This window comes from Salinivibrio sp. SS3, assembly GCF_001722105.1.
Classification (GTDB): Bacteria; Pseudomonadota; Gammaproteobacteria; order Enterobacterales; family Vibrionaceae; genus Salinivibrio; species Salinivibrio kushneri.
Window position 1 is genome coordinate 1 of sequence record NZ_MEBQ01000044.1, and the last position, 115,343, is coordinate 115,343.

111 protein-coding genes, 1 tRNA gene and 1 pseudogene (1 of these 113 running past the window's edge) are annotated in these 115,343 nt (G+C 51.1%); 17 read left to right on the plus strand and 96 right to left on the minus strand.

Annotation, left to right across the window (positions count from 1 at the left end):
* The 34 genes and pseudogenes from BGL48_RS16305 to BGL48_RS13790 all read right to left on the minus strand — a co-directional run.
* Positions 1–715 (minus strand): annotated as a pseudogene (locus BGL48_RS16305) (hypothetical protein); the annotation flags it as partial.
* A complete protein-coding gene (locus BGL48_RS13630; protein WP_069363177.1) occupies positions 702–1,484 on the minus strand; it encodes a ParA family protein in 783 nt (260 codons plus the stop codon). The pseudogene BGL48_RS16305 and the gene BGL48_RS13630, both read right to left, overlap by 14 nt.
* 10 nt (positions 1,485–1,494) lie before the next feature.
* Complete coding sequence (locus BGL48_RS13635; RefSeq protein WP_069363178.1) at positions 1,495–2,631, minus strand: protein-glutamate methylesterase/protein-glutamine glutaminase; 1,137 nt, start codon at positions 2,629–2,631, stop codon at positions 1,495–1,497.
* Positions 2,632–2,649: 18 nt separating this feature from the next.
* Complete coding sequence (locus BGL48_RS13640; RefSeq protein WP_069363179.1) at positions 2,650–4,911, minus strand: chemotaxis protein CheA; 2,262 nt, start codon at positions 4,909–4,911, stop codon at positions 2,650–2,652.
* Between the two features lie 9 nt (positions 4,912–4,920).
* A complete protein-coding gene (locus BGL48_RS13645) occupies positions 4,921–5,655 on the minus strand; it encodes a protein phosphatase CheZ (protein ID WP_069363180.1) in 735 nt (244 codons plus the stop codon).
* Between the two features lie 30 nt (positions 5,656–5,685).
* Positions 5,686–6,054, minus strand: coding sequence for a chemotaxis response regulator CheY (gene cheY, locus BGL48_RS13650; RefSeq protein WP_046074931.1), 369 nt, complete (start codon positions 6,052–6,054; stop codon positions 5,686–5,688).
* Between the two features lie 55 nt (positions 6,055–6,109).
* Positions 6,110–6,835: an RNA polymerase sigma factor FliA gene (locus tag BGL48_RS13655; RefSeq protein WP_069363181.1), complete on the minus strand. Its 726-nt coding sequence runs from the start codon at positions 6,833–6,835 to the stop codon at positions 6,110–6,112.
* On the minus strand, positions 6,828–7,715 hold the full coding sequence (locus BGL48_RS13660; protein WP_069363182.1) for a MinD/ParA family protein: 888 nt from the start codon (positions 7,713–7,715) through the stop codon (positions 6,828–6,830). The genes BGL48_RS13655 and BGL48_RS13660 overlap by 8 nt, the downstream gene beginning before the upstream one ends.
* Positions 7,708–9,222, minus strand: a complete 1,515-nt coding sequence (gene flhF / locus BGL48_RS13665; protein ID WP_369801980.1) for a flagellar biosynthesis protein FlhF — start codon at positions 9,220–9,222, stop codon at positions 7,708–7,710. Before flhF ends, BGL48_RS13660 begins: the two co-directional genes overlap by 8 nt.
* A gap of 55 nt (positions 9,223–9,277) precedes the next feature.
* The gene (gene flhA, locus BGL48_RS13670) at positions 9,278–11,383 is read right to left on the minus strand and encodes a flagellar biosynthesis protein FlhA (protein ID WP_069363184.1); all 2,106 of its coding nucleotides are present in this window, start codon (positions 11,381–11,383) and stop codon (positions 9,278–9,280) included.
* A gap of 151 nt (positions 11,384–11,534) precedes the next feature.
* Complete coding sequence (gene flhB / locus BGL48_RS13675; protein WP_069363185.1) at positions 11,535–12,671, minus strand: flagellar biosynthesis protein FlhB; 1,137 nt, start codon at positions 12,669–12,671, stop codon at positions 11,535–11,537.
* Between the two features lie 4 nt (positions 12,672–12,675).
* Complete coding sequence (gene fliR, locus BGL48_RS13680) at positions 12,676–13,458, minus strand: flagellar biosynthetic protein FliR (protein WP_069363186.1); 783 nt, start codon at positions 13,456–13,458, stop codon at positions 12,676–12,678.
* A gap of 11 nt (positions 13,459–13,469) precedes the next feature.
* Positions 13,470–13,739 carry a flagellar biosynthesis protein FliQ gene (fliQ, locus tag BGL48_RS13685; RefSeq protein ID WP_046074938.1) on the minus strand — a complete coding sequence of 90 codons (270 nt, stop codon included), beginning with the start codon at positions 13,737–13,739 and terminating at the stop codon, positions 13,470–13,472.
* An 11-nt stretch (positions 13,740–13,750) separates the two neighbouring features.
* Complete coding sequence (fliP, locus tag BGL48_RS13690) at positions 13,751–14,590, minus strand: flagellar type III secretion system pore protein FliP (RefSeq protein ID WP_069363187.1); 840 nt, start codon at positions 14,588–14,590, stop codon at positions 13,751–13,753.
* Complete coding sequence (gene fliO / locus BGL48_RS13695) at positions 14,587–14,970, minus strand: flagellar biosynthetic protein FliO (protein ID WP_158020729.1); 384 nt, start codon at positions 14,968–14,970, stop codon at positions 14,587–14,589. The genes fliP and fliO overlap by 4 nt, the downstream gene beginning before the upstream one ends.
* Before the next feature lie 8 nt (positions 14,971–14,978).
* Positions 14,979–15,377: a flagellar motor switch protein FliN gene (gene fliN, locus BGL48_RS13700; protein WP_046074940.1), complete on the minus strand. Its 399-nt coding sequence runs from the start codon at positions 15,375–15,377 to the stop codon at positions 14,979–14,981.
* Between the two features lie 29 nt (positions 15,378–15,406).
* Complete coding sequence (gene fliM / locus BGL48_RS13705) at positions 15,407–16,477, minus strand: flagellar motor switch protein FliM (RefSeq protein ID WP_069363189.1); 1,071 nt, start codon at positions 16,475–16,477, stop codon at positions 15,407–15,409.
* An 8-nt stretch (positions 16,478–16,485) separates the two neighbouring features.
* Positions 16,486–16,977, minus strand: coding sequence for a flagellar basal body-associated protein FliL (gene fliL / locus BGL48_RS13710; protein ID WP_069363190.1), 492 nt, complete (start codon positions 16,975–16,977; stop codon positions 16,486–16,488).
* A 22-nt stretch (positions 16,978–16,999) separates the two neighbouring features.
* On the minus strand, positions 17,000–18,691 hold the full coding sequence (locus tag BGL48_RS13715; RefSeq protein ID WP_069363191.1) for a flagellar hook-length control protein FliK: 1,692 nt from the start codon (positions 18,689–18,691) through the stop codon (positions 17,000–17,002).
* 91 nt (positions 18,692–18,782) lie between these two features.
* Complete coding sequence (gene fliJ, locus BGL48_RS13720; RefSeq protein WP_069363192.1) at positions 18,783–19,235, minus strand: flagellar export protein FliJ; 453 nt, start codon at positions 19,233–19,235, stop codon at positions 18,783–18,785.
* 3 nt (positions 19,236–19,238) lie between these two features.
* On the minus strand, positions 19,239–20,558 hold the full coding sequence (gene fliI / locus BGL48_RS13725; RefSeq protein ID WP_069363193.1) for a flagellar protein export ATPase FliI: 1,320 nt from the start codon (positions 20,556–20,558) through the stop codon (positions 19,239–19,241).
* A complete protein-coding gene (locus BGL48_RS13730; protein ID WP_069363194.1) occupies positions 20,558–21,520 on the minus strand; it encodes a flagellar assembly protein FliH in 963 nt (320 codons plus the stop codon). The genes fliI and BGL48_RS13730 overlap by 1 nt, the downstream gene beginning before the upstream one ends.
* Positions 21,521–21,542: 22 nt before the next feature.
* Entirely contained in the window at positions 21,543–22,598 is a 1,056-nt protein-coding gene (gene fliG, locus BGL48_RS13735; RefSeq protein ID WP_046074947.1) for a flagellar motor switch protein FliG, read from the minus strand.
* Entirely contained in the window at positions 22,588–24,363 is a 1,776-nt protein-coding gene (gene fliF, locus BGL48_RS13740) for a flagellar basal-body MS-ring/collar protein FliF (protein WP_069363195.1), read from the minus strand. The genes fliG and fliF overlap by 11 nt, the downstream gene beginning before the upstream one ends.
* A gap of 15 nt (positions 24,364–24,378) precedes the next feature.
* Positions 24,379–24,690: a flagellar hook-basal body complex protein FliE gene (gene fliE, locus BGL48_RS13745; protein WP_046074949.1), complete on the minus strand. Its 312-nt coding sequence runs from the start codon at positions 24,688–24,690 to the stop codon at positions 24,379–24,381.
* A gap of 110 nt (positions 24,691–24,800) precedes the next feature.
* Positions 24,801–26,210 carry a sigma-54-dependent transcriptional regulator gene (locus BGL48_RS13750; protein ID WP_069363196.1) on the minus strand — a complete coding sequence of 470 codons (1,410 nt, stop codon included), beginning with the start codon at positions 26,208–26,210 and terminating at the stop codon, positions 24,801–24,803.
* Positions 26,207–27,256 (minus strand): sensor histidine kinase, encoded by a 1,050-nt coding sequence (locus BGL48_RS13755; RefSeq protein WP_069363197.1) that lies wholly within the window; start codon positions 27,254–27,256, stop codon positions 26,207–26,209. The genes BGL48_RS13750 and BGL48_RS13755 overlap by 4 nt, the downstream gene beginning before the upstream one ends.
* A gap of 138 nt (positions 27,257–27,394) precedes the next feature.
* The gene (locus BGL48_RS13760; protein ID WP_069363198.1) at positions 27,395–28,879 is read right to left on the minus strand and encodes a sigma-54 dependent transcriptional regulator; all 1,485 of its coding nucleotides are present in this window, start codon (positions 28,877–28,879) and stop codon (positions 27,395–27,397) included.
* Between the two features lie 163 nt (positions 28,880–29,042).
* Positions 29,043–29,447 (minus strand): flagellar export chaperone FliS, encoded by a 405-nt coding sequence (fliS, locus tag BGL48_RS13765; protein ID WP_046074953.1) that lies wholly within the window; start codon positions 29,445–29,447, stop codon positions 29,043–29,045.
* A gap of 12 nt (positions 29,448–29,459) precedes the next feature.
* Positions 29,460–29,762, minus strand: a complete 303-nt coding sequence (locus tag BGL48_RS13770; RefSeq protein WP_069363199.1) for a hypothetical protein — start codon at positions 29,760–29,762, stop codon at positions 29,460–29,462.
* Between the two features lie 2 nt (positions 29,763–29,764).
* Positions 29,765–31,123 (minus strand): flagellar filament capping protein FliD, encoded by a 1,359-nt coding sequence (gene fliD, locus BGL48_RS13775; RefSeq protein ID WP_069363200.1) that lies wholly within the window; start codon positions 31,121–31,123, stop codon positions 29,765–29,767.
* Between the two features lie 18 nt (positions 31,124–31,141).
* Entirely contained in the window at positions 31,142–31,540 is a 399-nt protein-coding gene (locus BGL48_RS13780; RefSeq protein WP_255377420.1) for a flagellar protein FlaG, read from the minus strand.
* A gap of 86 nt (positions 31,541–31,626) precedes the next feature.
* Positions 31,627–32,751, minus strand: coding sequence for a flagellin (locus BGL48_RS13785; RefSeq protein ID WP_069363202.1), 1,125 nt, complete (start codon positions 32,749–32,751; stop codon positions 31,627–31,629).
* A 267-nt stretch (positions 32,752–33,018) separates the two neighbouring features.
* Positions 33,019–34,161 carry a flagellin gene (locus BGL48_RS13790; protein WP_069363203.1) on the minus strand — a complete coding sequence of 381 codons (1,143 nt, stop codon included), beginning with the start codon at positions 34,159–34,161 and terminating at the stop codon, positions 33,019–33,021.
* A 444-nt stretch (positions 34,162–34,605) separates the two neighbouring features.
* Between BGL48_RS13790 and BGL48_RS13800 the strand changes: the two genes are divergently transcribed.
* A complete protein-coding gene (locus BGL48_RS13800) occupies positions 34,606–36,708 on the plus strand; it encodes a tetratricopeptide repeat protein (RefSeq protein ID WP_069363205.1) in 2,103 nt (700 codons plus the stop codon).
* 106 nt (positions 36,709–36,814) lie between these two features.
* Here the strand turns inward: BGL48_RS13800 and flgL are convergent, their stop codons facing one another.
* From flgL to BGL48_RS13865, 13 genes are all read right to left on the minus strand, one after another.
* Entirely contained in the window at positions 36,815–38,008 is a 1,194-nt protein-coding gene (gene flgL / locus BGL48_RS13805) for a flagellar hook-associated protein FlgL (RefSeq protein ID WP_069363206.1), read from the minus strand.
* A gap of 11 nt (positions 38,009–38,019) precedes the next feature.
* Positions 38,020–39,897, minus strand: a complete 1,878-nt coding sequence (gene flgK, locus BGL48_RS13810; protein ID WP_069363207.1) for a flagellar hook-associated protein FlgK — start codon at positions 39,895–39,897, stop codon at positions 38,020–38,022.
* Between the two features lie 169 nt (positions 39,898–40,066).
* A complete protein-coding gene (gene flgJ, locus BGL48_RS13815) occupies positions 40,067–41,017 on the minus strand; it encodes a flagellar assembly peptidoglycan hydrolase FlgJ (protein ID WP_069363208.1) in 951 nt (316 codons plus the stop codon).
* Between the two features lie 8 nt (positions 41,018–41,025).
* On the minus strand, positions 41,026–42,072 hold the full coding sequence (locus BGL48_RS13820) for a flagellar basal body P-ring protein FlgI (RefSeq protein WP_369801983.1): 1,047 nt from the start codon (positions 42,070–42,072) through the stop codon (positions 41,026–41,028).
* 67 nt (positions 42,073–42,139) lie between these two features.
* On the minus strand, positions 42,140–42,928 hold the full coding sequence (locus BGL48_RS13825; RefSeq protein WP_069363282.1) for a flagellar basal body L-ring protein FlgH: 789 nt from the start codon (positions 42,926–42,928) through the stop codon (positions 42,140–42,142).
* A gap of 26 nt (positions 42,929–42,954) precedes the next feature.
* Entirely contained in the window at positions 42,955–43,743 is a 789-nt protein-coding gene (flgG, locus tag BGL48_RS13830) for a flagellar basal-body rod protein FlgG (RefSeq protein ID WP_069363210.1), read from the minus strand.
* A gap of 22 nt (positions 43,744–43,765) precedes the next feature.
* Entirely contained in the window at positions 43,766–44,515 is a 750-nt protein-coding gene (gene flgF, locus BGL48_RS13835) for a flagellar basal-body rod protein FlgF (protein WP_069363211.1), read from the minus strand.
* Positions 44,516–44,687: 172 nt separating this feature from the next.
* Entirely contained in the window at positions 44,688–46,001 is a 1,314-nt protein-coding gene (gene flgE / locus BGL48_RS13840) for a flagellar hook protein FlgE (RefSeq protein WP_069363212.1), read from the minus strand.
* Between the two features lie 24 nt (positions 46,002–46,025).
* The gene (gene flgD / locus BGL48_RS13845) at positions 46,026–46,769 is read right to left on the minus strand and encodes a flagellar hook assembly protein FlgD (RefSeq protein ID WP_069363213.1); all 744 of its coding nucleotides are present in this window, start codon (positions 46,767–46,769) and stop codon (positions 46,026–46,028) included.
* A gap of 14 nt (positions 46,770–46,783) precedes the next feature.
* On the minus strand, positions 46,784–47,197 hold the full coding sequence (gene flgC / locus BGL48_RS13850) for a flagellar basal body rod protein FlgC (RefSeq protein WP_069363214.1): 414 nt from the start codon (positions 47,195–47,197) through the stop codon (positions 46,784–46,786).
* A gap of 3 nt (positions 47,198–47,200) precedes the next feature.
* On the minus strand, positions 47,201–47,596 hold the full coding sequence (gene flgB / locus BGL48_RS13855) for a flagellar basal body rod protein FlgB (RefSeq protein WP_046074968.1): 396 nt from the start codon (positions 47,594–47,596) through the stop codon (positions 47,201–47,203).
* Between the two features lie 188 nt (positions 47,597–47,784).
* A complete protein-coding gene (locus BGL48_RS13860; protein ID WP_069363215.1) occupies positions 47,785–48,612 on the minus strand; it encodes a protein-glutamate O-methyltransferase in 828 nt (275 codons plus the stop codon).
* A 26-nt stretch (positions 48,613–48,638) separates the two neighbouring features.
* Entirely contained in the window at positions 48,639–49,562 is a 924-nt protein-coding gene (locus BGL48_RS13865; RefSeq protein ID WP_069363216.1) for a chemotaxis protein CheV, read from the minus strand.
* A 124-nt stretch (positions 49,563–49,686) separates the two neighbouring features.
* Here BGL48_RS13865 and flgA point away from each other — a divergent pair, with 124 nt between their 5' ends.
* The 3 genes from flgA to BGL48_RS13880 all read left to right on the plus strand — a co-directional run bounded on the left by flgA (position 49,687) and on the right by BGL48_RS13880 (position 51,243).
* The gene (gene flgA, locus BGL48_RS13870) at positions 49,687–50,379 is read left to right on the plus strand and encodes a flagellar basal body P-ring formation chaperone FlgA (protein ID WP_069363217.1); all 693 of its coding nucleotides are present in this window, start codon (positions 49,687–49,689) and stop codon (positions 50,377–50,379) included.
* An 89-nt stretch (positions 50,380–50,468) separates the two neighbouring features.
* Positions 50,469–50,792 (plus strand): flagellar biosynthesis anti-sigma factor FlgM, encoded by a 324-nt coding sequence (gene flgM / locus BGL48_RS13875; protein WP_069363218.1) that lies wholly within the window; start codon positions 50,469–50,471, stop codon positions 50,790–50,792.
* A gap of 16 nt (positions 50,793–50,808) precedes the next feature.
* A complete protein-coding gene (locus BGL48_RS13880; RefSeq protein WP_069363219.1) occupies positions 50,809–51,243 on the plus strand; it encodes a flagella synthesis protein FlgN in 435 nt (144 codons plus the stop codon).
* A gap of 310 nt (positions 51,244–51,553) precedes the next feature.
* On the opposite strand, the gene BGL48_RS13885 is transcribed toward BGL48_RS13880, so the two are convergent.
* A complete protein-coding gene (locus BGL48_RS13885; protein ID WP_069363220.1) occupies positions 51,554–51,988 on the minus strand; it encodes an LPP20 family lipoprotein in 435 nt (144 codons plus the stop codon).
* Positions 51,989–52,012: 24 nt separating this feature from the next.
* Complete coding sequence (locus tag BGL48_RS13890; RefSeq protein ID WP_069363221.1) at positions 52,013–52,648, minus strand: FlgO family outer membrane protein; 636 nt, start codon at positions 52,646–52,648, stop codon at positions 52,013–52,015.
* Positions 52,649–52,858: 210 nt separating this feature from the next.
* Between BGL48_RS13890 and BGL48_RS13895 the strand changes: the two genes are divergently transcribed.
* Both BGL48_RS13895 and BGL48_RS13900 read left to right on the plus strand, forming a co-directional pair.
* Entirely contained in the window at positions 52,859–53,992 is a 1,134-nt protein-coding gene (locus tag BGL48_RS13895) for a flagella assembly protein FlgT (protein ID WP_069363222.1), read from the plus strand.
* A gap of 50 nt (positions 53,993–54,042) precedes the next feature.
* Positions 54,043–54,118: transfer RNA gene (locus tag BGL48_RS13900), tRNA-Arg, on the plus strand.
* Positions 54,119–54,134: 16 nt separating this feature from the next.
* Here BGL48_RS13900 and pgpA read toward each other — a convergent pair.
* The 9 genes from pgpA to glyA all read right to left on the minus strand — a co-directional run bounded on the left by pgpA (position 54,135) and on the right by glyA (position 61,529).
* Entirely contained in the window at positions 54,135–54,635 is a 501-nt protein-coding gene (gene pgpA / locus BGL48_RS13905) for a phosphatidylglycerophosphatase A (RefSeq protein WP_069363223.1), read from the minus strand.
* Positions 54,622–55,611 carry a thiamine-phosphate kinase gene (gene thiL, locus BGL48_RS13910; protein WP_069363224.1) on the minus strand — a complete coding sequence of 330 codons (990 nt, stop codon included), beginning with the start codon at positions 55,609–55,611 and terminating at the stop codon, positions 54,622–54,624. Before thiL ends, pgpA begins: the two co-directional genes overlap by 14 nt.
* Positions 55,612–55,674: 63 nt before the next feature.
* Positions 55,675–56,139, minus strand: coding sequence for a transcription antitermination factor NusB (gene nusB / locus BGL48_RS13915; RefSeq protein WP_069363225.1), 465 nt, complete (start codon positions 56,137–56,139; stop codon positions 55,675–55,677).
* Entirely contained in the window at positions 56,140–56,610 is a 471-nt protein-coding gene (ribH, locus tag BGL48_RS13920; RefSeq protein WP_069363226.1) for a 6,7-dimethyl-8-ribityllumazine synthase, read from the minus strand.
* Between the two features lie 121 nt (positions 56,611–56,731).
* Complete coding sequence (gene ribBA / locus BGL48_RS13925; protein ID WP_069363227.1) at positions 56,732–57,841, minus strand: bifunctional 3,4-dihydroxy-2-butanone-4-phosphate synthase/GTP cyclohydrolase II; 1,110 nt, start codon at positions 57,839–57,841, stop codon at positions 56,732–56,734.
* 10 nt (positions 57,842–57,851) lie between these two features.
* On the minus strand, positions 57,852–58,514 hold the full coding sequence (locus BGL48_RS13930; RefSeq protein WP_069363228.1) for a riboflavin synthase: 663 nt from the start codon (positions 58,512–58,514) through the stop codon (positions 57,852–57,854).
* Between the two features lie 5 nt (positions 58,515–58,519).
* Positions 58,520–59,650 carry a bifunctional diaminohydroxyphosphoribosylaminopyrimidine deaminase/5-amino-6-(5-phosphoribosylamino)uracil reductase RibD gene (gene ribD, locus BGL48_RS13935; protein ID WP_069363229.1) on the minus strand — a complete coding sequence of 377 codons (1,131 nt, stop codon included), beginning with the start codon at positions 59,648–59,650 and terminating at the stop codon, positions 58,520–58,522.
* Positions 59,647–60,096: a transcriptional regulator NrdR gene (gene nrdR, locus BGL48_RS13940; RefSeq protein ID WP_046074984.1), complete on the minus strand. Its 450-nt coding sequence runs from the start codon at positions 60,094–60,096 to the stop codon at positions 59,647–59,649. The genes ribD and nrdR overlap by 4 nt, the downstream gene beginning before the upstream one ends.
* A gap of 182 nt (positions 60,097–60,278) precedes the next feature.
* Positions 60,279–61,529, minus strand: a complete 1,251-nt coding sequence (gene glyA / locus BGL48_RS13945; RefSeq protein ID WP_069363230.1) for a serine hydroxymethyltransferase — start codon at positions 61,527–61,529, stop codon at positions 60,279–60,281.
* 525 nt (positions 61,530–62,054) lie between these two features.
* On the opposite strand from glyA, the gene BGL48_RS13955 reads away from it, so the two are divergent.
* A complete protein-coding gene (locus BGL48_RS13955) occupies positions 62,055–62,672 on the plus strand; it encodes a YitT family protein (protein WP_069363232.1) in 618 nt (205 codons plus the stop codon).
* Positions 62,673–62,776: 104 nt separating this feature from the next.
* On the opposite strand, the gene glnB is transcribed toward BGL48_RS13955, so the two are convergent.
* Positions 62,777–63,115 (minus strand): nitrogen regulatory protein P-II, encoded by a 339-nt coding sequence (gene glnB, locus BGL48_RS13960; RefSeq protein ID WP_046074987.1) that lies wholly within the window; start codon positions 63,113–63,115, stop codon positions 62,777–62,779.
* Positions 63,116–63,264: 149 nt separating this feature from the next.
* Complete coding sequence (gene purL / locus BGL48_RS13965; protein WP_069363233.1) at positions 63,265–67,155, minus strand: phosphoribosylformylglycinamidine synthase; 3,891 nt, start codon at positions 67,153–67,155, stop codon at positions 63,265–63,267.
* Positions 67,156–67,580: 425 nt separating this feature from the next.
* Here purL and mltF point away from each other — a divergent pair, with 425 nt between their 5' ends.
* Both mltF and BGL48_RS16310 read left to right on the plus strand, forming a co-directional pair.
* A complete protein-coding gene (mltF, locus tag BGL48_RS13970; RefSeq protein WP_069363283.1) occupies positions 67,581–69,101 on the plus strand; it encodes a membrane-bound lytic murein transglycosylase MltF in 1,521 nt (506 codons plus the stop codon).
* A gap of 7 nt (positions 69,102–69,108) precedes the next feature.
* The gene (locus BGL48_RS16310; protein WP_167369481.1) at positions 69,109–69,270 is read left to right on the plus strand and encodes a hypothetical protein; all 162 of its coding nucleotides are present in this window, start codon (positions 69,109–69,111) and stop codon (positions 69,268–69,270) included.
* Here the strand turns inward: BGL48_RS16310 and tadA are convergent.
* Positions 69,267–69,809: a tRNA adenosine(34) deaminase TadA gene (gene tadA / locus BGL48_RS13975; protein WP_069363234.1), complete on the minus strand. Its 543-nt coding sequence runs from the start codon at positions 69,807–69,809 to the stop codon at positions 69,267–69,269. The genes BGL48_RS16310 and tadA overlap by 4 nt on opposite strands.
* A gap of 98 nt (positions 69,810–69,907) precedes the next feature.
* Positions 69,908–71,422: an AbgT family transporter gene (locus tag BGL48_RS13980; RefSeq protein ID WP_069363284.1), complete on the minus strand. Its 1,515-nt coding sequence runs from the start codon at positions 71,420–71,422 to the stop codon at positions 69,908–69,910.
* 348 nt (positions 71,423–71,770) lie between these two features.
* On the opposite strand from BGL48_RS13980, the gene BGL48_RS13985 reads away from it, so the two are divergent.
* The gene (locus BGL48_RS13985; protein WP_069363235.1) at positions 71,771–72,631 is read left to right on the plus strand and encodes a pirin family protein; all 861 of its coding nucleotides are present in this window, start codon (positions 71,771–71,773) and stop codon (positions 72,629–72,631) included.
* A gap of 81 nt (positions 72,632–72,712) precedes the next feature.
* Here the strand turns inward: BGL48_RS13985 and BGL48_RS13990 are convergent, their stop codons facing one another.
* The 4 genes from BGL48_RS13990 to BGL48_RS14005 all read right to left on the minus strand — a co-directional run bounded on the left by BGL48_RS13990 (position 72,713) and on the right by BGL48_RS14005 (position 77,132).
* The gene (locus BGL48_RS13990) at positions 72,713–73,546 is read right to left on the minus strand and encodes a nucleotidyl transferase AbiEii/AbiGii toxin family protein (protein WP_069363236.1); all 834 of its coding nucleotides are present in this window, start codon (positions 73,544–73,546) and stop codon (positions 72,713–72,715) included.
* Complete coding sequence (locus BGL48_RS13995) at positions 73,500–74,588, minus strand: type IV toxin-antitoxin system AbiEi family antitoxin (protein ID WP_218089816.1); 1,089 nt, start codon at positions 74,586–74,588, stop codon at positions 73,500–73,502. The genes BGL48_RS13990 and BGL48_RS13995 overlap by 47 nt, the downstream gene beginning before the upstream one ends.
* Before the next feature lie 376 nt (positions 74,589–74,964).
* On the minus strand, positions 74,965–76,152 hold the full coding sequence (locus tag BGL48_RS14000; protein WP_069363237.1) for an MFS transporter: 1,188 nt from the start codon (positions 76,150–76,152) through the stop codon (positions 74,965–74,967).
* The gene (locus BGL48_RS14005) at positions 76,149–77,132 is read right to left on the minus strand and encodes an aldo/keto reductase (protein WP_069363238.1); all 984 of its coding nucleotides are present in this window, start codon (positions 77,130–77,132) and stop codon (positions 76,149–76,151) included. The genes BGL48_RS14000 and BGL48_RS14005 overlap by 4 nt, the downstream gene beginning before the upstream one ends.
* A 92-nt stretch (positions 77,133–77,224) precedes the next feature.
* Here BGL48_RS14005 and BGL48_RS14010 point away from each other — a divergent pair, with 92 nt between their 5' ends.
* The gene (locus tag BGL48_RS14010) at positions 77,225–78,136 is read left to right on the plus strand and encodes a LysR family transcriptional regulator (protein WP_176719674.1); all 912 of its coding nucleotides are present in this window, start codon (positions 77,225–77,227) and stop codon (positions 78,134–78,136) included.
* Between the two features lie 71 nt (positions 78,137–78,207).
* Here the strand turns inward: BGL48_RS14010 and guaA are convergent, their stop codons facing one another.
* Positions 78,208–79,785: a glutamine-hydrolyzing GMP synthase gene (gene guaA, locus BGL48_RS14015; protein ID WP_069363239.1), complete on the minus strand. Its 1,578-nt coding sequence runs from the start codon at positions 79,783–79,785 to the stop codon at positions 78,208–78,210.
* A 75-nt stretch (positions 79,786–79,860) separates the two neighbouring features.
* Entirely contained in the window at positions 79,861–81,324 is a 1,464-nt protein-coding gene (gene guaB / locus BGL48_RS14020; protein ID WP_069363240.1) for an IMP dehydrogenase, read from the minus strand.
* Between the two features lie 214 nt (positions 81,325–81,538).
* Between guaB and xseA the strand changes: the two genes are divergently transcribed.
* Positions 81,539–82,927 carry an exodeoxyribonuclease VII large subunit gene (gene xseA, locus BGL48_RS14025; RefSeq protein ID WP_141698103.1) on the plus strand — a complete coding sequence of 463 codons (1,389 nt, stop codon included), beginning with the start codon at positions 81,539–81,541 and terminating at the stop codon, positions 82,925–82,927.
* Positions 82,928–83,328: 401 nt separating this feature from the next.
* Here the strand turns inward: xseA and der are convergent, their stop codons facing one another.
* The 19 genes from der to trmJ form a co-directional block, all read right to left on the minus strand.
* Complete coding sequence (gene der / locus BGL48_RS14030; protein ID WP_069363241.1) at positions 83,329–84,834, minus strand: ribosome biogenesis GTPase Der; 1,506 nt, start codon at positions 84,832–84,834, stop codon at positions 83,329–83,331.
* Between the two features lie 93 nt (positions 84,835–84,927).
* Positions 84,928–86,085 (minus strand): outer membrane protein assembly factor BamB, encoded by a 1,158-nt coding sequence (gene bamB / locus BGL48_RS14035; RefSeq protein WP_069363242.1) that lies wholly within the window; start codon positions 86,083–86,085, stop codon positions 84,928–84,930.
* 9 nt (positions 86,086–86,094) lie between these two features.
* Entirely contained in the window at positions 86,095–86,688 is a 594-nt protein-coding gene (locus BGL48_RS14040; RefSeq protein WP_069363243.1) for a YfgM family protein, read from the minus strand.
* An 11-nt stretch (positions 86,689–86,699) separates the two neighbouring features.
* Positions 86,700–87,968 (minus strand): histidine--tRNA ligase, encoded by a 1,269-nt coding sequence (hisS, locus tag BGL48_RS14045; RefSeq protein ID WP_069363244.1) that lies wholly within the window; start codon positions 87,966–87,968, stop codon positions 86,700–86,702.
* Between the two features lie 52 nt (positions 87,969–88,020).
* Positions 88,021–89,148, minus strand: a complete 1,128-nt coding sequence (gene ispG, locus BGL48_RS14050) for a flavodoxin-dependent (E)-4-hydroxy-3-methylbut-2-enyl-diphosphate synthase (RefSeq protein ID WP_069363245.1) — start codon at positions 89,146–89,148, stop codon at positions 88,021–88,023.
* Between the two features lie 15 nt (positions 89,149–89,163).
* On the minus strand, positions 89,164–90,162 hold the full coding sequence (rodZ, locus tag BGL48_RS14055; RefSeq protein WP_069363246.1) for a cytoskeleton protein RodZ: 999 nt from the start codon (positions 90,160–90,162) through the stop codon (positions 89,164–89,166).
* Complete coding sequence (pilW, locus tag BGL48_RS14060; RefSeq protein ID WP_069363247.1) at positions 90,152–90,907, minus strand: type IV pilus biogenesis/stability protein PilW; 756 nt, start codon at positions 90,905–90,907, stop codon at positions 90,152–90,154. Before pilW ends, rodZ begins: the two co-directional genes overlap by 11 nt.
* Positions 90,908–90,931: 24 nt before the next feature.
* Positions 90,932–92,053, minus strand: a complete 1,122-nt coding sequence (locus tag BGL48_RS14065; RefSeq protein WP_069363248.1) for a bifunctional tRNA (adenosine(37)-C2)-methyltransferase TrmG/ribosomal RNA large subunit methyltransferase RlmN — start codon at positions 92,051–92,053, stop codon at positions 90,932–90,934.
* Between the two features lie 248 nt (positions 92,054–92,301).
* Positions 92,302–92,730, minus strand: coding sequence for a nucleoside-diphosphate kinase (ndk, locus tag BGL48_RS14070; RefSeq protein ID WP_069363249.1), 429 nt, complete (start codon positions 92,728–92,730; stop codon positions 92,302–92,304).
* Positions 92,731–92,879: 149 nt separating this feature from the next.
* Entirely contained in the window at positions 92,880–94,175 is a 1,296-nt protein-coding gene (pepB, locus tag BGL48_RS14075; RefSeq protein WP_069363250.1) for an aminopeptidase PepB, read from the minus strand.
* Positions 94,176–94,376: 201 nt separating this feature from the next.
* Complete coding sequence (iscX, locus tag BGL48_RS14080) at positions 94,377–94,577, minus strand: Fe-S cluster assembly protein IscX (protein ID WP_046075004.1); 201 nt, start codon at positions 94,575–94,577, stop codon at positions 94,377–94,379.
* 29 nt (positions 94,578–94,606) lie between these two features.
* On the minus strand, positions 94,607–94,945 hold the full coding sequence (gene fdx / locus BGL48_RS14085; protein ID WP_069363251.1) for an ISC system 2Fe-2S type ferredoxin: 339 nt from the start codon (positions 94,943–94,945) through the stop codon (positions 94,607–94,609).
* 2 nt (positions 94,946–94,947) lie between these two features.
* Positions 94,948–96,798 (minus strand): Fe-S protein assembly chaperone HscA, encoded by a 1,851-nt coding sequence (hscA, locus tag BGL48_RS14090; RefSeq protein ID WP_069363252.1) that lies wholly within the window; start codon positions 96,796–96,798, stop codon positions 94,948–94,950.
* A 43-nt stretch (positions 96,799–96,841) separates the two neighbouring features.
* On the minus strand, positions 96,842–97,354 hold the full coding sequence (gene hscB, locus BGL48_RS14095; RefSeq protein ID WP_069363253.1) for a co-chaperone HscB: 513 nt from the start codon (positions 97,352–97,354) through the stop codon (positions 96,842–96,844).
* A gap of 13 nt (positions 97,355–97,367) precedes the next feature.
* Positions 97,368–97,691, minus strand: coding sequence for an iron-sulfur cluster assembly protein IscA (gene iscA, locus BGL48_RS14100; protein ID WP_046075008.1), 324 nt, complete (start codon positions 97,689–97,691; stop codon positions 97,368–97,370).
* A 20-nt stretch (positions 97,692–97,711) separates the two neighbouring features.
* Positions 97,712–98,095 (minus strand): Fe-S cluster assembly scaffold IscU, encoded by a 384-nt coding sequence (gene iscU, locus BGL48_RS14105; protein WP_069363254.1) that lies wholly within the window; start codon positions 98,093–98,095, stop codon positions 97,712–97,714.
* A 53-nt stretch (positions 98,096–98,148) separates the two neighbouring features.
* A complete protein-coding gene (locus BGL48_RS14110) occupies positions 98,149–99,363 on the minus strand; it encodes an IscS subfamily cysteine desulfurase (RefSeq protein ID WP_069363255.1) in 1,215 nt (404 codons plus the stop codon).
* A 30-nt stretch (positions 99,364–99,393) separates the two neighbouring features.
* Positions 99,394–99,915 (minus strand): Fe-S cluster assembly transcriptional regulator IscR, encoded by a 522-nt coding sequence (gene iscR, locus BGL48_RS14115; protein ID WP_069363256.1) that lies wholly within the window; start codon positions 99,913–99,915, stop codon positions 99,394–99,396.
* A gap of 122 nt (positions 99,916–100,037) precedes the next feature.
* Positions 100,038–100,802: a tRNA (cytosine(32)/uridine(32)-2'-O)-methyltransferase TrmJ gene (gene trmJ / locus BGL48_RS14120; protein ID WP_069363257.1), complete on the minus strand. Its 765-nt coding sequence runs from the start codon at positions 100,800–100,802 to the stop codon at positions 100,038–100,040.
* 222 nt (positions 100,803–101,024) lie between these two features.
* Here trmJ and suhB point away from each other — a divergent pair, with 222 nt between their 5' ends.
* Positions 101,025–101,828, plus strand: coding sequence for an inositol-1-monophosphatase (gene suhB, locus BGL48_RS14125; RefSeq protein ID WP_069363258.1), 804 nt, complete (start codon positions 101,025–101,027; stop codon positions 101,826–101,828).
* 155 nt (positions 101,829–101,983) lie between these two features.
* Here suhB and secF read toward each other — a convergent pair whose 3' ends face one another.
* From secF to queA, 5 genes are all read right to left on the minus strand, one after another.
* Positions 101,984–102,931 (minus strand): protein translocase subunit SecF, encoded by a 948-nt coding sequence (secF, locus tag BGL48_RS14130; RefSeq protein ID WP_069363259.1) that lies wholly within the window; start codon positions 102,929–102,931, stop codon positions 101,984–101,986.
* A gap of 12 nt (positions 102,932–102,943) precedes the next feature.
* A complete protein-coding gene (secD, locus tag BGL48_RS14135; RefSeq protein WP_069363260.1) occupies positions 102,944–104,797 on the minus strand; it encodes a protein translocase subunit SecD in 1,854 nt (617 codons plus the stop codon).
* A gap of 27 nt (positions 104,798–104,824) precedes the next feature.
* Positions 104,825–105,154 (minus strand): preprotein translocase subunit YajC, encoded by a 330-nt coding sequence (gene yajC, locus BGL48_RS14140; protein WP_021022912.1) that lies wholly within the window; start codon positions 105,152–105,154, stop codon positions 104,825–104,827.
* A gap of 36 nt (positions 105,155–105,190) precedes the next feature.
* On the minus strand, positions 105,191–106,312 hold the full coding sequence (gene tgt, locus BGL48_RS14145) for a tRNA guanosine(34) transglycosylase Tgt (RefSeq protein WP_069363261.1): 1,122 nt from the start codon (positions 106,310–106,312) through the stop codon (positions 105,191–105,193).
* Between the two features lie 112 nt (positions 106,313–106,424).
* Positions 106,425–107,477, minus strand: coding sequence for a tRNA preQ1(34) S-adenosylmethionine ribosyltransferase-isomerase QueA (queA, locus tag BGL48_RS14150; RefSeq protein ID WP_069363262.1), 1,053 nt, complete (start codon positions 107,475–107,477; stop codon positions 106,425–106,427).
* A 215-nt stretch (positions 107,478–107,692) separates the two neighbouring features.
* Here queA and BGL48_RS14155 point away from each other — a divergent pair, with 215 nt between their 5' ends.
* Positions 107,693–108,133 carry a CBS domain-containing protein gene (locus BGL48_RS14155; protein ID WP_069363263.1) on the plus strand — a complete coding sequence of 147 codons (441 nt, stop codon included), beginning with the start codon at positions 107,693–107,695 and terminating at the stop codon, positions 108,131–108,133.
* A 58-nt stretch (positions 108,134–108,191) separates the two neighbouring features.
* On the opposite strand, the gene aceA is transcribed toward BGL48_RS14155, so the two are convergent.
* From aceA to BGL48_RS14170, 3 genes are all read right to left on the minus strand, one after another.
* On the minus strand, positions 108,192–109,496 hold the full coding sequence (aceA, locus tag BGL48_RS14160) for an isocitrate lyase (protein ID WP_069363264.1): 1,305 nt from the start codon (positions 109,494–109,496) through the stop codon (positions 108,192–108,194).
* 78 nt (positions 109,497–109,574) lie between these two features.
* Positions 109,575–111,182 (minus strand): malate synthase A, encoded by a 1,608-nt coding sequence (gene aceB, locus BGL48_RS14165; protein ID WP_069363265.1) that lies wholly within the window; start codon positions 111,180–111,182, stop codon positions 109,575–109,577.
* Positions 111,183–111,685: 503 nt separating this feature from the next.
* Positions 111,686–112,600 carry a hydrogen peroxide-inducible genes activator gene (locus BGL48_RS14170; protein WP_069363266.1) on the minus strand — a complete coding sequence of 305 codons (915 nt, stop codon included), beginning with the start codon at positions 112,598–112,600 and terminating at the stop codon, positions 111,686–111,688.
* A 143-nt stretch (positions 112,601–112,743) separates the two neighbouring features.
* Here BGL48_RS14170 and BGL48_RS14175 point away from each other — a divergent pair, with 143 nt between their 5' ends.
* The 3 genes from BGL48_RS14175 to ppk2 all read left to right on the plus strand — a co-directional run bounded on the left by BGL48_RS14175 (position 112,744) and on the right by ppk2 (position 115,251).
* The gene (locus BGL48_RS14175; RefSeq protein ID WP_069363267.1) at positions 112,744–113,346 is read left to right on the plus strand and encodes a peroxiredoxin C; all 603 of its coding nucleotides are present in this window, start codon (positions 112,744–112,746) and stop codon (positions 113,344–113,346) included.
* Positions 113,347–113,547: 201 nt separating this feature from the next.
* Complete coding sequence (locus tag BGL48_RS14180; RefSeq protein WP_069363268.1) at positions 113,548–114,288, plus strand: copper homeostasis protein CutC; 741 nt, start codon at positions 113,548–113,550, stop codon at positions 114,286–114,288.
* Between the two features lie 150 nt (positions 114,289–114,438).
* Positions 114,439–115,251: a polyphosphate kinase 2 gene (gene ppk2, locus BGL48_RS14185; protein WP_069363269.1), complete on the plus strand. Its 813-nt coding sequence runs from the start codon at positions 114,439–114,441 to the stop codon at positions 115,249–115,251.
* 3 nt (positions 115,252–115,254) lie between these two features.
* On the opposite strand, the gene phoU is transcribed toward ppk2, so the two are convergent.
* Positions 115,255–115,343, minus strand: the final stretch of a protein-coding gene (phoU, locus tag BGL48_RS14190; protein ID WP_046075027.1) for a phosphate signaling complex protein PhoU. 619 nt of this gene lie beyond the right edge of the window; only the last 89 of its 708 coding nucleotides appear in the window; its start codon lies beyond the right edge, outside the window; its stop codon occupies positions 115,255–115,257.

Here is a 115,343-nt window from a genome sequence, read left to right on the forward strand (position 1 = left end):
TTGTTAGGCGGGTGTAGTGCGTCTCTGTCGTGCGTTTTGGCTTGTGCCTGTTCTTGGTTCTGCTCTTCTGGTGCCGTTGCTCTACAACGGCCTCAGGATCAAGTTCGGTTACGGCTTGTTCTGCTTCTACCGCGACATCGACGTACGCCTCGGTCTCGGTCTCGGTCTCGGTCTCGGTCTCGGTCTCGGTCTCGGTCTCGGTCTCGGTCTCGGTCTCGGTCTCGGTCTCGGTCTCGGTCTCGGTCTCGGTAAGAGTTTCTACCTCTGGGACCGCCTCGTCTACCTCAACCTGCTCCTCAGCATCCAGGCCCCAATCTGCCAGGGTATAGGTTTCAGTGGTTGGCTCCTGTGCTTGATCCACAACCTGCTCGGCCGTCTCTTGGCCAACGTCTTCCTGGGTCTGAGTGGCTGTTTTCGCTTCCAGCTCCGCCTCTTCATCCACTTTCAGTTGCGCAAGCAACCGCTCGACTTCCGCCAAGTCACGTTCCGGCTCAGCATACGCGACCGGCTCAGGTGTTCCCGCGTCCATAACAGGCTGTGGCTGCAGCTGCGGCGCCTGCTCATCAAGGTACGATGCAGACGACACCTGCGGTTTATCGCGCTCAGGCTCTCCAAGCTGCTCGCTTGGTTGTGCCACTTCGCCTAAATCATCCAGCAGAGCCTCAAAGTAATCGTCGAGCGCTTGACCACTGGATAGGGCGTTATGCTTGTTCATCCTGCTCCAGTCGCTCCAAATAGGTTAATAGAGTTTTGTAGGCAAACACACCGCGGCAATTTTTCGCGTAGAATGACGCGGGCATATGCTTTAAGCTCGCATCCCGAAACTTGGTGTCGATGGGCACGGCTGACGCCCATACCTGGTCGCTATAGCGAATTTTAAGCTCCTGCAGCGTTTCCAACGATGCCCGCGTACGCTTGTCATACATGGTTGGAATGATAGTAAGATTAAAGTCGGCGCTACGAGACTTTTGCATGATCTGTAACGTGCGCATCATACGCTCTAACCCTTTCATCGCCAAAAACTCGGTCTGAACCGGGATCAGCACACGGTGGCTGGCCGCTAGGGCATTGACCATCATCACGCCCAAAATCGGTGGGCAGTCGATCAACACATAGTCATAATCATCGGCCAACGCATCCAGCGCTTTTTTCAATACCAGCCCCATGCCACCCCGGTTGCCCATTACACGGTCCAAGGTTGCCAGCGACATATGCGCGGGAATTAAGTCCATGTTTTCAAACTGCGTTTTGACGATAAGTGGCTGCACCGTCTCTTTATTGACGGTCTGTAATTGAAACAAATCAAATAAGCTAGCGGGTAACTGCTCTGAATCAAAGTTCAAATAGGTCGAGAGCGAGGCGTGTGGATCCGTATCCACCAGCAGGACACGTTTCTTACGCTCACTGATCAATCCTGCCAATGTCACCGTGGTGGTTGTCTTACCAACACCGCCCTTTTGGTTGGCGATACTCCAGACTATCAAGCCCCACTCCTTATTTTAAATTTAGCTCAACCAATATGCGTTCAGCGATCCTCTCCAGCGGTAAGTCTTCCGACGATATCCCCGCTTTCGCCACGGCTTGCGGCATGCCATAAACCACGCAGCTTTCCTCATCTTGGGCCCAGATAGTGGCACCGGCGCTTTTTAGCATCCGCGCCCCTTCTCGGCCATCCGCTCCCATCCCCGTTAACACCATGGACAAGACTTTATCGCCATATATTTTGGCGGCAGAGCCAAAGGTCACATCAACACAGGGTTTGTAATTCATTCGCTCGCCGCCATCTAAAATTTTTAGGCGTGCGGCCCCCGGCCTGCCATCAATCATCATCTGCATCCCACCTGGCGCCAAGTACGCGTGCCCGGGTTTGAGGGTGTCACCATCTTTCGCTTCAACGACCGTAATTTTGCTCAGCCCATTGAGGCGCTGTGCAAATGCCGATGTAAATGTTGCCGGCATGTGTTGAATCAAAATAATCGGCAGCGGAAAGTTAGCGGGCAATTTGGTGAGTACTTTTTGCAGCGCAACAGGCCCCCCAGTCGACGTGCCAATTGCCATCACTTGGTAACGTTTCCCTGTCGCGGTAAATCGCGCTGGCGCCTTGGACGACGAACTCGTCCCCACCGCGGGGCGTGACGCTGGGCGCGCGGGCGTACGTACACCGCCCGCTGGCGACGCTGTTTGCCCAGTACCGCTAGTGGACGCTGGACGTGTGGCGCGTCGAAGTACCGGCCGTTTACGCGCAATTTCGAGTACACGCTGTTGCAGTAAACTGGTCGCTTCTTCGCGGTTACGAGCAATATCCTCGAACTTTTTAGGAAGAAAGTCGAGCGCGCCGGCCTCAAGCGCATCCAACGTGGCTTTCGCCCCGTCATGCGTCAGCGATGAAAACATTAGAATCGGTGTTGGCGTTTGCGCCATGATTTGACGCACCGCCGAGATACCATCGAGTACTGGCATCTCCACATCCATAGTGACAACATCTGGCTTCAGTTGCGCGGTTTTTTCTACAGCCTCTTTACCATTTACCGCGCTATCAATGACCTCCATTCTCGGGTCGGCATTGATGATTTCACTCACGCGGCGACGGAAGAAGCTGGAGTCATCTACCACCAATACTTTTACTGCCATGGGCGTCCTTTTCTCAAATTAACCTGCGTAGTGTTTCAACAGGTTGGGCACATCCAGAATTAATGCAATATGGCCATCACTGGTGATGGTGGCCCCTGCCATTCCGGGTGTTCCTTGAAGTAGTTCGTCAAGCGGCTTGATGACCACTTCCTCTTGACCAAACAAGGTGTCTACTACAAACGCGATGCGTTGATGCGCGATTTGCACGATCACCACGTGGCCTTTGGTTTTATCGATATCGGTTGCGCTTCTGCACAGCCAATCTTGCAAGAAAAAAATCGGGATGGCTTTGTCTCGAACAATCAAGGTAAGCTGTCCATCCACCGTGTTGGTTTTGGACATGTCCAAGCTGATAATTTCACTGACATTCGACAGCGGGAAGGCAAACGGATTTTCACCAACGCCTACCATCAAGGTTGGCAATATTGCCAGCGTCAATGGCACCTTGATTTCCAGGACTGTCCCTCGACCTAACTCAGAGTCGATATTAATGGAACCGTTGAGCTTGGTGATGCCAGTTTTAACCACATCCATCCCCACACCCCGACCAGAGATATCAGAGACTTCTGTCTTGGTCGAGAACCCGGGCGCAAAAATCAGGTTGTAGGCTTCATTATTGGTGAGGCGTGCCGCCGCTTCTGCATCAAGTACACCGCGCTCAACCGCGATACTCTTTAACTTCTCAGCATCCATGCCTCCCCCATCATCAGCGATGGTGAGAAGAATATGGTCCCCTTCCTGCGACGCTTTTAGGGTGATAGTACCGACTCGAGGTTTGCCTGCTTTCTCGCGTTCATCAGGCATTTCAATACCGTGATCCACCGAGTTACGTACTAAGTGGACCATAGGATCCGCTAGGGCCTCGACCAGGTTTTTATCCAGGTCGGTCTCTTCGCCCTGCATTTCCAAGACAATTTCTTTTTTCAAGCTACGCGATAAATCACGCACCACTCGGGGAAAGCGGCCAAATACTTTTTTGATTGGCTGCATACGCGTTTTCATCACCGCGCCTTGCAAGTCGGCGGTGACCACGTCTAGGTTGGTGACCGCTTTGGCCATGCTTTCATCGTTACTGCTTTGGCCCAGACTCACTAAGCGGTTACGCACCAATACCAATTCACCGACCATATTCATAATGCCGTCAAGCGTGGAGGTATTGACTCGCACGGTTTGCTCTTGCTGAGGCGCGGCTGGTGGCTTTTTCTCTGGCGCTTTTTCTGCCGCCGCAGGGGCTTTGCCGCCCGCGCCTGCACTTTTCGGTGTGCTTTCTTTGGCTGGTTCTGGCTTGCTCGCTTTTTTAGCTGGGGCGGCAGGTTCAGGTTTAGGCTCAGGCTTAGCTTGCGCATCTACCTTGTCGGCATCCGCTTTCGCTTTATCCGCTTCAGCGGCGGGCCCTTTGCCTTTACCATGCAAATCATCCAAGAGCTTTTCGAACTCGTCATCATCAATCAGCTCATCACTACCTGACTGTGATGCCGACGTTGACGCATCAGACGCCGCGGGGGCCGCGGGGGCCGATTCCTCTCCCTCACTTGGCGAGGCAGCAGGCCCTTTACCTGCACCGTGCAAGTCATCTAGCAGCTTTTCGAACTCATCGTCGGTAATATCGCCGCTGTCAGCCTCGGTACTTTCTACCACTTCAGGCTTTTCTGATGATTGGGTGTCAGACGCTGTGGGGGCTTTTCCCTCACCATGGAGCTGATCGAGCAGTTTGTCGAATTCATCTTGGGTGATCTCATCCACGGAGTCGCCACTGATCGCACCGTCATCCTGACTCGCTGCGTCACTGGCGGGCGTCTCAGGTTCTGGCTCGGGATCGGGTTCAGGGGCCGGTTCTGGCTCAGGATCGGGTTCAGGGGCTGACGCTTCTGCCGCCGCTTCATCTTCACTGGCAGGCTTGGCATAGCGGTGAAGTGCTTCGAGCAAGGCACCATCGGCTGGCACAGGCTCTTCGCGATTTTGTACCGCAGCGAATTGATCATTCACGGTATCCAGTGCCTGCAAAATGGTATCCATCACATCCGATGTCAACTCACGTCCGTGATTACGCAAGTTATCAAAGACGTTTTCAGCACCGTGGCACGTATCGACCAACGCATTTAAGCCAAGAAAGCCCGCGCCACCTTTTACGGTGTGGAAGCCGCGAAAAATACTGTTTAGTAAGTCTGCGTCATCAGGGGCACGCTCCAAATCGACCAGCTGCTCAGACATCTGCTCGAGGATCTCTCCCGCTTCAATCAAAAAGTCCTGAAGGATTTCTTCATCCATCTCAAAGCTCATAGCGCACCTCTAAAAACCCAAACTCGATAATAAATCGTCAACATCATCTTGGCTGTGAACCACGTCATCGCGCTCTTCAGGGTGAATCACAGGACCCTCAGGGGCTGACTTATCGGTGGTATCATCTGCTTTTTTCGCCGATGCTGCGTCAATCGCAGCGCTCTCCATGCCAAAGGCCGTCAGTATTTCAACCAGCTGTTGCTCAACTTCTTGCACCAATTCAATCACGCGCCGAATCACTTGGCCGGTTAAGTCTTGAAAGTCTTGTGCCATGAGGATTTCAGTCAGGTGCGCGTGCAATTCCGTCGCGCCCCCTTCTACTTGGGTCAAGAGTTCGTCAATGTTGTGGCACAATGACTTGAACTCATCCAAGGCAATCTCACCGCGCATCAGGCTGTTCCAGTTGGGACGAACGGCTTGCAAGTTGTCTTGTAGCTCGCTCGCGATTGGCATGGTTCGTTCAACCGAATCCATGGTTTTGTTGGCGGCCAATTCGGTTTTCTGCATGACATACGTGAGCCTGTCGCGAGCGTCAGGGATATCCACGTTGGCCAAATCACTCACTCTAGGATCCAAACGAAAGTCAGTAATCGAGTCATGTAATTGGCGGGTGAGCTTTCCCACTTCATTAAACAGTGGGTCACGCGCTTCTTTCGCTATCTCGGTAAGAAGCGTATTAGCGTTATCTTGCTCTCCGTTTTCAAGATACGCGACCAATTGTTTCGCTTGGTCCAGATTGATCATGGCGGTTCCTTCTTACTGTGCGCTTACTGTTTACATACGCTCGAAAATTTTGTCGAGCTTCTCTTTCAACGTAGCGGCAGTAAAAGGTTTAACAATGTAACCATTCACCCCTGCTTGCGCGGCTTCTACAATCTGCTCGCGCTTCGCCTCAGCGGTGATCATCAATACAGGCAGGTGCTTAAGATCGCCGTCTTTACGGATTTCTTTAAGCAAATCGATCCCCTGCATACCAGGCATATTCCAATCGGTCACGACAAAATCAATACCGCCTTTTTTGAGGATTGGCAGCGCGGTTAAGCCGTCATCCGCTTCAACGGTATTGTTGAAACCTAAGTCACGAAGAAGATTCTTTACGATACGGCGCATTGTTGAAAAATCATCAACAACGAGAATTTTCATGTTTTTATCCAAGGTTGCCTCCGGTGAGGTCTCGTTTTATTGTCGAAACAGTTACTTACTCACTATGCCAAGCGGATAGCTTAGCTCTCAAACGTTGCGTAGCCTGACTTTGAATCTGACAGACCCGGGATTCGCTGACCCCTATCACTGCGCCTATCTCTTTGAGGTTTAATTCCTCATCATAATAAAGAGATAGCACTAGTGCCTCTCTTTCAGGAAGACTTTTGATCGCCGCCGCTAATGCAGCTTTGAAACTGTCTTCCGCAACACCCTGAAAGGGAGTGTTGTCGTTACGATGGCTCTCTGTTGTGAATGCATCTTCAGAGACGCCCAGATCATCCATCCCGATCAAACGCCCACAGTTTACATCGTTAAGCGCCTGATGATACTGCTCTAAGCTCATATCAAGCTTTTCAGCCACCTCCACGTCGGTTGGATCCCGACCTAACGCTTTTTCTAGTGATGCGATGGCATCACTGATTGAACGACTCGCCTTGTGGACAGACCGTGGCACCCAGTCACCGCGGCGCATATCATCCAGCATAGCACCGCGAATTCGAATACCGGCATAAGTTTCAAAACTCGCCCCTTTAGAAGGGTCATAATTTTGCTGTGCCTCAAGGAGGCCGACCATACCAGCTTGGATCAAATCTTCTACTTGAACACTCGGTGGCAAGCGCCCCATCAAGTGATGCGCGATGCGCTTGACCAAACTCGAATAACGCTCAAGTACCGCTTGGCGATCTGCCCCTGTGCGGCTATACGTGAGCGCTCTATTCACGAATTAACTCTCCTGCGTCATCATTTTTGATCAGCAACCGCTCAACAAAAAACTCCAGATGGCCTCCCGGATTTCGCGGCACCGGCCAAGTCAGCGCTTTGTTCGCCAACGCACTCATCGCCAATGATGCGGGCGAGCGAGGAAATGCGTCAATGACAACTTTTTGTTTTCTCACTGCTTGCCTCACCCTTTCGTCAACGGGAACACATGCTACTAATTCTAGATTAGCATTGAGAAACCTTTCAGTGACTCGCGTTAATTTTGTGAACAAGTCTCGTCCTTCACGGTAGCTTCTGACCATATTTGCAACAACTTTAAAGCGTGTCACACCATGCTCACGGCTGAGTACTTTAATCAATGCATACGCATCAGTAATTGATGTAGGTTCATCACAGACCACAATGACGACATCTTGTGCGGCGCGCGAAAAGCTCAGTACCATGTCTGAAATCCCCGCGGCAGTATCCACTAAGAGTACATCAACCTCTTCTTCGAGTGTACCAAAAGCGCGAATTAAACCAGCATGTTGCGCCGGTGTTAGCTCTGTCATACCTTGAAGACCAGACGATGCAGGTACGATTTTCATACCGTGAGGACCTTCGAGAATAATATCTTTCAGATCACAGACGCCTTGAAGCACATGAGACAGATTCTTACCCGCTCTTAGGCCAAGTAACACATCCACATTGGCGAGACCAAGGTCGGCATCTAGCACCATGACCTTTTTACCTTGGCGGGCCATAGACGCGGCCATTCCCAGTGTGACATTGGTTTTCCCTACGCCACCTTTTCCCCCGGTTACGGTAATAACCTTGGTGCGTGACGGATTGGTTAAACGGCGCAGGCCGCTTGCTTGATCTTGCATGCTTGTCTCAATCATAAAAGTCCGCCCCATTCGACTCTGGGACATCACTGTTCCAGAAGTGACTGTGCTGATCCGCACCTGATTCCAACATGTCGCTGGCTTTTGCAACCAGGAACTGTCCCGTGGCTTGGCGGATATCTTCCGGCACACGTTGCCCGTCGGCTAAATAGGCCACAGGCAGGGCATTTTCGATGGTGACACACAACAGTTCACCGAGGCTGAGCGATTCATCGAGTTTGGTCAGAACACATCCCGATAACGGGATACGGCGAAAATGTTCAATGGTTTCTTGTAAAACGCGGCGTTGTGACGTCGCCGGTAACACCAGCAGGCTACGGATATGGGAGCCACTGTTTTGCATCAGGGTATCGAGCTGTTCCGACAAGCGAAGATCACGCTGCCCCATTCCAGCGGTATCTAGCAATATCAAGCGTCTATGACGCAGCTGATAAAGGATGTCGGCAAGTTCATCAGCATCTTTAGCCACTTTAACAGGACAGCCAAGGATACGGCCGTATGTGGCTAACTGCTCATGGGCACCGATACGGAATGTGTCTGTGGTCACCAAGGCAATATCTTCAGGGCCAAACTCCATCGCGGCTCGCGCCGCCAGCTTGGCAATCGTGGTGGTTTTTCCTACCCCAGTCGGACCCAGCAGTGCAATCACCCCGCCAGTTTCTAGCATATTCTCATCAACCGTGATCACCTGATCCGCCACTAGGTCAAGGAGCGCTTGCCACGCCTCATTCGGTGGTGTCTCTTCTGGAATATAACAGGCCAATTGATCCGCTAGCTCGGACGAGAGTCCCATGCGCTCTAGGCGTTTGATGAGCATGGCGCGCAGCGGCTCTCGCCGCTCTACCTCTTGCCACATCAGCCCCGACAATTGATGCTCTAACAGGCTTCTAATGGAGGCCATTTCTTGACGCATTGCATCAATTTCTTGATGCGAAGCCTGAGATTGACGCCCCTCAAACCGAGAGGGATCAAGCTTCGGTTTTGGTGGAGAAGCGGCCCCGCCGTTGGGTTTGGTGGTGGTATTTTGCCAGTCCGAGCGGTTGTTGCTTTTTAGCTGGCGACGCGGCTCATAACCGCGCCCTAGCGCGGCAGGCCGGTCGTCAGCCCCTGATGGCGATGAGCGCCGTGCTGGCTGCTTTTGTTGACGTTGTAGCAAGGCGCTCAGCGAGTCAGCTTCTGTTTCTGGTTCGGCTGGCTGAGATTGTTCACGGTACTCGTCCAGCATCGCGGAAAAGCGAGGTGGGCGCTTAGTATGACTGTTTTGACGACTACCTGCCTGTTGCCGTTGACGCAGTTGCACTTGATCATCCGCCAGTTGGCGGTGCGCCTGAGAATAAGCCTGAGCAGATTGTTGCTGCGCGTTTGGGGCGGGCTTATCAGGCATTGGCTCTGTATCCGCATCAACCGCCGCGACAATTTCTACGCCGCCAGTCACTTTTTTGTTAGACATGATCACCGCATCAGCGCCAAGTTCTTCTTTCACTTGGCTTAATGCTGCTCTCATATCCTTTGCAAAAAAACGTTTTATTTTCAAAGCACTGCCCTACTCATAAACGATGTTAATTGTTGCCAACTGCATTGACGATACGAATTTGTTTTTCATCAGGCACTTCTTGATAAGACAAGACGCGTAGCGTCGGTATTGTGTTTTTGACAAATTTCGCCAATGTCGCTCTTAGCACGCCAGACGTTAGCAATACCGCCGGCTCGCCTTGCAACTCTTGCTGCTGTGTCGCGTCAGCCAATGAGGATTGCAATCGCTCAGCCAAACCCGGCTCAATCCCGGTCGACTCGCCACCCGATGCCTGCATGGTTTTATGCAACATCTGTTCCAGTTCAGGAACAAGGGTGATCACTGGCAGTTCAGGGGCGCTGCCATTGATTTCTTGAACGATCAGACGACGCAGTGCAATCCTGACCGCAGCGGTTAAAATGTCAGGATCTTGACTCTTGCCGGTGTACTCGGCCATGGTTTGCACGATGGTGCGAATATCACGGATAGGGATCGCTTCACTGAGCAAGTTCTGCAGCACTTTGACTAACACACTGAGCGGGATTTGATCCGGGATCAGTCCTTCAACCAAGCGCGGTACCTGCTTACCTAACATATCCACCAAGTTTTGCGCTTCCTCGTGACCCAATAAACGCTCGGCGTTGTTAGTCAGCATCTGGCTAAGGTGAGTGGCCAACACAGTGGCAGAGTCAACCACGGTATAACCAAGTGCTTGCGCATGCTCTCGTTGGCTGGGTTCAATCCAAACCGCCTCAAGGCCGAAAGCCGGATCTTGGGTGGGCTCTCCGTCGATAGGGCCAAACACTTGACCTGGGTTGATCGCAAGTTCATGTTGAGGGTGGACGTCGGCCTCTCCAACCGCGACCCCCATTAAGGTGATGCGATAGTTATGGGGTGGCAGCTCAAGGTTGTCGCGAATGTGTACGGGGGGGATCAAAAAACCAAAATCTTGCGACAGTTTTTTGCGTACACCTTTGACTCGGTCGAGCAGCTCGCCGCCCTGATCACGATCGACCATGGCAATCAGACGATATCCTACCTCTAGCCCGATAACATCCACCGGCTGCACATCGTCCCACGATAGCTCTTTCGGCGTGGCGGGAGCGGCCTCAGGAAGATCGGTTTGCTCCGGTGCTTGTTGCGCTTTTTGATATTGTTTGTATTTCCAGTACGCTAAGCCACCACAAATCACTGCCAGCAGTAAGAAAGGCAAATGCGGCATGCCCGGCACCAACCCCATCACCGTCAAAATACCGGTGGCAATCATCAACGCACGCGGATTATCAAACAGCTGGAACACCACCTGCTGTCCCATGTCTTCTTCGGTGTTTTGTCGCGTCACCATAATGGCGGCGCCTATCGACAGCAGCAAAGACGGTATTTGTGCAACCAGACCATCACCAATGGTCAATAAGGTATAGACTTCTAGTGCTTCGGAAAACCCTAAGTCATGCTGCCCCATCCCGATCGACAAACCACCCACAATGTTGATGAAAAGGATCAAAATACCGGCGATGGCATCGCCTTTGACGAATTTAGACGCACCATCCATCGAGCCGTAGAAATCCGCTTCTTGCGTGACTTCTTGGCGTCGTGACCGGGCTTGCTCTTGGTCGATGAGCCCCGCGTTTAAGTCGGCATCAATCGCCATTTGTTTACCTGGCAATGCATCCAAGGTAAAACGCGCGGTCACCTCTGAAATCCGGCCCGCACCTTTAGTGACGACCATGAAGTTAATGATCATCAAGATAAGAAAGACCACCAAACCCACGGCATAGTTACCGCCAATGACCACCGAGCCAAAGGCACCAATCACTTGGCCTGCTGCATCCGGGCCCTCGTGCCCATAAAGCAAAACCACACGCGTGGAAGCAACGTTAAGAGCCAGCCGCATTAACGTTGCGATCAGCAGCACCGCCGGGAAAGCCGCAAATTCAAGTGGACGCCGTGTATAAATGGTAACCAGCAGTACCACCAGCGACAATGCAATGTTAAACGAGAACATTAAATCGAGCAGCATTGGCGGGACAGGAAGCACCACCATCGCTAAGGTCGCTAATACCAGTGCTGGCGCACCGATAGCCGGCATCGCTCCTAACCTGTGGTAAGGCACTTTGTCAGAAAATGGCAATCGCCAGTTGGCTTTTAACATGTTAAGCGTTCAAATCCATGATTGGTGAACGCGGGCCTGGTGCCGCGTATACTCAAAACGGGAATGCAGAGGAAGCAAGTTTTACGCCAAAAAAAGCTCGTAAAGTGTCAGCATTTTGGCACTGCGCTGACATTGTCGCGCTCGGCGACGCTTAGTCATGTTGTAAATCGGTAGGGATAGGTAAATAAGCGTCATCAGGACGCGTGGGCCGTCGACCTCGTCCTTTTTTGTATTGCTTTAACTGGAAGACATACGCAAGAACCTGAGCGACGGCGGTAAACAAACCGTCAGGGATCTGTTGCTCAAGCTCCGTGCTAAAATACAATGCCCGCGCCAGCGGGGGAGCAGGAACGATGGCAATATCATATTCAGCGGCAATTTCTCGTATTTTCAATGCGGTAAAGTCGGATCCTTTGGCGATCACCACGGGCGCGCTATCCATATCACTGTTGTAGCGCAACGCCACGGAATAATGTTCAGGGTTAGTGACCACCACATCCGCTTGGGGCACGTCAGCCATCATTCGGCGCTGGGCCATTTCCCGCTGCAACATGCGAATTCGCCCTTTCACTTCTGGGCTGCCCTCGGTTTCTTTATGCTCGTCTTTGACCTCCTGTTTGGTCATTTTGAGCTGCTCATTGTGTTGCCAAATTTGAAATGGCACATCGATGACTACCACAACCAACAGGGAGCAGCACACCAACAGAACGAAGTTAAGTAATATATCGAGCGCGTGATAGAGGTTGCTGGGGAAGGTATCAATGGTCAGCTCGAAGAAGTCCTCTAGGTTGATATAAACCAAGTATGCGGCCACACCCGCCACCAACACGACTTTGAGAACCGACTTCAATAACTCGACCAATCCCTGGGTACCAAACATGCGTTTAAAGCCAGAAAGCGGACTCATTTTCGACAGTTTAGGCCGTGCAGCCTCCCACGAGAAACTCACCCCACCGAGCCCGGCCGCCCCTACGAGGCCGGAGATAAAGAGCACAATCAAGATCAGCCCAAGTGGCAGAATCAAATGCAGTAGCTCACCGACCACCACCAGCATCAGCTCTGAGCTGTCAAAGATCTCGGCGCGTGACAAAGAGAATAGGCGCGTCATTAATGCCATCAAGGCTTCGCCCAGCGCTTGTCCGAACCACATCAAACTGATGGCACCAACGACCAATACGGAAACCGAAGCCAGTTCTCTTGAGCGCGGTACTTGGCCCTTTTCCCGCGCCTGCTCCTGCCTTCGGGGTGTGGCGTCTTCTGTTCTTTCCTGACCTTCGCTCTCTGCCATGCCTCTACTCGCAATTAATTCGAATTAGCGAACAAACTTGGTTTAACCCTGTTTCCCAATGATTGTTGTAGTGCGTCAGCATACCGAACAGCAGATACCAGCTGATCAGCAGCCCCATCAACAATGCAAAAGCGAAGCCAAGAGAGAAAATATTCAACTGCGGCGCGGCGCGCGTCATCACACCAAATGACAAGTTGACCACTAGCAAGGCGATAACGCCTGCTAGGGAAATACTGAGGGCAACTTTAAACATGATCCCGAACCACTGCGCCAAACTGCGGTAGTCGGCAGCACCAATCATCTCGCCAATCGGTAAGGTATCAAAGCTCATCACCACTAGGTTAAGCATTTTTAAATGCCCATCCGTGGCGAGAAACAACATCACCGCCAAAAATAAGTAAAACTGCCCCAGCAAGGGGGTATTCTGGCCATTGGCCGGATCGACCATGGACGCAAAACCCAAGCTCGATTGCATCCCCAAAATCTGTCCCAACACCACAAAGGTTTGCGTAATAAATTGGGTGACCATCCCCATCGCCACACCAATTACCACTTGCTGCGTGAGCACGGTAAAACCGGCGAAGGAGACCAGCTCGATATTCTCGGGGACGGCCGGTAACGCGGGCATCACCGCGAAGGTAATCGCCAGTGACAGGTAGAGACGGATCCTCACTGGCACAAATCGCGCGCCAAAGAAAGTCATCGCCATCATCATCGAAGAGATACGGGTAAAGGGCCAAAAGTAGTTAGCCATCCAAGACAGGAGCACTGAGGCTGGATATTCCATGGCTTGCCTCGTCAGTAAAGGATGTTGGGGATGTGATCAATCAAGCGATAGAAATACTCCATCAACATCCGCGTCATCCAGTGGCCAAAGAACATTAAGGCAATAAAGGTGGCGATCAAACGTGGCAAAAAGCTCAATGTTTGCTCGTTAATTGAGGTCGCGGCTTGAAAGATGGCCACGATAAGACCCACCAACAAGCCGGGTACTACAATGGCTGAAACCAGTAGCAACACCAGATAGAGCGCATCTTGGAAAAGCTCGACAAACGCTTCTGGGGCCATCGCTGCCTCCTTTAGCCGAAACTGGCTGCCAAGGTGGAGAGGATAAGATTCCACCCATCAACCAAGACAAAAAGCATTAACTTGAAGGGTAATGACACTATCATGGGCGATAGCATCATCATACCCATCGCCATCAAGACTGATGCCACCACCAAGTCAATCACCAAAAATGGCAAGAACAACATAAAGCCAATTTGGAACGCGGTTTTCAGCTCTGACGTCACAAACGCAGGGATCAGCACCGTCATCGGGACTTGCTCAGGCTCATCCACTTGCGCCCCCGACATATTGACGAAGGTTTCCAAATCTTTCACTCGCGTTTGCCGAAGCATAAACTCACGCAGCGGCACTTGTACCCGATCAAACGCTTCTCGCGCAGTGACTTGTTCATTGATATAGGGCTGAATCGCTTCTGTATTCATTCGGTCAATCACCGGTGACATGATAAACAAGGTCAAAAACATCGCGATGCCAATAATCACTTGGTTAGATGGCGTTTGCTGTAACCCCATGGCTTGACGCAAAATCGCCATCACCACCACAATCCGGGTAAACGACGTCATTAAAATGACAACCGCTGGCAAAAAGCCCAACGCGGTCATGATTGCCAGAATTTGTAACGTGACCGAGTAGTCTTCACTGCCATCCGGGTTGACACGCATGGTCACCGCCGGGATCCCACCGCCCGTATTACGGCCCACTTCTAAACGTGCCGCTTCACCGCTTTCGCTAATCGATTCGGTGGTGATGCTTTCTTGTGCTGGCGTCGCTTCTTGTTCGGCAACAGCAAACGGCGTAAATAAGGTGGCTGCCACCCACACCCAAGCGGCCAATAACATTCGTATCGTCATTTTCGATTCAACAGTTGGCTTAGCTGATTGGCAAAGCGAGAAGGCTTATCTGACGCTGGCGTCGCAGTTGGAATGGGGTTATCCAGTGTTTTTAACACGTTCACGCTGTTTGCTGTCACGCCGACAACCAACTGCTCACCGTGGATATCAACCACCAAAATGCGCTCCTTTTGACCCACTGCCAATTGGCTAACGATCGTGATGCCATCACTTTGCTGTGCCAGCCCCGGCACTTTTAACCGTCGCAGCAACCAGGCCAGAGCAAAGATAAGCCCTAGCACTAATCCTAGCGACAACAGCATTGTCACTATACTGACCTCGGGCGCCGCCGCCCAAACAGGCATGGGCACCAGGAGTAGACCCCAAATGCGTCGGTTCACCGTCATCCCTATCGTAGTTTCTTAATCCGCTCAGTTTGGCTAATCACATCTGTGAGGCGGATACCAAACTTGTCGTTTACGACCACCACTTCGCCATGAGCAATCAAGGTGCCGTTCACCAGCACATCGAGCGACTCCCCAGCTAACCTATCTAACTCCACCACCGAGCCTTGGTTGAGCTGAAGCAAGTTACGGATGTTAATTTGCGTATGCCCCACTTCCATGGAAATGGTCACTGGAATATCGAGGATCGCGTCCAGTTTCCGCTGTTCATCCGCCCCCATTTTTTGCTCGCTGTCATCAGTGAGCTCTTCAAGTGGGGCCGCTTGCACATCATCTGAGCCCTCGGCGTCAGATTGCTCAGCCAGGGCTGCAGCCCAATCATCGTCTACATCATTTTGATCCATGACGTCTCACCCTTGTTTACTGGTTCTGATCACTGAGCATTACCTTGTTTATCATCGATGGGTAGATCTTCCTCGAGATCATCGAGTAGCTCAGGTTTATCCTGTAACAACGAAATATCCGATTTCGCCATTTCAGGACGCTTAAGTTTTTCTACAATTTTAAGTGCCAACTTATCGTTAGATTGCCCCATCTTCGCGCGATAGGTGGGCAAGTCTTCCACGAACACAGTACACGCATCCGGCATTTCCACCGGAATCACATCCCCTTTTTGTAGCTCCATTAAGTCGCGCAACGATAAGGTGACATCCAATAGCTTGGCACTCAATTCAACATTGACATCCAAGATCTCATCCCGTAGCGCTTTACTCCAGCGCACATCGGTATCCATCTTGTCACTTTGTACCCCGGCATCGAGCAGCTCGCGAATCGGCTCTAGCATCGAGTAAGGCATGACCATGTGAATATCGCCGCCACCACCATCAAGCTCAATGTGGAATGAACTCACCACAATCACTTCTGAGGGGCTGACAATGTTGGCCATCGCCGGGTTTACTTCCGAGTCTAAATACTCAAAAGCGACTTCCATCACGGGCGCCCAGGCGTCTTTGTAATCCTCAAACATCAACTTAAGCAGCATCTGGATCACACGTCGCTCGGTTGGCGTAAACTCTCGCCCTTCAATACGCGCATGAAAGCGCCCATCACCACCAAAAAAGTTTTCTACCAAAATGAACACCAGACGGGCTTCCATGGTGATCAAGCTGGTGCCTTTTAACGGGCGAAAACGCACCATATTCAAACTGGTCGGCACGTACAAGGTATTTTGATACTCGCCAAACTTCATCATCTGCACGCCGTTAATTGACACTTCGGCAGTTTTACGCAGCATGTTAAACAAGCTAATGCGCATATGGCGGGCAAAACGCTCATTAATAAGCTCGAGCGTCGGCATCCGCCCACGTACAATTCTGTCTTGTGACGAGAAGTCAAAGGAAACGGCCCCCTCTTGATCGGCTTCGGGCTCGTTATCTTCCTCTTCAACGTCATCAACACCGTGAAGCAGCGCATCAATTTCGTCTTGGCTGAGTAAGTCAGTCACGTCATCACCTATTGCATCACAAATCCAGTGAAGAGCACACGCTCCACCACCGGCTCGCCCGTTACTTTGATTAAGGCCGCGCGCACATTCTCTGCCGATTGGCGGCGAATTTCGAGCTGCCCCTGCGGTGTACGCAGTTGCTCGACCGTTGCCGCACCAAACGTATTAAGAAGCGCGTGCTCAATCAGCGGCAAGTTTTCTTTGGCCAAGGCTTCCATTTCACTGCCACGCACTAACAACTGGGTATTGACTTGCACCAGTCGTTGTTGTTGATCCCCGGTGACATTAAAAACAAAGGGTTTAGGCAAGGTGACATAAATCGCGGGCAGGGCATTGTTTTGTTCCTCGAGGACAATGTCTTCTTGGCTGCCGTCATCACCGGACAGGAAAAAGAACGCCGCGCCACCGGCCGCCGCGAGCAATACAACGGCGGCGACAATGATAATAATCAGCTTTTTTTTGCTCCCGCCTTGTTCTGGGGTTGCGTTATCATCTGCCATGGCTGTGCTTGCTCCTTGTTATCTAAGCGTAGTAATCGACGGCCCGATCACTGTGTGAGACGTTCAGCGTCTGCCCGGTTAGCATGGTATCATCACTATCATCCGGCCCTGAGGTACCGAGTGAGGCGCCACCGGCATGACCGTCGCCGGTACCGGCACCATGCTGGCCTGAGGCCATCTGTTGTGCACCACTCTCTTGTTGTTGAACCGATCCTTGGGCTAACTGTAGCCCTTGTTGCTGCAACATATCACGCAGTCTTGGCATCGCTTGCTCGACCGCATCACGCGCTTGCTGGTTGGCAACCGTTATATGCACGGAAGCTTGGTCGTTGTTGATCCCCAGCTTAATTTGCATGCGCCCAAGCTCGGGTGGATCGAGACGAATATCCACTTGCTTCAGGTTTTTAGACAACATGACATTGATTCGCTCGGTCAATGCCACACCCGCTTCGCTGGGCGTTTGCCCTAAAGGTAGCGGGGTCTGCGCACTTTGAGCGACCTGAATATCTTGTCGTGCTGTCGCCGCGTTCGCGGTTGGTGTGCCTAGACTGCTTGCCAGCTGCTGGGCCAAGTTTTCGCCTCGTGAGGCACCTTCCGCTGCGCTTGCTGCGTTGCCTGCCGCCAAGGCTGCGTCAGTTTGAACCGCCTGCTCTGCCATCGCTTTTAACGCCGCTTTACTCAGGCCATCTGACTGACTGTGTTGCCCTGCCAGCAGCGAAGCGGCATTCGGGTTGCCTGCTGCGCCAGCTTTTACGTCAGGGTTTGCCATATTCTGTTGTAGGCCCGACGCCTGTCGCAGCTTATCAGCCAATTCATTCGTTTTCGTCGTCGCCCCTTCTTTGGCTAACCAATCTTTAAGCGCAGACTCTTTATTGGCTGACGCAGCATCGCCTAAGGCAGGCTCACCGGGCGCCACCTTAGCGGCGGCAGCCCCATGTTGACTCTCCTGCTGCGCCTTCATCGCCGCCCACTTTATCGCCGGCCCATCCGCTGGGAGAGATTGCCCCCCTTTAGCCGCCTCACCATTGCTATCAAGCGCAATTTGGCGTCCAGCACCTTGTTCCAAGGCACCTGTGCCACGATCTTGCGTGGCTTTAACTTGAGCGACTAATACGGCGAGTTGTTCGGGCGATAACTGTGCCAATACCTCCTCCGCAGACACCTCATCCGGCAACGCTTTAGAAAGCTCCGCAAGCAGTACTTGTTTGTCTACTTCACCCTCTTGAATCTGGCGGTCTACTCGCGCGCTACTGTCAGTGTCGCTTATCGGTAATACATCGGCAGACGATGCCATAGTCTCGTCATCGGCAGATAATGCCAAGGCGTCGCTATCGGCAGATAATGCCAGGGCGTCGTTATCGGCAGGCAAGGTTTTGCCAGTTAACATTTCAGCGGCTTGGTTCAACCGCATTAATAAGGATTGGCTCTCTTCCATTGCCGTCATATCGGCAATTTTTTCCATCTCAGCCTCGCTGAAAATACCGTCAGCCAACATGGCCTCCGCATCAATGGCTTGACCATCAACGAGTAAGGTTTTTCCATCGCGAGTCAGCTTGATCGCCCCCGCTTGTCCTTCACTTCCATCGAGGGATTGATGCAAGGCGGACAAAAAGCCGGCACTTTTCTCTCCTTTCACCTCGCTGGACGCGCCTTCACTCGGCGCAGACAGGGTCTTACTCGAAACATTGGAAAGTGTCAGCATTGACTGCGTCATAAGTGTCTCATCATTACCTATGGTTACCTATGCGCCAACTTGGCATCAACTGGCGCGTCGGTAATGAGAAAGCAATTATCGCGCCATTTTACTATGAAGAGAAGGGTGAGGGGCGTCGACGTGCGATAATTGCTGCCATTTCATCCATTTGCCGTTGTTCTTGATAGCGAGCACGCTCTGCTTCCTCTCGTTCTCGTTTTTCTATCAGCCATTCTAATGATTGCCGGTGCTGGCGAGTTTGTTGCCATGTCTGACGGCATTGCGCTAAATGATCTTTAAATTGATGCTCTGCATCTCTTTGTTTTGCCAATGTTTCATCAAGCTGAACAATGAATTTATTCAAATGACCAAAAGCACTGGCCGATAGCCCTGACTGACCACGATCAGACATCTGACGGCAATATTCGAGCCGGTACTGTTCGATTTGCTCCAACTGGCGATAGTAATCATCAAGTGATTGCTGAGCCGCGCTCACACTAAGCTGGGCCTGCTTTTCATCCTCTTGAGCTTTTTCTAACAGCAACTGAAGCGCGTGATCGGCCATCGGTTACCCCTGCAAGGTTGAGCGCAACATATTGACACACATATCAAAAGGAACCACTTCTTTGATCCCTTGCTGCAAATAATCGTCGAGTTTGGGCTTCAAGCTAAACGCCTGATCAACCGCCGCATCACTGCCCGGTTTATAAGCGCCTATCGAGACCAGATCTTGGTTTTTTCGGCATACGGACAACACTTGCCGCACCGCTTTCGACATCAGAATTTGCTCATCGCTAGTAATATTGGGCATCACTCGACTGACCGAACGCTCAACATCAATCGCCGGGTAATGACCGCTATCCGCTAACTCGCGCGATAGCACAATATGACCATCGAGTATCGCTCGTGCTGCATCGGCAATAGGGTCTTGTAAATCATCCCCCTCGGTCAGCACGGTAAAAAAGGCAGTGATCGACCCCTGCCCAACGGCACCGTTCCCCGCGCGCTCAACCAGTGAGGGTAAGCGCGCAAACACCGAGGGCGGATACCCTTTGGTCGCCGGTGGCTCGCCCACCGACAACGCAATTTCGCGCTGAGCCTGCGCAAACCGCGTTAACGAGTCCATCAATAAGAGAACATCAAGACCGAGGTCGCGGAAATATTCGGCAATGGTTAACGCCGTTTGACAGCCTTTAAGCCTCACCAAGGGTGATGAGTCAGCTGGCGCAGCGACAACCACCGCCCGTGCACGGCCTTCTTCTCCGAGGATATCATCGATAAACTCTTTCACTTCTCGGCCACGCTCACCAATCAATCCGACGACCACCACTTGCGCAGTGGTACCGCGTGTCATCATCCCCAAGGTGACAGATTTACCCACCCCAGAGCCAGCAAACAAGCCGATGCGCTGGCCTTTCCCCACCGTCAATAGACCATTGATTGCCTTGATGCCAACATCGAGCGGTTCACGGATCGGTTGCCGTGATAAGGGATTGATCGGTATACCCTCTAGGCTTGCTTGCTTATCCGTATAGATATCGCCCTTACCATCCAGTGGATTGCCCATACCATCGATAACGCGCCCCAACAGCTCCATCCCCACCGAGAGTTGACTGCGTTCAGACAAGGGCGTGACTCTTGCCCCTGGCAACACACCTGAAACTTGCTCGTTGGGCATCAAGTACAAAAGCTCATCGGCAAAGCCCACTACTTCAGCTTCAATGGTGCCATTAAGGGTTTCAACCGAGCACACAGACCCAATGGGCGCGCGACAGCCTATCGCTTCAAGTGTCAGCCCAACCATACGCACCAATTTTCCCGACGCCACTGGCTTGGGGGCTAAATTATCAAGCTGACATTGTTTTAACCGCTCAGCGAGTTGGCTCATTATGATTGTCCTGGATCCTCAGTCGATGTGGCTTCATCTTCAGACGTTGCCGTGGTGTCTTGCTCAACGGGTTCGTCACTCGCCGCCGCGCGCGCGGTGGTCGCCGATTCGTTGGCATAGGCACCGGTATCAACAGGCTCTACCGTTGCGCCGTCTGATGGCGAAGATTGTCGGGGTTGATTCTGTCCCTGAAACTCTCTAAGTAACGCGTCCACGCGCTCAGCATAGCGATAGTCGACCACTGAATCTTTGGCTTTTACATGGACGTCTCCACGCGAGAGGGCCGGCTCGGATTGCAAGGTCCAGTCGCGAGCCGCCAGCATATCGTCATCATACGCGTCGGTGACAATGGCATAGTCATCTGGATGCAACGCCGCAGTAACCGGGTGATCGGCCACTGGCAAAGCGGCAATGGCGGCTCGTAAGGTGTGCAGAATCACCTGAGGATTCGTGTCTAGCTCCACACCTGTCAATGATTTGGTCAAGGTCTGGACCATCACCAACAGTTGTTGCTCGACATCCATCTCCAACTTTTCTAACGGATGACTTAACTGATTGAGTATACTATCGAGCTGCTGACAACGTGCTTCAATCAGCGCTTGCCCGTCAGCGACGCCTTGCTCAAATCCGGCCTTTTTTCCTTCTTCATGGCCTTTCTCATGCCCTTGCTCTAAACCGGCCTCAAGTCCCTCGGCATGCCCCAGCTGCTTGCCCTCTTCATACCCTTCGTCATAGCCCTGTTGGCGAATAGCGTCGAGGGCGTCAGCGGTTAAAGGTTCGGGGGCAGGCTCGTTTTCCTCCGGTTCCACTTCAACGTCTGGCTCCCAACTGGGATCGTAGTTAAGTGCGGTATCTTTGGGCAGGTTTTCGCCTTCGTTGTAAGGGGGCAATGCCCACCTATCAATGGTTTCCGCATCGGCCTCATCGGCGCGAATATAGCCACGGCGTTTTTCTAAACTCATCAGTGCCCCTTACAAATACGGCTTAGACGAACTCATCGCCGCCACCACCGGTAAGCATAATTTCACCGGCATCGGCAAGACGACGCGCAACCGATAAGATTTCTTTTTGCGCCCCTTCCACATCGGAGACCCGGATAGGGCCCATGGCCTCGATATCGTCTTGCAACATCTCGGCCGCACGTTTGGACATATTGCGATAGATTTTCTCGCGCAAGTTATCTTCCGCGCCTTTAAGCGCTTTTTGCAATACTTCTTGTGGCACATCACGGAGTAAGGTCTGCACCCCGCGGTCATCCACATCAATCAAGTTATCAAACACGAACATCAAGTCTTGGATTTGTGAGGCCATCTCTTCGTCTTGATCGCGAATCGAGTCCATCAGTACCCCTTCGACACTGTTGTCCATGTAGTTCATGATTTCCGCTGCTGCTTTCAAGCCACCAATTTTGGCCGCTTGTGCCCCCGCTTGGCCAGCAAATTGCTTTTCCATGATCTCGTTTAACTCGTGCAGTGCTGCCGGTTGTACCTCTTCTAAGTTGGCAATCCGCATCATCAAGTCCAGGCGATCTCGCTCAACAAACTGTGACAAAATCTCGGCCGAGTGCTCGGGATCCAGATAGGATAAGACGATGGTTTGGATTTGCGGGTGCTCGTTGATAATAATGCTGGCGACTTGGCGCGGATCCATCCATTTCAGTGAATCCAAGCCTTTGGAGCCGCTGCCAAGCAATATTTGGTCTACCAAGTTATTCGCTTTGTCTTCACCCAAGGCCGCCACGAGGGCGTTGCGTACAAAGTCTTCACTCCCCATCCCGATAGAGGTATATTTTTGGATCTCCTCTAAAAAGGCACGGTGGACGGCTGCCACTTTGTCCGAATTAAGATCGGTCATCGAGGTCATGGCCGCGCCCACCCGTTGAACCTGTTTCGGCTCAAGGTGGCGAATGATACTCGCGGCATCTTGTTCACTTAAACTGAGTAGCAAAATGGCGGCTTTTTCGATCCCACTCAACGAGCTGATATCGAAGTTTGAGCCAGCTTGCTCATCACCGCCTGTGGTTGCGACTTCATTTGCCATCTTCGGTTACCCAATTTTTAACCGCTTGTGCGGCCAAGTCTGGCTCATTGGCAACCAGCGCCCGCACCGCTTTTAACAAGTCTTCATCTTTATGTAAGTTTGGCAGCTCAACATCCGACGCTGACATCGCAAAGTTGCTAGAACCGTCAAGCTCAGAGCCTATCAAGCCGACATCATCCCCATCAGGGGTAACTGGCAAGCCATCTGGGCCAAGGATTTCGCCATTGGGGCCCACGGTATTGCCATCTTCGTCGGTATTTGGATAAAGCAGCTTTTTCATCGCTGGACGCACCAAGACCACGATAATAACAATGATCACCAAGGCCGCCGCTAACCAACGAACCCAGTCATTAAAGTTGGGATGATCCCAAATCGGCACATCTTGCTCTGCCGCTTGCTCTGGCTCAACAAAGGGAACGGCGATCACTTCGAGCACATCACCACGCTGCTCACTAAAGCCGACCCCGCCCATTAAAAGACGGCGGATTTTGGCCAGTTCATCATCTGACAAAGGCTGCTTAACCGTATCCCCGGTTTCAGGATCGACACTTTGTTTAAAATTCACCGCCACAGAGACGGTTTGTCTATCGATGACGCCTGACTGCGCGCGTCGGTGACGAATGGTGGTATCGAGTTCAAAGTTACGTGTCGATTCACGGCTCACCGACCCGGTACCGCCTGCACCATTTTTAAGATCCCTGACGTCTTCCGGAATGGAGGCATCGGCCGGCGGTTGGTTGCTTAAGGCTCCTGGAATACCCGCGACACGATCCGAGCCATTATAGTCTTCGCGCGTGTATTCGCTGCGTGTTGCTGGTGTGTTGGGATTAAACTGGCGCTGCGTTTCTTCCAGTGAGCTGAAATCTAATGCCACGTCGACTTGTGAGGTATAGTTGCCCAGCCCTAGTACGGGGATCAGTATTGAGTCGATTTTTTCGCGCAATTGGCGCTCTTGTTTACGCTCCAATTCGTACTCTTTGCGCCGCGCCGCTGAGGCTGGATCTTCACTGCCTGAGTTTAGCAAGCGACCATGCTGATCGGTGACGGTGACGCGCGTGGGTTTTAGCGACGGGACGGCAGAGGCGACCATATCAACAATTGAGTCCACTTCCTCTTGACCTAGGGTATTTGTGCCTCCCAAGGTTAAGAATACCGTGGCTGATGCCTCTTGGTTGTGGCGTACAAAGACGCTCTGTTTGGGCATCGCTAACAAGACACGGGCGTTTCTCACTTGCCGCACTTCTTCAATCGCGGCGGCTAGCTGTCGCTCACGACTGAGTTTTAATCGCTCTTGCTCGAGTTTTTGTGAGACGCCAAAGCCCATGTCATTAAGCAAGATCTCATCGCCCTCGGCCGTGCTGGTATTCAGCCCCACCCGCGTTAAACCGAGGCGAATGGAGGAGTAATCGCTTGAAGGGACGCGGATGGTATTCCCATCCAATTGGTATTCAACTTTGTTCTGGTCAAGGTGATCCAAAACAGGGATAAGTTCTTCTGTTTCGTACGTACCCAGTGGCCGCATTTCGGGTTCCTGCACCCAAAAAAACAGCATCATGATCAGCGCGACACAAATCGCAACCGCTAACACTAAGATCAACTGGCGCACCATGTCGAGATCGCCAAATATCGAGTTTGACGATGCTGACTGTTCTGATGCGTCCGGATCTTGCGTGCTTTGCTCTGCGTCTAATGCCGCATCGGTTGATGGCAATGCTGCTGCGCCATCTGAAACCGCCAGATCGGTGTTTTGGTTCTCTTCAGCCACTGATTAATTCCTACATTAAACAGGCATATTCATAAGTTCTTTATACGCCTCAACTAACTTGTTGCGCGTTTGCACGGTGGCATCAAACGCCACACTCGACTTGTTTCGAGCAATCATCACATCCGATAAGCTTACGTTACGGTCGCCTTCATCGAACCGCGTGGCAAGCTCGCCCGAGGTCTTTTGCAATCCATTTACATGATTAATCGCACTGGCAAGCATATCGCCAAATTCTTGGCTGACTTGTTGACCGGTTGCAGGCTGAGAGACATTCTTCGCCGCTGCCGCCATGGCTTGCATCTCTTGCGTCAAGGCATTCGCTTTCATCGTCGATCCTTCCTGTGTCAATATTTTGTCAATTCAGTCAGATTACTATCAGTCATCTTACTATGTGCAACTTTGAGACCACTTTCGCAAAAGCTGACGACGCTGGATCATTACTGAGGAATATCAATCCCGGCATCACGCATTTTGGCCAGCTTATAGCGCAGTGTCCTGGGGCTGATCCCTAAGCGCTCGGCGACATCTTTGCGCCGCCCCTCACACGCACGGATGGTATCGAGTATGATAGAAAACTCTTGGTCGCGTAATTCGTTGCCCAAGCCTGCCCCGTTTGGTGAAGGCTCCATCGTTTCTTGGACAGGCTCGGTCGGTAGCGTCGCAGCGGCTGCGTGCGATTGACTATCCATCACCTTGCTTTGTAAGCCAGACGCATCTTGCCAGTCTTGCCCCTCGAGTAAAATATCTGTTGCTTGAATATGAGATTGGGTGGCCAGTATCAAAGCACGCTGCATGACGTTATCAAGCTCCCGCACATTGCCAGGCCAGGTGTAATTCAACAACTTTTGCTCAGCGTTAGGCTGTATGCTGGGACAAGGCAAACCTTGTTTTTGACAATGCCGTGATAATAAATAATTTGCCAGCGGGATAATGTCACCTGGGCGTTCATATAACGCGGGCCACGTGATGGGAAACACATTCAAACGGTAGTACAAGTCTTCGCGAAAGTGTCCTTGCGCCACATAGTCTTTTAGATCGCGGTTACTGGTGGCAAGCACCCGCAAGTCAAGCTGAATACTTTTTCGCCCCCCGAGGCGTTCCACCTCTCGCTCTTGTAATACGCGGAGCAGCTTGGCTTGCAGCCCCAAATCCATCTCACTGATTTCATCCAATAAGATAGTGCCACCTTGGGCTTGTTCAAATTTTCCCGGACACGCTTGCACTGCACCGGTAAACGCCCCTTTCTCATAGCCGAAAAGGGTGGCTTCCAGCATGTTTTCGGGAATCGCGGCGCAGTTAATCGCAACAAAGGGGGCATTCGCGCGCGCAGAGTGGTCATGAATATAGCGCGCCATCACTTCTTTACCCGACCCTGACGGCCCAAGGATCATCACATTGGCGTCAGTATTGGCGACTTTATCGGCCAAGGCTAACAAGGCGACACTTTTCGGATCTTCTGCAATCGCATCCGAGTCATCGTTTTTAACCGGTGCATAGCGACTGACCATATTGAGGAGCACTTCTGGCGCAAAAGGTTTGGCCATGTAATCAATGGCCCCCTCTTTCATAGCGGCCACCGCATCCTCGATGTTGGCATAAGCGGTCATGAGCAACACAGGTAAATTTGGCGTATGCGTTTTGATTGATCGCAAAAGCGCCAAGCCATCCATCCCCGCCATCTGTACATCTGAAACAACAATATCAATTGGCTCGGCTTTTAATGTCACGAGCGCTTGCTCTGCACTGTCCGCTTCGCGCCAATGGTATCCCGCTAAGGCTAAGGTATCGACCAGCGCCTCGCGCAAACCTTCATCATCTTCAACGATTAGCACTGTGGTTTGGCTCATTGTGTTTCTCCTACGCTCTTACCCTGCTCTGCCGCTCCCCCCTTGGCAAGCGGCAAACACAATGTAAAACAGGCCCCTTTTTCAGGTTCCGATTGTAAGGTGAGTTTACCCTCATGGGCATGACACACCATTTGCACAACGGCGAGGCCAAGACCTGTACCTTGCTGTCGTGTGGTAAAAAAAGGCTCTAAAACTTTCGCTTGCAGCTCAGGCGCAATACCTGGACCACTATCGGCAACAGACAGTAATAAACTATCGCCTTGTTGGCGCGAATCAACCACCACTTGGCAGCCCTTGCCCGCGACTTGAACAGCATTGACAACCAAGTTACTCAGCGCGCTGGCCAATGCATTGGGGTTACCGAGCAAGGGGAGGCTTTCGTCATCGCTGTTGATGGCAAAATCAACATCGTGGCCTTGAATCACCGCATCCACCATGGGCTCAAATTCATTAAACAACTGCTCAACGGTAAACACTTTCACCACTTTGTTGTCGCCACCTTTAGCAAACAACAACATATCGTTCACTTGCTTTTCTAAGTCATGTAGCCGGTCTAACAGTTTGAATTGAAACCGCTGCCGTGTCGCATCATTGAGGTTGGGCGCGCCAAGGTTCGACGCATATAAAATCGCGCTAGATAGCGGCGTGCGCACTTGGTGAGCCAGCGACGCCACCATTTTCCCCAACGACGACAAACGTTGCAGATCACTCACGCGCGACTGCAATAAGCGGGTTTCTGTCATGTCGGTGATCAAGATAAGTTGCCCTGAGTCGGACGCTGAAATGGCCAGCTTCACCCGACGACCATCTTTGAGGGAGACCTCGTGTCCATCATCGTCTCGCGGCGAGAAAGCGCGTTGAATCACATCAAACCAACGCTGCTGAGTGAGCGGTTCCCCAAGGAGGCGATGCGCCTCTGGATTGGCTTCAGCGACACGGCCATTAGCATCAAGCAAGATAACGCCTGCTGGCATCACATCGAGAACTTGCTTATACCGAGTGACTTGTTGATCCACTGATCCCAGTGGCGAAGATTGGGTTTCCATTTAGGCAACACACATTTCGATCAAGGTTTTACTCACTTAAGCAGAGATTATGCCACAAAAATCACTAATTTTATCAGATAGTTGAAGACAAAAAAGCGAAGTCATTTTTTTGACTCCGCTTTTTGACGCCTCGTCGTTCTAGATTAATTCTTCCTTGTTCAATCCGTACTTTCGCATCTTTTCTACCAGTGTCGTTCGCCGCATACTCAGCATGTCAGCCGCCCGAGCAACCACACCAGACTGCGCCTCTAGCGCTTGCTTTATCAAATCAATCTCAACCTCGGCGAGGGTTTCTTTCAAATTCACGCCCTCAGGCGGCAAGCTTGTGAAGCCGGGACTATCCGCAAAGCCAGGCATATCCTCCTCGAAAGCGGGCTCATCCGGCTCATGAAACATCGCGGTAAGCGCATCGCGTTCAGCCATCTCGGTATCTTCAACCGAATAGGCCTCAGGCTGAAATTCAGGAATATCACTGTAGCGATATTTGGCAGGCAAATGATTCACATCGACCATTTGCCCTGGGTACAAGATAACCAAACGCTCAATCAGATTCGCCAGCTCGCGAACATTGCCTGGCCACTCATGCTCCATCAGCGAATTAATCGCACGAGGGGAAATATGGATCCGACCATTACCTTCCACATCAAGGCGAGACATTAGCTCATGAATCAATAGCGGGATATCATCAATTCGCTCGCGCAGCGCTGGCATTTCGATCGGAAAAACATTGAGCCGATAATACAAATCTTCTCGAAACTCACCGTCTTTGATCATGGTTTCTAGCGTACGGTGGGTCGCGGCAACGACGCGAACATTGGCGCGAATGCTTTTGTTGCCTCCTACGCGCTCAAACGTGCGTTCTTGCAACACACGTAGCAATTTAACTTGCATCGGCATCGGCATGTCGCCGATCTCATCCAAAAATAATGTTCCGCCTTCAGCCAGCTCGAAGCGCCCTTTACGCGCTGAAATCGCCCCCGTGAAGGCACCTTTCTCGTGACCGAAGAGTTCGCTTTCTAGCAACTCGCCTGGAATCGCCCCGCAATTGACGGGGACAAAGGGGCCAGACGCGCGTGATGAGGCATGGTGAATATGACGCGCCACCACTTCTTTTCCGGTACCAGATTCACCGAGGATCAAAACACTGGCTTCGGTAGACGCGACCTGCTCAATGAGATGACGGACCTGTTCGATGGCGTCGCTTTTGCCCACCATGTTATGAAAGGCAGTATTATCACCAGACAACTGTGGAATACTGAAAGCCTGTTTACCAGCAAACTCGCGACAGTGATGGAGTGCATCGAATAATTGCGGATAGTTCAAAGGTAGCCCAAGTTCACCCACATAGTTGGGTAACCCTGAAAGCTCACGATCGTGGCGTCGAATCGCAATCACAGGCACGTGATGATAGGTCGCAAGCTGCTCAAGTACTTTTTCAAGTAACGGTGTCGAGCGGACGTGGCCAAGAAAACATGCGCCCCAGTTTTGCTCCCAAAGTGCATCACTGACATCCGCGGTCGAGTGAAGCGCGTAACGCTCGCCGATAAAGTCGAGTATCACGCCGAGATCGTGACGAAACTGGTCATCGTCATCGATAACGAGGATCTTTGCTAAATCTTGCATGTGTGAGATACGTCTGCCCTGATAACTTTTTATAATCGTGTCGCTTTTCAGCAACAACAATCTCAATTTTAATCAAGACATTGTAATAGAGAACGCGCATAAGGCAACCGGAGACACAGTAAACCTGTGACTCCAGTGCCATGTCAGTGGTTTGATAGGCAGTTTAACTGGTCGCTTGAGTCATATTATGGTATTCGGAAGGAATCTGGTCCCAAGCGGATTTTATCTCTCTTAATAGTTCAATCACATCGTCGATGGGTTCCGGTTTATTTTCCAAATTCGCGGTACTCACCTGACGAATCATAAAGTCATAGATGGCGTCTAAGTTATCAGCGATATCGCCGCCATCATCCATTGATAGACATGCACGTAGATTAATAATGATATCTAACGCTTTACCTAACCGCTCACCTTTGACGGATAAGTCGCCTTGTGCCATGGCAGCTTTGCCTTGAATTAAGCGCTCAATCGCGCCGGCCATCAGCATTTGGATAACCTTATGAGGCGACGCAGCGCTTAATTGACTGTCAACCGAGACCTTCTTGTAGGCCTGTAGTGAGCCTCTCATAGTCTTCCTCACTTATTGAAATTTCTTATACAGCTGCACAGACTGCTTCCCCTTGCGCTGCTGTAACAAGCGCTTGGCAGCATCGGCTTTCTGCCCCTCGAGTGCATCAATGAGCGTTTCTGTTCTTGTTAACGCCTGAGACCATTGCTGTTGATTCGGCGCTTGTGGCGACGCTGCAATCTGGTCAAGTAACGCCTGTCTGTCATGCAATTGCTGAGCCAGCTTTTCTGAATCAATGTCACTCATGTTCAATTGCTGCGCAATAGCCTCATCAATCTGTTCGAGTGCGTCGAGCCAATCGGATACCTGGGTCATTATTAACCCGGCATAATATTTTGCATAGCTTGTAACTGTGAACGCATTTGCGAGGTGGCTTCTTCCATCGCAGAAAAGCGCTGCATGGTGCGCGACTCTAGGTTTTCCATGCGGCGATCTAGTTCTCGCTGGTCATCACGAAGGCGAAGTTTTTGCTCTGATAATGTGCTTTCACGATTACTGATCGCGCCCCCCGCGCCGGTAAAGCCGCCAACCACTTGTTCAAGCTGACGCGCAAAACCATCATTGCCACCAAAAAAGCCTTCCAGTGCGTTAAAGTTTTGACGCAGTTGTCGGTCAAGTACCTTGTTGTCGACTTCTAGACGACCGTCCATGGTGGTAGTGACGCCAAGCTCACTCAGGGTTTTCATTCCCTCAGGCGCTTGCTCAATCGGTGACGAGAAAAGGTTGCGCAATCGACTGGTTGCCGTTCGAATGACACTTTCCCCCACCAAAGGGCCGCCTTGCTGGGTCTCGGGGTCATACTGACTCACCGCTTGCGAGACACGGAAAAACGCATTGTAATTATCCACGAACGACGTAATGGTCGAACGTACTGACTCTCGGTCATGCTCAACGGCGAGTGACAGCGGCTTATCACTGGTTTGCGCCACTTCCAGTGATACGCCTTCGATGGCATTATCAAAGGTGTTGGTCGCACTGGAGACTGACGCGATGCCATCAATCAGTATCTTGGCATCTTGTGCGGCTTGCATTTGTGCCATGCCATTATTGGCTTGTCCGGCTTTGAAGCCTAACTGGTGAAGCGCACTGCCCACTTGCGCATCAACACTGACTTCCATCTGATTGTCCGCCCCCGTTTTATTGCCATTCAACACCATGCGTGCACCGCTATCATCTTGGATCAGCGACGCTTGCACACCGGGATTTTTCGGATCGCTATTAATCGCCCGCACAACGTCAGCCAAGCTGTCTTTACCTTGGGGAACATCAATCACACTGGTGCGATTACCCATGGTGATAGTGAGCTTGCCACTACCTAAAGACGCCTCAGCATCAACGCCCGGTGACACAAGCTTGTGTGCACCCGCGAGTTGCTGAACATCGATTTGATAACGACCGGGAATGGCATCTGGCGTTGCGCTGGCGCCAAGTGCGTCTGGATTGCTAACGGATGTGGTTCTCGCCGCAAAACCTTCGTTGCGACGAAAATCGTACATTTGGGTTTTGAGTTTATCGAGAGATTCTTTTAAGCGTCCAAACGCACTGATGTCGGTTTCAACCTCATTAGTGCGTTTGACAATTCGCTCTTGCTTGGGTGCACGTTCAGCATCCACGATTTTAGTGACCATGGCATTAATATCCATGCCACCGCCCATGCCTGCTGCCTTAACACTCATAACGACTCTCTCACCTCGTTATACCTTTTCTGTGACAAGCCCTCGCGCGTGTTGCGACAATTGCTTAGCAAGCTCTAACATTTCCTGCTCTGGGATCTGACGGATGATGTCACCACTGTTCATTTCATAAACGGTGATCACACTGCGTCCTGTGTCTTCATCCAAACGAAATGCGAGCCCTTTGTTAAAGTCGGACATAAACTCATCGAGCCGCTCTACCAACTTCTCCAGTTGTTGTCGTTGTAGTTGGCGATTTTCCTCAATGCGCTGTGACTGCTCTACACGGCGTTGTTGCATTGATTCTTTCGCCTCACGACGTTCTGCCTGCTGGTGCTGGCTGACCGGATCTGGGCGTACTTTTCCAACTCTTACATCTCTAGCAACCTTTGTGCCATCAGAGTGTGCTGAGTGCGGCAGGGATGAATTTGTAACGGATGAAATGTCCATCGCTATTCACCTCCCAAAACGTAGCGGCGGCGATTAAGCCGCCACTCGTGAATGGTTTAACCGAGCAAGCTCAGTGCGGCTTGTGGTGCCTGCTTGGCTTGCGCCAAAATAGAGGTACCAGATTGCTGCAAGATTTGTGACTTGGTCAAGTTGGTTGTTTCTTTGGCAAAGTCAACATCACGGATCCGGCTGTTAGAGGCCGAGACGTTTTCATTAACGTTATCCAAGTTGGAAATGGTGTGACTCAAGCGGTTTTGCTTCGCACCCAATTCCGCACGGTGAGAGTCGATAAACTGCATCGCGTTATCAATCATACCCACGGCTTTTTGCGCACCACCCATAGACGAAACATCAACATCTTTAATGGTTTCATCCACTTTGGTACCCATCGCTAGCGATGTTGCCAACGCGCCCGTGAAGGTAGCATCAGACCCAGCACCGGTGACGATTTGCAGCTCGCCATCTTCAGTGACAGACGCGCTCAACTTATCATCCGCTTGACCATTGATATAAGTCGCGATCTCTTCAATATCGTCGCCACCTTTGGCCGTCACGTTGATAGACGTAGACGTGCCGTCAGCGTTAGTGATATTGATGGCCATGGTGGCACCGGCAGTCGCTGTCCAACCTGCTGATTTTGCGTTAGCTGCCGTGAAGCTTGCCCCACCCATTTCGCTGTGGTCTGCACGGATGTTTTTAAACTCCATCATCACCGCTTCACCGGCGTCTGCCCCCACTTGGAAAGAGCGGGTACCGAAGGTACCGTTAAGCAGTTTCGCCCCACCGAACGAGGTCGTTTCTGCAATACGGTTCAGTTCGTCTTTCAGCGCAACAACCTCTTCTTGGATTGCGCTACGCTCAGCATCACCGTTGGCACCGTTAGCCGATTGCAGTGACAAGTCACGCATACGTTGCAAGATGTTGCTTGACTCTTCCATCGCACCTTCAGCGGTTTGCGCCATTGAGATGCCGTCGTTCGCATTTCGAACAGCCACGCCCAAACCACTGCTTTGCGCCATCAAACGGTTAGAAATCTGAAGGCCTGCCGCGTCGTCTTTAGCACTGTTAATGCGAGAACCGGATGACAAACGCTCCATCGAGTTGTTCAGCGCATCGGTTGAGTTATTCAAATAACGCTGAGCCGTCATCGCAGGGACGTTAGTGTTAACAGTAATAGCCATAACTATTCTCCTTTGGTTCTAGGTCCGGCTTCGCCCAGCTGACCAGGGAAAACCAGTATCAAAATTGTTCACAACCCATTTAGCGGCGCACGTTGAGAAAGCTTTAGCTTTTTTTATCGGTGCTTGGCGGTGCATTAACACCACTGCCGTAAGGCGCTATGAAGGTTAACGCCCAAAGGAGAAATATCTTTAGGAAGATTTTTAGAAAAAATGGCACAAAAAAAAGCGGCAACTGATTGCCGCTTTTAGTGTGCTGATATGCAAGCATTATTGCAGGAGGTTTAGTGCCGCTTGCGGCATCTGTTTCGCTTGTGCCAACATCGAGGTGCCCGCCTGTTGCAGGATTTGCCCCTTGGTCATTGCCGTGGTTTCTCGGGCAAAGTCGGTATCACGGATCCGGCTGTTAGACGCAGACACGTTCTCCTGGATATTGGACAAGTTACTGATGGTGTGACTGAGTCGGTTTTGCTTAGCACCCAAGTCCGCCCGTTGGCTATCGATATAGCGCATTGCAGAGTCAATGACCCCAACGGCCATTTGCGCGCCACCCACATCTGATACATCGACATCAGCAGTGGAGACCAGGTCACCATTACCGCTAGCTAAACCAAGCGATGCCGCTAAACCGCCGCTAAATGTGACCGCCCCCTGCACATCTGGCTCTTGCATAAATACTTGTAACTGTCCTTGCTCATCGACCGATGCTGTGAGCATTTCATCAGACTGACCATTGATGTAACTGGCCAGCTCTTCAACATCATCGCCCGCTTTTGCATTAATACTCAAGCTAATGTTTTCACCATCTTTGGTGGTGAACTGCAGCTGTAATGTCGAGGCTGCGCCATCCACTTCCCATCCAGCTGATTTGGGTTGACCGCCAACAAATTCTACGCCACCCATGCGAAAATCATCAGCGCGAATACTCGATAGTCCCATGATGATCGCCTCACCGGCATCGGCACCAATTTGGAACGAGGCTTCACCAAACGAGCCATTAAGCAATCGACGGCCACCAAACGCCGTGGTTTCAGCAATCCGGTTAAGCTCATCTTTCAGTGCTTCCACCTCTTCTTGAATAGCCACGCGCTCGGCTTTACCGTTGGCACCGTTTGCAGACTGGAGGGAAAGATCCCGCATGCGCTGCAAAATATTGGTCGATTCCTGCATTGCCCCTTCGGCGGTCTGCGCAATAGAAATACCATCATTGGCGTTTCGCATTGCCACATCAAGGCCACGTGTTTGGGCAACCAAACGGTTAGAAATCTGCAAACCCGCCGCGTCGTCTTTAGCACTGTTAATTCGGCTACCTGACGACAGACGTTCCATTGAATTATTCAACTCATCGGTCGCTTTATTCAGGTAACGCTGCGCAGTCATCGCAGACACGTTGGTGTTAACTGTTACACCCATTTTGCTCTCCTTTGACTTTCGCTTGCTTTGCGAAACAGCCTACCCGCGACGTGTTGCACTGTGTTTGGCGGTGCTGCGGGAACAGCTTGTTAATCAGTTTCAAAATCAGCCCGTTCAAAAACTGGCCGCTTGAATAAACAAATACAATATGTGTGCCAACTTTTATCAATCATTTAAAATCAAAGACTTAAATGGTTTTTTCATTCTCACAGCCAAGGCCAACTCGAAAAATTCTGCCGTTTTTCTGTGCTTAGCGGCAAGGTACGGCAATGCCTCGCCTAGCTTTTTGCCGTCTATATGAAAGTTAGCCTGCAAGTTAGCGGCCAACTTCTTTCAACAGTCGGACGCAAGGCATATTTTTTGCTAAATTATTGGTTTATCGATGCTCGCCAGCCTCATGCTGTGATGCACGAGGCTTTCACGGATAACAGGACGATGTAACCGATGACGCAAGACAATGACGGCCACACCAATATGACGCTGGATGACGCCTTTCAGCTCGGGATTCGTCTTTACCAAGAAGGGAAGAAACCCGATGCGCGGCAAGTATTCGAGCAAATACTGAGCCATGCCCCCGATACGGTTCAAGTGCGGCAAGTGCTGGCCGTACTGGATGCGGAAGCGGGACAATACGTGCAAGCAATGGCTCACCTTGACCACGCGCTTGAGCATGCCCCTGACGATCTGTCTTTGTTGTTCGATAAGGCACAGTTATTGACGCAACAAGGGCATAACCACGCGGCCATGGAAATCGTTGAAGCACTGTTTGCCGCCGCCCCCACCAACCAAGACATCCTTAATTTGCGTGAGCAGTTGACGGCCAAACTCGGCCTACAAGGAGAAAGTCGTCGAACGCATGCTTTGCGTGACGAGCTCCACCAGCTGAAGAACCAAGGGCTAGCGGATGAAATTAACAAAACCTTGTCAGTGGCAGCTGATTTGGTCGCTGATGGACACAGTGACCAAGCCGAACAGCTTTATCAAACCATACTCACCCTGGAGCCTGATTATCCACCTGCGCTAATGGCATTGGCACAGCAAGCATTGGATCAGAAAGCGTTCGGCAAAGCACAACAATTACTACTACGTGGCAGTGACAAAGCACAGGCTCATCCAATTTGGCAACTGTTACTCATCCGTGCAGAAGCCGGGCTGGGTGAGTATGCTAGCGCGCGCCAGCGCTGCTTAACGACCTATAAGCAAACACAAGACACGGCATTTATGCGTCAACTCCTGGTGGTTTATCTCAATGAAGCAAACTGGTTAGAAGCAAGCAAACTGGCCAAACAATGTTTGCGTGATGAGCCTGAGCGCGGTGAGTTACATTATGCTTATGCCCGTGCGACCTTCGAACTGCTCAAGCAGCACCATCAATTTACCCAAGATAAATTAACCGATTGCTACCAGATCCACGAGAAGGCGCTCAATCATGTCAAAGATAAACAAGCCAATACACTACAAGCACAATTGGGCGAGCTTGACTGGTATATGGGTAATATTGACCAAGCTCAGCAGCGCCTCGAGACCCTGCTAACTTCTCAGCCTGACGATCACGCACTGCGATTCAATCTGGCGTTTGTCTATCGCACGCAAATGGCATGGGAGAAATTCTATCAAGCCAATGAGGCGGGGATTGAGTGCGGTCGCCGCCTCAAATATCACGGTAACTTACCCCGTTGGGACTTATCTCGGCCTGAGACGGATGCCGTGCTTATCATGCCCGAGCAAGGGGTCGGCGATGAACTGGCTTATTTACATAACGTCGCCATGGTGGTTGAGCGCGCCCGTCAAGTCTATGTCGGCTGTGATCCTCGCTTGGAGCCGGTGTTGCGTCAGGCTTTTCCCAGCACGGAGATTGTGCCCATTTCTCGCACTGACGGAAAAGATATTTTTGTGCCAGAACATGTCCTAGCCGATATTGATAGTTGGATTGCCGGAGGGTCGTTAGCGGGCCTGTGCTACCACCACTTTGGGCGTCACCTCTATCAACAAACCTATATTGTCCCGGATGTCGCCGCCGATGCGCCTTGGATCGCCCCGTTAGCCGAGTTACATCAACAAGGGCCTGTGTTTGGTGTGTGTTGGCGAAGTGGCCTCGCCGCCGCCACGCGTAACATTCACTATTTGGTGGCAGATGAATTAGCGGGCTGGATCAAAACCATGCGCCAGCTTTGCCCTGACGCCCAATTTGTTAATTTACAATATGGCGAGTGTGATAAAGAGCTTAGTAAAATCAAGAAACAAACAGGGGTCGAGATCGTCACCTTGCCTGGATTGGAACTTAAAAATGATTTTATGGGAACGGCTCACGCGATCAAACAGCTGTCTGGGGTGTTTACCGCCGGGACAGCGGTACACAGGCTGACGGTTGCCGTTGGCACACCGTGTTATGTGTTTTTTGCCGGCCATCAGAACAGTGATATGCAAACCCCTGATGCCATGCCAGGCTACGCTGAGTACGCGTTCAGTTACCCGCCTATGCTCAAAGACAAGCAACCTCTGCTTGATGCCATGGCACGCCGTATAGTGAGTGATCTCTGCCCCTAAAGGATGAGCCCGCAAGCCTAACCGGAGACAAAACGGGGCCGCTGATGCGACCCCGTTTTCTTCTTATCCTCGGCACCTTGTGACAATCAAACGCTGACACTTTGGATTAGATATAATTAAACAGCGAGAGATCTTTGGTTTTGGCAAAGGCCTGCTGCGAGGCTTGCAGCGCGAGCATGTCCTCGTTCATATCGATGGCCGCTTGGGTATAGTCCAAGTCTTCCATGGTGCCCAGTGAGCGATTGAGGACCAACTTGAAGTCTTTGTGCATACTTTCTTGTCGGTCGAGTGTGGTCAACCGTGTGCCGACCTCTGAGCGTGCTTTGTTCAAGTGCTTGAAGGCCGCCGCAAACTGTTCAGTCACTTGGTGGAGTTCTGCCGTAGCAGACGCATCATCAATATCGGCATATGATAGCGCGGCACCATTTTTAAACGAATCGAAAATATTGAAGCTGTCTTGTCTTTCTAAATTGATGGTATCGCCTGGCTTCATCTCACCTTCGAAGGTCATTTTCAACGTGTTCCACTCAACGCCATTTTGCGGGTCATACAGCCCAGCACTGACTTCAGTGCCATCTTGCATCAACGAGTAGGTGGTATCGCCATTGGCATTAACATCAAAGGAAACCGAATAGTTAGAGGTATCCGCATCATTGGTATTTTCCGCTTTCGCCATCAGCAATAAAGAGCCATCTTCGAGATCATATTCGGGCTGATAGTCGCCAAAGGGATTATCAATTTCCATAAACAGTTTATCGCCTGGATCAGACGTCGGTACTTCCACCGCAGGGGCCACTTGGGCGGTACGAAAGTAACTATCTCCCGCATAACGCACATTGCCTTGACTATCACGATAAAACGGCTGTGTACTGGTCTGGGTACCGGAAAACAGAAAGTTACCTGACTCATCTTTGGTGTTTACCAAGTCCATAAAATTATCAAACATCCCTTGCAAGTCTTGCCGGTGCGCGGTGCGATCTTCCACCGATAATGAGCCGTTGATCATCGCCATCACTTTGCGTTTGGCGCCGTCCATGATTTGCTCGGACTCATCAATCGCGATTTCTTCGCGGGTTTGCCGGTTTCGCGCTAACGTAATCGAGTCAATAAATTGGTCAATTTGCTCATCTTGTTGGCGAAAGTTTTGAATGTAGATCGACGACACCGGATCATCACCGGATGTAATAACACGTTTCCCCGTCGCCATCTGCTCTTGGTTATCCTGTACCTTCACATTCTGGCGCATAATGTCGTTGGAGACAGACTGGTAATTGTGAAAGCTGGCAATACGACTAATCATACTGTCCTACCTTATCGCGTTGCATTGAGCAGAGAATCAAAGGTTTCATTGGCGGCGGTCATGATCCGTGACGCGGCCATATACGCGCGCTGAAACTTCATCATGTTGGCCGCTTCTTCATCCAGGTTCACCCCAGACACTTCCGCCACGCGACTTTCTGCGGCATCGTGTTCAACCATACTCACATCTTGTAGACGCTTATAGGAGGCTTTTTGTACCCCAAGATCGGTACTTAGCCCCTCATAAACATCGAGCACTGTCGAGCGACCGTTATCCATTAGTTTTTCCGTTTGCAGCTCTTGCATGCGGATCAGGTTACTGTTGTCACCATCCGCCGGGATCAAGCTGACCGCCAAGACATCATCGGGGGCCGCTTTATCGTTGACCTCAATAATGGTGCCGTTGACATCAATGGGTCCACCTGGCGGATAGGCCTCTGGCGCGACCAAGACTTGCCCCTTAGGATCGGTCACCGCAAATTGACTGCCGTCGGGGGAGAGCCGAACTTGAAACTCTTTTTGTCCACCGGCTTGTAAAATTCGTACATCACCGTCGCCGTTACTCACCGAGCTTGCACTGACATAGCTTTGTGCCGCGATATCCGCCGGATCGTCCATAGTCACACGCATTTGCCCTGCCGCTGAGCGGGCGGGCCGAATTAAAACGCGCTCATTAGCCGCCAACCCGGCATCCACTTGCACGCGCATCCCGTCGACATTAAAACTTGGCGGCGTGCCGCTGGGGGTCACCGTCGATTGCTTGCCATCTGGAGAGGTGAGGGTATATTGGGTGCCATCAAACTTGAGTTGATAATCCCCCCGTTTGAGCTGCTGAAGATCATCGATATAAACTTTCAAGTCTGCCGTGGAATCGCCGCTTTTTATCGCGCGCGCACTCGCAATACGGTCACTGTTATAGTCAGTGAAAATGTTCTTGCCAACCTCACCATTAAGATCGAACCCTTGCCCCTGTAAGTCATTGAGCGATTGGGAAAAGCCAATGGCCATCCGACCTAATTCGTCTCGCGCTTGTCCCAAGGTATCATCCCGATATTCAAACAATGCCCCGAGTTTGCCGCGGATGTCTTGATTAGAAATGGCTTTGACTGTCTTACCTTCCACCAATGCCAAACGACGCTCTTGATGATCAGGCTTACCCGGCAAGGTGGTCAACTCACTGCTATTCATGCCAGATACCAACATATGGCCACTGCCGATAATCACATTGAACAACCCATCTTCGCGCGTGTTCACACTCACCTGTGTATATTCAGAGAGCTCTCGGATCAACTTATCATGGCGGTCTAACAAGTCATTGGCTTCAGCGGGGGTTTTGAGCATTGCCTTATGCACGTCCACCAGTTCTTGGCCAATGTCATTCATCCGCTTAACGGTCGCGTCAATTTGAGAAGAGGTATCAATTGACTGCTGCTGCAAAACACCATAAACATCGTTCATGCCAGCGGCGACCATACGCGCTTTTTCGAGCACGACTTTACGAGCGCCCATGTCACTGGGGCTATCGGCCAGCCCTTTAACCGCGCCATAGAATTCGTTCATGTTCTCGGGGATTTTTTTGGCCGAGTGCGCCATCATATCGTCAAGCCGACCAAGCTGTTCATTGCGGGCAGCGGCATGAGAAAGGTTTGATGTTGAGACATTTAATTCGTTAACCGCAAACTTGTCATAGTTGCGACGGATTGCCGCGGCATGGACACCGGTGCCGTAATTATTGCCGCCCCAAAAGTGGACATCATTGGTTTTTTGCTCAACCGACTGACGACTATACCCCTCCGTATTCACGTTAGAGATATTGTGACCTGTTGTATTCAGCTGTCGCTGCGCAGTCAGTACGCCTTGCGACCCAAGGGAAAGCAGGTCCAAGCCCATTGTGCCTCCAAATAACCCGGCAATTAAAACGAGATACTAGGAAAAAAGCAAAAATTGAGCCAAGGAGAGGTCAAAAAGAAAAGTCATTGATAAACATGACGTTGAGAGAATAGTAAACCGCATCAAAGAGAGCAAAAAACAGAACGGCAAGCCCTTGCCTGCCGCTTTTCTAGTCCATCATGTCGCGGACTTGGTCGAGTACACGAATGACCTTATCCGCGTATTCCGGATCGGTCGCATACCCGGCTTGATGAAGCTCGCGAATAAACCGTTCAGGTTGCGCAGATTGTGATAAAGCTTGCTCATAGCGTGGATTATCACGTAAAAATGAGACGAAATCGTCAAAACTCTCTTGATAAGAGGGATACGAACGAAAGCTTGCCGTTTCTTTAACCGGGATCCCGTCATACACTTCCAGGGTTTGTGTAGCGACTTTATCGCCCCCCCAACGTTGATCCGCCTTTATATTAAACAAGTTATGACTGTTATCGCGGGCATTGGCAATCACCTTCTTTCCCCAACCGGTTTCTAGTGCCGCTTGAGCAAGAATAATCGCTGGATCAGTACCCAGCGCACGCGCCGCGCGACGTGCATGCGGCGCCAGCGTGTTTACAAAGGAGTCTGGCGAATCAAAGCCTTGTGACCTTTGGGACGCGGGGAGACTGGTGGCTGGCGGCGCGATAGACTGGCTATCGAGCGCCGCTATCGCCTGTTCTGCTGCCTCTCGACTACGATTTTGATCCAACGGCAAAGATTGCGCCGACGCGCGAGCCGCTTCATTCATGTCTGGCTGGCTGTCGCCCTGCGCTTTGCCTAATTGTTCAACAATCATATCCGCGAGCCCCAGTGAGCCTTCTCGGCTGAGTTCACTGGCCATCTGCTCATCAGCCATCTGCTCATAAAACTTCGAGGTACGATCATCAATCAAGTCAGACTCAAATGCCTCATTGGCATCACGCATCGACTTGAACAGCATCTGGGTAAATAAGGACTCGAACTGCTCCGCCGCTGAACGCAACGCCGCTTTTTCATCCCCTTCTTCTCCTTTCACGGCTTGGCGACGTAATGAATCGAGCTGGCTTATATCGTGTACAAATTGACTATCAACAGGAGATTTCATGCGTTGCCCTATATCACTATCAATTGGCCATCGATGGCCCCGGCTTGTTTCAGCGCTTGCAAAATCGCCATGAGATCCGAGGGTGCCGCGCCAACCCCATTCACGGCACGTACGAGATCGTCTAGGGTCACGCCAGGTTTAAAGTGGAACATTCGCCCTTCTTCTTCCTCAACATTGATCTCAGTATCAGGCGTGACCACAGCTTCACCGCCTCCTAGTGGATTAGGTTGATCAACGTTGAAGTCCTCTTGTATGGAGACCGTCATTCCCCCATGAGTAATGGCGGCTGGGCGAAGGCGAACATTTTGCCCAACCACAATGGTGCCGGTGCGAGAGTTAACGATTATTTTTGCTGCCGCATCACCCGGCTGAAACTCAATATTTTCCACGGTGGATAAGAAAGCCACGCGCTGGCTCACATCGCGTGGCGCTCGGACTCTCACTGAGGTCGCATCCATGGCCGATGCGGTAGACGGACCAAGAAAGCGATTAACCGCATCCGCCATACGCTGTGCGGTGGTAAAGTCGGATTGGAACAGGTTAAAGGTCAGGTAATCACCACGACCAAAGGGATTAGGGACTTCCCGCTCAACGGACGCGCCATTGGTAATACGGCCAACGGTTGGGGTGTTGCCCACCAGCTGAGAGCCATCGGCACCGGTCGCGCTAAAGCCACCGACAATCAAGTTTCCTTGTGCGGTTGCATAGACCTTACCATCCAAACCTTTGAGAAAAGTTTGTAGCAAGGTGCCGCCACGTAAGCTCTCTGCCGACCCAATCGACGACACAGTAACGTCAAGTTTTTGACCTTGTTTGGCAAACGCAGGCAGATCAGCGGTGACGGCGACGGCGGCAATGTTGGCCGATTGAGGATTGATATCTGGCGGCAATTGGATGCCAAAGTTTTCTAGCATCGACTTAAAACTTTGATCGGTAAAGGGCGTGCTCTCGCCGGTACCCGGTAACCCCACTACCAAGCCATAACCCGTTAGGGTGTTACTGCGTACCCCAGCCACCTCCGCCACATCTTTGATGCGCGCGGCCAGGCTTGGCATCGCCACCGTCAGCAGGACTATCGATAACAACCACTTTTTCACGTCAACTCTCCGGCACATTGTAGGGCTACAAGGTGACATTAAAGAATCGTGCCAACCAGCCTTGTTCTTGGGTATCTTGTCGCTCACCGGTGCCTGAATACTGAATTCTGGCGTTGGAAATTCGGGTCGATGCAATGGTGTTGTCAGGGCCGATATCGGCCGGACGAATGGTGCCGCTGAGACGAATGTACTCATCCCCGGAGTTCAAAGTAAGCCACTTTTCACCACGCACCATCAGGTTACCGTTCGCCAGCACATCCACCACCTGCACAGAGATAGAGCCTTGAAGACTGTTACTTTGATCCGCTGAGGTAGAGCCAGTTACCGAATTGTCATTACTGACTTCGTAAGACAAGGTTCGCTCGCCAATGGTGATCTCTTCACCACCAAGCGAGAGGGGATCCATGGTCAGATCATTGGATTTGGCTAAGTCAGAACTGGCGCTTTTTTGTGCTTGGGTATTTTCTTCCAGCATCACGGTCACAATGTCGCCTAGCCCGCGAGGCTTGGAGCCATCATAGAGATCACGCTGTTCACTGGCATTAAACAAAGAGCCCGTTGCCGTGGCATAGTGCTCAGGAGGTTGTTGTGGGCGAATCGGCGACCATGCTGGATCGTCAGCTTTGGGATCATCACGTTGGCGCAACAAACCAATCAAGCCTTCGCTCTCTGGTGTGGTGTCCCCTTCTACCGCGTCGGTGGTCGAGGTCGCTTGGTCAAGATCACTGCCTGTATCTTGTTGCCCCGGCAATGAACAGCCACCCAGCCCCAACAAGGTGGCAAAGAAAAGGCCTGGGATTAATATACGTTGCACCGACATCATTGCCTCCTAAACCTTACTTAAAGCTGCTGATTGACGTAGCTGAGCATCTGGTCAACCGACGAGATCACTTTGGAGTTCATTTCGTAGACACGCTGAGCCTCAATCATGTTCACCAGCTCTTCAGTCACATTGACGTTAGAGGTTTCCAGCATCGATTGCTTGACTTCACCAAAGCCATCAAGCCCGGGAACGCCTTCTTGTGGATCACCACTCGCGCCGGTGGGTAGGTAAATATTTTGGCCTATTGGCTCCAACCCACCTGGGTTAATGAAATCCACCGTAGTAATTTGACCCAGTACCTGGTTCTCTTGCTGACCTCGTAATCGCACAGACACTTCACCATCGGTTCCAACCGTCACTTGCACCGCATCGTCAGGAACGGTGATTTCAGGCTCTAAGGTGTAACCTGAACCTGACGTCACTATCGTGCCTTCATCATTCAAGGTAAATTGACCGTTACGCTGATAGCCGATGTTGCCATCAGGGAGCAGCACTTGGAAAAAGCCGTCTCCCTCAATCATCATGTCGAGGGCATTGTCTGTGGTTTGCACATTACCATTGGTGTGGACACGCTGGGTGGCCACCACCTTTGAACCGGCACCGAGCATCAATCCACTTGGCAACTCAGTGTTCTGTGAGGATTGCCCACCTGGTTGGTTAATGTTCTGGTAGAAGAGATCTTCAAACACCGCGCGTGATTTTTTAAACCCGACCGTGGATGCGTTGGCTAGGTTATTCGAAATCGTCGAGATATTGGTCTGCTGCGCATCAAGTCCGGTTTTACTGACCCATAATGCTGGATGCATAATTACTTCCTCTTAATAAACCTTAGCCAAGCCGCAATAGTGATGCTGACGACTCGTCCATTTTTTCTGCGGTTTTCATTAATTTCACTTGCATTTCAAAATGACGTTGCAAGTCAATTAACCCAGTCATCTCACCCACAGCGTTGACGTTACTGCCTTCTAACGCCCCTGTTTGCAGCGTGACACCAGCATCGGCTGGAAACACGGTGCCGGCCTCTTTGGGTTTGAACACGCCGTCTTTGTCTTTAAAGAGATCTTGATTATCTGGGCGAACCAGTTTGATTCTATCCACCACTTCCATCGCATCAGGTGGCGCACCTTGGGGGAGTACAGAAACACCGCCGTCTTTGCCCACTTCTATTTTTGCTGCAGGGAGGGGAATAAATATCGGGCCCCCACTCTCTCCGAGAATGAGGTTACCATTACTGTTTTGGAGTAGGCCGGTTTGATCCACTTTGAGATGGCCGGCACGGGTGTAGCCTTCTTGCCCTTGGCTGTCTAGCACTGACATCCAGCCTTCACCTTGCACCGCCACATCCAGATTACGACCTGTGGTAATGGTTGAGCCTTGCTCGAAGCTGTATCCAGGTCGCTCAGTCATATTGAATACTCGACTGGGTAACCCCTCGCCATAAGCTTGCATTGATCGAGACTGTTCAAGGTCAGCCCGGAAACCGGTGGTGCTGACATTGGCCAAGTTATTAGCGCGCAATTGCATAGCCTGCATATCTTGCTTTGCGCCACTCATGGCAAGGTATAACGAGCGATCCATAATTGGTTGCCTCCACAATCGTTCTACACAGAAGAAAGCAAAGAGCGTGCCAGTAATTTTATGCCTTTAAGATCAATCTATTACTAGTATTTTCGCCGCCAGAAAGGGGGAAGAAGAGAGAGGAAATGGAAAAGCCTTGCCGCCCTATCAGTGGGCGGCAAGGTTAATGTCACTAACGGATTTGTAGAATATTTTGTTGCATCTGGTTACTCACTTCCAAGGCACGTGAGTTAGCCTGAAAGTTTCGCTGCGCGGTAATCAAGTCAACCAACTCTTGGGTCATATCGATATTGGACTGCTCGATCGTCCCGCTTTTTACCTGACCAAAGGCGCCTTGCATCGCTTCACCAAAAACGGGGTCACCCGAATCTTGAGTCACATCCCATTGGGTATTGCCTACTTGGGCTAAGCCTTGCTGGTTGGCGACGCGCACCATCGCAACCCGCCCCAACGCGACATTTTCACCGTTACTGTAGGTCGCCATAATGGTGCCTTTAGGATCAATATCGACCTTGGTAAGATACCCCGTGGTTGCACCGTCGTCAGTAAATTTACGCATCTCAAACGGCGCGGCATATTGAGTCGGATTATCGAAGTTGAGCGTGAGCTGCTGGTCACCGTCAGCCCCGTTCATTTCTAGCCCTGCTCCCGCTGGCCCCAAGGCATCGGTCACGATCGGGTTACCGCCATTGATGCTGTTCACCGAGCCATCGGAGTTAAAGTCGATGGTGTGGCCAACCTGTCCAGCGGCATTGGTGACATTACCGCCTTGGATATTCACCGGCTTCTCACCTTCAGGATCTGTCATGGTGTAGTACACCGACCAACTGTTCGGATTCGCCGGATCGTTACCTTTTACATAATACGTCGACAATTTGTACGGCTGACCCAGTGAGTCATAGACCGTTGCCGACGTTTGCTTGTTATAGGTTTCTGGATCTTCAAAATTAAACTGTGCGGGATCTTTCTCTTCCCCGCCGGCCGGTAAGTTCAAGCCAATATCGACATTTTCTGATGCACGAGGCTGGCCAAACTGATCGGGCACATTGAGCGACTGCGGCTCATAAGACGAAACCTGCTGGGTGTCAGGGTCGACATTATAACCGAGCAAATACTGACCCTCAGAGTTGATAATGTCGTTATTTTTATCAAGGTGGAAGGCACCGTTGCGCGTTAAGTGGTAATCGTTATTTTGCAGCTTGTCATTTGACACGCCGAAAAAGCCGTTACCGCTAATCCGCAAATCAAGTGGGTTGTTGGTGTAGATACTTGAGCCTTCGTGGAACTGCTGTGCCACGGTCGACGTTTGTACACCGGTCCCGTTAGTGGTCTTCGAGTTTGAGAAGATGGACGTTGAGTAGACATCACCAAACTCAGCACGCGATTCCTTAAAGCCATACGTATTGGCATTCGAGATGTTGTTACTGGTGGTGTTCATGTCTTTCTGGGCCGCACCAAGGCCACTTAACGCAATATTAAAACCCATTGCTTTTCACTCCTAATAAATCGGTTAGCCTTTCGTCACATTTCCGACGTCGGCGTTACCGACCTCTAGCACTTCAGCCAGTTTCATCGGTGAGGAAAAGCCAGCAATATTCAACATCACATTGCCATCGCCATTCCCCAGCAAGACACTGTTTACATTGGCATAGGTCGACACATCAAACTCTTGGGTTTGGCCATCAACCATGCCACTTACTTTAATTTTGTACGTGCCCTCCGGCATAGGATTGCCGTTATCGTCGAGCCCGTCCCATTCAACGCGGTGATCACCCGGCGGCTTAGCGCCCATACTGAAGGTCCGCAATAGTTGCCCTTGCTCGTTTTCCACCCGAACACTGACATTATCCAGCGCTTGGGGCAGCTTCACCATTCCTGCAACACCGCCCGTTTCACCTTTCACCCCGGTGGAGCCGGGGACGAGGACGTCACGTCCAACCAAAGATGACGCTTGCAATGCCTGGTTAGACGTAATCGACTCATTGAACGTATCAAATTGCTTATTCATTTTACCGATGCCCTCAACCGTGGCAAACGACGCCATCTGTGAGATCATCTTGTCATTATCGACAGGTTTAGACGGATCCTGCTGTGACAGCTGTTTGGTGAGCAATTTGAGAAAGTCTTCCTGCTCGAGTGCTTGTTTACCCGTGGTCGAGTCTTGCTTCTCTTGCAGTTTTTTCTCTTGCTGCGCCTTTAGCTGGTCAATGTAGGACAGTCCGTTTGTTGAACCTGTACCGTCGATTCCGGCCATCTTCGCCTCCTACATTACTGACCCATCTGAAGCGTACGCATCAGCATTTGTTTACTCGCATCGGCCACCTGCACATTGGTTTGATAGGCGCGCGATGCGGAAATCATATTCGCCATCTCTTCCATCACATTGACGTTCGGCTTAAAGATATACCCTTCATCATTCGACATCGGATGGTTGGGGTTATATTCCGCGCGTAATGGTTTCTGGCTTTCGACAATACCATCAATGTTGACTGGCACACTTTCACCCTGCTGCTTAAAGCGATTAAGCTCCGAAGAGAAAATCGGATGCCGGGCTCGATACGTCTCTTCAGCAGAGCTGCTCACCGAATTGGCATTGGCCAGGTTACTTGATGTGGTGTTCAATCGTACTGATTCGGCACTCATCGCCGATCCCGACACGTTAAAAATATTAAACAAACTCATCGATTATTTCCCATTCAATGCCTTTTTCATGTTCTTGAACTTAGAGCCAAGAAAATCCAGTGAGGCTTGGTATTCCAGTGCGTTCTGCATGAACAAGTTCTTTTCTAATTGCGCATCAACCGTGTTGCCATCGCCGGTATCTGGCTGTGTGGGGATACGGTACTTCTTTTCCCCCATCACTTGGCTAGAGGCAGCAATGTGCCGCTCATTGGTGCGGCTTAGGCCAATACTTGCCTCGGATGTTGCCGCTTTTAGGGCGCGTTGAAAGTCGATGTCTTGCGCCTTGTAACCTGGCGTGTTGGCATTTGCAATGTTGCTAGACAGGGTTTCTGCCCGCTTGCCTCTTACGCCAACCGTGTGCTGGTGCACACCAAGTGCATTGTCAAATGTGATCGCCATGGACAACCTCCGAGTTCTTACTGCATGGAATAAAGCAAACAGGGTGCCAAGTTTCTAGCAAGGCTTCTTTTTTATCTTAAACCCAGGTGGGACGTGGACTGAGAGCAGGGGCACTGATGAATGAAAAACGAGAGCGCGAGACTAGGAGGCAAAAAAGCGGCAAACAATGTGCCGCTTTTTGCCGTCCTCTATTTAAGCTTATAAATAATGCCAGGGTTACACCGAATCATCTCGAACTTGTCAGTTAACCCCGTGAGTGACTCCGACGCGCCCAAGATCAAATAACCGCCGGGATTCAGTGCTCCCGCCATTTGATTCAACACTTTGGCTTTCATATCAGGTGAAAAGTAAATCAATACATTACGACAGAAAATGATGTCAAACTTGCCTAAAAGGCTGTAGCTTTCCATCAAGTTTTGTGGGCGGAAGGTCACCATGCGCTTTATATTGTCTTTGATCCGCATTTTGCCGTCACCGACATCTTCAAAAAACGTACGACGACGCTCTGGCGACAGCCCACGTCCTAGTGCTAGGTTGTCATAAATTCCCTGACGACAGGCTTCTAACATCGACGTGGAGATATCGGTGGCGGTGATGCTTACGCTGCCCATCATGCCAGGTTTACGCTGCTGGGTTTCCGCGACTGTCATGGCAATCGAATACGGCTCTTGTCCTGACGAACTCGCCGAGGACCAGATTTTAATCGGTTTACGTGATTTAGCCAGCTCGGGTAACAAGCGATGTGCCAGCACCTCATACGGATAGGTATCACGAAACCACAATGTTTCGTTGGTGGTCATCGCATCAATGGCCGCAACCGCGAGTTCACGATTACGCCCCGTAATCACCGACTTTATCAATTCTGACAGCGACCCCACGCCAAATTTATTCACCAGCGGGCTCAAGCGGCTACGTACCAGATACTGCTTGCTGTCTCCCAGTACGATCCCACACTTGGCTTCGAGATGTTTGCAAAAGTCTCGATATTCTTGGTCACTGATTGCTACATTTGTCATTAATTAACTCAATCGCTTTGGTTGGGTTACGACTTAACCGCCTCGAGTACGGCAGAGCCCAATTCGTCAGGGTCGAACTTCGCGATAAACGAGTTAGCCCCGACACGCTCAACCATGGCCTCATTAAATACCCCACTCAATGATGAGTGCAATACTACATGAAGATCTTTAAGACTCGAATCTTTTCTAATCTCAGTTGTGAGGGTATACCCATCCATTTCAGGCATTTCGATATCGGAGATCACCAAGGCAAGTTGACTGTAGATGCTTCCCTCAGCGGCCATTTCTTTCAGTTTTTCGAGTGCTTCTTTGCCATCTTGTACCAAGATAACGTCATAACCGACGCTTTCAACCGCGCGCTTCACCTGTCGGCGTGCAACGCTGGAATCATCGGCCACTAGCACTTGACTCGGAGCACTCTCTTCCCGCTCTTCACGTTTCGAGAGTACTTCCTCACTCACATCTTCATTCACAGGTGCGATTTCATTGAGAATTTTCTCAACATCGAGCACTTCCACTAACTCGTTATCAATTTCGGTAACCGCCGTGAGGTAGTGGGATCGCCCTGTCCCTTGAGGAGGGGGGAGAATTTTTTCCCAGTTCATATTAACGATACGCTCGACCGAGCCGACAAGGAAGCCCTGCATCGAACGGTTGAATTCTGCAATGATCACAAAGCGATTCTCTGGATCAGGAATAGCTGGCCCGCCAGTTGCTAGGCTCATGTCGATGACAGAAACGGTTTGACCGCGGATGTGAGCCACTCCTTTCACCAAAGGATGCAAATTTGCCATTGCGGTGAGTCGTGGGCATTGCAGCACCTCTTTGACTTTAAATACATTAATGCCAAAGCGCTGTTTTCTCATCAGGCGGAAAGTCAACAGCTCTAACCGGTTTTGTCCTACCAGCTGCGTACGCTGGTTGACCGAATCAAGAACACCACCTGTCATAAGATAAACTCCATATTGCCCCGTTTTTTTTGTAGAGTAGCATGGTAATCATAGTGGGTAATCACATGACTCTCGAGAAAAGAAGGGATTTTTTTCTTAACGTCCGCTACTGCTGGATTGAACTATGTCCAAGATATCATGTTTATTTATCGTCGTTTGGCTTACAAGCTTTAGCGTAAGTATAGCTGCTGCGACAGTAAGTCAAATTGAAGCGGTGCAAGAAGCCGCGGAGGCGCATGTCGCCGATATTATTTCGCTGCCTAAAAATGGCGAACTCAACATCGCGGCGGGGAACCTTGATTCGCGTATGCGTCTCACCGATTGCCCCGTGCCACTCGACACCAAAGTGCCAGGTCGTCAACAGATTAATACCTCAGTGACCGTGATGGTGTCTTGTGATCGAGACAACTGGCAAGTGTATATTCCGGTTAAAATCGAGCTGATGACCCCCTCGGTTGTCGCAAAGCGACCGCTCAATCGTGGCATGACTATTGCTTCAAATGATGTAGCCGTTCAGATGGTAAATAGTCGGTTTCAACGCGGGCATACCTATACGCAACCCGCACGTTTAATTGGCTCTAAAGTCAAACGAACCGTGGGGATAGGTGAACCGATCAGCAGTAACGATGTCTGCGCCGTGTGTCGAAATGATGACGTTTTGATCACTGCGCAAGGAAACGGACTGAACATTGTTGCAAAAGGCACGGCATTAAGTGATGGCGCTCTAGGTGAGCAAATAAAAGTGAAGAACAATAAATCTAACCGGATTGTCGATGCTACAATCTCAGCGGTCGGCGAAGTAACGGTTAATTTCTAACTTTTTACGTCACACTGCTAAAGTAACAGCAAGGTGTGCCGATACGCTGAGCGACGGACTCAAAAAGCGACTGACAGTAAGGCGATGTTATGGCGAGTATTGACCAACTACGTGGTAATCAGCAACCCCTGACCACAACTCGTAATACGAGTAACCAGACCCAAACACAAGAAACGCAAGGCGGCTCAGTTCGTGAACAGCAAGGGGTGAAAGCCCAAGACGACGCTGTTTCGCTCAGCCAGCAAAGCCAAGTGATCGATAAAATGAATCAGAAAATGGCATCTGAGCCCTATTTTGATAGCGCTAAAGTTGATCAAATCAAACAAGCAATATCAAACGGCTCTTATAAAGTGGATCCTGACAAGCTTGCCGCAAACATGATGCGTTTCGAGAACGATCTCAACGACAGCTAAGCTGATTGGAGTGGTTATGACCCCTACTGCGCCTTTAACAACCTTGGTTGAACAGCAACTCGAGCGAGTTCAAGCGCTACAAAGCGTGCTCGAGCAAGAAGCCGGTGTCATTGCCAGCCGCGCCTCCGAAGATATCGAAGCAATCGCCAAACAAAAACAATCACTTATCAACGAAATTCAACGCAATGACGCGCAAATCAGTCGTCACCCTGAACGTGATTTGCTTAACCATGATCAGGCGTTAATTGAACACGTGAGTGCCATTCAATCCACGCTCTCTGCCTGTAAACAACAAAATGAAACCAATGGTGTTGCACTTCAGCGCGCCAGTTTAAGCATTCATCGCCTGCGCAATCTGTTCCAAGAAAGCGGTGGTAAGTCAGAACTGACCTATAACCAAGACGGTAACGCATCGGGGAGAAAAACCCTGGGCACTAACGTCAAAGCGTAACGTCCTCCCCACGCACCACCACGCCTAACGGCCAGACACGCCGAATCTAACGGATACTTGTGAGCTTTACTTTCCTTACTTGCCTTATCGCCGTGCTTCCATCTGCCTGTCTTTTGCCGACTCTAGTTTGTTCCCTAAGACAGCGTGATGCGCTATCGCGCCACTATAGAGCCTGATTCAAGCACTAAAAAAGCGAGCATAGTGCTCGCTCTCCGTCTAAAAGACTAGGTCGTTTGTTACACCCGCCCGCTTGAGTGCCAAGATGTTGGCGTCATCCATCGTATTTAACCAGAGAAAGACGCCCTAACGCCTAGAAAATAATATTATTGTTACTCGGTACAGGCTGCGCTTCGCCATAGCGTTTCATTTTCTGCATGGTATCAAGATCAAGTTCGAGTTCTGTGACGTAGCTGTCCCCCACTTTATAACTGGCCACCACTTCGGCACCGCGAATAATGCCATCGACGGCGCCTTGCGTATTGTCACGACCTAAACTTTGATCGTTGACGCTCGAACGGCTGCTGACCCGCAAGCCATAAACTTGCTCGCTCAACTCTTTGTAGGCGTCCACTTTAGAGGCACGCATAGCACGGGTTTCTTTTTCTTCTTGGGTTGCGCCTTGTTGCGCACTGATCGATGCCATTCCCACCGCAGAAATGATATTTTCTTCTTTCATCTTGGTTAATGGCTGACAGGCTGACAGCATCAGCAAGATTGTGATGGCAAGTCCTTGTTTCGTAAACATTTATCTACCTTACTCTTTCCTATACTAAGGTTTTAGCACCACTGTCTCACGCTTCACGCGATTTTGATCATCTCGAATAATCACGCCATCGCGTTTGCGAACCTTGTATAAACTATCAATATCACGCCCAATACGATCGGCCGGCAAGAAGCCTTGCGCCGAGGCAACCACCACGCGAGATTCCATACCGATTACCCGGGCATTGACCAATACCCCGCCACCTTGACGCAACATAGTTCCCGTCAATACATAATCGATTTGTTGTTCAGGGTTCAGCTCTTTCCAGTCTCGGCTAATGGTAAAATCGCCGTCTTCCGTGACCCGAATCGCGCCCGTCGATTTAAAGTCAATCACCGTAAAGCCGCGGCGCTGCATTTGGTAAATCAGCCCCTCGGTCACGGTATTACCTAACCAGTTGGTCTCATCCATTTTTTGCAAATCAACAAACGAGGTAACCGCCAAGGGCGTTCGCGCTGTCAAATACGCATTGGTGGCTAACAGCTCATCGGCCATGCTATTTAGAAAGTAATCAAGGGTGTGACGTGGCCGCTGCTTAAGGAAAAACTCACTGCCCGAATACGGCTCTTTGCCGTTATAAATTGGCGTGTAAGCACAGCCTGTTACCCATAGCGCTACTATCGCCACTATCCACTTTTTCATCGTATCATGCTCCGCGCTCAGTCATCGATGTGAGACAAGTGTGTCATTAAGGGTATCGGTTGATTTCATTAAACCTTTACCTTTGATTGCTGGCTCTATTTGGGTACACAACTTGCATCAGCGTCTTTGCGTCATCTTTTTGGTAGGTCTTAACCCTACGCACTAATAGATTGAAAGCAATTTCCATACCCACTAAGTGAGATCTTGACTATGAAAACCCTTTTGGCGCGGTTAACGCTCATTGTCAGCCTGAGTGTCGCTCCTTGGGCGCACGCGGCGTGGTATGAAGTATCAGCCAGCTCCCCGATACTCGAAAGCCAGCAAGCCGCCCGTGTTCGGGCACTTGAAGCCGCAACTTTTGATGCCATGCGCTTCGCCGGTGCCGATGTAGGCAGCTTGCAGCAACTCAAGCGATTTTACTCGCAAGTCAAAGCTGGTTATCAGTTTAGCGGCAATGCGGTGCGCGAAGTACAAGTGTTAGAAGAAGGCACTCAAGGCGGCAATTATGTTGTCAATCTGCGCTTAGATATCTATCCATCGGCAAACGCTTGCCACAAAACCCAGTATAAAAAAGGTATGGTGTTAACACGTTTTCCAATTGTTTCCCCCCAACAAGCCGCATTAGGGGGCATTTATCAATTTGGCGATGACTTTTCGGTACTCCTTAACCGTGAGATAAAACAACACGCACAAAGCTTTGTTGGGCGTGGTATCGCCAATGTCGATGTCTCGCCCAATGCGCCCCGTACGGTGGCCATGTTAGCGGAAGACAAAGACGCGCAGTTTGTGATCACAGGCGCAATCACTGACTTGTCTGCCACAACCGACGCCAGTGGCTTTGGTGAAGCACAAAATAACCGCCAGTTGGCCGTCAATGTTCAGGCAATGGACAGTGAGAGTGGTGAAGTCATATTTCAGCGCCGCTATCGCGATGTCGCCCAATGGCCGTTTGAACGCCATAGCCAAGTCGATACTCAGACCGCGCGCTTTTGGCAATCTCCTTATGGGCAAATGGCACGCCGAATGAGTCGAAATATATTGTTAGATTTGGAGTCGTCACTGTCTTGTCGCGCCAGCAAGCCAGAAATCGTCGCCCTCAAAGACAATATTGCACAAATCAATGTCGGGCGTATCAATGGAGTGAAACAAGGCGATCAATTAAACCTTTGGCACATTGCCTCGTTTACCGATGATTTAGGTATCGTCCGTACTCAACGTCGAAAAAGCGGGATCACTCTGACTGTTGCACGCGTTTATGAAAGCAGCGCTGAAGCCGTGGTTCAGCCCAATAACCTCAGCGGCAGCATACAAATCGGCGACATAGTGACCAAAGGGGTTAATTAAATGAAAACAGGCGCTTAAATCGCGCCTGTTTTTACGTATAATATCGACACGCTCTCATAGCTCAACAGGATAGAGCAGTCGCCTCCTAAGCGATCGATCGGGGTTCGAGTCCCTGTGGGAGCGCCATTATCTTTCTATATGGCTATAACCAGATTAAAACCTGTGTATAGGTTGCCAGAAGCCACAAGCTCAGCATTGCCATCACGCCAGCTAAAATGTCGTCCAACATGATCCCTAAACCACCATGAATGTGCTTATCCAACCAGCTGATCGGCCAGGGTTTCGCCATATCAAAGATGCGGAATAACACAAACCCTGCCAACACGATTTGCCAATCGGTGCTGGGTACCAAGGCCATGGTTAGCCAGAATCCTACGAACTCGTCCCAAACGATCGCGCCATGATCATGCACTTGCATATCTTTCGACGCCCGCCCGCAAATAGCAATGCCAGCAAGGCCACCGACAATAATGGCCACCCACAGTCCAAGGATGCCGCCGTAATTGACAAACGCAAGATAAAACGGCACCGCAAACAAGGTACCGACGGTCCCGGGTACTATCGGTGACAAGCCACTGCCAAAGCCAAGTGCCAATAAATGGTATGGATTGGTCAAAGATAAACGATGTTTAGGATCCGTCACGATGTGGCTCCTTAAAATGATCCCATCCAGACAGCACCCAATCGAGAGGCTGATTGTCTGCTACAAGCTCAAGGCGATGGTTGCCGGTTATTTGCCCGATGCATTGCACACTCACGCCACTGTGCTTGAGTGCTGTATCTAATGTGCCACGGTGTAGCTCAGGGACAGTAAAACACAGTTCATACTCCTCACCACTGGTCAGGGCAAATTTTTGTGCCTGCTCGACACTGGCTTGATCGGCCAACAAGGCTTCAGAAAGTGGTAATTGCGCCACATCGACTTTTGCGCCAACACCGCTGGCGGTGAGGATGTGGGTTAAGTCTGCGTGTAAACCATCAGAAATATCAATCGCCGCTGACGCGATACCCCGCAATGCCTGTCCAGCGGTTACTCGGGGCTGAGCGCGATAATGACGATTGATTAATGTGGTTGCGCGAGCCTTATCAACCACTGTCTTGCCGAGAATATAATCAAGCCCGGCTTGGCTCTCACCCAGTGTGCCGGTCACAAAAATCCAGTCGCCCGGTTTCGCCCCCGCGCGCGTCAAGGCCTGCCCTTTAGGCACATGGCCATGTAAGGTAATGGTGATGCTTTTGGGCCCACGTGTGGTATCACCGCCAATCAGCTGGACCTGAAAATGCTCGGCAAGGGCAGCAAAGCCTTGGCAAAAACCTGCCACCCAGGCATCATCGGGCTCTGGTAAGGTAAGCGCCAGAGAACACCACGCTGGCATTGCCCCCATCGCAGCTAAATCACTCAAGTTCGAGGCCAACGCCTTGTGCGCCACATCAGAGGCACTCGCAGTCGGAAGAAAATGCGTCCCCTCCACCAGCGTATCTGTGGTCACCACTAACTGGCAGCCTTCAGGGACCTCGACCAACGCACAGTCATCACCAATACCTAAAGCGACATCACGACGCTTGACCGGCTGACGAGCGAAGTAGTCGCGAATCAAATCAAATTCGTTGCGTGTCATAAACACTATTTTGTTGGATAGAACAATAAAAAGGCCAGCAGTGCTGGCCTAGTCGGGAAGGGATTAACGTAACCGAGGGTACGCTTTATCCAAGACACCGTTGACAAACTTATGGCTGTCTTCTGCGCCAAAACGTTTTGCCAGTTCAACGGCCTCATTGATAACCACTTTGTAGGGGACATCGTCGCACTTGATCAGCTCATACATCGCAAGACGCAGTAAGGCATGCTCCATATCATCTAAATCCTGCAAAGGACGGGATAGGTACGGGCGCATCTTACTATCAAGCTCTTGATGGCTAAGCGCAACACCGCTAAACAGATTACGAAAGTAAGCAACGTCTGTTTCTGGTTCACGTAGAAGCGGCTCGGTTTTCTGATGCTCGTCTTCTTCTTCGTATTTATCTGCGGCAAGAAACGCGGCTTCAATATCAGCAACATTACCTTGCGCTAGCTGCCATGAATAGATGGCTTGCAATGCAAATTGGCGTGCATTACGTCGTGCGGCTGGTTTCACTTTAACCCCCATTTAGGATTCAATTTGGGACAGAACATTCACCATTTCAAGCGCGCTCAGTGCAGCCTCTGCCCCTTTGTTACCAGCCTTGGTACCTGCGCGTTCGATCGCTTGCTCAATGGTGTCGACCGTTAGCACACCAAATGCGACTGGGGTTTCAAACGCCAGTGCAACTTGTGCCAACCCTTTATTACATTCTCCGGCGACATAGTCAAAATGCGGTGTGCCACCACGGATCACTGATCCAAGTGCCACAATCGCGTCATAGCGACCGCTCTTGGCGAGCTTTTGGGTCACCACAGGCAACTCGTAGGCACCTGGGCAACGCACCACGGTGATATTATCGTCGTTGACTTGGCCTTGGCGCTTCAGTGCGTCAACCGCACCATCTAGCAAACTCTCGTTGATAAAGCTATTAAAGCGAGAGATAACAATAGCAACCTGCGCGTTGGGCGCGGCAAATGCCCCTTCGATTACGTTCATGAGCCTTCCTGTGACTTGCTTTCCGGAATGAGAAACCGCGCGATTCTACCACATTTTTATCCAATGGCACCATGTTCCGTACCAGTGGATAATGGTGCCTATCGCGCGTCGTTGTTATACGTTATTCGGTGACGTATTCCACCACGTTCAGGCCAAAGCCAGACAAGGCATGATAACGCTTGGTTGATGAAGACAGCAGGCGCATTTGCTTGACACCAAGATCCGCCAATATTTGCGATCCAATCCCCACTCGGCGAGAGGTCCCCTGCCACTTGGCACCGGCCGGTTTCTCACCTTTATCTTGCGCTTCAAACGCTTTTACCTTGTTGACAATAGCTTCGCTGGTTTCTTCTTTACCTAGAATCACCAACACCCCGCCTTCATCGCTAATCCTCTGCATCGCACGGTTCAGACTCCAACTGCGCTCAGCGGTGCGGTCAGACTGGAGTACATCGGTAAAGGTATCTTGCAGATGAACACGAACCAGGGTTGGATCGGCAGTTACTTCGCCTTTACACATCGCGTAGTGGATTTGATCATCGATGGTGTCACGATAGGTCACCAAATCAAATTCGCCAAACTCCGTTGGCAGTTTACAAGACGCCACCCGCTCGATGGTGGTCTCGTTGAGATTACGGTATTCAATCAAATCGGCAATGGTGCCCAGCTTGATGCCGTGTTTGTCACAGAACACCTCCAAGTCAGGGCGACGTGCCATGGTGCCGTCTTCATTTAAGATCTCAACAATCACAGAAGCTGGGCTGTAGCCACCTAAACGGGCCAAATCGCACCCTGCTTCGGTGTGGCCAGCGCGGGTGAGTACCCCTCCCTCTTGCGCCATCAAGGGGAAGACATGGCCCGGCTGCACCAAGTCAGCCGCTTTAGCGTCGGGGGTAACTGCGGCTTGTACGGTGCGCGCGCGGTCAGCCGCCGATATCCCTGTGGTCACCCCTTCGGCCGCTTCAATCGACACGGTAAAAGCGGTAGAAAATTGCGCGTTATTGTCGGACACCATCAAGGGCAGTCCAAGCTGCTGGCAGCGCTGCTGAGTCAGCGTCAAGCAAATCAATCCTCGGCCGTGGGTGGCCATAAAGTTGATCGCTTCTGGTGTCACTGCCTCTGCCGCGATGATCAAATCGCCTTCGTTCTCGCGATCTTCGTCATCCATCAATACCACCATTTTACCTTGGCGGATATCGTCAATGATTTCTTGAGCGCTACTAATTGCCATCTTGGGATCCTTATTTCAAAAAACCGGAACGGGCCAATGTTTCCAGGCTGATACCCGTTGATTGTGTCGGCTCAGCCGCCTTATCACCGAGCATCAATCGCTCGAGGTAACGGGCGATCACATCGACTTCGATGTTTACCTTGCGCCCGGGCGCAAAGTGCTGAATGGTGGTTTGCTCGGCGGTGTGCGGCACGATTGTGAGTTTGATATGGCTGCCATTCACTTCGTTCACTGTCAAACTGATACCGTCCACCGTGATAGAGCCTTTCAATGCCACATACTTGGCGAGATCAGACGGCAATGCAATCCAGTACTCCCAGGCACGACCCGTTTGACTGACTGATGTGACTTCACCCAGACCATCAACATGGCCGGAGACCATATGGCCGCCAAAGCGGGTGGTCGGCAGCATGGCCTTTTCAAGGTTGACGTTATCTCCTACCGATAAAGCGCCCAGCGACGAACGCGCCAAGGTTTCCGAGGAGACATCGGCGCTATAGCCGGTTGCGGTCAATGCAACCACGGTTAAACATACTCCGTTGGTGGCGATGCTGTCACCCAATTTAACGTCGGCGAGATCAAGCTCGCCGCTGTCGATGGTCAAGATAACGTCTTGTCCTCGACGGCTTAGGGTTTGCACGCGCCCCATCGCTTCAATAATGCCAGTAAACATCGTCTTTAATACTCTTGCGTGGTCACAGCATGCTCAGAGAGCATGGCGGTTAAGCGAACATCGTCACCGATCACCTTCACCTGATTAAACTGGAAACGCGGTGCATCGTCCATCCGTTGCATCCCGTCTAACGCAACCAAGGGGCGACTATCGCCCCCTAACAACATTGGCGCTTGGTAAACGATCAGCTCATCAACTAACGATTCAGTGAGCAACTGAGCCGCCAGCCTCGCGCCCGCTTCTACCCATATTTTGTCAATATCATGTTCGGCCAGGGCGCGCAGAATGGCAGACAATGACGCACCTGGCATCACCCACTCATGAACGTTATCCGGCCACACCTGGATACTCGGCGTATCAACAACACGGATCACATCGCCCTCTAGTTGATAAACAGCCGCATCAGGAGAGGTTTTATTGTCTTTATCCAAAATTACCCGTGTGGGCTGACGCAAGGATGGCTGCGGGTAGGTATCGAGAATGTCAGCGGGAAGCTGACCATTGCGAATATTCAAGCTAGGGTTATCGGCAAGCACCGTGGCACTGGTTGATAAAATGGCGCTGGCTTGCGCGCGAAATGCTTGCACATCGGCACGCGCGGGCTCACCGGTAATCCATTTACTTTGCCCATTCGCCAATGCCGTGCGCCCATCAAGGCTTCCCGCCAGTTTAAGCTGCACATACGGCATTTTAGTTTGCATACGTTTGATAAAACCAAGGTTCAGCGCTTTTGCCTGTTCAAGCATCACGCCCACAACTACCTCAATGCCTGCTTCTTGTAACCGTGCGATACCACGTCCGGCCACTTTAGGGTTTGGGTCTTGCATCGCGCACACCACGCGGCTGACGTTGGCAGCAATCAACGCATCACAACACGGCGGCGTACGACCATAGTGAGAGCAAGGCTCTAAGGTGACGTAAGCTGTCGCGCCTTGTGCGCGTGCTCCCGCAGCCTTTAATGCATGCACTTCAGCGTGCGGGCCGCCGGGGGCGATATGAAACCCTTCACCGACCACTTCGTCGCCCTGTGCAATCACACAACCAACATTGGGATTAGGCGTGGTGGTATAGCGACCTTGGGCTGCGAGCGCTAACGCGCGCATCATCATGGTTTTATCGCGTTCGCTTTGACTCATTTTTGCAACCGTGCGATTTCTTCGCCAAATTCACGAATGTCTTCAAAACTATGGTACACAGAGGCAAAGCGAATATAAGCCACTTTATCTAGCTCCTTGAGCGCTTCCATCACCAAGTTCCCCACCATGGCAGAGCCAATTTCGCGCTCTCCGGTAGCGCGCAAACGTGACTTTATACTGTTGATCGCTTTTTCAATGTCATCGGCGCTCACTGGGCGCTTTTCTAATGCGCGTTGAATGCCGCCACGCAGTTTCTCTTCGTCAAACGGTTCTCGGTTGCCGTTGGTCTTAATCACCCGTGGCATCACTAACTCTGCCGTTTCGAACGTGGTATAACGCTCTGCGCACGCCAAACATTGGCGGCGACGGCGAACTTGGTGACCATCAGCCACAAGACGAGAATCGATCACTTTGGTGTCGGTAGCACCACAAAATGGACAGTGCATGAGTGTCGCCTCCTCAATATCGTCTTGCTAGTGTAACCGATTTGTAGCGATGAAAAAGCCTATTGAAGAGGACTTTATGGTGGTTTTGTGTGCTAAACAAACCCTGTAAGGTCGGTGATGCCTGTAAAAACAAAAAAGACGCCCTAAGGCGCCTTATAAGCTATTCATTTTCGTGCCAATAATTAGGCATACACAGGCAGGCGACGGCAAATCGCTTGCACTTTTTCTTTGGTCTCGGCAATCACTTGCTCATTACCGATGTTATCCAAGACATCACACATCCAGTGCGCAAGCTGCTCGGCATCCTGCTCGGTAAAGCCACGACGTGTAATCGCAGGCGTGCCCACACGAATGCCAGAGGTGACAAACGGACTGCGTGGGTCGTTCGGCACACTGTTTTTGTTGACCGTGATGTTAGCGGCACCTAACGCGGCATCGGCTTCTTTCCCAGTGATGTCTTTATCAATTAAATCAACCAACAACAGGTGGTTGTCAGTGGAATCCGATACGATTTTATAACCGCGGGCTTGGAAGCCTTTGACCATCGCGCGGGCATTATCAATCACGCGCGCTTGGTAGGCCTTAAACTCAGGCTCCATTGCTTCTTTAAACGCCACGGCTTTACCCGCAATCACGTGCATCAGTGGGCCACCTTGGCCACCTGGGAACACCGCAGAGTTGAGCTTTTTATAGAGGTCTTCACCGGCATTCGACAAGATCAAACCACCGCGAGGCCCCGCCAGGGTTTTGTGGGTGGTGGTGGTGACCACGTGCGCGTGTGGCAAGGGATCAGGATATACGCCCGCCGCAATCAGACCTGCGACGTGCGCCATATCCACCAACAGCCATGCACCGACTTTATCGGCGATTTCACGCATGCGCTTCCAATCCACCACTTGTGAGTAAGCAGAGAAGCCACCGATCAGCATTTTGGGTTTGTGCTCCAGCGCCAGCTGTTCCATTTGCTCGTAATCGATCTTGCCCGCTTCATCAATGCCGTAAGGGATTACATGATAATGCTTACCAGAGAAGTTGACCGGCGAACCATGGGTTAAATGACCACCATGCGCCAGGCTCATACCTAGAACCGTATCGCCTGGATTTAGCAGCGCCATATAAACCGCGCTATTCGCTTGTGAGCCTGAATGAGGCTGCACGTTGGCATACTCACAACCAAACAGCTCACACGCGCGCTCAATCGCGAGCGCTTCCGCTTTGTCTACGTACTCACAGCCACCGTAATAACGCTTACCTGGATAGCCTTCCGCATACTTGTTGGTCAGTTGAGAGCCTTGCGCTTCCATCACGCGTGGGCTGGTATAGTTTTCTGATGCGATCAGCTCAATGTGTTCTTCCTGACGTGCCGTTTCTTCTTCAATGGCGGCGAACAGGGCGGGATCGTAATCCGCGATATTCATGTCACGCTTTAGCATTTGTCTCTCCTGACTTAACATTGGCGGGCAATAACCCCAAAAGCGAACGCTAGGGCGCTTTCAACTCCCCTAGCAAAAACGTGTGCTGGTGTGATGACTTCGATCACCCCTTGGCTTAGTCGCCTTAACATGACAAATCAAAGCGATTAAGCCAAGGAAAATTGCTCATTCCAGCCGCCCCACGCAAACGTTTTCGTCGCCGCCATGACTGCGTTTGCTATTCTACAAAAAATCCACCCTGTCAGGTAGTCTGTGTCACACTTTTTTATTGCGCATGACGATGATAATGGTCGGGCGTCAACGCACATGGTCGGTGTAAAGATTTTACAGCTGAGTATCACAATGCTGACATTCTACATTCAAGTGATTTACCTCATCGGCTTTCTCTTCGACCTAATTGGCGATAAAATCCGCGCCCGAAAATCCCATTAACCTTTTTTACCGCCGGCCCGCTGGGTTTTGGCGGCCTTTTTGTTGTTATCACGTTTTTGTTTTTATCACGCTAATTAAGTAGGGAGAAGCCGTGTGAGTCAGTACCAACACAGCTTTAAAGAAGACATTATTGCTATCGCCTCGGGCGCGTTTCTCGTCGCCCAAGGGGTGTTTTTTTTGCAACAAGCCGGACTCTTAACCGGGGGCACCACAGGTCTTGCCTTGTTGGTCAGCCAGTTTACCGACCTATCGTTCGGTACTTTGTATTTTCTGTGTAATTGCCCGTTTTATTTAATGGCGTGGTTTCGTATGAGCCCACGCTTTGCTGTGCGTAGCTTACTCGCGGGGGGCGCGGTATCGGTGATGGCTGACCATATTGCCTACTTCTTTGAAATTACCTGGCTGGCCCCTGCGTACTGTGCCGTCATTGGTGGTTTGCTAATGGGCGTCGGCATGCTGATGATTTTCCGCCACAATGCCAGCTTGGGCGGCTTTAACGTGCTGGTACTCTATTGTCAGGACAAGTTTGGGATCTCGGCAGGAAAGCTACAAATGGGCATCGACTGCACCATTCTCGCGTTATCTTTCTTCCTCATCGATTTAAACCTGCTGATGTGGTCGGTGGTTGGCGCGATCGTACTCAACTTAGTCTTGGCGATGAACCACAAGCCTGGGCGCTATCAAGCGCATCCTGCTAATCCAGGCGCTTGAGCGGCCTATCAACGCCAAGCCATACAACAAGATGGCGCAAAACAACAAAGCCAAGCATGATGCTTGGCTTTTTCGTAGTGACTTAACTGCACTCAGACGCGTGATTAAATCGCTTCTTCGTCTTCCTCACCGGTACGGATGCGCACCACACGCTCAACATCAAAGACAAAGATTTTGCCATCACCGATTTTACCGGTTTGTGCGGTATCAATAATGGTATCGACACACTGCTCGGCTACATCGTTACTGACGATCACTTCAAGCTTCACCTTAGGCAAAAAGTCGACCATATATTCGGCGCCACGATACAGCTCAGTGTGGCCCTTTTGACGACCAAATCCCTTTACTTCTGAGACAGTCATCCCCGTGATGCCCACATCAGCAAGCGCTTCGCGCACGTCATCGAGTTTAAATGGCTTGATGATGGCTTCAATTTTTTTCATTGTGTTATCCCTCTCGTTGGCCGCAGCCGGTCCTGATGGATCAAGTGTTTAGCTGAAATTGTATCGCAGCATGATAAAAAATCATCCATCGATTCACGCATAATACAAAAAAGCCGCCAATCGATGGCGGCTAATATCCTATTTCGCGGTTAACCTAGGGTCACGCGCGCGTTGCGGAACATACGCATCCACGCACTGTCTTCGCCCCAATCATCGGGGTGCCAAGAGTTGGCGACGGTACGGAATACCCGCTCAGGGTGCGGCATCATAATGGTGACGCGGCCCGACTCTGTGGTCAGCGCAGTGATGCCATTTGGTGAGCCATTCGGGTTGGCCGGATACGCTTGTGTTGGCTGGCCGTGATTATCGGTGTAACGCAGCGCTACCGTGCCGGACGCTTCAATCGCCGCCAAATGCTCAGCATCGCGCACCTCCACGCGGCCCTCACCATGTGATACCGCAATAGGCATCCGTGACCCTGCCATCCCGGCAAAGAAGGCGGAGGGGCTTGATTGCACTTCTACCATGCTAAAGCGGGCCTCAAAGCGCTCGGACTCGTTGCGAACAAACCGTGGCCAGTGTGCGGCGCCAGGGATCAGTTCATGCAGGTTCGACAGCATCTGACAGCCATTACACACGCCAAGTGCCAAGGTGTCTTCACGACTAAAGAAAGCACTAAATTGATCGTGCGCTCGGCTGTTAAACAGAATGGATTTCGCCCAACCTTCACCAGCGCCCAACACGTCACCGTAAGAGAAACCGCCACAGGCCACCAGCCCTTGGAAACCGTCCAAACTAATGCGTCCTGAGAGAATGTCACTCATATGAACGTCCACAGCGTTAAATCCAGCGCGATCGAAGGCGGCGGCCATTTCCACATGCGAATTCACGCCTTGCTCACGCAAAATAGCCATGGTCGGTTGTTGACCGGTAGCGATATATGGTGCAGCAATATCTTGGTGCACATCAAAGCTCAGGCTGGCGTGCAACCCAGGATCGGTCGCCTGTTTGGCGTCAAACTCTTGGCGTGCACAATCTGGGTTATCGCGACGCGCTTGCATCTGATAGGTGGTTTCGGCCCAAATCTGACGTAGGTGCTGGCGACTGGCTTGATAGATAGGTGCCTCACCATGACGCAAGATAACCTCATCGCTATCGCTTAAGCCGCCAATCAGGTGGCTGCATGCGGTCAATTGATGTTCATCCAACACCGCCTTAACGCGCTCCAGATCTGGCGCTGCCACTTGGATCACCGCACCCAGCTCTTCGTTAAACAGCACCGACAAAGCATCGTCGCCTAAACGGGCGATGTCGACGTCAATACCGGTGTGGCCGGCAAACGCCATTTCTGCCAAGGTGACGAACAGTCCGCCATCGGCTCGGTCGTGATATGCCAGTAGCTTTTGCTCTGCCACCAAGGTTTGCATCGCATTGAAAAAGCCTTTTAGGCGGGCGCTGCTGGTGACATCGGCAGGCTTATCGCCCAATTGATGATACACCTGAGCCAACGCGGTTGCGCCCAGACGCTGCGCGCCTTCACCGAGATCAATCGCAATCAGCTGGCTATCACCTTTATCAGTACGCAATTGTGGGGTCACGGTACGACGCACATCTTCCACACGCCCAAAGGCGGTGATGATCAGCGACATCGGCGCGGTGACAGTTTTATTTTCATCGTCTTGCTGCCACTGGGTTTTCATCGACATCGAGTCTTTACCCACCGGAATGGTCAGTGACAGCTCAGGACACAGCTCCTCGCCCACGGCTTTGACCGCTTCGTACAAACCAGCATCCTCGCCCGGGTGCCCCGCCGCAGACATCCAGTTGGCAGACAGTTTAATGTTGGTCAGGCTACCAATATCGGCACAGGCGATATTGGTGAGTGCTTCTCCCACCGCCATACGGGCAGAGGCAGCAAAGTCGAGCAAGGCTGCAGGCGTTCGCTCACCCATCGCCATCGCTTCGCCGTGATAACTGTCATAGCTGGCCGCCGTCACCGCACAGTTAGCGACCGGTACCTGCCACGGACCGACCATTTGGTCACGGGCAACCAGTCCAGTCACCGAACGGTCACCGATGGTGATCAAGAAGGTTTTCTCCGCCACCGCCGGCAAGCGTAAAACACGCTCACAGGCTTGTGCCAGCTCGATATCTTGGGGGTTAAGCGCAGCACTGGTCACTTGCTGACGCGTGACATCACGGTGCATTTTGGGCGCTTTACCCAACAGAATATCCATCGGCATATCGATAGGGCTATTACCGAAGTGGCTGTCTTCAAGCGACAGGTGACGCGCATCGGTGGCCTCACCAATCACTGCATATGGGGCGCGTTCACGCTCGCACAAGGCTTCAAAACGCGCCAGGTTTTCGGGTTTGACCGCCAAGACATAGCGCTCTTGTGACTCGTTACACCAAATGGCGAGCGGGCTCATTCCCGGCTCATCATTCGGAATATCACGCAAGTTAAAGCGTCCACCGCGGCCGCCATCATCGACCAGCTCTGGCATGGCATTGGACAGGCCACCCGCGCCCACATCATGGATAAAGGCAATCGGATTGTCCTCACCAAGCTGCCAGCAACGATCGATCACCTCTTGGCAGCGGCGCTCCATTTCTGGGTTCTCACGCTGTACCGAGGCAAAGTCTAAGTCTTCCGCCGACTGGCCGGATGCCATCGACGATGCTGCCCCGCCACCAAGGCCGATGTTCATCGCCGGGCCACCTAACACAATCAGTTTGGCGCCCACATCAATCTCGTCCTTTTGCACATGGCCGTCACGGATGTTCCCCATTCCGCCTGCGAGCATGATCGGCTTGTGATAGCCACGTACTTCCTCACCGGCATGCGAGGTCACCAATTGCTCATAGGTGCGGAAATAGCCCAGCAAGTTAGGCCGGCCAAATTCGTTGTTAAACGCCGCGCCGCCCAAAGGGCCTTCCAGCATAATATCGAGCGCAGAGGCAATGCGCTCAGGCTTGCCATAGTCTCGCTCCCACGGCTGAATAAAGCCCGGAATTTTGAGGTTAGAGACGGAAAAACCGACCAATCCTGCTTTGGGTTTACCGCCGACACCGGTTGCCCCCTCGTCACGAATCTCACCGCCAGAGCCGGTCGCCGCGCCTGGCCAGGGTGAAATTGCGGTGGGATGGTTGTGGGTTTCCACCTTCATCAAAATATGGGCAGGTTCATGATGATACTGATAGCTGTGGCTCTCTGGGCTAGGGAAAAAGCGCCCAACGTTTGAGCCCGTCATCACGGCCGCGTTGTCTTTATACGCCGACAGCACGTTATCTGGGGTTTGCTCGTAGGTGTTTTTGATCATCTTAAACAGCGATTTGGGCTGCTTTTCACCATCAATAGTCCAGTCGGCGTTAAAGATTTTATGTCGGCAATGCTCAGAGTTGGCTTGCGCAAACATCATCAGTTCGATGTCGTTAGGATTACGCCCCAGCTGGGTGAAGTTCTCGACCAGATAGTCAATTTCGTCTTCTGCCAGTGCCAACCCTAAGGCTTGGTTGGCCTCGACTAAGGCGACGCGGCCACCCGAGAGAATGTCTACGCTATGCATCGGCGCAGGTTCCGCTTGCTCGAACAGCACCGCGGCGGCCTCAAGCTCGCTGAACACCGTCTCCATCATCCGATCGTGCAACAATCCGATTAAGGTCGCGTGCTGCTCATTGGTCAAAGGCGCAGATAACTGAATATAGTACGCCGTCCCGCGCTCCAAGCGTTTCACCGCATCCAAGCCACAGTTATGGGCAATATCAGTCGCCTTGGAGGACCACGGCGACAAGGTGCCTGGACGTGGGGTCACAAGAAACAGCGTCCCTTCCGGGGCATGCGGTGGTAAGGTTGGTCCGTAAGTCAGTAGCTTTTCGAGCTTTTCGCGACTGGCGCTATCCAAAGGCCGATTCAAATTGGCAAAATGAATAAACTCAGCATACAGTGCCGTGACAGGTAACTGGTGTGCTTGGCAGCTCGCCAGTAATTTGTTGACACGAAACTCAGACAGTGCGGGGGAACCACGCAAAATATCCATGTGCGTACGTCTCTCGTTAGCGGTAAATGAAAGGGGTATACCCAAGTTATCGCACCCTGGCACCATAACTTGGGTATCACCACTGACCTTGCCGCAATGGCAGTTGTCACGGTTATATTTCACGGCAAGCGCGGATACCGTTCACGCATTACGCACAAAGCGAATTCACTGAGAACCCCGAGTGATGCGCCGCTCAACCCGCGTTTTAATGCTGGCATTTTGCCCAAGCGACCGCCATTATAGGGGAAAACCGTCAACGACAACACACCTGACGCAACCGTTTGCGCAAAAAATTTTCCCTCTATCGGTCTGACGTCTATTCACGTAGAATGGCGCGTCTATCGATCATCGCTAGCGGTTTGATGCTGGCATGCAACAGTGAGCGACAGCCTTTGACACAGCGTGACTTTTCTTTGCGATCATGGATGATTAGCCTAACGGTACTTGTGCTTAGCCTCGCCGTCACAGGCTGTGATTGGACCTTCGACGATCGTACCGTTCTAGAAAAAATCCGTGACCGCGGCGTTTTAAGAGTCGGGACACTCAATAACGAACTCTCATACTATATTGGTCCTGATGGCCCCACCGGGCTGGATTACGAGCTTGCATCACGTTTTGCTGATAAGCTCGGGGTAAAACTGGAAATGGTGCCGACCTACACCTTGTCCGGGCTCTTCCCTGCTCTCAAGCGCGGTGATGTGGATCTGATTGCCGCTGGCCTTACCATTACCGACCAACGTTTAGCCCAGTTTCGCCCTGGCCCCGCCTATTACTTTGTCAGCCAACAAGTGGTGTACAAAAAGGGACATTGGCGCCCACGCGATGTCGATGACTTTAACCGTGACGATGCCACCATGGCGGTAGTGGAAGATTCTAGCCACGACCTCACCCTGCAAGCGCTAAAACAAGACCACCCCGATCTCAGCTGGAAAGTGGTGCAAGACGCCGACGATGATGAGCTGCTTAAACAAGTCGCAGACGGTGAGATTGACTTTACCATTGCCGATTCCGTCGATATTGCCTTGATGCAACGCACCCACCCAGATATAGCCGTCGCCATGGCCCTCAGTGAAGACGAGCCTGTCGCCTGGTTTATGAAAAAACAAGGTGACAGCAGCGCCTATGCCTTGATGGTCAATTTTTTTGGTGAGATCAACCAAACTGGCGAATTGGCTATTTTAGAAGAGAAGTATTTTGGTCACGTTGATCAATTTGATTACGTCGATACCCGCGCCTTTTTGCGGGCACTAGAGAGCAAGTTACCCAAGTGGGAGCCGCTTTTCAAAAAGCACGCCAACGATTTTGATTGGCGCTTGCTGGCGGCCCTATCGTATCAAGAGTCACATTGGAACCCACGGGCGATCTCGCCCACCGGGGTGCGCGGTATGATGATGCTCACCCTGCCGACCGCTAAATCCGTAGGTGTGCGCAATCGTCTTGATCCGGAACAAAGTATTAAAGGCGGCTCGCTTTACTTGCAACGCGTACTTGACCGTGTACCTGCCAGTGTCAATCCACATGAGCGCATTTGGTTTGCCCTCGCCTCTTATAACATTGGGTTTGGCCATATGATGGACGCACGCCGACTCACTGACGCACAAGGGGCCGACCCTAACTCTTGGAGCGATGTAAAACAGCGCCTGCCTCTATTGGCCAAGCGTCAGTATTACACCCAAACACGCTATGGTTACGCACGTGGCTACGAGGCGCTTAGCTACGTCGAGAATATTCGCCGCTATTACCAAAGTATTCTAGGCTATGAGAAAGCGCATATAGAATCTCTCGATAGCCAACAAGTTGAACATCTCGGTGGCCTACAAACGATCGTCGCCCCTGATGAGCCGTCGGAAAATGCCCCCGAGCAAACAACCGAGCAAGCGCCAGATTCGGCGTCATCACAGTCAGAGGATAACTCGACACCGCAATCAGACACGCAACCGCAATGAGGGCAGCATGGTTCCAAGAAAACGGCTGGTGAAACAGAGCTTTCGCAAAAACAATATTTCATCCGCTAACCGGCGTAAGCGTATGCGCCAAAATATGCATAAAAAGGTGCTTTGGCGACAACGTGCCTTCGCGATTCGTGAATTTGCCGCCTTTGATGACGCGTTCTAGGACACCTTGCCTGAGCCAGGTAAACAGGATTGAGATTGACAGGCTGCTTTTTTAGCGGCCTTTTTTTCGGCGCGACGACGGCGGAAAAAGGCTTGCAGTTGCGCACGGCATTCGGTTTCTAACACCCCGCCCTCACTGTGCACATGGTGATTCACACCCTCATAGCTCAGCAAGTTCATTACCGAACCGGCAGCCCCCGTTTTGGGATCCGGCGCGCCAAAGTAGACTTTTCTGACACGGCCATGCACGATCGCCGCCGCACACATCGGGCACGGTTCGAGTGTCACATAAAGATCCGCGTCTAATAAACGATAATTCCCCAGCACTTGGCCGGCTTGGCGTAAGGCCATTACTTCGGCATGGGCGGTGGCATCATGCTGGGTAATGGTTCGGTTCCACCCCGTGCCCACCACCTCACCTTGATACACCACCACGGCGCCGACAGGCACTTCACCCTCTTGCTCCGCCTTGTCTGCTAGCTGGATCGCGTGGCGCATATAGGCGTCGTGCTCGCTATCCGACGCATGTGGATCTTTCATTCCAACCTCTGTGACTCACAACCTAATACGCCCTCAGTATACGATACAAATAAGCCGGCTCGAAGGCCGGCTTATTTCGCTCAACGTGTTGCCACGTGTTACTGCACCAAGTACTGGTAACTGGCTTGAATGCCCAAAGGCAATCCGAACGCCCAGTACGCCAACAAGAACAAAGTCCAACCTACCAGCATGGTAAGCGAGTACGGAATCATCATTGACGCCACGGTACCAATACCCGTGGTTTTCACGTAGCGCTGGCAATACACCACCACCAGTGGGAAGAACACCATTAATGGCGAAATAATGTTCGACACGGAATCACCCACACGATAGGCCGCTTGTGATAATTCAGGGGAAATACCGACAACCATCAGCATTGGCACCAAAATCGGCCCGATCAGCCCCCATTTCGCCGACGCGGAACCAATCAATAAGTTCACCATTGCCGTCAGCAAAATCATTCCCACAATCGTCATCTCACCTGGCAGGTTCATTGACTGCAATAGCTCCGCGCCGTTGAGCGCCAACAAAGTACCAATGTTTGATTGCGTAAATGCGGCTAAGAATTGCGCGCAGAAAAACGCCATCACCATATAAGCGCCCATGGTCGCCATGGTGTCAGACATGGATTTGATCACGTCCTGGCTGGTTTTAAAGGTACCCGCGGTTTTGCCATAAACAATGCCTGGAATAATAAACAGCACAAAAATGAGCGGCACGATTGATTGCATAATCGGTGCATCAAACGCAGTCAGCTCACCCGCCGGTGAGCGAAGCGGGGACGTTTCCGGCCACGAGGCCGCCACCAGCGCAGCGATCCCTAGTAGCATCGCCAGCCCAGCACGGTTAAAGGCTTTACCTTCAATCGCCGTAAAAGAGCCCAGATCCGGTGCCTCTTCGGCATCCTCATCAATTGGTGTGCGATTTAAGCGTGGCTCGACAATTTTCTCAGTCACAAACCAGCCCAGCGCCACGATTAAAACCGACGACAAGCCCGTAAAGTAGATGTTAGCGAGGGGATTAACTTGGTAGCTGTCATCCAACACGTGTGCGGCCGACTCGGTAAAGCCTGCCAGCAAAGGATCAATGCCAGACGGAATAAAGTTCGCGGAGAAGCCGCCGGATACCCCAGCAAAGGCGGCAGCGATACCGGCCAGAGGATGACGACCCGCCGCGTGGAAGATAATCCCGCCGAGTGGGATCACCAGCACGTAGCCAGCATCTGCGGCGGTGTGGGAGACAATCGCCACCAAAATCAGCATGGGTGTAAGCGCTTGCTTCGGCGTTACACTCAGCATTTTCTTGAGCCCGGTGGTAATAAAGCCTGACTGATCAGCCACACCTACACCAAGCATCGCCACCAAAACAATTCCCAGCGGCGCAAATCCAGTAAAGGTGTCAACCATATTGGCTAAAAAGTGGGCTAGCGCATCGCCGGTGAGCAGGTTTTTGACTTGGACAGCGTCACCGGTCAAAGGGTGGACTGAATCAAAAGAGATCTGAGAGAGAATAGCTGACAATACCCAGACGGTGATCAGCCCCCAAAAAAACAATAACGCGGGATCCGGAATGCGGTTCCCCGCCCGCTCTATCATGTTCAAAAACCGATCCATGCCGCGCGGCTGGCCAGCATCGGCTGAGTCGCTTATGTGTTGGCTCACTGTTTACTCCATTTTTCGATGTTGTGTCTTTGCTTACCTGCTGGAGCAGGTTTTAGTGACATTAAAATGACAAACTTTCGCCAGTAAAGCAAAAATAAGCATAGTTAGCCATAAGAAAGCCAGTTAACCAAATGTTAAATTGTTTTGTAATTAGAAAAGCAGCACAAAAAACGGATGCTTATAGGGCGCACTGAAACATTTAGAAACAAAAAGACCGCTGGCGTGGGATAGGCATATTGATCCTTAGCACTCTGCAGCAGCGACTTTATAATGGAGGGACATCAATGGTAGGAGAGCACCATGAAATCCATTTCGCGTATTACTAAAGCCCCAGCAGCACACTGGGTAGGCAATGGTTTCCCAGCCCGTTCGCTATTTTCCTATCACCATCAAGCGGCGGAGATGAGTCCCTTTTTACTGCTGGACTATGCCGGTCCAATGCACTTTCCTGCCGATGGCGTGAAGCGAGGCGTGGGTGAGCATCCCCATCGCGGCTTTGAAACCGTGACCATTGTGTATCAAGGCGAAGTAGAGCATCGTGACTCCACTGGTAAAGGCGGCGTGATTGGTCCCGGGGATGTGCAGTGGATGACTGCAGGCAGCGGCATTATGCATGAGGAGTTTCATTCCAGTGCGTTCAGCCACACTGGCGGCGAGCTGCAAATGGTACAGCTGTGGGTTAACCTCCCCAAAAAAGACAAAATGACCGATCCAAGTTATCAAGGCATTCAAAAAGCCGATATCCCCGAGGTTACCCTAGCCGATAAGGCGGGCACATTACGGGTCATTGCCGGTGAGTTTGACGGTCATCAGGGGCCGGCCAAAACCTTCAGCCCTATGCAGGTTTGGGATATACGGCTAAACGCTGACGGGAAAACGCAGCTTACGCTTCCCCAAGACTGGACCACCGCGGTGGTAGTACTGGAGGGCAATGTCAGTATCAACGGCTCCGACCCAATTGGCGACGCCGATATGGCACTGCTTAGCCGTCAAGGCCGCGAGGTCGCATTGCACGCCTCACAAGATAGCGTAATTTTGCTACTCAGTGGCGAGCCCATCACCGATCCCATCGTCGGTCATGGCCCTTTTGTGATGAATACCAAGCAAGAGATTTTGCAAGCGTTCAACGATCTGCAAGCAGGTAAATTCGGACAGTTATAAGGACTGAGCCAAGACGCTGTCATCCGCGAATACCAATAGAAAAGTCCGCCATTACGCGGACTTTGTTTTTTGAAACTGTTCTTACAACTCTAGCCCTGCCCAAAAGTCATTTTGCAGCTGCTCTACCCTCTCATAACTACAAAGGTTCTGACTTCTGAACTGAGCCCTGACCAATCCATCCGTATCCGCCGCCAATACGGTAATCCGGGTGATGGTCTCAGGGTTGGTAGCAGGCTCAGATAAGATCATTTTCAAATCGTATCCTAGCAAGAAGGCCCCTTGTCTCTCGGTATCATATTCTAAGTGCTCTGCCGGGATATAAGGCTCCCACAAACGATCCGCCTGAATATGCTGATACTCAAGAAGAATGGTTAGAAAGTCAGATGCGTCTTTGCTACTCTCGCTTCGCCGCTCCTGCCAGGCAATCAGTTTTAGCAAAGTCAGCCCAGCCAAAGACGCAACTTTGATGGTATCGCCTTGCCCTAACTCTACTAATAAGGCGGCATCGTAAGCTTCATGAAACCCAGCTACCGTCATGGTGACAGCATGTTCCGGTGGCCATTGTATTTCACCTACGTCATCGGCGATGTCACCAAAGGGAATAATATCAATTGGCAAACCACTGTCAGGATCTTTAAGCCGATGCGCTTTATTGGTCGCGCTTAATCCGGCATCCAGCAAAGCCTGCTTTACACTGGCGAACGCGTCCCAATCCGGTATCAAAATGCCGGTATCAATATCCCGAGTCTGACGGCCGGGATCACGGCCAAACACATGATACAAAACGAGATCTCTTGCCGTAGCCCCAGCAACGAAAAATGGCACTCCAGTTTGTTGAGTTGTGCGGGTGATCAGTGTCAGTACAGGCTCAAACTCGGGGTTCAGGGAGTGTTTTAAGCTGTAGATATTGCTCATTGATGCGTTCGGCAACCTCCTTGTTTCGGCTATCTCTGCTTGCAAGCAGCTCAGCAACAGCCAGCAATGCCTTGGCATTGATATTGATATCCAGCGCCTGTCCCCAGAATGCAGGCACTACCCAAAGTCTGCCGGAAGCGTCTGGCTTTGCCTTGAGCAGCGCAAGCTTTTTTTGCAATGGTTCAAAGGTAAATAGCTGTAACTCATAAGGCTGTAAATAGCGTGTCAGTTCATCGGCAGCGGCTTCTCCCCCCCAGCAATCCTTGGATGTTAAAGGGATGTCTCGCCAATCATCCGGCGCAACTAATTTTAGCCCTCCGAGCTTTGGCCTAAGTACGGTACGATAGTGTTCAATCCAGATCTGATAAAGGGCCTCTTTATCTAGAATGCGACGGGTACTCCCCATACTGACAAGCTTTTCAGCCTCTAGGTATTTAAACCCCTTACTCACCATACCTAATGAGATATTCGCCATCTCGGCTATGGTTCGAAACGGCAGATGCAACACATCTTCTTGAGCCAACAAAGCAAACAGAAGCTTCATAAAACCTAAGCCTGGTTTTGCCGGCTGTGGAATTGCAAAGTGGTTTTCAGTGAGATTTTTGCCCTCAATCCATAGATTTAACCCGTTAAAACTCACGCGAGCATTACCGGCCTCATCAATAAAATTGATCGCGTTCTTGGTGCAAAAATCGGCGAGATGAGTCGTCAGTCTGTTACACACCAACAGATTGTCTGAGCGAGCAGCGCCTAGCAATGCTGATAGGCTCTCTTTACGATGGATCCGCTTTATTTCAGTGCCAAACAAATATCGTTGGCCGTGCACTGTCAGAGTCACCTCAGCATCGGTGTAAGGCCCACCATCCGGCTCTGGAGCGAAAGTATACTCCCCTTGAATATGCGAAGGCAGATTATCCAAAGCTCGCATTAGTAGTGTCGAGTTCTCGTTCACACACAAATACCGTTCATGAATCATGAACAAATAATAGCCGTGAACATAAAATTCTGCAAGATAAGCGGAGAGCTTGAGTGAAGCAGGCACCGGTTAACATAGACTGTGTAACATATCGCCATAGATAAAAACCACGATGATACATATTCAGCCCCCAGTGAATGCTGCGTAAAGACGTTATCGCTGAGTTAGATACGAGTAACAGCGTTACTTGAGTAATAAACGTTATGGTATTGTGCGACAAAAAATGCCAGTCAGTAATACTGACTGGCATTTCATTTATTGACTAAAGGATTATTAGTTGTTTACGGCTAGTCCTACTCCCACTCGAATATCAATGAGAATAAAATAAACCTATATAACAGCTAGTTAGAAACATTGATTTTATCAATACCATCATCTATGCCATGCGCAGAATTTTTTTGATTTTTTGCTGATTGTCGACGTATTTCATAATATTCCAAACTTATACAATCGTAGCTTGTTCCGTATCTTCTTTACGACTAGCAACCACCAAAGCAAGACTTAGCAGCGTAATTAATGAAGCAGATAAATAAAGCGTACTAATATTCCAATGGTCTAAAATTCCTGCTCCTAATATGGCTCCCGTACCAACAGCACCATTGAAAATAGCAGCATAAATAGCTGAAGCTGGTAATGCATCGTCTTTGGCTAATCGGATGATCCATGTTTGAAGACCAACGAATAGTATCGCAACACCTATGCCCCATCCGGATACGAGCAGCAATGTCATGATTTTGCTGTTAACAGTCGGAAGGCTAATTAACATCAAACACAACGAAATAAGTAGAAGCCCTGTGCTAAGGACTCTCTTTAAGTGGTTGTCTATATACATTCCGCACATGAAGTTGCCGACTATGCCAGCAATACCAAAAGTCAACAGACAGATAGAGATCCAACTGTTTGGCAGGGCGATCACTGAAGAAAGTAGCACCTCAACATAAGTGAATGCAGCAAAGTGTGAAATGATACCACAAGCCGCAATGAGGTATACGATTCTCAACTTCGGATTTCGAAACACAGAGAAGAGTTGCCCCCTTCCCAAACGCGGTGTACCTGATACATGCGGAAGGCTTAGAGCCAGAGTTAATGCCGTAACAACAGATAATATTCCTAAAAGTGAAAATGATAATCGCCAGCCAGCATCAGCGCTTATCCAATTAATAAGTGGGACACCTAAAACACTCGCGGTTGAAACACCCCCGAAAATAATGGCGGTGGCTTTCCCCACGCTACTTTCTGAGACCAGCTGTGCGCCCAAAGTGCCAATCATTGCCCAGAAAGCACCATGAGCAAGAGCACCGACAAGCCTGGCAGCTAACAATACGCTAAAACTATGACTGACAGCTGCCACGCCATTGGACAGCCCCAACAATAGCATCAGTCCGACTAACAATGGTCGACGGGTTAAATGACTAATCATCATGACTGAAATTAAAGCGGCAGCGGCACCAAGCCATGCATACAAAGTAACAACTAACCCTGTAGAGCTAGCACTCTGCTGCATATCTTGTGCAATCGAAGACAACATACCTATTGGTGCTAACTCAGTAGCAACAACCGTAAATGACGCAATACCAAGCATAAAAACAGCAACCCAGCTGCGCCAATTTTTGTGGTTTAACGGGCTCAAGCGTTCACTCCTTTCATACCTTCAGTTGTATAACGCTCCCCTGAGGGCTGAAATTCTCGCACTGCTGATTCAATACGAGCCAAATCCGCGGCCGTTAATGCGACATCAGAAGCCCCAAAATTATCAACCAAATGCTTCAGTTTCTTAGTACCTGGAATAGGTACGATGTCAGACCCCTGCGCTAATAACCATGCCAATGCAATTTGTGCCGACGAGCATGACTTACGACTGGCCATGCTAGCAACCACCTCTGTTAGCGGACGATTCGCTCTTAGATTATCAGGAGTGAACCTCGGTAATGATTGTCTTGCATCTTCAGGTGTGAAATCACTATTAGGCGTAATATTCCCTGTCAAAAAACCACGCCCTAGTGGGGAATAAGGCACAAAACCAATACCCAACTCTCTACATGTTGGCAAAACATCTTGCTCCACATCACGGGTCCAAAGTGAATATTCGGTCTGTAAGGCAGTAATTGGGTGAACAGCATGGGCTCGTCTCAGTGTGCTTGCGCTGACCTCAGACAGACCAATATTTGCAATTTTCCCCTCTTTGACCAATTTAGACAGCGTAAAAATGGTTGTTTCTATGGGCACATTAGGATCTAATCGATGGATATAGTATAAGTCGATGCATTCAACGCCTAAGCGGCTTAGCGACCCCTCGCAAGCACGGCGTATATAATCTGGACTATTATCAATGACTCGTTGGTACTCCCCAGGACGACGTACAATTCCATACTTAGTCGCAACTTTAATGTCAGCGCGGCTTTCTTTCAAAAACTCCCCAAGTAGCTGCTCGTTATGATAATGGCCATAAGTATCTGCGGTATCTAAAAAAGTGCAGCCAAGATCAATGGCTTTATGGAGTACCGACTTGGATTCGGCGTCATTTATAGGCCCATAGAATTCACTCATGCCCATACAGCCTAACCCTATCTCGGAGACTTCAAGACTTTGACCTAATACACGTTTCTTCATGATTGATATCCCTTGGTTTACGTTGAGATATTCAGTATGATTTCCGAAAGTGAGGATTTATATGCATAAAAAACGCAATCAGGTTTCCGAAAATGGAAAATAGAATACCTCCCTCTTCTTTGAATTGGGATGATGCCAGGATATTTCTCGCCATCGCTAGAGAAGGCACATTAAGCCGCGCAGCAAAACGATTGAATTTGGGGATTGCCACCACTTCTCGACGTTTAGAACGTTTGGAGTTGGCTCTACAGGTTCGGTTATTTATGCGTGATCAACAGGGCTATACATTAACCGATGAAGGCAGAGATTTGATTTCACCGGCAGAAGCCCTAGAGCAAGCTGGCTTTGCTTTTGGAGATGCTACGCATCGTAATAGTGATGAAGTTATGGGTCATGTACGCCTAGCCACAGCACAAGGATTGGCCGATCATCTGATTATTCCAGCCATGCCAAAACTTATTGCTGCCCATCCCAATTTAACCGTTGAGATAGTCACGGGCGTATCCACAGTTAACCTGCACCGACGCGATGCTGATATTGCCTTGCGCATGGTAAGACCGGAACGGGGTAATGTGAGTATCCGTCGACTAGGTACACTTGGTTTTGGGCTTTACGCATCACCAAACTACGTAAACAATAGAAAGAGCTCAGACACCACTAGCCTATCTTTCGAACATGATGATTTCATCGGTTGGTCTGAAATGCAGCAAAATTTGCCAGCGGCACAATGGCTAACAAAAATGTTAAGAGGAAAGCCTTGCCGCTTAACTACAACCAGTCTATCGGCACAAATGAGCGCTGTAGAAGCAGGGGTTGGGATGGCTATACTCCCTCATTTTACCTCCAAGAAAAAAAACTTGGTTTGTATGCAAGGAGATGTGGGGTGTGATCAGCCTATTTGGTTGGCTATTCACTCAGATTTAGCACACTCACGCAGAGTTAGAGCTGTTGTCGATTTTCTGGATACGCTGATTTCTGAAAACCAGCAGTCATTATCTCCATAAAAAAATGCCAGTCAGAAAACTGACTGGCATTGTTCGTAGTTTGCAAAGCTTAATTCGCTATATCGCGAGTCCTACTCCCACTCAATCGTCGCAGGCGGTTTGCCGGAGACGTCGTAAACCACGCGGGAGATGCCGTCGACTTCGTTGATGATGCGGTTTGATACCTTGCCAAGGAAATCGTATGGCAGGTGTGCCCAGTGCGCAGTCATAAAGTCGATGGTTTCGACGGCACGCAAGGCAATGATCCAGTCGTATTTACGGCCATCGCCCATCACACCCACCGAGCGAACTGGCAGGAATACGGCGAAGGCTTGCGAGACTTTCTCGTAAAGATCGGCGTTGCGCAGCTCTTCGATAAAGATCGCATCGGCACGACGAAGCAGATCGCAATATTCTTTTTGAATCTCGCCTAGCACGCGCACGCCGAGGCCTGGCCCTGGAAAGGGGTGGCGATAAAGCATGTGGTACGGTAAACCTAGCTCAAGGCCAATTTTACGCACTTCATCTTTGAACAACTCTTTGAGTGGCTCAACCAGACCCATTTCCATTTCTTCCGGTAAACCACCGACGTTGTGGTGTGATTTGATCACATGGGCTTTACCGGTTTTCGAGGCTGCTGACTCAATCACATCCGGGTAGATGGTGCCTTGTGCCAGCCACTTGGCATTTTTCATTTTGCTCGCTTGCTCATCGAATACTTCGACAAACACGCGGCCAATGATTTTCCGCTTAGCTTCCGGATCCGCTTCGCCTTTAAGGGCATCGAGGAACCGGTCTTCAGCGTTAACATGAATAATATTCAAACCAAAGTGGTCACCGAACATTTCCAGTACTTGCTCACCTTCGTTAAGGCGTAGCAGACCATTATCGACGAAGACACAGGTGAGCTTATCGCCAATTGCACGGTGAACCAGCATGGCGACCACGGAAGAATCGACGCCGCCAGACAAGCCAAGGATCACTTCATCATCCCCTACTTGCTCGCGAATACGCTCAATCGCATCGTCAATAATGGTGGCTGGCGTCCACAAGCGCTCGCATTGGCAGATTTGCATCACAAACTGCTCCAACATGCGTTGGCCTTGGCGAGTATGGGTCACTTCTGGGTGGAATTGCACACCATAAAAACGCTTGTCTTCATTGGCCATGGCCGCGAAGGGGCAAGTGTCCGTCTCGGCCACTTTGACAAAATCTTCTGGAATGGCGACCACTTTATCACCATGGCTCATCCATACATCGAGGAGCGCGTGACCGTCATCGGCGATGGCATCTTCAATGCCATCAAACAACGCGCTTTGTCCAACGCGTTTTACTTGCGCGTAGCCAAATTCACGGTGATCAGAGCCGGCCACCTTACCACCAAGCTGCTCAGCCATGGTCTGCATGCCATAACAAACCCCCAACACTGGCACGCCAGCGTTAAAGACATATTGCGGCGCTCGTGGAGAGTTCTCCTCTGCCACGCTCTCTGGGCCACCGGATAGGATGATGCCGTTGGGCGCAAAATCACGAATGTCTTGCTCATCGACATCCCAGCTCCAAAGCTCACAATACACACCGATTTCACGGACACGGCGCGCAATCAGTTGGGTGTACTGGGAGCCAAAATCAAGGATCAAAATACGTTGAGCATGAATGTTCTGGGTCATTATCTGGCTTTCTCAATTAAGTGGAACAAAGGGGAGCCGCGCTCCCCTCTCAAATGCATCGCGGTGGTGATGTCTTTAGCCGAGACGGTAGTTCGGCGCTTCTTTAGTAATGGTGACATCATGCGCGTGTGACTCTTTCATGCCCGCGCCAGTGACGCGAACAAACTGCGCTTGGGTACGCATCTCTTCAATGGTGGCAGAGCCGGTGAGACCCATGCTGGAGCGCAGGCCACCCATTTGCTGATGAATGATCTCTTTCATCATGCCTTTGTAATCGACACGCCCTTCAATCCCTTCAGGTACCAGCTTGTCTGCGGCGTTGTCGCTTTGGAAGTAACGGTCAGACGAGCCTTTTGACATCGCGCCCACCGAGCCCATACCGCGATATGATTTATATGCACGGCCTTGGTAAAGTTCGACTTCCCCTGGAGACTCTTCGGTACCAGCGAGCATTGAGCCCACCATCACGCACGACGCGCCCGCTGCAATCGCTTTACACAAATCCCCTGAGAAGCGGATACCGCCATCGGCAATCACGGGAATGCCGTATTCTTGCGCTACAGCGGCTGCATCACTGATCGCCGTGATCTGCGGGACACCCACACCGGTAACGATACGCGTGGTACAAATCGAGCCTGGGCCAATGCCAACCTTAACGGCATCCACACCGGCTTCAATCAAGGCGCGCGCCCCTTCAGCGGTGGCGACGTTGCCGCCCACAATCTGCAGGTTCGGGTACGCGGCACGTGCTTCACGGATACGTTGCAACACCCCTTCAGAGTGGCCGTGTGATGAGTCAATCAGCAGCACATCCACGCCGGCTTCAACCAAGGCGGCAATACGTTCTTCATTGCCCGCACCGGCCCCGACCGCACCGCCAACACGTAAGCGACCTTGTTCGTCTTTACAGGCATTAGGCTTGCTTTCCGCTTTTTGGAAGTCTTTAGCGGTGATCATACCGGTGAGATGATGGCTTGAGTTGACCACCAAAACCTTCTCGACGCGGTGTTGTTGCATGAGCTGCTGTACCTGCTCACGCTCCGCGCCTTCTTGCACAGTGGCAAGGCGAGATTTTGGTGTCATCACGTCTTCGACGCGCTTGCTTAAGTCAGAGACAAAACGCACGTCACGGCCAGTGATGATGCCCACCAGCTCTTTTTGTGCATTGACAACAGGGTAACCGGCAAAGCCGTTACGCTCAGTCAGCGCCTTCACATCAGCAATGGTCATTTCAGGGGTCACAGTCACTGGATTGGTGACCATGCCTGCTTCATAGATTTTGACCAAGCGTACTTGTTCAGCCTGTTGCTCGATGGTCATGTTTTTATGGATAAAGCCAAGACCACCTTCTTGCGCCAAGGCAATTGCCAAACGGGCTTCGGTCACCGTGTCCATCGCGGCGGATAGCACAGGTATGTTTAAGCTGATCGAGCGTGTCAGTTTTGTACGCAGATCGGCATGGTTAGGAAGAACATTTGAGTGGGCAGGGACGAGGAGTACATCGTCAAAGGTTAGCGCTTCTTTCGCGATTCTCAGCATTGCAATATCTCACACCAAAATTTGTGAAGGGGAACAAAATATTGCCGCAGCATTATACGTGCAGCGCAAACGTTTGGCTATCGATTTTTACTAAGAATGTCCGTTTGTTGGGCAACTCAGATTTAGTCGGTTGATTTATCAACAGATATCCGCGGGACTTTTTCGCAACCGATTGCTCTAGGTCTATTTGGCATACCGGAATGCGACAGGTAGTATGCTGACAAGCTTATTGAAAGGGACCGAGATCGTGACCGCTAACAACCGAAATATTCTTTCCGTCTCTCGCTTAAATGCCGAAGTGCGTCTTTGCTTGGAGAAAAACATCGGTATCGTCTGGCTCACGGGGGAAATCTCTAATTTTACCGCCGCGACATCGGGTCACTGGTATTTGTCGTTGAAAGATAACCAAAGCCAAGTCAAATGTGCGATGTTCCGTGGTAATAATCGCCGCGTGATGTTCAAACCTAAAAACGGCGATCAGGTATTGGTACGTGCACGCGTGTCTATGTACGAGCCTCGCGGCGACTATCAACTGATTTTAGAAAGCATGCAGCCCGAAGGCGATGGACGACTGCAACAGGCGTTTGAGCAACGCAAACAAGCGTTAGCCGCTGAAGGCTTATTCGCACAAAGCGCCAAACAGGCCTTGCCCGACCAACCCAAACGCGTTGGTATAATCACCTCCAAAACGGGCGCTGCCTTGCACGATATTCTAAATGTGTTGAAACGGCGCGATCCGAGCCTGCCCGTGGTTATCTACCCCACGCTGGTACAAGGACAAGAGGCAGCGGTTTCTATTGCCCAAGCCATAGGACGCGCGAATACGCGCAACGAGTGTGATGTGCTGATTGTTGGCCGTGGCGGCGGCTCACTCGAGGATTTATGGTGCTTTAATGAAGAGATTGTCGCCCGTACCATCGCCGCCAGTCAGATCCCCATCGTCAGCGCCGTGGGCCATGAAGTGGATGTCACCATTGCCGACTTTGTTGCCGACGTGCGCGCGCCAACGCCATCAGCCGCCGCGGAATTAGTGAGCCGTGACCTCAGCTATCGTTTACAACAATATCAGCAGCGCGAGCAAGCGCTCAAAAACGCGATCGGCACCCTTCTTCATCGCCAACAACGGGCACTGACGCAGCACGAACACCGTTTGTCGCATCAGCACCCTCGTCGGCGTTTGCAACAGCAAAGTCAGCATATTGATGAGCTGCAACGACGTATGCACCAGGCACTCACTAAGCAGTTTTCACGGTATAGCAATCAGCTTACTGCGCTGGATAGTCGCTTGCAGCGCATGACGCCTGACCGCCGTATTCAGCAGCATCAGGCTCAATTGGCGCAATACCATCAACGCCTTTCCCACGCGATGGACTCACACCTGTCACATGCGCAACAGCGACTTGGCACCTTGGTTGCCACCTTAGATGCGGTCAGCCCACTTGCCACCCTTTCTCGCGGCTACTCAATTAGTCGTGATAGTGATGGACACATCGTCACTAACATCAACCAGCTAAAAGAAGGTGATACCTTACACACCCAACTCAGTAACGGTGATGTCACTAGCGTGGTGCAACAACGACACCCGCATCAATCTTCTGATTAAACTCTGCACAACACACATCTGACCGATCAGTAAGCGATCGCGCGATCTGGGGGTTTATTCCCCCTGATCAGCTTCCTACCCTGAAAAGAATATTTATCAATACACTTCCCGAAAGCATAAGTTACATGTTCTGCATTTGGATTTATAAAAGGATAAAAATCTAAATTATGTTTTTATAAAGCCTAGATCCAGAATAATACAAAAGTGTGATATAGAAAGGGGGGTCGATTTTACCACCGCTCAAAACCTGAGCGGCAGCGCAATGGACTAGGATCTAAGACAACAGATAATCGCGCCCATTAACGTGACCTAGATCACTTTTATTCGGTTACGGATCCTAACAGAGATCGGACTCGCCATGTCACGATCAAAAAAGCCCAGCATCGCTGCTGGGCTTTCTATCACTTCTTATTGCGGTTTTTCACCATATCCATTACGCGTTTACGCTGACGGGATTGAGATAATGTCAGCTTTTCTTTTTTCCCCTCATAGGGGTTTTCGCTGTTTTGGAATTGGATCTTTATTGGCGTGCCCATAATATCCAGGGTTCGCCGATAGTAATTCATCAAATACCGCTTATAAGAATCTGGTAGCTCTTTGACCAAGTTACCATGAACCACCACAATCGGTGGGTTGTAGCCGCCTGCGTGCGCATATTTGAGCTTCACCCGACGTCCACGGATCATCGGTGGTTGATGGTCATCTTGCGCCATTTTCAAAATGCGGGTGAGCATCGCGGTTCCAACACGTTTTGTCGCTGACTGATACGCCTCTTGAATCGACTCAAACAAGTGACCGACCCCAGTGCCGTGCAACGCAGAAATGAAATGCACACGGGCAAAGTCGACAAACCCTAAGCGGCGATCAAGCTCTGACTTCACACGCTCTTTCACTTCACTGTCCAAACCATCCCACTTGTTGACCGCCAAAACAATCGAGCGCCCAGCATTCAGTGCAAAACCAAGCAAGCTTAAGTCTTGGTCCGAGATATTCTCGCGTGCGTCGATGACCAATAACACCACGTTGGCATCTTCAATCGCCTTGAGGGTTTGGATCACCGAGAATTTTTCTACCTTGTCGGTCACCCGTTTACGACGTCGCACCCCGGCAGTATCAATCATCACGTATTCGCGACCATCACGCTCCATGGGAATGTAAATCGAGTCACGGGTAGTGCCAGGCATGTCATAAACCACCACGCGCTCTTCACCGAGCATGCGGTTAGTCAGGGTTGATTTACCCACATTGGGGCGGCCAATAATCCCAATTTTAATCGGTAGCGATTGTAAGTATTCATACTCGCTTTCCGCCTGCTCTTCGGTTTTTACCGCGTCATCATCACTGTCGAGCGTATCGGCTTCCTCGGTCAAATCGATCACGCCTGCTTGCGCATCGTCCTCGTCAGCTGACACTTGCTCCACCAAAGGCGTCAACGCACGATTAATCAGGCCGCTAACACCTCGGCCATGCGCGGCAGCGATCTGGAACATGTTATCCATGCCTAACTGCCAAAAATCAGCCGTCGCCGTGTCTGGATCAATACCATCCACTTTGTTCACCACCAAGAAGGTAGTTTTTTCACGGGTACGAATATGTTGAGCAATATCCTGATCCGCGGGGGTCAGACCGGCTCGACCATCGACCATAAACAGTACGACATCGGCTTCTTCAATCGCCGCCAGCGACTGCTCTGCCATCTTGGTTTCTACACCTTCTTCGGTGCCGTCAATGCCGCCGGTGTCAATCACGATAAATTCGTGATCATCTAGCAATGCCTTGCCGTATTTTCGATCCCTGGTCAGTCCCGGAAAATCCGCTACTAATGCATCGCGTGTGCGGGTAAGACGGTTAAAGAGCGTCGATTTTCCCACATTCGGGCGCCCCACTAGGGCTATAACAGGAATCATGTAGACCTCTTCTTTTCATTCGCTTTATTAATAAACAAGGCTCCCGACTGTCTTGGCAGCCAGGAGCCTAAATATAGAACTGGATGGCTTCGCTTACTCGATACTCAGCTTTCTCAGTTGACCATCACGGGTGATCACAATATAGCCATCATCGGTTTGCACCGGTGCAACTGCAATCCCCTTCCCTTCTAGAGATTGTTGCGCGACAAAGTCACCCGTTTGCGGGTCAAGCCAGTGCAAGTAGCCTTGGCTGTCGCCGACCACCAGATAGCCGCCGCTTGCCGCGGGTGCCGTTAAGATACGGTACGCTAACTGTGTATTGCGCCACTTTTCTAGGCCGTTACGCGCATCTAACGCAACGACATTATCTTTATCATCAATAAGATAAATACTATTGCCTGCGACTAGGAAGTCTTTAGCAGAGGAGAAATCCCGCTTCCACGCCGCTTTCCCGGAGCGCAAATCAATAGAGACTAATTGGCCATTATAGCCTACTGCATACAAACGGTCGCCATCGATTACCGGGGTCGCATCCACATCCACTAAGCGGTCAATCTCGGTCGCCCCTTTTGGGGTCGAGATAGGGATCTGCCAAATTGAGCGGCCGGTTTCGATCATGGCCGCGCCTAGGCGTCCATTGGCCATCCCCCAGAATACCCCGCCGGAAATAGTCACTGGCGCACTTTCACCGCGTAGGCTCAAGTTCGGCACATCATTAGCGTTATTCCACTGTGGCTCGCCCGATTCTGCATCCAGTGCCACTAACTCACCACGGCTGGTATTAACGATCACCAATCCAGCTTCCACCAAAGGCTTGGCCAGTACTTCACCATTCACGTTCTGTTGCCAAACCCGCTCACCAGTTTCGGCATCCAGTGCGTAAACTTGACCGGTTTCGCCACCCACATACACTTTGCCGTATGAGGCGCTCAAGCCGCCAGAAAGCAACGCCGGTGTCTCGGTTTGTACCGACTGTTGCCAGACAGCGTCACCGCTTTCTAAATCAAAGGCGGCGACTAAACCTTGGCGGTCCGCCGCAAACACTTTGTCATACGCCACGGTAGGCTGGAGCGCGGAATAGTATTGGCCGACCCCGTCACCCACTTGTGCCTGCCAATGCTGGGTTGATGAAATCTCATTAGTCACTGAAGGCAGTGGCGCCATTTGCACCACATCTTCTTCACCGGCACAGCCTGCCAGTATCGCCATGGTCGTGGCCATTGCAGCCATACGCCATAATCGTTTTTTCATACCACGACCTTATTGACTCAGATTATCAAGCTTCATGTTAACGGTTGGGCTTTCCGCCGCCGCCAATGACGCTGCATACGCGTCTCGCGCTGCCTGCTTGTCGCCCTGACGAAGCAAGACGTCACCACGGATCTCTGCCACTTTCGCCGTCCAACTTTCGGCGGTCACTTTGTCGAGTTCGTTCAATGCGGCTGAATAATTTTCCAACTCTGCCTCAACGCGCGCCAGTCGTGTGGTGACGAGTCCATACAGGGCGTCATCTTTCACGGCTTGCTGCGCTTTTTTGAGTTGCGCCTGGGCACTGTCCAGCTCTCCTTGCATAACATGCTTTTGCGCCAGCTGTAATGCCGCCAAGGCACGATAACCTTCATGGCCTTCTAGCTCGCTCAGTGACACGGTATCACCGCTTTCAATGCCACTTAGCACCTGTTCATATTGCTGCGAGGCTTGCGCTTGGTTCGCCAGTTGCTGTGACTGGAAATAACGCCAACCATATAACGCACCCAAACCGACAACGGCACCGATTACAACGGCCTTACCATTGTCTCGCCACCACTTTTTAATGGCTTCAACCTGCTGCTCTTCTGTGGTGTAGACGTCCACGTTCTGTCCTCTTAAATCAATGCTTTTAGTGACGCGGCGATCTCATCCTGATTCAGTGTTTGTTGCTCGCCGCCTTTCAAATCTTTTAACGCCACTGTGCCGTTGGCGACTTCATCTTCGCCCAACACCAGCGCCACAGAAGCGCCGACTTTGTCCGCGCGCTTAAACTGTTTTTTAAAGCTACCACCGCCGAAGTGCGACATCACGCGTAGCCCTGGCACCTGCTCGCGTAGGCGCTCCGCCAGTTTCATCCCCACAGCCATGGCACCTTCGCCGGCTGTGACCATATACACATCCACGGCCGGGCGGACATCATCTTGGTTAAGGTTTTCCAGCATTAGAACCAGACGCTCTAAGCCCATTGCAAACCCAACAGCAGGGGTTGCCTTGCCGCCGAGTTGCTCAACCAAGCCGTCATAACGGCCACCACCGCACACTGTGCCTTGCGCACCCAAGCTATCAGTGATCCACTCAAACACGGTCCGGTTGTAGTAGTCGAGACCACGTACCAAACGATGGTTTACTTGGTATTCGATACCTGCCGCGTCCAAGAGTTCACACAAGCGCGCAAAATGCTGTTTTGATTCGTCATCCAGGTAGTCACCGAGCTGAGGCGCATCCACTAGAATGGCTTGGATGTCTGCGTTTTTGGTGTCCAGCACGCGCAATGGGTTGGTCTGCATGCGGCGCTTGCTGTCTTCATCCAACACAGATTCGTGTTGCATCAAAAAGTCCACCAGCGCTTGACGATAATTCGCACGTGCTTGTGGAGAACCAATCGAGTTGAGCTCTAATCGCACATGCTCTGCAATCCCTAGCTCCCGCCACATACGTGCGGTCATCATGATAAGTTCCGCGTCCACGTCTGGGCCATTTAGGCCAAACACTTCCACGCCAAACTGGTGGAACTGGCGATAACGGCCTTTTTGCGGACGCTCATGACGGAACATTGGTCCGATGTACCAAAGACGATGCTCTTGGTTGTACAGCAGGCCATTTTCAATCCCGGCTCGGACGCAGCCCGCTGTCCCTTCAGGGCGCAAAGTGAGACTGTCACCATTGCGGTCATCGAAGGTATACATTTCTTTTTCGACAACGTCTGTCACTTCACCAATGGCACGGCTAAACAAATGCGTCGCTTCCACAATAGGCATGCGAACTTCACTATAGCCGTAAGCGCTCACTACGTTTTTAATGGTAGATTCGAGCTTTTGCCATAAAGGAGATTGAGACGGGAGGCAGTCATTCATGCCTCGAATTGCTTGAATTGTTTTAGCCACGTTAACTTCCGTTACCGAAATGATATAAAAGGGGAGAAGGCCGCCTAACGGCTTAGCCTTCTTGATCGATTTGAGACACCTTGATGCGGTTGCGTTCATCCATCATCGCCGCTTTGGCGCGGATTTTGGCCTCCAGCTCATCCACCAAGTTGTCGTTATTAAAGCGCTCTTTTTGGCGTTTACCATCGAGGTAATAAGCACTGCGCTTGTTACCCCCTGCCAAGCCGAGGTGAGACGCTTCGGCTTCACCCGGGCCATTGACCACACAACCAATCACAGAGACATCCATTGGGGTCAGTATGTCTTCCACGCGCTGCTCGAGCGCATTAACCGTACCAATCACATCAAACTCTTGACGTGAACAACTCGGACAGGCAATAAAGTTCACACCGCGAGAGCGGATACGCAGTGATTTAAGAATATCGAAACCAACTTTGATTTCTTCGACCGGATCGGCAGCGAGTGATACACGCAAGGTATCACCAATACCTTCCGCCAATAGCATCCCCAAACCAACGGATGACTTAACCGCACCAGCACGCGCGCCACCGGCCTCGGTGATACCAAGGTGAAGGGGCTGATCGATTTGCTGCGCGAGTTTGCGATAAGACTCAACCGCTAGGAAGACATCTGACGCTTTCACACTGACTTTAAATTGGTCAAAGTTAAGACGGTCAAGGATATCGACATGACGCATGGCCGACTCGACCAAAGCATCAGAGGTTGGCTCTCCGTACTTTTCTTGCAGATCGCGCTCCAATGAGCCGCCATTGACACCAATCCGGATTGGAATATTTTTGTCACGTGCGGCATCCACCACCGCCCGAATGCGCTCTTCTTTACCAATATTCCCTGGGTTGATACGCAAACAGTCGACACCATACTCCGCCACTTTTAATGCAATGCGATAATCAAAGTGGATGTCTGCGACCAAAGGGATCGAGGTTTGCGCTTTAATCTCTTTAAACGCTTCCGCCGCGTCCATGGTGGGTACCGATACCCGAACGATATCTGCCCCCACCCCTTCTAGCGCTTTGATTTGCGCCACAGTAGCGGCCACATCTGTGGTTCGCGTATTGGTCATAGATTGCACGGCAATCGGCGCGCCATCACCAATCGGCACATTGCCGACGTTGATGCGCGTTGAGGGACGGCGTTTAATGGGAGTTTCGTTGTGCATATCGACGTTCTCTGATTACTGCGGAAGGCGCAACCGAGCCACTTGACCGGTTGGGAAGCCATCAAGATCAATGTTGTCGCCATTAAAGGTGATTTTCACCACGCTGGGAGCACCCAATACCAATTGATACGGGATGTCACCCGTTAAGGTCACTTGCTCACCCTCAGATTTTATCCCGGTTGCCAGTCGTTCGCCATTGGCATCTCGCACATCTATCCAGCAATCACCACTAAAGGTCATCACTAGACGATTATTGACCGTACTGGCGGGGGCTTCATCCTCAGACGCTGCCGTTGGTTGTGCCTCAGGTTCAGTTTGCGTCATCGCCTCGTTAGTTTGCCCCGGCTCAACCGCCGAAGCTGATTCTGGCTCCGTCGACCCTGAGCGATTCTCCTGATTAGATACCGGCTCGTTCGCGGTATCTCGTGTGTCAGTTTCTTGTAACTCCGCCCCTTGTGAGGCCGTCGAATCTGTCATCGCAGGCTCGGCCATCGCCGGTGCCTCTGCGGCAACCATCGCGCTATCTTGCTCTGATGGCGTAGTGACAAGTTCATCCGCTTGCTGGCTATCCAGCTGTGTCGGCACAGACGTCATGGCCTGCTGGTTCTGCCAATACCACACCCCCGTGATCCCGACCGCAATAGCGATGATCACCCAAGACAACCACATCAGGCGGCTTTCACTTTTTTGCCGCCGTGTTTTGCGCGAGAAGCTTTGCATTTTTTGTACGGTGGCCGTACTGCTTGCTTCCATATTGCTATTACCTAAAAGCTGATCCGCGTCGATTTGCATCAGCTTGGCATAGGATCGCAAATAGCCACGTGTAAACGTGGCCAATTGATCCATGTCCGGATTGTTTTGTTCAAGATCCTCAATGACGCTGACCCGCAACCGAAGTCGGTCAGCCACATCTCGAACACTCCAGCCCATTTTCTCTCGCGCTTGCTTTAATACTTCCCCGGGCGCAGGTTGGGTATCAGATTGCGCTTGTTCTTCCGTCTGTTCAGTATTCATTCGCTAGGTACAATTGATATTCTTTGGATTCTGGAAACCGTTGCGCCAATCGCTGAGCGTCATGGGCAGCTCGCTCCGTGTAGCCTTGTTGCTGATACGCTTTCACTAGCAATAACAGTCCGGCAGGCTGAACACCAACACGTTGGTGGAGCCGCTTGATACGTGCGACGGCCTCTGCCACTTGCCCGGTATCTATTTCTAATTTGGCAAGTTGTAAACCAGCACGGACATTCAGCGGGTCGTGATCAACCGCTTTGCTAAACAAGGCTTTTGCGCGTTCTACGTGGCCAGCTTTTAGCTGACAAAACGCCGCGTTTTCATAACTGTCTGACACACGATGATAATACGGTTGTACGACTGCTTGCAAAAATGCGTCATTCGCCGCGGCAAATCGCTGTTGTTCGCACAAGAAAACACCGTAATTGTTATACACATCACCTTTTTCAGACGCTTGCGCTAACGCTTGTTGATATAAGCGATCCGCTTTGTCGTTTTCACCGACACGTTGTTGATAATACGCCATCGACAGCGAGGTGCGATAGTAGTTAGGCGCATATTGGCGCGCTTGCTGCAAGTTTTGCTGCGCTTGTTGATAGCGATCACTGTTTAGATAGCCTAATCCCAGTGCAATGCGCGCCTCTGCGGCTTGAATCTTATCAAATTTCGTCTCGCTGTGCGGCGAACCTGACGATGAACATCCAGCCAACGCCATTAGCACGCCCAATACCCACACCGTTTTTGTCATGCCATCCCCTTTTCACCCTCTCAGTTAGACGGGTCGAACAGGGATCACCTCCTGTGCGCCCAGTCGCTTCTCGGCACGCTTGGTTCGGTCGACAATGTCACCGGCAAGTTGGCCACATGCTGCGTCAATGTCATCGCCCCGTGTTTTACGTACCGTCACCGTAAAGTCGTATTCCATTAAGGTTTTCATAAACCTATCAATACGAGAATTGCTCGGCTTGTTGAATGGCGATCCAGGATACGGGTTAAATGGGATCAGGTTAATCTTCGCTGGGGTGTCTTTTAATAGCTCTGCGAGTTGGCGCGCATGCTCCATGTAGTCATTGACATGATCGAGCAAAATATATTCTACCGTCACACGGCCGCGGTTAGCATTTGAGGTTTCAATATAACGGTGTACCGCATCTAAAAAGGCCTCAATATCCCAACGATCGTTAATCGGCATAATTTGGCTACGCAGCTCGTCGTTCGGCGCATGCAGTGAGATCGCCAGCGCGACATCGATTTTACCAATCATTTGCTCCAAGCCAGAGACCACGCCAGATGTCGACACGGTGACTCGGCGCTTAGATAAGCCATACGCATTGTCGTCGAGCATCAAATTCAGTGAAGGGAGCAGGTTTTTCATGTTGAGCAGCGGCTCTCCCATGCCCATCATCACCACGTTGGTGATCGGACGACGACCCGTCTCTTTCTCAACGCCAATCTCTTTTGACGCACGCCATACCTGTCCGATGATCTCAGACACACGCAAGTTGCGGTTAAAACCTTGCGCTCCGGTTGAGCAGAACTTGCAATCAAGCGCACAGCCTACCTGAGAGGAGACACACAGGGTCGCGCGGTCATCTTCGGGGATATACACGGTTTCCACGTCTTGACCACCCACACGCATTGCCCATTTGATGGTGCCATCTTGAGAGTAATGCGCTTCACTGACTGCTGGGGCTTTAATTTCTGCCACCCGCTTGAGCTTCTCACGCAACTTCTTGTTGATGTTGTTCATTTCATCGAAGTCGTCGCAACCAAAGTGATACATCCACTTCATGACTTGGTCAGCACGGAAGGCTTTTTCGCCGAGCTCATCAGCGAAGTAGGCACGCAATCCTTGCCTGTCAAAATCAAGCAGATTAACTTTCTCTGTCGTCATTGGGGGTTGCCTCGTAAGAACTAGCTAGGTGGTAAGACTGAATCATCGCCTCACGCGTGCCGATACCTGACCTTGATCATAGCCAATATATCACCTCGGGACGCGCTTAAGGCGCGAAATTGTACAGGCTTTAGATCACAGTTTCCACTCTCTAACCGCGGGGTTATTCAATGTGGTCGTCTGATATCGATAGGCAGAAAAAAAGAGGCTAATGCCTCTTTTGGAAGATTAAATAGCAGGTGCTTGATTTAGCAGCGAGGATGAATTTCATCCGCAGTGAAAAAGTACGCAATCTCGCGCTCTGCCGACGCTGGGCTATCAGAACCATGCACCGAGTTGTATTGCATGCTTTCCGCATAGTCAGCACGCAAGGTGCCGCAAGCTGCTTCTTCTGGGTTGGTTTTTCCCATCAATTCACGGTAGCGGCTGATCGCGTGCTCGCCTTCGAGTACTTGCACCATGATGGGGCCTGATGTCATGAACCCAACCAGGGACTCAAAGAAAGGCTTCCCTTGATGTTCGGCATAAAATCCTTCTGCCTGCTCTTTGCTAAGATGGAGCATTTTCGCCGCCACGATACGCAAACCTGCACTTTCGATACGCTGATAAAGCGTGCCAATTAAATTACGCTCTACGGCATCAGGTTTAACGATAGAAAAAGTGCGTTCAATGGTCATTCGCTTGTCCTTTCAATGTCTGAATCTCGCCCGCTAGGGGCAACAACGCGCCTACCCTAGCAAATTTCGTCCTCTGTCCCTATGACCAATCGGGTGAAGCGTTAACTCACACAAAATTTTGTTAACCTTTCACCCGACGTGTCGAAGGTTTATTTCGCTTGGTCGAGCAATACACGCGCCAAGGTTTTCACGCCCATGCCAGTCGCCCCAACGGCCCATTTGTCGTTGGCCGCTTTACGATAGGTGCCCGAGCAATCAACGTGCATCCATCCTTTTTGGTAGTCTTCTACAAAATAGGAAAGGAATGCTGCTGCGGTGCTCGCACCCGGCATATACGCCCCCATTGACGCATTGGCGATATCGGCAAACGAAGAAGGAAGTAGCTGACGGTGGAACTCCGCCAGTGGCAATGGCCACATGCCCTCGCCTTCTTTTTGCGCCGCATCAAGCGTGCGATGGGCGAGCTCATCATCAAAACTAAACAGGGCGTGGTAATCGTTACCCAGTGCCGCTTTTGCCGATCCGGTGAGCGTGGCGCAATCAATCAGCAGTTCAGGTTTTTGCTCGCTGGCATACATCAAGCCATCAGCGAGCACCAAGCGTCCTTCCGCATCGGTATTGAGCACTTCAACCGTCACACCATTTTTGTAAGTAATGATATCGCCCAGTTTGTAAGCGCTGCTTGAGATCATGTTCTCGGCACAGCAAAGTATCAATTTAACGCGCTTATTCAACCCTTTGGCAATTGCCATTGCCAGTGCTCCGGTCGCCGTCGCTGAACCGCCCATGTCTGCTTTCATGGTGGTCATAAAGTCAGAGCCTTTAATGCTGTAGCCGCCAGAATCAAAGGTGATCCCTTTACCCACCAAACACGCATACACAGGCGCGTCCGGATCCCCGGTCGGGTTATAGTCAAGTTGTAACATGGTTGGCTTGCGCGCGGAGCCACGACCGACGGTATAAATGCCATTCCAGCCTTTTTCTAACAGGTCGGTACCGGAAATGATTTTATAAGTGACCTGATCGGGTGCCATGGATTTCACAAATTCCCCTGCACGTGCCACCAGCTGATGCGGGCCGACTTCTTCTGCGGTTTGGTTGATGATATCGCGCACCCAGTCACCTACGGTTTGTCGAAGCTCGAACTCTTGCGTATCGTCCTCGTTCAACACGGTCTGCGTAAAGGCGACCTTATTCTTGGGCCCGCGAAGCCCTTGGTAAAATGCCCACACTAATTCAAGATCCCAATGCTCCCCGGTCAAGGTCAGAGCCGGGACGCCTTGCCCTTCAAGCTTGCGCGCCGCTTGTTGTACCTTGTCTCGCTGATTGGCATCGTTGGAGGCATGGATCACCGCTTTGTCGGTGTCAAAAGAGACCAGCGCATTATCGCCCCACTGTGGCGCCGCCGGTTGATGCGACAGAATAACCTTTAATGTATCTGACATGTTGCACTCCTTGTACTGTCTCGCTGCTTTTGCTGTACAGCGTGTCTCACTGAGCCCTCAGGCAAACGCCTGGACGCCTCAGCAATATGAAAAAAGCGAGCCTATTGGCCCGCTTTGAATGTATGTTTTATTGGCCACGGGTACTGTGCCGAGCCGGTGACGATAACACAAGCATCATCAATCACTCACGAGAGCTAGCCCTCAGTCTCGCTCATCCATCCAGCACATAATGATCGCCTCGAGAATGCGTTCATTGGAACGCTCAGGATCATCATCAAAATCATCCAACTCGGTGATCCACTGATGTAAATCGGTAAAGCGAACCGTTGTCGGATCCACATCTGGGTAGGCGTCACAAAGCTCAATAGCAATATCGAGTGAGTCTGTCCATTTTAAGCTCATCTTGCTTCTCCGTCCGTTGCAGCGTTAGATTAATGATTTTCGGCTGCGTGATTCAAGGTATAGCGCGGGATCTCTACCACCAGATCTTCGTCGGTAATTTTGGCTTGGCAACCCAAGCGTGACTCCGGCTCAAGCCCCCATGCTTTATCGAGCATGTCATCTTCAAGCTCATCGCTTTCATCCAAGGAGTCAAACCCCTCACGGATCACCACATGGCAGGTGGTACACGCGCAAGACTTTTCACACGCGTGCTCAATGCCAATGCCATTTTTCAACGCCACATCGAGGACAGTTTCCCCTTCTTTCCCTTCCAGTTCCGCACCTTCTGGGCATAGCTCGTGGTGCGGCAGAACAATAATCTTAGGCATGATTACACCTCATCAATGGATTGGCCGGCCAACGCATTGCGAATCGATTGATCCATGCGGCGTGCCGCAAAAGTCTGGCTGGCTTTGTCTAATGCTTTGATCCCAGCTTCAATGGCGGCGCTATCATCGCCATTACGCAAGGCAATCAAAGCTTCTATTTCTTTCACCAACGCTTGCTGCTCATCAGCATTGAGCAGGTTATCCCCGTCTTGCTGCATGGCAACCAGCAAACCTTCGATCACACGATCGGCTTCCACACGCTGCTCCGCCAAATAGCGGGCGTCTTTATCTTCTTCCGCGTGGGTGAATGACGATTTGATCATGGTGGCAATCTCATCATCACTCAAACCATAAGAAGGCTTCACTTGGATAGACGCTTCCACTTCGGTGGACTTTTCCATCGCCGTGACGGACAACAAACCATCAGCATCTACTTGATAGGTGACGCGAACATGGGCCGCCCCCGCCGTCATTGGTGGGATGCCTTTGAGACTAAATTGTGCCAGTGAGCGACAATCGTCCACCATTTCACGCTCGCCTTGTACCACATGCACTTTCATGCCGGTTTGGCCGTCTTTAAACGTGGTGAATTCTTGGGCTTTTGCCACAGGAATGGTGGTGTTGCGTGGGATAATTTTCTCCACCAAACCGCCCATGGTTTCAATACCAAGAGAAAGCGGGATCACATCCAACAACAACATGTCAGAGTCTGGCTTATTACCCACCAAAATATCGGCTTGCGTCGCGGCACCAACGGCCACCACTTTATCGGGATCGATGCTGGTCAAAGGTTCACGACCGAAAAACGAGCCAACCTGTTCACGTACAGCGGGCACTCGAGTCGAGCCACCTACCATCACCACTTCCAACACCTCATCAGCACTGACACCAGCATCTTTTAATGCACGGCGACATGACATCAGGGTTTTCTTGATAAGTGGGGCAACCAGTTGATCGAACGTTTCACGGCTCAGCTCGCCTTGCCAGCCCAGCACATCGATGGACGCGCTGTCAGCAGAAGAAAGGGCAATTTTCGCCTGCGTCGCCGCGTGCAGCACGGTGCGGCGCTGATCGCCACTGAGGGTGTCAAACCCGGCTTGCTCACAAATCCATTGCTCGAGCAGATGATCAAAATCATCACCGCCCAACGCGGAATCGCCACCGGTCGCCATCACTTCAAACACGCCCTGAGACAGGCGTAGAATCGAGATATCAAAGGTGCCGCCGCCCAAATCGTAGACCGCAATCACCCCTTCTTGGCCTGAATCAAGACCATACGCAATCGCTGCAGCGGTAGGCTCGTTAAGCAAACGCAGCACGTTGAGGCCCGCCAGCTTCGCCGCATCTTTGGTCCCCGCACGCTGTGCGTCATCAAAATAAGCGGGCACGGTGATCACCACACCTTCAAGCGCGTCGCCCAAACTTTTTTCCGCACGTTCGCGCACGGTGCGTAAGATATCGGACGAGCCCTGCACCGGATTAATCGCGCCACGGCGGGTTTCCACTTGTGGCAAGCCATTTTCGGTTTGTGAAAACTGATAAGGAAGTTGCGGATAACGCGCTTGCACATCGTCTAATGAACGTCCCATCATGCGTTTGACAGACACCAAGGTATTGGCGCTATCCGTTTGCACATACGGGAGGGCATCATAGCCCACGGAAATGGCATCATCACCATAATGGACCACAGAAGGGATCAGTGGCCGATCTTGCTCGTCGTTCAAGGTGGTTGCGGTACCGCTTCGTACCGTGGCCACCAAGGTGTTGGTGGTACCCAAATCGATGCCGACCGCGTGTTTGTGCTCATGCGGCGCGGCACTTTGACCGGGCTCTGAAATTTGTAACAGTGCCATGTCTAATCCTTAAACTTTACTGCGTTGACAGGCGAAAGGGCGATCAACTCATCAGCTGATCTTCGACACGCTCCACTTCATGGCGAAGCTTTTCTGCAAACTTGAGTTTGCGCACAATCACGGCGGCCTCTAGCCACTGTGACGCAGCCAATGCCTGTTTAACCTCGAGAATCAATGTGTCGTAGAGCGACTGGGCTTTTTCACCAAAATCAAACAGCGCCGCTTCATCTTGATTATCGGTAATCGACTCGAGTTCTTCACGCAACGTCATTTGCTGCATCAGAAACTCAGGATCCTGCATGGTTTGCTGTTCGTCTTTTAAGTCAATGCCTTGCAACGTCAGCATATACTCAGCGCGTCGAACCGGATCTTTTAACGTCTGAAACGCGTCATTTACTTGCGATGCTTTCTGTACCGCCTGCAGACGTGTTTTCTCGTCTTGGCTGGCAACATTATCGGGATGGTACTGGCGCTGCAATTCCCGAAACGTTGAAGAAAGCGAGCTACCGTCCAGCTCAAACTGATACGGTAGCTCGAAAAGTTCAAAATGATTCATGTGCTCTCACGGATTACACGTTGAAGCTTTCGCCACAACCACATTCACTACTCACGTTAGGGTTGTTGAATTGAAAACCTTCATTCAAGCCTTCTTTGACAAAATCCAGCTCTGTCCCTTCGAGATAGAGCAGGCTCTTACCATCGACGATTACCTTGACATCATCGTACTCAAAAACCTGATCGCCTTCTTGCAGCTCATCCGCAAATTCGAGTACATAGGCCATGCCTGAACATCCTGACGTTCTCACACCTAGGCGCAAGCCAATGCCTTTGCCACGGTTATTGAGAAACGCTCTGACGCGATCTGCTGCCGCCTGAGTCATGGTAATAGCCATATATCAACAACCCCTTCGTTTTACTGCTGGTGTTTTTTCTTGTAATCACTGACCGCTGCTTTAATGGCATCTTCCGCCAAGATTGAGCAGTGCACCTTAACCGGTGGCAGCTCTAGTTCTTCAGCGATCTCAGAGTTTTTGATCGCCGCAGCGTCGTCAATCGAGCGGCCTTTCACCCACTCGGTAACCAGCGAGCTCGAGGCAATTGCCGAGCCGCAGCCGTAGGTTTTAAACTTGGCGTCTTCAATGATGCCTTCGTCATTCACCTTGATTTGTAGCTTCATGACGTCGCCACACGCAGGGGCACCGACCATGCCATTACCAATCGATGGGTCGCCTTTCTCAAACGAGCCAACGTTACGTGGGTTTTCGTAGTGGTCAATTACTTTATCGCTGTAAGCCATAATCGTTTCCTCAATATGATTGCTCACTGTTGCCAGCTGGCGCGTTATTCGAGTTAGTGGTGCGCCCATTCAACGGTACTTAAATCGATACCGTCTTTGTACATGTCCCAAAGTGGTGACATTTCACGCAGCTTGTTGACTGCTTCACGCACTTTCTCAATCGCATAATCCACTTCTTCTTCGGTCGTAAAGCGACCAAATGAGAAGCGCAGCGAGCTATGTGCTAGCTCATCGTCGCGTCCAAGCGCACGAAGCACATAGGAAGGTTCTAGGCTTGCTGAGGTACACGCAGACCCTGACGATACCGCCAGATCTTTCAGTGCCATCAGCAAAGACTCGCCTTCGACAAATGCAAAGCTCACATTTAGGTTATGTGGAACACGCTGCTCCAAATCACCATTGACGTAAACTTCTTCTAAATCTTTCACGCCTTCATAAAAGCGGTTGCGTAGCGCCAGTGCATGCTCAAAGTCTTTTTCGCGCTCTTCTTTGGCGATACGGAATGCTTCGCCCATACCCACGATTTGGTGGGTTGGCAATGTGCCTGAACGCATGCCACGCTCGTGACCACCACCATGCATTTGCGCTTCAATGCGCACGCGTGGCTTACGGCGAACGTACAAAGCACCAATGCCTTTCGGGCCATACGCTTTGTGTGCGCTGAACGAGATCAAATCGATTTTCATCTCTTTGACGTCCAATGGCACTTTACCCACTGACTGTGCCGCATCGACGTGGAACATAATCTTGCGTTCGCGGCAAAGTTCGCCAATCGCAGAGATATCTTGAATCACGCCAATTTCGTTGTTCACGTGCATGATTGACACCAAAATCGTATCGTCACGCATGGCTGCGTCGAGCTTCTTCAGATCAACTAAGCCATTTTCTTCCGGCTCAAGATAGGTCACCTCAAAGCCTTCACGCTCCAATTGACGGCAAGGGTCAAGCACGGCTTTATGCTCGGTCTTGCAGGTAATAATGTGCTTGCCTTTCTTGGAGTAGAAATTAGCAATACCTTTGATGGCCAAGTTGTCTGACTCAGTCGCCCCAGAGGTAAACACGATCTCACGCGGGTCAGCATTGCAGTAATTAGCAATGTTCTCACGCGCTGTATCAACCGCTTCTTCTGCTTGCCAGCCAAAGCGGTGTGAGCGAGAGGCCGGGTTACCAAAAAACCCGTCCATGGTCAGGTACTGACTCATTTTTTCAGCAACGCGCGGATCGACCGGACACGTGGCTGAATAATCAAAATAAATGGGCAATTTCATGTTTTTCTCCAATTACACCGACATTGGTCATCAGGAGCGAACGTTCACGCCTATGGTGGCGCTATCTTGTTTGACCTTCGAGCTAAATGTATTTCTGGGCGCCAATGAGGCATCCAGTTTAGCGTCCTGACGATCTGCTACTTGCTTCACTTCATTATCATGCATCAGCTCACCGAGCGTGATGTCGTTTAAAAAGCCGCTAATTCGGGCACTCAAGTCGTGCCACAGAGTATGTGTTAAACAACGGGTGCCGCCTTGGCAATCCGCTTTACCTTGGCACTTGGTCGCATCGACAGATTCGTCAACGGCGGCAATGACCGCACCCACGGCAATGTCATTTGCCGCAATACCGAGGCGATATCCGCCGCCGGGACCACGGACACTCGTCACTAACCCCGACTTGCGGAGCCGTGAAAAAAGTTGCTCAAGATAAGACAAGGAAATGCCTTGACGCTCAGAGATGTCCGCCAGTGGTACAGGACCCTGCTCGGCATGAAGCGCCACATCGAGCATGGCGGTAACCGCATAACGGCCTTTCGAAGTCAATCTCATAACACGCTACCTGTGGTGAATAGATGCTCTGATAGTTACATACCTGAGTAATTTGGTCAAGTATTTACCTGAGTATTTTTGTCAGGTTTTCACCCTAAGTTACGCATGCTCGGTTGAAAGGATCACTGAGCGCGATGATTATCGGTATTTTGCTCGCTCGATGCCGCTTGTCGGGTCACTTTTTCGATAGATGACAGCACACCCCGTAAAATATTTAACTCTTGGCTCTCTAGTCGCGCGCGGTTAAAGAGCCGACGTAACTTGGTCATTACCATCCCGGGATGCTGAGTACGAATAAATCCGGTCTTGGTCAGTACGGTTTCCAGGTGCTGATAAAACCGTGCAAGCTCTTCATTTAACGGGTAGGTTTGTTCAAGCGTGGGGCCTTGATAGGCTTGGCTGTCTAACCAAGCGACGCGCATTTCATAGCACAGGGTTTGTACCGCCATCGCGAGGTTTAGCGAGCTGTAATCGGGGTTGGACGGAATCGACACATGATAATGGCAGGTCTGCAGCTCTTCATTGGTCAAGCCTGTCCGCTCGCGACCAAAGACAATCGCCACCGGGTGAGTACTGGCTTCTTCCACGGCCTTTTTACCGCATTCGCGCGCATCCAGCATCGGCCACTCAAGTGTCCGGCTTCTGGCACTGGTTCCCACCACAAGACCACAGTCTGCTACTGCCTCTTCTAAGGTCCCGACCACCCGCGCATTGTTGGCGATATCACTGGCACCAGCTGCTAACGCAATGGCTTGGCCATCCACGTCACAGTCAGGCGCGACGAGGGTCATATTGCTAAGCCCCATGACTTTCATTGCCCTCGCGGCTGAGCCAATATTTCCGGAATGGGAGGTTCCCACCAATACGACGCGGATTTGATCTAGCATGATGTTGTTTTCGTCTCTTACGCTGTGCACCCTTGGTGGGGCGAGCAGGTGTCTGTCAGATCTGCGCAGTTTATCACAGTGCAATCGATAATACTTCTCAGCTAAGCGTGTCGCGTCGCTTCACGGACATGGCCGCGGTCAAAAAATACCCACTTTCCTTTTGCTCTGGCTCTGTTATACTCCGCCCCGCTTTCGTTCTTTAACATCCGTTGGGAAAACCGTATGCATCCGATGCTAAACATCGCCGTCCGTGCTGCACGGAAGGCTGGCGATTTTATCGCTAAATCTGCAGAAAACAGAGACAACATCGAAACCGCACAAAAAGGCAGTAATGACTTTGTCACTAATGTCGACAAAGCGGCAGAACAAATCATCATCGACATCATCAAAAAGTCCTACCCGGACCACACCATCGTTGGCGAAGAGTCAGGCGTGGCTGAAGGGAAAGATAGCGACTATCAATGGATCATCGACCCACTGGATGGCACCACCAACTTCGTTAACGACTTTCCCCATTTCAGCGTGTCTATCGCGGTGCGTATTAAAGGCCGCACTGAGATCGGCTGCGTTTACGATCCTATCCGTAATGAGCTATTCACCGCACAACGTGGTGCAGGCGCGCAACTCAACAACAAGCGTATTCGTACCGGCAGCGCCAAAGAGCTTGACGGCACCGTCTTAGCCACGGGCTTCCCTTTCAAAGCCAAGCAGCACGCAGAAGGCTTTATGGCGGTTGTGAGCGCGTTGTTTGTCGACTGTGCTGACTTCCGTCGCACCGGCTCTGCCGCGCTCGATCTTTGCTATGTCGCCGCAGGCCGTGTTGATGGATTTTTTGAACTTGGTCTTAAACCGTGGGATATCGCGGCGGGTGAATTGATTGCCCGCGAAGCGGGCGCGATTTGTACCGACTTTAACGGCGGAACCGACTACATGCGTAGCGGTAACCTAGTCAGCGGCGCGCCACGTGTGGTAAAAGGCATGCTGGCCAAAGTACGCGAAAACGCCCCTGAGTCGATGAAAAAGTAATGATCCCCTCTGGGAATAAAAAGCGACGCTCGATGAGCGTCGCTTTTTTTATGCATTCAAATCACCGACTGCCTCTTTGAGACACGCCCCCTGTTGAGCGCTTCACGCCGATAATAGCAACATCGCCCCACCATCATGCGGGCAGGGCGAGCGTATTAAGGCATCGCGTCGAATTCTTGCCCTTCTTTTTCCACTTCTGGCACCAAGAGGTGCTCGCGTGCAATTCCCAACTTCAATGCCAGTGCGGACGCCACATAGATTGAAGAGTAGGTACCCACGGTGATACCAATCAGCAAGGCCATCGCAAAGCCGTGGATCATGGTTCCACCCAAGGTGAACAGGGCAATCACCACAAATAATGTGGTGCCCGAGGTGATGGTGGTTCGGCTTAGCGTCTGAGAGACAGACGCATTGATGATTTCATCTGACTCGCCTTTACGCAGCTTACGGAAGTTTTCACGAATACGGTCGAACACCACGATGGTATCGTTCAACGAGTACCCCACCACCGTCAGCAACGCAGCGACAATGGTCAAATCCACTTCGACTTGGAATAAGGAGAAAATCCCCAAGGTAATGATCACATCGTGCGCCAGTGCCATCACCGCGCCCGCGGCCAAACGCCACTCGAAACGGAACGACACGTAGATCAGGATACAAACCAGTGCGATGATGATCGCCAACCCACCCGCTTCGGTCAGCTCGTCACCCACGTTCGGGCCGACAAACTCGATGCGGCGCATTTCTACCTGGTCACCCGTACCTGCTTTGATGGCATTGAGCACCTCGTTACCGAGGTTCTCACCTTCCATGTCATCACGCGGACGCAGGCGCACCATCACATCAGTGGCACTACCGAAGTTTTGTACCACGGCATCATCGAAACCGTCAGCCGCCAGTGACTCACGAATCTGCGGTAAGTCAGCGGGCTGTTCAAAGCCCACTTCTATCAAGGTACCGCCGGTAAAGTCGAGCCCCCAGTTTAACCACTTAGTGGATAGGGTCACCACAGACGCGGCAATCATGGCGATGGACAACACGAAGGCCAATTTAGACCAACGCATAAAGTTGATCGACATGTCCGGTTTAAATATTTGAAACATGCTTGGACTCCCTTAAATCGACAGTTTCTTGACGCGCTTACCACCGTACACCAGGTTAACCAGTGCACGCGTACCAATGATGGCGGTAAACATCGAGGTCAAAATACCGATCGACAGTGTCACCGCGAAGCCTTTTATCGCGCCCGTTCCTACAGCAAACAAGATGATTGCGGTGATCAGCGTGGTGATATTGGCATCGGCGATGGTACTAAACGCGTTAGAATAGCCACGGTCGATTGCATGTTGAGGATTACGGCCTTCGTGAATTTCTTCACGAATACGTTCAAAAATCAGCACGTTGGCGTCGACCGCCATCCCCACGGTCAAGACGATACCGGCAATACCAGGCAATGTCATGGTCGCCCCTGGGATCAGAGACATAATACCGATGATCAATATGATATTGGCGAGCAAGGCACAGTTGGCAAAAAGACCAAAGCGACGATAGTAAATCAAGGTGAAGATCATCACCGCCACCAAGCCCCAGATACAGGCTTGCACACCCATGTTGATATTTTGCTGACCCATTGATGGACCAATGGTGCGCTCTTCAACAATCGAGATAGGCGCAATCAAGGCCCCCGCACGCAGCAGTAGCGCCAAGTTGTGAGCTTCAGCGGCAGAGTCGATACCGGTAATACGGAAGTTACGTCCTAAAGCGGACTGGATCGTGGCTTGGTTAATCACTTCTTCGTGTTTTTCCAAGATCACTTTGCCGTCTTCATCACGCTCGCCGCTGTCTTTGTATTCAGCGAATACCGTCGCCATCAGCTCACCAATATTGCGCTTACTGAAGTCGGCCATTTTGTCACCGCCCTCGCTGTCGAGCGAGATATTAACTTGAGGACGGCTGTATTCGTCGCGTGACGAGCTGGCGTCAGTAATGTGTGAGCCGGTCAAAATGACGCGCTTTTTCAGCACGGCGGGACGGCCATCACGGGTACGCATCAGCTCGCTGCCTGGCGGTACACGACCCGCCATGGCGGCAGATAGGTCAGCGTCTTGATCCACTTCGCGGAATTCCAAGGTCGCGGTCGCGCCAAGGATTTCTTTTGCTCGCGCTGTATCCTGCACGCCAGGAAGCTCAACCACAATACGGCTTGCACCTTGGCGTTGAACCAAAGGCTCGGCCACACCCAGCTCATTAACACGATTTCGCAGAATGGTAATGTTTTGCGCCACCGCGTAATTGCGAATCTCTTTGAGTCGCTCTTCTTTGTATACCGCGGCTAATCGCCCTTCATCTTCGTCGACAGAAAAGTTCATGTCGAGGTAGTTGTTCGAGAGCAGCTCTAGGGCTTTATTGGTGTCTTCGGCATTACGCAGATTTACCACGACGCGGGTATTATCTTCTACACGCAAGCCACGATAACGAATACGTGCTTCACGTAAGTCGGTGCGGAAGCTATCTTCTTGTTGGGTGATCAGCTTTTCTAATGCTGCATCCATGTCCACTTCCATCAGGAAGTGCACGCCGCCACGTAGGTCGAGGCCAAGCTTCATCGGGGTGGCCCCCAGCGTATCCAGCCACGATGGCGTTGCAGGCGCTAAGTTTAAGGCGACCACATAATCATCACTGTCGAAACGCGACATCAAGGCATCACGGGCGCCGATTTGTGCTTCCGTGTCTTTAAAGCGGGCTAAGACGGTACCGTCTTCGAGCGCAATGGATTGGTAGGAAAGGTCGTTCGATTCGAGGGTCTGTTTGATGGAGTCCAACGCAGTCATATCTACCGAGGCGCCACGCGCCCCGGAAATTTGTACTGCTGGATCTTCACCGTATAAATTGGGAAGTGCATACACGATGCCAATAACCAGTGTTATTAGCACCATGATGTACTTCCACAAAGGATAACGGTTTAGCACAGCATGCATCCTTTATGGTTGCGAGAATTAGAGAGACTGGATAGTACCTTTCGGCAGTACTGCCGTCACGAAGTCTTTTTTGATGGTTACTTCGTTATTATCGTTGAGCGCAATCACAATAAAATCATTGTCTTCAGCGATTTGAGTAATCTTACCCACTAGACCACCCCCAGTTAGCACTTCGTCCCCTTTGCTCATAGATGCCATCAGGTTTTTGTGCTCTTTGACACGCTTAGATTGCGGGCGGTAGATCATAAAGTAAAAAATCACCGCAAAGAGACCAAGCATGATAAAAAGCTGCATTCCGCCACCTTGTGGTCCGGCTTCAGCGGCTGCGTGAGCTTGTGAGATAAACATTCAATCACGTCCTCGTTCTAGTTGTTGAATTCGAAATTAATCGAGCGGCGGCACTTCCTTGCCACGACGCGCGTAGAAATCCGCTACAAAGGCATCTAATCTACCTTCGTCAATCGCGTTACGCAAACCTTCCATTACACGCTGATAATAGCGCAAGTTGTGGATAGTATTGAGTCGCGCGCCTAGGATCTCATTACAGCGGTCTAAATGGTAGAGGTAAGCACGGCTGTAGTGGCGGCAAGTGTAACAGTCACACTCAGGATCCAAAGGCGAGGTATCACTTTTATGTTTCGCATTACGGATCTTGATCACACCGCCAGTAATAAACAAGTGGCCATTACGTGCATTTCGTGTCGGCATCACGCAATCAAACATGTCGACGCCGCGACGAACACCTTCGACCAAATCTTCAGGTTTTCCTACGCCCATCAGATAGCGGGGCTTATCTTCTGGCAGCTGCGGGCAAGTGTGCTCCAAGATGCGGTGCATGTCTTCTTTGGGTTCCCCGACCGCGAGTCCGCCGACGGCATACCCATCAAAACCGATCTCGGTAAGGCCTTCTACCGACACATCACGCAAGTCCTCGTAGACACCGCCTTGTACAATCCCAAACAAGGCATTTTTGTTACCTAGTTTGTCGAAATGATTGCGGCTACGTTTTGCCCAGCGCAATGACATTTCCATCGACTTTTTCGCTTCGGCGTGTGTCGCAGGATACGGCGTACACTCATCAAAAATCATCACGATATCTGAACCCAAGTCATATTGGATTTCCATCGATTTTTCCGCGTCCATAAAGATGCGATCACCGTTCACTGGGTTGCGAAAGTGCACCCCTTCTTCGGTGATTTTGCGGATATCGCCCAAACTGAACACTTGGAAACCGCCTGAGTCGGTCAAAATAGGGCCGTGCCACTGCATAAAGTCATGCAAATCCCCGTGCAGTCGCATAATTTCCTGACCAGGGCGTAGCCATAGATGGAAAGTGTTCCCTAATAGGATCTCCGCCCCCGTCCCTTTCACTTCTTCAGGCGTCATCCCTTTAACGGTGCCATAGGTGCCTACCGGCATAAAAGCCGGGGTTTCTACCGTGCCGCGTTCAAAAATTAAGCGGCCACGGCGAGCGCGTCCGTCGGTTTTTTTCAGTTCGTATTCCACGAATCCTCCTCAGTGCCAGAGAAACAGTCTGGCGTGTGTCTTATGCAAACAGGTTTACCCTGCCGCAAGCATAGCGCACACAGGCATGAGAGCCCGTGTCCTCATTCTGTCGTCAGTTGTGCTGACGGGTAATAAACATGGCATCGCCATAGCTGAAAAAGCGATAGCGCTCTTCAACCGCGGCACGATAAGCCGCCATGGTGTGTTGGTAACCAGCAAAGGCACTGACCAACATAATCAATGTGGATTCCGGTAGGTGGAAATTGGTCACTAACACGTCAACCAGTTGCCACTGGTAACCCGGATAGATGAAAATCTGCGTATCATTAAAAAACGGGGACAGTGGCTCACCTTTTTGCTTGGCCGCTTGCGCGGCACTTTCCAGTGAACGCACCGAGGTGGTTCCCACCGCAATCACCCGCTTACCTTGTGCTCGCGTTTGATTGACCGCATCGACCACCTCTTGCGGCACTTCAGCATACTCAGCATGCATGGTGTGCTCTTCAATGTTGTCGACCCGAACCGGCTGGAATGTGCCCGCACCGACATGCAGGGTAACAAAGGCGATATTAACGCCTTTTTCTTTAAGCGCTGCCATGACGGCATCATCAAAGTGTAGCCCCGCGGTGGGCGCTGCCACCGCTCCTGGCTTCTCGCCATACACCGTCTGATAGCGCTCTTTATCACTGTCCTCATCAGGGCGGTCGATGTATGGCGGCAACGGCATATGGCCGATGTCGTTAAGCGTATCTACCACGCCTTTATCGCTGTTTAGCTGGATTTCGAACAGAGCATCATGGCGTGCCACCATCTGAGCCGCGACTTGCCCCTCATCGCCGAGGAAAAGCTCAGCCCCGGGTTTCGGAGCTTTAGAGGCACGCACATGAGCAAGGAAGCGCTGCTCGTCGAGCACACGCTCCACCAGCACCTCAATTTTTCCGCCTGAGGCTTTGCGCCCATACACACGCGCCGGGATCACGCGCGTATTGTTGAACACCATCAGGTCACCCGGCTCAACCAGCTCGAGGATGTCTTTAAACTGACGATGTACCACCTCGCCGCTGGTGCCATCGAGCGAGAGCAAGCGGCTCGCGCTGCGATCCGGTTGCGGATAGCGCGCAATCAACTCATCGGGGAGTTCAAAGTGAAAATCGGATAATTGCATGACCTTTGCCTAGATAAAAAGCAGGCCGCTAGTATAGGTAGCCCACCGTGAAGATCAAGCAAGCTGTAAGCTTGATTCAGGCATGGTTTACACTGGTACCCTTGGGCCCAACGTTTGCCTTGATGCACGTCGTTATCTTGATGCATATCACGTCTAACCCAGCACAACTGCACTACAGTGAAAGTAACCCTGTGTACTGACGACAAGGAGGTGCCATGTTTGTTGTTGATGATATGATGACCCGGCATCCACATACGCTTAGCCCTGACCACACACTTGACGATGCCCACCGTTTAATGCGCGCCGAGCGCTTCCGCCATCTCCCTATTGTGGATGATGATGAGCGTTTGTTAGGACTGGTCACACAAAGAGATGTGCTATCAGCGCAAGCCTCATCACTGGGCAAGACCACCAATAGCGATCACCAGATCCATACTCCCCTATCACACTTTATCGAGCGGCAACTGGTCACGGTCGATCCTGGCGCATCCTTACGAGCGGCAGCGCTTACCATGTTAGAGCGTAAAATAGGCTGTTTGCCGGTAGTGAAACACCAACGTTTAGTTGGGATCATCACCGACAGTGATTTTGTCGCCATCGCGTCGACACTGCTGGAGATCCAAGAAGAAAGTGAACCGGTTGAAGAAGGCGAGTAAATTAAAAAAGGGAGTGCGAAACTCCCTTTTTATGAGGTTGATAACGGGTATCGCCTGACTAGAACTGATCTTCTTCCGTCGAGCCCGTCAATGCCGTCACCGATGACTGGCCACCTTGGATAATATTGGTCATTTGATCAAAATACCCGGTGCCCACCTCTTGTTGGTGTGCGACAAAGGTATAGCCATGCTCAGCGGCAGCGAACTCGGGGCGCTGAACCTTTTCAACATAGTGACGCATGCCCTCACCTTGCGCATAAGCATGCGCCAAGTCGAACATGTTGTACCACATGTTATGAATACCCGCTAAGGTAATAAACTGGTACTTGTAGCCCATGTCTGACAGCTCTTGCTGGAAGCGTGCGATCGTCTCTGCATCCAGGTTTTTCTCCCAATTGAAAGACGGTGAACAGTTATAAGCCAGAAGCTGGTCTGGGTACTGAGCATGAATAGCTTCAGCAAACTGTCGTGCTTCTTCCAAGTCCGGTTTCGCGGTCTCGCACCAAATCAAATCGGCATACGGCGCATAGGCTAGGCCGCGCGAAATGGCTTGCTCAATCCCAGGGCGCACGCGATAAAAGCCTTCGGCTGTGCGCTCACCAACGATGAAGTCCTTGTCGTATGGGTCGCAATCTGAGGTCAATAGATCCGCGGCGTTGGCATCAGTACGCGCAATCACCAGCGTATCGGTGCCCGCCACATCCGCGGCTAAGCGCGCCGCCACCAATTTTTGTACCGCCTCTTGGGTTGGCACCAATACTTTTCCGCCCATGTGGCCACATTTTTTCACTGACGCGAGCTGGTCTTCAAAGTGCACGCCTGCCGCGCCAGCCTCAATCATGTTGCGCATCAGCTCGTAGGCGTTAAGCACGCCACCAAAGCCTGCTTCGGCATCGGCCACAATCGGCAAGAAGTAATCCGTGCCCTCCTCTGGCGAACTGCCTTTTGACCACTGAATTTGGTCGGCGCGGCGAAAGGCATTGTTAATGCGCTTAACGACAGCGGGAACAGAGTCGACCGGATACAGTGATTGGTCTGGATACATGCTTGAGGCGGTATTGTTGTCCGCCGCCACCTGCCAACCGGATAGATAAACCGCCTCAATACCCGCTTTGGCTTGCTGTACCGCTTGACCGCCTGTCAACGCGCCCAAGCAGTTCACGTAGCCTTTTTTCGCACTGCCGTTGACCAAATCCCATAGCTTGGCAGCACCACGCTTGGCGATCGTATTCTCCGGCACAAACGAGCCACGCATGTTGACCACTTCTTCAGCCGTATAGGGGCGCTTAACCTGTTTCCAACGCGGGTTTTCCGCCCAATCCTTTTCCAGTTCAGCGATTTGTTGTTGGCGAGTCAAAGTCATGTTCCATTCCTCTTTGTTAGTAGGGCTTTACCAGCCCCTTACTGTCATTCCATGTTTGTTATTGTGCTTCCATGCCCATTACGGCAGGTATTCATAACCTGGCAAGGTTAAGAAGTTAACCAGCTCATCACTGGTCGTGAGCTCAGCCATCAAGGTGGCGGCCTGCTGGTATTGGCCTTGCGCAAAGCGCGCTGCCCCCAGCTCTTTTTCCAGCACCGTCATTTCCTCACCAAGGTACTGTGTGAATAGTTCCTTGGTCACCACCTTGCCATTGCTCAGTGGTTTCTGATGTTTAATCCATTGCCAAATCGACGCACGTGAGATTTCAGCTGTAGCCGCATCTTCCATCAGGCCATAGATAGGCACACAGCCGTTACCCGATATCCACGCTTCAATGTACTGCACCGCGACACGGATATTATGTCTCATACCGGCCTCAGTGCGTTCACCCTCGCAAGGCGCTAGCAAATCAGCTGCAGTGATCTCAGCGTCTTGCTCGCGGGTGACCGCTAGCTGATTTGGCTTATCGCCAAGGGCGCGGTCAAAAATCGCTTTAGCCGTGTCTGCCAGGCCTGGGTGCGCAATCCAGGTGCCATCGTGACCGTTATCAGCTTCTAAGGTTTTATCCTTTTCAATTTTGTCCAGTACCTGCTGATTTTCAGCCGGGTCTTTGCTAGGAATAAAGGCAGCCATACCGCCCATCGCCAACGCACCACGCTTATGGCAGGTTTTGACCAGCAGACGCGAGTAAGCGTTAAGGAAAGGCTTATCCATGGTCACCACTTGGCGATCAGGCAACACACGATCCGGGTGATTGCGCAGCGTTTTGATATAGCTAAAGATATAGTCCCAGCGGCCGCAGTTAAGGGCGACGATATGGTCACGGAGGTGATACAGGATCTCATCCATCTCAAACACGGCAGGCAGGGTTTCAATCAGCACAGTTGCCTTAATGGTGCCACGGCTCAGACCAAACTCGTCTTCGGCAAAGGAAAACACCTCGCTCCACCAGGCTGCTTCCTGATAAGCCTGTAACTTAGGTAGGTAGAAATAAGGCCCCGATCCCGTCTCGAGTAAACGACGGTAGTTATGGAAAAAGTACAGAGCGAAGTCGAACAAAGCCCCGGGAATCGGCTTACCTTGCCACATCACGTGTTTTTCGGTCAGGTGCAAGCCGCGCACACGGCAGATAAGACGCGCAGGGTTGTCATTCAGCTGGTAGCGCTTGCCAGTTTCTGGGTGCTGATAACTGATGGTGCCATTGACGGCATCGCGCAAATTACGCTGGCCTTCTACCACTTGTGGCCATGCTGGCGAAAAGGAGTCTTCAAAATCCGCCATGAAAACTTTCACGTTGGCGTTAAGTGCATTGATCACCATTTTTCGCTCTACTGGTCCGGTAATTTCTAGCCGCCGATCTTGTAAATCCTTGGGAATGCCACGGATGGTCCAGTCGCTTTGGCGAATCGATTGCGTCTCCGGTAGAAAGTCGGGCAGCGCTCCCGCATCAATGCGTTGTTGACGTGCTTCACGCGCTGCTAAAAGCGTAGGGATACGCGCCGCATACCGCTCAGCGAGGCTGGCTAAAAAGCACAATGCATCCTCGGTTAAGATTTCTGCCTGCTCTTCGGTGACTGTCTCGTTAATCACCAACGATTCGCGTAAGGTTGAGCGCGCTTCCGTCATATCGCCTCCCTGGCTTATCATTTGTAATCCAATCACAACACTCTTTTCACTACACGCTCTTGGGCTCTCGTGCAGCGCTTGAGTTGTTACGTTGGCTCACATTCGCGTAAAAATCAACCAAAGGTCAAAACAAAACGGTGAGACCAAGACAAAAAATCACATATAAACAACCATTTAAAAAATTAGAGCATAAGCTCGAATGTGCTTTTTTATGCCTATCAGCAGAATGATATAACACTGCTACTGGGATCATAATTTTGTCACCACCTTGTAATCATTTACGTAAATAAATTACAGATCGCGCACTTCACCTTCTCGTGAAAAAGTAAAAAACAAAAATAATTTCAATCTCTTAGGAAAAAAAGCAAAAAGCCGCTCCCCTAGATGCTGCTTTTTTCGTGATAATAATCCAACGGCTTCAGCGTCGTTTTGGCAAGGTTAAAATAGATGATAATGCTGATATAAAGTAGATAAACCAGTGTAAATCACTCATTTTGGTCTCTTTATTCCTTAGCTATTGGGGAAAGTAGCTCTGCGACCAGATCAGCGAGCTGGTTGAACGTATCAATCCGACTCGAAGAAGGACGCCAGACCACTCCGATATCACGGTAGGCCGCTTCCCCCGGCGGCGTTTCTAAATGCACGTCGAGGTTATCAATCAAGCCATGATCAATTGCCATTTGCGGTATAAAGGTCACACCATTGCCGTTGGCCACCATTTGCACCAAGGTGTGTAAGCTGGTCGCCATGAAAGGATTAATCTTCTGCGAGGCCGTCATTTGACAGGCAGACACCGCGTGGTCGGTGAGGCAGTGTTCTCGTTCAAGCAAGAAGACAGACTCATCGGGGAGGGCGTCATAATCAATCGGTAACTCAAGCTGCGCAGCTTGCTTTTGGCTCATCACCATTTTAAATGGATCCCGCCCCACCACGCGGCGAGTCATGGTGCCAATATCCATGGGTAAAGCCAGGATAAGGATATCCATTTCGCCGTGTTTTAGCGCGGTGAGTAAGTTCGCCGTCGTATCCTCGCGCAATAGCAAATCTAGATTGGGATAATGTTGATTGACCTGCTGAACCACATCACACAACAAGAAAGGCGCAATGGTGGGGATGCAACCCAGCCGGACTTTGCCGTGCATAGGGTCTGATTTAACTTGCGTTAGCTCCATCAAATCCTGGCTGCGTGCTAGAATTTCTCGGCTACGGCGCACCACCTCTTCGCCCATGCCTGTGAGTACCAAGGTTTTATTGTCACGCTCAATGAGCTGAGCACCAATCAGATCCTCGAGGTTTTGGATCCCCGCGCTCAATGTAGACTGGCTGACAAAACACAATTTGGCCGCTTCGCCAAAATGCCGTGTTTCGGAAAGGGTAACCAAATAGTGTAGCTGCTTTAAAGACGGATATTTGTTCATACAGTCATATTTTAAACAATCGTATTTTTCGATTATTACAATCTATTAATTCCACTTTTTTCAATCTAACAAGTTCGCTATAGTTTGTCTCGCTTATATAGGAACCTGATTATCAGGAAAACATTTAAACTAGGAGCTGAGATATGGTACTCGTAGGTCGTCAAGCACCAGATTTTACTGCCGCTGCCGTACTAGGCAATGGCGAAATCGTTGATAACTTCAACCTGAAAGAGTTCACCAAAGGCAAAAAAGCGGTTGTCTTTTTCTACCCACTCGACTTCACTTTCGTGTGCCCATCAGAGCTGATCGCATTCGATAAGCGCCTGAGCGACTTCCAAGCTAAAGGCGTTGAGGTTATCGGTGTGTCTATCGACTCTCAGTTCTCACACAACGCGTGGCGTAAAACGGCTGTCGAAGACGGCGGTATCGGCGCAGTGAAATATCCACTGGTTGCTGACGTTAAGCACGAAATCTGTAAAGCATACGACGTTGAGCACCCAGAAGCTGGCGTTGCCTTCCGTGGTTCTTTCCTTATCGACGAGGAAGGCGTTGTTCGTCACCAAGTTGTTAACGACCTACCACTAGGCCGTAACATCGACGAAATGCTACGCATGGTTGACGCACTGAACTTCCACGAGAAAAACGGTGAAGTTTGCCCTGCACAGTGGGAAGAAGGTAAAGCGGGTATGGCAGAATCTCCTGAAGGTGTTGCTGCATACCTGTCTGAGCACACTGACGACCTGTAATAAGGTCAAGTGCCCCGCACTGGATAATGTGAGACAATAATGAGGCCCGGCAAACCGGGCCCTTTTTGTATCTGCTCGCCTCACCGTATCGGCTGATTCTCTCCCAACAAACCCTTTCCAACTAACACTAGGCGTTTTCCCCTCACCCTGTCACAATAGTTTTAGCTATGCTGACACGGTGCGTTTCGTCAAAGGGGTGGTATGTCTGTCTTGGTTGAAGTTTGTATTGATAGTATCCGTTCATTATCGCTGGCCGAACACGCTGGCGCAGATCGGATTGAACTGTGTAGCGCACTGCGCCTCGGTGGCTTAACCCCGAGTGATGGCTATATGCAACAAGCCGCTCAAAAAGCACGAATCCCTATTTATGCGATTATCCGGCCGCGAGAAGGCGACTTCGTCTATGCCAGTGAAGAAATAGAAGTGATGCTGCAGGATATTGCCAACGCCCGCCAAGCCGGGTGTGCAGGCGTGGTGATCGGCGCACTCGCACCAAACGGTCAGCTCGACCTACCGGCGATAGACGCCATGCTTGCCCAAGCAAAGGGAATGGGCGTGACTTTCCACCGCGCATTCGATCATTGCCAAGACCCTCACGCGGCGCTCGAAGCAATCCTTGCCCGCCCAGCGATTGAACGGATTCTCACCTCTGGGCAAGCGGCGAACGCTTTACAAGGCAAAGAGGCACTCAAACAGTGGGTAGACGCCACACGCCATACCTCATTGACCATCATGCCAGGCGCAGGTGTAACCCCTGATAATGCACAAGCGTTGCTCGCCTACACTGGCGTACGTGAAATCCACTTATCGGCACGTACCGAGCAAGTAAGCGTCATGCAATCAAACTCACATGCATCAATGGGCGATGGGGATGATGCCCGTTATCCGATCACCGATCCGGCAAGCGTTCGTCTGGTCAAAGCCATTGCCAATCGTTTTTAAACCTCGGTGTAATGTCGTGACCAAACAACATGGCAATGTGACCCGCTCTAGTCTTTTGAAGTGATATACGCTTTCGCTGCGTGAATCCATTGCATCCGAAAAGTGAGTTTTCTACCGTAACCCCATCGCTGTGGTAAAAGGAGATCGGCTTTGTCGGATAAAAAAACACAAAAAATCAGCAAAAAACACTACGAAAAAAAGCTAGCCGAATTACAAACTGAGTTGGTCAAGCTGCAAGAGTGGGTCAAGCAGGAGCAGTTGAAAGTGGTGGTCATTTTTGAAGGGCGCGATGCCGCCGGTAAAGGCGGCGTGATTAAACGGATCACCGAAAAGCTCAACCCGCGTGTTTGTCGCGTGGTCGCGCTAGACAAGCCCACAGAGCGCGAACGCACGCAGTGGTATTTTCAACGTTACATTGAGCACCTGCCCGCCGGTGGTGAAATTGTCTTGTTTGACCGTAGTTGGTATAACCGCGCCGGCGTCGAGCGAGTGATGGGCTTTTGCAGCGATGAAGAATATGAAGAGTTCCTTCGTACTTGCCCTGAGCTCGAGCGAATGTTGATCCGTTCAGGGATCATCTTAATTAAATACTGGTTCTCGGTATCAGACGAAGAGCAAGAAAAGCGCTTCGCAGAGCGGATTAACACCCCAATAAAACGTTGGAAATTCAGCCCAATGGATCTCGAGTCTCGTAGTCGTTGGGTGCAATACAGTGAAGCCAAAGACCGCATGTTTGCCTACACCGACACCAAAGAAAGCCCTTGGTGGGTGGTAGAGGCCGATAACAAAAAACACGCTCGGCTCAATTGTATCGCCCACTTACTCTCACAAATTCCTTACCAAGAAATTGACTACCCCGCAGTAACCCTGCCGGAAATCAATAAGGAAGGTTACGTGCGTATGCCTTTGCATGACCAGAGCTTTGTCCCAGACGCCGTCAGTGACTGGTTAAATGACAAGTAGCGATTATTTGAGGAGCTTTTCCAGCTCCTCTTTTTGAATGTGGCGAACGTCTTTGCCTTTGACAAAATAGATGATGTATTCACAAATGTTCT

What these genes read in the sequence shown, in the direction of transcription:
- hscB (WP_069363253.1), bottom strand. Translation starts at nt 97,354, where the DNA reads ATGAATCATTTTGAACTTTTCGAGCTACCGTATCAGTTTGAGCTGGAC.
- ribBA (WP_069363227.1), bottom strand. Translation starts at nt 57,841, where the DNA reads ATGGCAATTAGTAGCGCTCAAGAAATCATTGACGATATCCGCCAAGGT.
- trmJ (WP_069363257.1), bottom strand. Translation starts at nt 100,802, where the DNA reads ATGCTAGATCAAATCCGCGTCGTATTGGTGGGAACCTCCCATTCCGGA.
- iscA (WP_046075008.1), bottom strand. Translation starts at nt 97,691, where the DNA reads ATGGCTATTACCATGACTCAGGCGGCAGCAGATCGCGTCAGAGCGTTT.
- purL (WP_069363233.1), bottom strand. Translation starts at nt 67,155, where the DNA reads ATGGATATTTTGCGTGGTTCCCCCGCACTGTCTGAGTTTCGTGTCAAC.
- BGL48_RS13985 (WP_069363235.1), top strand. Translation starts at nt 71,771, where the DNA reads ATGAAATCCATTTCGCGTATTACTAAAGCCCCAGCAGCACACTGGGTA.
- flgG (WP_069363210.1), bottom strand. Translation starts at nt 43,743, where the DNA reads ATGCATCCAGCATTATGGGTCAGTAAAACCGGACTTGATGCGCAGCAG.
- nrdR (WP_046074984.1), bottom strand. Translation starts at nt 60,096, where the DNA reads ATGCACTGTCCATTTTGTGGTGCTACCGACACCAAAGTGATCGATTCT.
- flhA (WP_069363184.1), bottom strand. Translation starts at nt 11,383, where the DNA reads ATGTTAAAAGCCAACTGGCGATTGCCATTTTCTGACAAAGTGCCTTAC.
- BGL48_RS13930 (WP_069363228.1), bottom strand. Translation starts at nt 58,514, where the DNA reads ATGTTTACTGGCATTATTGAAGCGATGGGGCGCGTGCAAACCCTAAGC.
- der (WP_069363241.1), bottom strand. Translation starts at nt 84,834, where the DNA reads ATGATTCCTGTTATAGCCCTAGTGGGGCGCCCGAATGTGGGAAAATCG.
- fliL (WP_069363190.1), bottom strand. Translation starts at nt 16,977, where the DNA reads ATGGCAGATGATAACGCAACCCCAGAACAAGGCGGGAGCAAAAAAAAG.
- secF (WP_069363259.1), bottom strand. Translation starts at nt 102,931, where the DNA reads ATGTTTCAAATATTTAAACCGGACATGTCGATCAACTTTATGCGTTGG.
- BGL48_RS14005 (WP_069363238.1), bottom strand. Translation starts at nt 77,132, where the DNA reads ATGAAGAAACGTGTATTAGGTCAAAGTCTTGAAGTCTCCGAGATAGGG.
- BGL48_RS13660 (WP_069363182.1), bottom strand. Translation starts at nt 7,715, where the DNA reads ATGATTGAGACAAGCATGCAAGATCAAGCAAGCGGCCTGCGCCGTTTA.
- BGL48_RS13790 (WP_069363203.1), bottom strand. Translation starts at nt 34,161, where the DNA reads ATGGGTGTAACAGTTAACACCAACGTGTCTGCGATGACTGCGCAGCGT.
- fliI (WP_069363193.1), bottom strand. Translation starts at nt 20,558, where the DNA reads ATGAGCCAACTCGCTGAGCGGTTAAAACAATGTCAGCTTGATAATTTA.
- tadA (WP_069363234.1), bottom strand. Translation starts at nt 69,809, where the DNA reads ATGAAAGATCCACATGCGTCGGATAGCGAGCACGACGCCTATATGCGC.
- queA (WP_069363262.1), bottom strand. Translation starts at nt 107,477, where the DNA reads ATGCAATTATCCGATTTTCACTTTGAACTCCCCGATGAGTTGATTGCG.
- iscX (WP_046075004.1), bottom strand. Translation starts at nt 94,577, where the DNA reads ATGAGCTTAAAATGGACAGACTCACTCGATATTGCTATTGAGCTTTGT.
- flgA (WP_069363217.1), top strand. Translation starts at nt 49,687, where the DNA reads ATGTCCAAGATATCATGTTTATTTATCGTCGTTTGGCTTACAAGCTTT.
- flgM (WP_069363218.1), top strand. Translation starts at nt 50,469, where the DNA reads ATGGCGAGTATTGACCAACTACGTGGTAATCAGCAACCCCTGACCACA.
- BGL48_RS13785 (WP_069363202.1), bottom strand. Translation starts at nt 32,751, where the DNA reads ATGGCTATTACTGTTAACACTAACGTCCCTGCGATGACGGCTCAGCGT.
- flgJ (WP_069363208.1), bottom strand. Translation starts at nt 41,017, where the DNA reads ATGAAATCTCCTGTTGATAGTCAATTTGTACACGATATAAGCCAGCTC.
- BGL48_RS14155 (WP_069363263.1), top strand. Translation starts at nt 107,693, where the DNA reads ATGTTTGTTGTTGATGATATGATGACCCGGCATCCACATACGCTTAGC.
- BGL48_RS13895 (WP_069363222.1), top strand. Translation starts at nt 52,859, where the DNA reads ATGAAAACCCTTTTGGCGCGGTTAACGCTCATTGTCAGCCTGAGTGTC.
- rodZ (WP_069363246.1), bottom strand. Translation starts at nt 90,162, where the DNA reads ATGAATACTGAACAGACGGAAGAACAAGCGCAATCTGATACCCAACCT.
- BGL48_RS13820 (WP_369801983.1), bottom strand. Translation starts at nt 42,072, where the DNA reads ATGCCAAGCCTGGCCGCGCGCATCAAAGATGTGGCGGAGGTGGCTGGG.
- flgK (WP_069363207.1), bottom strand. Translation starts at nt 39,897, where the DNA reads ATGGGCTTGGACCTGCTTTCCCTTGGGTCGCAAGGCGTACTGACTGCG.
- mltF (WP_069363283.1), top strand. Translation starts at nt 67,581, where the DNA reads ATGATTAGCCTAACGGTACTTGTGCTTAGCCTCGCCGTCACAGGCTGT.
- BGL48_RS13865 (WP_069363216.1), bottom strand. Translation starts at nt 49,562, where the DNA reads ATGACAGGTGGTGTTCTTGATTCGGTCAACCAGCGTACGCAGCTGGTA.
- thiL (WP_069363224.1), bottom strand. Translation starts at nt 55,611, where the DNA reads ATGACACGCAACGAATTTGATTTGATTCGCGACTACTTCGCTCGTCAG.
- BGL48_RS13800 (WP_069363205.1), top strand. Translation starts at nt 34,606, where the DNA reads ATGACGCAAGACAATGACGGCCACACCAATATGACGCTGGATGACGCC.
- ribH (WP_069363226.1), bottom strand. Translation starts at nt 56,610, where the DNA reads ATGAACGTAATCGAAGGGGCATTTGCCGCGCCCAACGCGCAGGTTGCT.
- fliR (WP_069363186.1), bottom strand. Translation starts at nt 13,458, where the DNA reads ATGGAATATCCAGCCTCAGTGCTCCTGTCTTGGATGGCTAACTACTTT.
- BGL48_RS13730 (WP_069363194.1), bottom strand. Translation starts at nt 21,520, where the DNA reads ATGAGTTTAGAAAAACGCCGTGGCTATATTCGCGCCGATGAGGCCGAT.
- guaA (WP_069363239.1), bottom strand. Translation starts at nt 79,785, where the DNA reads ATGACCCAGAACATTCATGCTCAACGTATTTTGATCCTTGATTTTGGC.
- flgD (WP_069363213.1), bottom strand. Translation starts at nt 46,769, where the DNA reads ATGGCCGGAATCGACGGTACAGGTTCAACAAACGGACTGTCCTACATT.
- BGL48_RS13980 (WP_069363284.1), bottom strand. Translation starts at nt 71,422, where the DNA reads ATGGATCGGTTTTTGAACATGATAGAGCGGGCGGGGAACCGCATTCCG.
- flhF (WP_369801980.1), bottom strand. Translation starts at nt 9,222, where the DNA reads ATGAGAGCAGCATTAAGCCAAGTGAAAGAAGAACTTGGCGCTGATGCG.
- flgE (WP_069363212.1), bottom strand. Translation starts at nt 46,001, where the DNA reads ATGGGTTTTAATATTGCGTTAAGTGGCCTTGGTGCGGCCCAGAAAGAC.
- fdx (WP_069363251.1), bottom strand. Translation starts at nt 94,945, where the DNA reads ATGCCTAAGATTATTGTTCTGCCGCACCACGAGCTATGCCCAGAAGGT.
- ndk (WP_069363249.1), bottom strand. Translation starts at nt 92,730, where the DNA reads ATGACCATTGAACGCACTTTTTCTATCGTTAAACCTGATGCCGTAGAG.
- pepB (WP_069363250.1), bottom strand. Translation starts at nt 94,175, where the DNA reads ATGTCAGATACATTAAAGGTTATTCTGTCGCATCAACCGGCGGCGCCA.
- BGL48_RS13750 (WP_069363196.1), bottom strand. Translation starts at nt 26,210, where the DNA reads ATGAGCCAAACCACAGTGCTAATCGTTGAAGATGATGAAGGTTTGCGC.
- BGL48_RS13640 (WP_069363179.1), bottom strand. Translation starts at nt 4,911, where the DNA reads ATGAGCTTTGAGATGGATGAAGAAATCCTTCAGGACTTTTTGATTGAA.
- BGL48_RS13885 (WP_069363220.1), bottom strand. Translation starts at nt 51,988, where the DNA reads ATGTTTACGAAACAAGGACTTGCCATCACAATCTTGCTGATGCTGTCA.
- fliJ (WP_069363192.1), bottom strand. Translation starts at nt 19,235, where the DNA reads ATGGCCGATCACGCGCTTCAGTTGCTGTTAGAAAAAGCTCAAGAGGAT.
- BGL48_RS13760 (WP_069363198.1), bottom strand. Translation starts at nt 28,879, where the DNA reads ATGCAAGATTTAGCAAAGATCCTCGTTATCGATGACGATGACCAGTTT.
- fliS (WP_046074953.1), bottom strand. Translation starts at nt 29,447, where the DNA reads ATGAGAGGCTCACTACAGGCCTACAAGAAGGTCTCGGTTGACAGTCAA.
- yajC (WP_021022912.1), bottom strand. Translation starts at nt 105,154, where the DNA reads ATGTTTATCTCACAAGCTCACGCAGCCGCTGAAGCCGGACCACAAGGT.
- BGL48_RS13860 (WP_069363215.1), bottom strand. Translation starts at nt 48,612, where the DNA reads ATGACAAATGTAGCAATCAGTGACCAAGAATATCGAGACTTTTGCAAA.
- BGL48_RS14180 (WP_069363268.1), top strand. Translation starts at nt 113,548, where the DNA reads ATGTCTGTCTTGGTTGAAGTTTGTATTGATAGTATCCGTTCATTATCG.
- flgL (WP_069363206.1), bottom strand. Translation starts at nt 38,008, where the DNA reads ATGATTAGTCGTATTGCCAGCTTTCACAATTACCAGTCTGTCTCCAAC.
- BGL48_RS13755 (WP_069363197.1), bottom strand. Translation starts at nt 27,256, where the DNA reads ATGGAAACCCAATCTTCGCCACTGGGATCAGTGGATCAACAAGTCACT.
- BGL48_RS13715 (WP_069363191.1), bottom strand. Translation starts at nt 18,691, where the DNA reads ATGACGCAGTCAATGCTGACACTTTCCAATGTTTCGAGTAAGACCCTG.
- ispG (WP_069363245.1), bottom strand. Translation starts at nt 89,148, where the DNA reads ATGCACAACGAAACTCCCATTAAACGCCGTCCCTCAACGCGCATCAAC.
- BGL48_RS14065 (WP_069363248.1), bottom strand. Translation starts at nt 92,053, where the DNA reads ATGACGACAGAGAAAGTTAATCTGCTTGATTTTGACAGGCAAGGATTG.
- cheY (WP_046074931.1), bottom strand. Translation starts at nt 6,054, where the DNA reads ATGAAAATTCTCGTTGTTGATGATTTTTCAACAATGCGCCGTATCGTA.
- bamB (WP_069363242.1), bottom strand. Translation starts at nt 86,085, where the DNA reads ATGAAAAAACGATTATGGCGTATGGCTGCAATGGCCACGACCATGGCG.
- nusB (WP_069363225.1), bottom strand. Translation starts at nt 56,139, where the DNA reads ATGGGGGTTAAAGTGAAACCAGCCGCACGACGTAATGCACGCCAATTT.
- aceB (WP_069363265.1), bottom strand. Translation starts at nt 111,182, where the DNA reads ATGACGGAAGCGCGCTCAACCTTACGCGAATCGTTGGTGATTAACGAG.
- BGL48_RS13645 (WP_069363180.1), bottom strand. Translation starts at nt 5,655, where the DNA reads ATGATCAATCTGGACCAAGCGAAACAATTGGTCGCGTATCTTGAAAAC.
- BGL48_RS13880 (WP_069363219.1), top strand. Translation starts at nt 50,809, where the DNA reads ATGACCCCTACTGCGCCTTTAACAACCTTGGTTGAACAGCAACTCGAG.
- suhB (WP_069363258.1), top strand. Translation starts at nt 101,025, where the DNA reads ATGCATCCGATGCTAAACATCGCCGTCCGTGCTGCACGGAAGGCTGGC.
- pilW (WP_069363247.1), bottom strand. Translation starts at nt 90,907, where the DNA reads ATGACAAAAACGGTGTGGGTATTGGGCGTGCTAATGGCGTTGGCTGGA.
- ribD (WP_069363229.1), bottom strand. Translation starts at nt 59,650, where the DNA reads ATGAGTCAAAGCGAACGCGATAAAACCATGATGATGCGCGCGTTAGCG.
- xseA (WP_141698103.1), top strand. Translation starts at nt 81,539, where the DNA reads ATGCTGACAAGCTTATTGAAAGGGACCGAGATCGTGACCGCTAACAAC.
- flgB (WP_046074968.1), bottom strand. Translation starts at nt 47,596, where the DNA reads ATGGCGATCACATTTGACAATGCACTTGGTGTGCACCAGCACACGGTT.
- hscA (WP_069363252.1), bottom strand. Translation starts at nt 96,798, where the DNA reads ATGGCACTGTTACAAATTTCAGAGCCCGGTCAAAGTGCCGCGCCGCAT.
- BGL48_RS16310 (WP_167369481.1), top strand. Translation starts at nt 69,109, where the DNA reads ATGGTTCCAAGAAAACGGCTGGTGAAACAGAGCTTTCGCAAAAACAAT.
- iscU (WP_069363254.1), bottom strand. Translation starts at nt 98,095, where the DNA reads ATGGCTTACAGCGATAAAGTAATTGACCACTACGAAAACCCACGTAAC.
- glyA (WP_069363230.1), bottom strand. Translation starts at nt 61,529, where the DNA reads ATGCTAAAGCGTGACATGAATATCGCGGATTACGATCCCGCCCTGTTC.
- BGL48_RS13635 (WP_069363178.1), bottom strand. Translation starts at nt 2,631, where the DNA reads ATGGCAGTAAAAGTATTGGTGGTAGATGACTCCAGCTTCTTCCGTCGC.
- fliG (WP_046074947.1), bottom strand. Translation starts at nt 22,598, where the DNA reads ATGGCAAATGAAGTCGCAACCACAGGCGGTGATGAGCAAGCTGGCTCA.
- fliD (WP_069363200.1), bottom strand. Translation starts at nt 31,123, where the DNA reads ATGAGTGTTAAGGCAGCAGGCATGGGCGGTGGCATGGATATTAATGCC.
- fliN (WP_046074940.1), bottom strand. Translation starts at nt 15,377, where the DNA reads ATGGATCAAAATGATGTAGACGATGATTGGGCTGCAGCCCTGGCTGAG.
- aceA (WP_069363264.1), bottom strand. Translation starts at nt 109,496, where the DNA reads ATGACTTTGACTCGCCAACAACAAATCGCTGAACTGGAAAAGGATTGG.
- BGL48_RS13890 (WP_069363221.1), bottom strand. Translation starts at nt 52,648, where the DNA reads ATGAAAAAGTGGATAGTGGCGATAGTAGCGCTATGGGTAACAGGCTGT.
- glnB (WP_046074987.1), bottom strand. Translation starts at nt 63,115, where the DNA reads ATGAAAAAAATTGAAGCCATCATCAAGCCATTTAAACTCGATGACGTG.
- fliP (WP_069363187.1), bottom strand. Translation starts at nt 14,590, where the DNA reads ATGACGATACGAATGTTATTGGCCGCTTGGGTGTGGGTGGCAGCCACC.
- flhB (WP_069363185.1), bottom strand. Translation starts at nt 12,671, where the DNA reads ATGGCAGAGAGCGAAGGTCAGGAAAGAACAGAAGACGCCACACCCCGA.
- BGL48_RS14110 (WP_069363255.1), bottom strand. Translation starts at nt 99,363, where the DNA reads ATGAAATTGCCCATTTATTTTGATTATTCAGCCACGTGTCCGGTCGAT.
- flgC (WP_069363214.1), bottom strand. Translation starts at nt 47,197, where the DNA reads ATGAGTTTGTTTAATATTTTTAACGTGTCGGGATCGGCGATGAGTGCC.
- BGL48_RS13990 (WP_069363236.1), bottom strand. Translation starts at nt 73,546, where the DNA reads ATGAGCAATATCTACAGCTTAAAACACTCCCTGAACCCCGAGTTTGAG.
- guaB (WP_069363240.1), bottom strand. Translation starts at nt 81,324, where the DNA reads ATGCTGAGAATCGCGAAAGAAGCGCTAACCTTTGACGATGTACTCCTC.
- iscR (WP_069363256.1), bottom strand. Translation starts at nt 99,915, where the DNA reads ATGAGATTGACTTCGAAAGGCCGTTATGCGGTTACCGCCATGCTCGAT.
- flgF (WP_069363211.1), bottom strand. Translation starts at nt 44,515, where the DNA reads ATGGATCGCTCGTTATACCTTGCCATGAGTGGCGCAAAGCAAGATATG.
- fliQ (WP_046074938.1), bottom strand. Translation starts at nt 13,739, where the DNA reads ATGGCCCCAGAAGCGTTTGTCGAGCTTTTCCAAGATGCGCTCTATCTG.
- BGL48_RS14010 (WP_176719674.1), top strand. Translation starts at nt 77,225, where the DNA reads ATGGAAAATAGAATACCTCCCTCTTCTTTGAATTGGGATGATGCCAGG.
- fliE (WP_046074949.1), bottom strand. Translation starts at nt 24,690, where the DNA reads ATGAAAGCGAATGCCTTGACGCAAGAGATGCAAGCCATGGCGGCAGCG.
- BGL48_RS14175 (WP_069363267.1), top strand. Translation starts at nt 112,744, where the DNA reads ATGGTACTCGTAGGTCGTCAAGCACCAGATTTTACTGCCGCTGCCGTA.
- BGL48_RS13770 (WP_069363199.1), bottom strand. Translation starts at nt 29,762, where the DNA reads ATGACCCAGGTATCCGATTGGCTCGACGCACTCGAACAGATTGATGAG.
- BGL48_RS14170 (WP_069363266.1), bottom strand. Translation starts at nt 112,600, where the DNA reads ATGAACAAATATCCGTCTTTAAAGCAGCTACACTATTTGGTTACCCTT.